105 protein-coding genes (2 of these 105 only partly in view) are annotated in these 114550 nt (G+C 63.2%); 62 read left to right on the forward strand and 43 right to left on the reverse strand.

Annotation, left to right across the window (positions count from 1 at the left end):
* On the forward strand, positions 1-858 hold the 3' portion of the coding sequence (locus tag ACFT1A_RS23870) for an acyl-CoA synthetase (protein ID WP_378449037.1). Its footprint begins 555 nt before the window's first position; only the last 858 of its 1413 coding nucleotides appear in the window; its start codon lies off the left edge, out of view; its stop codon occupies positions 856-858.
* Between the two features lie 213 nt (positions 859-1071).
* The gene (locus ACFT1A_RS23875; RefSeq protein WP_378449038.1) at positions 1072-2673 is read left to right on the forward strand and encodes a substrate-binding domain-containing protein; all 1602 of its coding nucleotides are present in this window, start codon (positions 1072-1074) and stop codon (positions 2671-2673) included.
* Here the strand turns inward: ACFT1A_RS23875 and ACFT1A_RS23880 are convergent.
* The gene (locus tag ACFT1A_RS23880; RefSeq protein WP_378449039.1) at positions 2670-3977 is read right to left on the reverse strand and encodes a DUF222 domain-containing protein; all 1308 of its coding nucleotides are present in this window, start codon (positions 3975-3977) and stop codon (positions 2670-2672) included. The two genes, ACFT1A_RS23875 and ACFT1A_RS23880, sit on opposite strands and share 4 nt — an antisense overlap.
* Before the next feature lie 124 nt (positions 3978-4101).
* Here ACFT1A_RS23880 and ACFT1A_RS23885 point away from each other — a divergent pair, with 124 nt between their 5' ends.
* Together ACFT1A_RS23885 and ACFT1A_RS23890 are read left to right on the forward strand one after the other, a co-directional pair.
* Entirely contained in the window at positions 4102-5091 is a 990-nt protein-coding gene (locus tag ACFT1A_RS23885; protein ID WP_378447030.1) for an ABC transporter ATP-binding protein, read from the forward strand.
* A complete protein-coding gene (locus tag ACFT1A_RS23890; protein WP_378449040.1) occupies positions 5091-5849 on the forward strand; it encodes an ABC transporter permease in 759 nt (252 codons plus the stop codon). Before ACFT1A_RS23885 ends, ACFT1A_RS23890 begins: the two co-directional genes overlap by 1 nt.
* A gap of 9 nt (positions 5850-5858) precedes the next feature.
* On the opposite strand, the gene ACFT1A_RS23895 is transcribed toward ACFT1A_RS23890, so the two are convergent.
* Positions 5859-7241, reverse strand: a complete 1383-nt coding sequence (locus ACFT1A_RS23895) for an amino acid permease (protein WP_378449041.1) — start codon at positions 7239-7241, stop codon at positions 5859-5861.
* The gene (gene dapD, locus ACFT1A_RS23900) at positions 7241-8194 is read right to left on the reverse strand and encodes a 2,3,4,5-tetrahydropyridine-2,6-dicarboxylate N-succinyltransferase (RefSeq protein ID WP_019749368.1); all 954 of its coding nucleotides are present in this window, start codon (positions 8192-8194) and stop codon (positions 7241-7243) included. Before dapD ends, ACFT1A_RS23895 begins: the two co-directional genes overlap by 1 nt.
* A 49-nt stretch (positions 8195-8243) precedes the next feature.
* On the opposite strand from dapD, the gene dapE reads away from it, so the two are divergent.
* From dapE to ACFT1A_RS23950, 10 genes are all read left to right on the forward strand, one after another.
* Positions 8244-9314, forward strand: a complete 1071-nt coding sequence (dapE, locus tag ACFT1A_RS23905) for a succinyl-diaminopimelate desuccinylase (RefSeq protein WP_378449042.1) — start codon at positions 8244-8246, stop codon at positions 9312-9314.
* A 16-nt stretch (positions 9315-9330) separates the two neighbouring features.
* Positions 9331-10134, forward strand: a complete 804-nt coding sequence (locus ACFT1A_RS23910; RefSeq protein ID WP_003945176.1) for a TIGR00730 family Rossman fold protein — start codon at positions 9331-9333, stop codon at positions 10132-10134.
* Entirely contained in the window at positions 10128-10685 is a 558-nt protein-coding gene (locus tag ACFT1A_RS23915) for a TIGR00730 family Rossman fold protein (RefSeq protein WP_003945191.1), read from the forward strand. Before ACFT1A_RS23910 ends, ACFT1A_RS23915 begins: the two co-directional genes overlap by 7 nt.
* A gap of 112 nt (positions 10686-10797) precedes the next feature.
* Complete coding sequence (locus tag ACFT1A_RS23920; RefSeq protein ID WP_378449043.1) at positions 10798-12570, forward strand: long-chain-acyl-CoA synthetase; 1773 nt, start codon at positions 10798-10800, stop codon at positions 12568-12570.
* Between the two features lie 30 nt (positions 12571-12600).
* On the forward strand, positions 12601-13500 hold the full coding sequence (gene folP, locus ACFT1A_RS23925) for a dihydropteroate synthase (protein WP_230817391.1): 900 nt from the start codon (positions 12601-12603) through the stop codon (positions 13498-13500).
* Positions 13497-14438 carry a glucosyl-3-phosphoglycerate synthase gene (locus ACFT1A_RS23930; protein WP_283301488.1) on the forward strand — a complete coding sequence of 314 codons (942 nt, stop codon included), beginning with the start codon at positions 13497-13499 and terminating at the stop codon, positions 14436-14438. The genes folP and ACFT1A_RS23930 overlap by 4 nt, the downstream gene beginning before the upstream one ends.
* A 32-nt stretch (positions 14439-14470) precedes the next feature.
* Positions 14471-14854, forward strand: a complete 384-nt coding sequence (locus tag ACFT1A_RS23935; protein ID WP_378449044.1) for a DivIVA domain-containing protein — start codon at positions 14471-14473, stop codon at positions 14852-14854.
* Entirely contained in the window at positions 14854-15423 is a 570-nt protein-coding gene (locus ACFT1A_RS23940) for a DNA-3-methyladenine glycosylase I (RefSeq protein WP_230817394.1), read from the forward strand. The genes ACFT1A_RS23935 and ACFT1A_RS23940 overlap by 1 nt, the downstream gene beginning before the upstream one ends.
* Before the next feature lie 151 nt (positions 15424-15574).
* Positions 15575-15742 (forward strand): DUF3117 domain-containing protein, encoded by a 168-nt coding sequence (locus ACFT1A_RS23945; RefSeq protein WP_003945169.1) that lies wholly within the window; start codon positions 15575-15577, stop codon positions 15740-15742.
* Between the two features lie 117 nt (positions 15743-15859).
* Complete coding sequence (locus ACFT1A_RS23950) at positions 15860-16699, forward strand: putative RNA methyltransferase (protein ID WP_378449045.1); 840 nt, start codon at positions 15860-15862, stop codon at positions 16697-16699.
* Positions 16700-16705: 6 nt separating this feature from the next.
* Here the strand turns inward: ACFT1A_RS23950 and glgA are convergent, their stop codons facing one another.
* Complete coding sequence (glgA, locus tag ACFT1A_RS23955; RefSeq protein ID WP_378449046.1) at positions 16706-17878, reverse strand: glycogen synthase; 1173 nt, start codon at positions 17876-17878, stop codon at positions 16706-16708.
* 132 nt (positions 17879-18010) lie between these two features.
* Between glgA and glgC the strand changes: the two genes are divergently transcribed.
* Positions 18011-19225: a glucose-1-phosphate adenylyltransferase gene (gene glgC, locus ACFT1A_RS23960; protein WP_003945185.1), complete on the forward strand. Its 1215-nt coding sequence runs from the start codon at positions 18011-18013 to the stop codon at positions 19223-19225.
* On the opposite strand, the gene ACFT1A_RS23965 is transcribed toward glgC, so the two are convergent.
* Positions 19222-19857, reverse strand: a complete 636-nt coding sequence (locus ACFT1A_RS23965) for an O-methyltransferase (RefSeq protein WP_007736091.1) — start codon at positions 19855-19857, stop codon at positions 19222-19224. The genes glgC and ACFT1A_RS23965 overlap by 4 nt on opposite strands.
* A gap of 330 nt (positions 19858-20187) precedes the next feature.
* Here ACFT1A_RS23965 and sigE point away from each other — a divergent pair, with 330 nt between their 5' ends.
* From sigE to tatB, 4 genes are all read left to right on the forward strand, one after another.
* A complete protein-coding gene (gene sigE / locus ACFT1A_RS23970) occupies positions 20188-20784 on the forward strand; it encodes an RNA polymerase sigma factor SigE (RefSeq protein ID WP_029255812.1) in 597 nt (198 codons plus the stop codon).
* 52 nt (positions 20785-20836) lie between these two features.
* A complete protein-coding gene (locus tag ACFT1A_RS23975; RefSeq protein WP_003945180.1) occupies positions 20837-21196 on the forward strand; it encodes a hypothetical protein in 360 nt (119 codons plus the stop codon).
* 75 nt (positions 21197-21271) lie between these two features.
* Entirely contained in the window at positions 21272-22750 is a 1479-nt protein-coding gene (locus ACFT1A_RS23980; protein ID WP_378449047.1) for a S1C family serine protease, read from the forward strand.
* 74 nt (positions 22751-22824) lie between these two features.
* Positions 22825-23217 (forward strand): Sec-independent protein translocase protein TatB, encoded by a 393-nt coding sequence (gene tatB, locus ACFT1A_RS23985; protein ID WP_003945177.1) that lies wholly within the window; start codon positions 22825-22827, stop codon positions 23215-23217.
* Between the two features lie 64 nt (positions 23218-23281).
* Here tatB and ACFT1A_RS23990 read toward each other — a convergent pair whose 3' ends face one another.
* The 5 genes from ACFT1A_RS23990 to ACFT1A_RS24010 all read right to left on the reverse strand — a co-directional run bounded on the left by ACFT1A_RS23990 (position 23282) and on the right by ACFT1A_RS24010 (position 28813).
* Complete coding sequence (locus tag ACFT1A_RS23990; protein WP_095972904.1) at positions 23282-24418, reverse strand: Mrp/NBP35 family ATP-binding protein; 1137 nt, start codon at positions 24416-24418, stop codon at positions 23282-23284.
* A gap of 24 nt (positions 24419-24442) precedes the next feature.
* Complete coding sequence (locus tag ACFT1A_RS23995; protein ID WP_378449048.1) at positions 24443-25303, reverse strand: lytic transglycosylase domain-containing protein; 861 nt, start codon at positions 25301-25303, stop codon at positions 24443-24445.
* Positions 25304-25448: 145 nt separating this feature from the next.
* Complete coding sequence (locus ACFT1A_RS24000; RefSeq protein WP_378449049.1) at positions 25449-26912, reverse strand: lytic transglycosylase domain-containing protein; 1464 nt, start codon at positions 26910-26912, stop codon at positions 25449-25451.
* A 75-nt stretch (positions 26913-26987) separates the two neighbouring features.
* Complete coding sequence (locus ACFT1A_RS24005; RefSeq protein ID WP_003945067.1) at positions 26988-27530, reverse strand: DUF1003 domain-containing protein; 543 nt, start codon at positions 27528-27530, stop codon at positions 26988-26990.
* Positions 27527-28813, reverse strand: coding sequence for a magnesium transporter MgtE N-terminal domain-containing protein (locus ACFT1A_RS24010; RefSeq protein WP_230817403.1), 1287 nt, complete (start codon positions 28811-28813; stop codon positions 27527-27529). The genes ACFT1A_RS24005 and ACFT1A_RS24010 overlap by 4 nt, the downstream gene beginning before the upstream one ends.
* A gap of 73 nt (positions 28814-28886) precedes the next feature.
* Between ACFT1A_RS24010 and ACFT1A_RS24015 the strand changes: the two genes are divergently transcribed.
* The 6 genes from ACFT1A_RS24015 to ACFT1A_RS24040 all read left to right on the forward strand — a co-directional run bounded on the left by ACFT1A_RS24015 (position 28887) and on the right by ACFT1A_RS24040 (position 35008).
* Positions 28887-29849 carry a CoA ester lyase gene (locus ACFT1A_RS24015; protein WP_003945087.1) on the forward strand — a complete coding sequence of 321 codons (963 nt, stop codon included), beginning with the start codon at positions 28887-28889 and terminating at the stop codon, positions 29847-29849.
* Between the two features lie 106 nt (positions 29850-29955).
* A complete protein-coding gene (locus ACFT1A_RS24020) occupies positions 29956-30450 on the forward strand; it encodes a general stress protein (protein WP_003945065.1) in 495 nt (164 codons plus the stop codon).
* Between the two features lie 252 nt (positions 30451-30702).
* Complete coding sequence (locus ACFT1A_RS24025; protein ID WP_378449103.1) at positions 30703-32040, forward strand: ABC transporter substrate-binding protein; 1338 nt, start codon at positions 30703-30705, stop codon at positions 32038-32040.
* Between the two features lie 80 nt (positions 32041-32120).
* Positions 32121-33002, forward strand: coding sequence for a carbohydrate ABC transporter permease (locus tag ACFT1A_RS24030; protein WP_214885765.1), 882 nt, complete (start codon positions 32121-32123; stop codon positions 33000-33002).
* A 1-nt stretch (position 33003) separates the two neighbouring features.
* Positions 33004-33834, forward strand: a complete 831-nt coding sequence (locus ACFT1A_RS24035) for a carbohydrate ABC transporter permease (RefSeq protein WP_378449050.1) — start codon at positions 33004-33006, stop codon at positions 33832-33834.
* Between the two features lie 4 nt (positions 33835-33838).
* A complete protein-coding gene (locus tag ACFT1A_RS24040; RefSeq protein WP_378449051.1) occupies positions 33839-35008 on the forward strand; it encodes an ABC transporter ATP-binding protein in 1170 nt (389 codons plus the stop codon).
* A 4-nt stretch (positions 35009-35012) separates the two neighbouring features.
* Here the strand turns inward: ACFT1A_RS24040 and ACFT1A_RS24045 are convergent, their stop codons facing one another.
* Entirely contained in the window at positions 35013-35249 is a 237-nt protein-coding gene (locus ACFT1A_RS24045) for a hypothetical protein (protein ID WP_378449052.1), read from the reverse strand.
* 122 nt (positions 35250-35371) lie between these two features.
* Between ACFT1A_RS24045 and ACFT1A_RS24050 the strand changes: the two genes are divergently transcribed.
* Positions 35372-36637: a sensor histidine kinase gene (locus tag ACFT1A_RS24050; RefSeq protein ID WP_378449053.1), complete on the forward strand. Its 1266-nt coding sequence runs from the start codon at positions 35372-35374 to the stop codon at positions 36635-36637.
* 10 nt (positions 36638-36647) lie between these two features.
* Positions 36648-37751, forward strand: coding sequence for a winged helix DNA-binding domain-containing protein (locus ACFT1A_RS24055; protein ID WP_378449054.1), 1104 nt, complete (start codon positions 36648-36650; stop codon positions 37749-37751).
* Here the strand turns inward: ACFT1A_RS24055 and ACFT1A_RS24060 are convergent.
* Together ACFT1A_RS24060 and ACFT1A_RS24065 are read right to left on the reverse strand one after the other, a co-directional pair.
* Positions 37744-38607, reverse strand: coding sequence for a chromosome partitioning protein ParB (locus ACFT1A_RS24060; protein WP_378449055.1), 864 nt, complete (start codon positions 38605-38607; stop codon positions 37744-37746). The genes ACFT1A_RS24055 and ACFT1A_RS24060 overlap by 8 nt on opposite strands.
* Positions 38597-39295: a metallophosphoesterase gene (locus ACFT1A_RS24065; protein ID WP_378449056.1), complete on the reverse strand. Its 699-nt coding sequence runs from the start codon at positions 39293-39295 to the stop codon at positions 38597-38599. Before ACFT1A_RS24065 ends, ACFT1A_RS24060 begins: the two co-directional genes overlap by 11 nt.
* Before the next feature lie 71 nt (positions 39296-39366).
* On the opposite strand from ACFT1A_RS24065, the gene ACFT1A_RS24070 reads away from it, so the two are divergent.
* Positions 39367-39951: a suppressor of fused domain protein gene (locus ACFT1A_RS24070; RefSeq protein ID WP_219466400.1), complete on the forward strand. Its 585-nt coding sequence runs from the start codon at positions 39367-39369 to the stop codon at positions 39949-39951.
* 25 nt (positions 39952-39976) lie between these two features.
* On the opposite strand, the gene ACFT1A_RS24075 is transcribed toward ACFT1A_RS24070, so the two are convergent.
* Complete coding sequence (locus ACFT1A_RS24075) at positions 39977-40423, reverse strand: SRPBCC family protein (RefSeq protein WP_037131905.1); 447 nt, start codon at positions 40421-40423, stop codon at positions 39977-39979.
* 134 nt (positions 40424-40557) lie between these two features.
* The gene (locus tag ACFT1A_RS24080) at positions 40558-41628 is read right to left on the reverse strand and encodes a magnesium and cobalt transport protein CorA (protein WP_003945070.1); all 1071 of its coding nucleotides are present in this window, start codon (positions 41626-41628) and stop codon (positions 40558-40560) included.
* A 175-nt stretch (positions 41629-41803) separates the two neighbouring features.
* Here ACFT1A_RS24080 and ACFT1A_RS24085 point away from each other — a divergent pair, with 175 nt between their 5' ends.
* The 4 genes from ACFT1A_RS24085 (at position 41804) to ACFT1A_RS24100 (ending at position 45311) form a co-directional block, all read left to right on the forward strand.
* Positions 41804-42658: a PHP domain-containing protein gene (locus ACFT1A_RS24085; RefSeq protein WP_230817411.1), complete on the forward strand. Its 855-nt coding sequence runs from the start codon at positions 41804-41806 to the stop codon at positions 42656-42658.
* Positions 42658-43269: a MarC family protein gene (locus tag ACFT1A_RS24090; protein ID WP_283301436.1), complete on the forward strand. Its 612-nt coding sequence runs from the start codon at positions 42658-42660 to the stop codon at positions 43267-43269. The genes ACFT1A_RS24085 and ACFT1A_RS24090 overlap by 1 nt, the downstream gene beginning before the upstream one ends.
* 3 nt (positions 43270-43272) lie before the next feature.
* A complete protein-coding gene (locus ACFT1A_RS24095) occupies positions 43273-43668 on the forward strand; it encodes a hypothetical protein (protein WP_378449057.1) in 396 nt (131 codons plus the stop codon).
* Between the two features lie 449 nt (positions 43669-44117).
* Complete coding sequence (locus ACFT1A_RS24100) at positions 44118-45311, forward strand: NADP-dependent malic enzyme (protein ID WP_378449058.1); 1194 nt, start codon at positions 44118-44120, stop codon at positions 45309-45311.
* Between the two features lie 72 nt (positions 45312-45383).
* On the opposite strand, the gene ACFT1A_RS24105 is transcribed toward ACFT1A_RS24100, so the two are convergent.
* Genes ACFT1A_RS24105 through ACFT1A_RS24120 form a run of 4 tightly spaced genes read right to left on the reverse strand, consistent with a single transcriptional unit; the run spans position 45384 to position 48846 of the window.
* Positions 45384-46073: an ABC transporter permease gene (locus ACFT1A_RS24105; protein WP_095972891.1), complete on the reverse strand. Its 690-nt coding sequence runs from the start codon at positions 46071-46073 to the stop codon at positions 45384-45386.
* A complete protein-coding gene (locus tag ACFT1A_RS24110; protein WP_378449059.1) occupies positions 46070-46753 on the reverse strand; it encodes an ABC transporter permease in 684 nt (227 codons plus the stop codon). Before ACFT1A_RS24110 ends, ACFT1A_RS24105 begins: the two co-directional genes overlap by 4 nt.
* Before the next feature lie 4 nt (positions 46754-46757).
* Positions 46758-47903 (reverse strand): ABC transporter ATP-binding protein, encoded by a 1146-nt coding sequence (locus tag ACFT1A_RS24115; protein ID WP_230817417.1) that lies wholly within the window; start codon positions 47901-47903, stop codon positions 46758-46760.
* Positions 47904-47907: 4 nt separating this feature from the next.
* Positions 47908-48846 (reverse strand): ABC transporter substrate-binding protein, encoded by a 939-nt coding sequence (locus tag ACFT1A_RS24120; protein ID WP_378449060.1) that lies wholly within the window; start codon positions 48844-48846, stop codon positions 47908-47910.
* Positions 48847-49050: 204 nt separating this feature from the next.
* On the opposite strand from ACFT1A_RS24120, the gene ACFT1A_RS24125 reads away from it, so the two are divergent.
* The gene (locus tag ACFT1A_RS24125) at positions 49051-49932 is read left to right on the forward strand and encodes an ABC transporter substrate-binding protein (protein WP_378449061.1); all 882 of its coding nucleotides are present in this window, start codon (positions 49051-49053) and stop codon (positions 49930-49932) included.
* On the opposite strand, the gene ACFT1A_RS24130 is transcribed toward ACFT1A_RS24125, so the two are convergent.
* The 3 genes from ACFT1A_RS24130 to ACFT1A_RS24140 are packed head-to-tail and all read right to left on the reverse strand — an operon-like array spanning position 49926 to position 53296.
* Positions 49926-50867, reverse strand: coding sequence for an alpha/beta hydrolase fold domain-containing protein (locus ACFT1A_RS24130; protein WP_378449062.1), 942 nt, complete (start codon positions 50865-50867; stop codon positions 49926-49928). The two genes, ACFT1A_RS24125 and ACFT1A_RS24130, sit on opposite strands and share 7 nt — an antisense overlap.
* Before the next feature lie 27 nt (positions 50868-50894).
* On the reverse strand, positions 50895-51725 hold the full coding sequence (locus tag ACFT1A_RS24135; RefSeq protein WP_230817421.1) for an SDR family oxidoreductase: 831 nt from the start codon (positions 51723-51725) through the stop codon (positions 50895-50897).
* A complete protein-coding gene (locus ACFT1A_RS24140) occupies positions 51722-53296 on the reverse strand; it encodes a flavin-containing monooxygenase (protein ID WP_378449063.1) in 1575 nt (524 codons plus the stop codon). The genes ACFT1A_RS24135 and ACFT1A_RS24140 overlap by 4 nt, the downstream gene beginning before the upstream one ends.
* Positions 53297-53367: 71 nt before the next feature.
* Between ACFT1A_RS24140 and ACFT1A_RS24145 the strand changes: the two genes are divergently transcribed.
* Positions 53368-53997: a TetR/AcrR family transcriptional regulator gene (locus ACFT1A_RS24145; RefSeq protein WP_007736130.1), complete on the forward strand. Its 630-nt coding sequence runs from the start codon at positions 53368-53370 to the stop codon at positions 53995-53997.
* A 99-nt stretch (positions 53998-54096) separates the two neighbouring features.
* Here the strand turns inward: ACFT1A_RS24145 and ACFT1A_RS24150 are convergent, their stop codons facing one another.
* The 5 genes from ACFT1A_RS24150 to ACFT1A_RS24170 form a co-directional block, all read right to left on the reverse strand.
* Complete coding sequence (locus ACFT1A_RS24150) at positions 54097-57858, reverse strand: multifunctional oxoglutarate decarboxylase/oxoglutarate dehydrogenase thiamine pyrophosphate-binding subunit/dihydrolipoyllysine-residue succinyltransferase subunit (RefSeq protein ID WP_378449064.1); 3762 nt, start codon at positions 57856-57858, stop codon at positions 54097-54099.
* Positions 57859-58033: 175 nt separating this feature from the next.
* Positions 58034-61843: an ABC transporter ATP-binding protein gene (locus ACFT1A_RS24155; protein ID WP_378449065.1), complete on the reverse strand. Its 3810-nt coding sequence runs from the start codon at positions 61841-61843 to the stop codon at positions 58034-58036.
* A 36-nt stretch (positions 61844-61879) separates the two neighbouring features.
* Positions 61880-62653: an ABC transporter permease gene (locus tag ACFT1A_RS24160; RefSeq protein WP_378449066.1), complete on the reverse strand. Its 774-nt coding sequence runs from the start codon at positions 62651-62653 to the stop codon at positions 61880-61882.
* Positions 62650-63651: an ABC transporter ATP-binding protein gene (locus tag ACFT1A_RS24165; protein ID WP_378449104.1), complete on the reverse strand. Its 1002-nt coding sequence runs from the start codon at positions 63649-63651 to the stop codon at positions 62650-62652. Before ACFT1A_RS24165 ends, ACFT1A_RS24160 begins: the two co-directional genes overlap by 4 nt.
* A gap of 68 nt (positions 63652-63719) precedes the next feature.
* Positions 63720-64469, reverse strand: a complete 750-nt coding sequence (locus tag ACFT1A_RS24170) for a hypothetical protein (protein WP_378449067.1) — start codon at positions 64467-64469, stop codon at positions 63720-63722.
* Between the two features lie 154 nt (positions 64470-64623).
* Between ACFT1A_RS24170 and ACFT1A_RS24175 the strand changes: the two genes are divergently transcribed.
* Positions 64624-65034, forward strand: a complete 411-nt coding sequence (locus ACFT1A_RS24175) for a VOC family protein (protein ID WP_378449068.1) — start codon at positions 64624-64626, stop codon at positions 65032-65034.
* Between the two features lie 12 nt (positions 65035-65046).
* Here ACFT1A_RS24175 and ACFT1A_RS24180 read toward each other — a convergent pair whose 3' ends face one another.
* Together ACFT1A_RS24180 and ACFT1A_RS24185 are read right to left on the reverse strand one after the other, a co-directional pair.
* The gene (locus ACFT1A_RS24180) at positions 65047-66081 is read right to left on the reverse strand and encodes a glutathione S-transferase family protein (protein WP_378449069.1); all 1035 of its coding nucleotides are present in this window, start codon (positions 66079-66081) and stop codon (positions 65047-65049) included.
* 23 nt (positions 66082-66104) lie between these two features.
* Complete coding sequence (locus ACFT1A_RS24185) at positions 66105-66794, reverse strand: GNAT family N-acetyltransferase (RefSeq protein WP_378449070.1); 690 nt, start codon at positions 66792-66794, stop codon at positions 66105-66107.
* A 125-nt stretch (positions 66795-66919) separates the two neighbouring features.
* On the opposite strand from ACFT1A_RS24185, the gene ACFT1A_RS24190 reads away from it, so the two are divergent.
* On the forward strand, positions 66920-67543 hold the full coding sequence (locus ACFT1A_RS24190) for a PadR family transcriptional regulator (protein ID WP_378449071.1): 624 nt from the start codon (positions 66920-66922) through the stop codon (positions 67541-67543).
* Positions 67544-67545: 2 nt separating this feature from the next.
* Positions 67546-69030, forward strand: coding sequence for a DHA2 family efflux MFS transporter permease subunit (locus ACFT1A_RS24195; RefSeq protein ID WP_378449072.1), 1485 nt, complete (start codon positions 67546-67548; stop codon positions 69028-69030).
* On the opposite strand, the gene ACFT1A_RS24200 is transcribed toward ACFT1A_RS24195, so the two are convergent.
* Positions 68990-70390, reverse strand: coding sequence for an FAD-binding oxidoreductase (locus ACFT1A_RS24200; protein WP_378449073.1), 1401 nt, complete (start codon positions 70388-70390; stop codon positions 68990-68992). The genes ACFT1A_RS24195 and ACFT1A_RS24200 overlap by 41 nt on opposite strands.
* On the opposite strand from ACFT1A_RS24200, the gene ACFT1A_RS24205 reads away from it, so the two are divergent.
* From ACFT1A_RS24205 to ACFT1A_RS24220, 4 genes are all read left to right on the forward strand, one after another.
* On the forward strand, positions 70389-71189 hold the full coding sequence (locus ACFT1A_RS24205) for an enoyl-CoA hydratase/isomerase family protein (protein ID WP_378449074.1): 801 nt from the start codon (positions 70389-70391) through the stop codon (positions 71187-71189). The two genes, ACFT1A_RS24200 and ACFT1A_RS24205, sit on opposite strands and share 2 nt — an antisense overlap.
* Positions 71190-71283: 94 nt before the next feature.
* Positions 71284-72477: a class I adenylate-forming enzyme family protein gene (locus tag ACFT1A_RS24210; protein ID WP_378449075.1), complete on the forward strand. Its 1194-nt coding sequence runs from the start codon at positions 71284-71286 to the stop codon at positions 72475-72477.
* Positions 72478-72512: 35 nt separating this feature from the next.
* Positions 72513-73274 carry a crotonase/enoyl-CoA hydratase family protein gene (locus ACFT1A_RS24215; RefSeq protein ID WP_230817435.1) on the forward strand — a complete coding sequence of 254 codons (762 nt, stop codon included), beginning with the start codon at positions 72513-72515 and terminating at the stop codon, positions 73272-73274.
* Positions 73275-73280: 6 nt separating this feature from the next.
* Positions 73281-74246, forward strand: a complete 966-nt coding sequence (locus ACFT1A_RS24220; RefSeq protein ID WP_003945144.1) for an adenosine deaminase — start codon at positions 73281-73283, stop codon at positions 74244-74246.
* A 33-nt stretch (positions 74247-74279) separates the two neighbouring features.
* On the opposite strand, the gene ACFT1A_RS24225 is transcribed toward ACFT1A_RS24220, so the two are convergent.
* Entirely contained in the window at positions 74280-75593 is a 1314-nt protein-coding gene (locus ACFT1A_RS24225; RefSeq protein WP_029255793.1) for a D-arabinono-1,4-lactone oxidase, read from the reverse strand.
* A gap of 78 nt (positions 75594-75671) precedes the next feature.
* Here ACFT1A_RS24225 and ACFT1A_RS24230 point away from each other — a divergent pair, with 78 nt between their 5' ends.
* On the forward strand, positions 75672-76319 hold the full coding sequence (locus tag ACFT1A_RS24230) for a TetR/AcrR family transcriptional regulator (RefSeq protein ID WP_230817438.1): 648 nt from the start codon (positions 75672-75674) through the stop codon (positions 76317-76319).
* 70 nt (positions 76320-76389) lie between these two features.
* A complete protein-coding gene (locus ACFT1A_RS24235) occupies positions 76390-77565 on the forward strand; it encodes an amino acid deaminase/aldolase (protein WP_230817439.1) in 1176 nt (391 codons plus the stop codon).
* A gap of 28 nt (positions 77566-77593) precedes the next feature.
* On the opposite strand, the gene ACFT1A_RS24240 is transcribed toward ACFT1A_RS24235, so the two are convergent.
* Entirely contained in the window at positions 77594-81037 is a 3444-nt protein-coding gene (locus tag ACFT1A_RS24240; protein WP_378449076.1) for a TM0106 family RecB-like putative nuclease, read from the reverse strand.
* An 83-nt stretch (positions 81038-81120) separates the two neighbouring features.
* On the opposite strand from ACFT1A_RS24240, the gene ACFT1A_RS24245 reads away from it, so the two are divergent.
* Positions 81121-81762, forward strand: a complete 642-nt coding sequence (locus ACFT1A_RS24245) for an alpha/beta hydrolase (RefSeq protein WP_378449077.1) — start codon at positions 81121-81123, stop codon at positions 81760-81762.
* Between the two features lie 5 nt (positions 81763-81767).
* Here ACFT1A_RS24245 and ACFT1A_RS24250 read toward each other — a convergent pair whose 3' ends face one another.
* Positions 81768-82385 carry a cysteine hydrolase family protein gene (locus ACFT1A_RS24250; RefSeq protein WP_378449078.1) on the reverse strand — a complete coding sequence of 206 codons (618 nt, stop codon included), beginning with the start codon at positions 82383-82385 and terminating at the stop codon, positions 81768-81770.
* A 92-nt stretch (positions 82386-82477) separates the two neighbouring features.
* Here ACFT1A_RS24250 and ACFT1A_RS24255 point away from each other — a divergent pair, with 92 nt between their 5' ends.
* The 3 genes from ACFT1A_RS24255 to ACFT1A_RS24265 all read left to right on the forward strand — a co-directional run bounded on the left by ACFT1A_RS24255 (position 82478) and on the right by ACFT1A_RS24265 (position 85636).
* Entirely contained in the window at positions 82478-83179 is a 702-nt protein-coding gene (locus ACFT1A_RS24255) for a FadR/GntR family transcriptional regulator (RefSeq protein WP_378449079.1), read from the forward strand.
* Entirely contained in the window at positions 83176-84546 is a 1371-nt protein-coding gene (locus ACFT1A_RS24260) for an FAD-binding oxidoreductase (RefSeq protein WP_378449080.1), read from the forward strand. The genes ACFT1A_RS24255 and ACFT1A_RS24260 overlap by 4 nt, the downstream gene beginning before the upstream one ends.
* A gap of 76 nt (positions 84547-84622) precedes the next feature.
* Entirely contained in the window at positions 84623-85636 is a 1014-nt protein-coding gene (locus ACFT1A_RS24265; RefSeq protein ID WP_378449105.1) for an NAD-dependent epimerase/dehydratase family protein, read from the forward strand.
* A 55-nt stretch (positions 85637-85691) separates the two neighbouring features.
* Here the strand turns inward: ACFT1A_RS24265 and ACFT1A_RS24270 are convergent, their stop codons facing one another.
* The 4 genes from ACFT1A_RS24270 to ACFT1A_RS24285 form a co-directional block, all read right to left on the reverse strand.
* Positions 85692-87479, reverse strand: a complete 1788-nt coding sequence (locus ACFT1A_RS24270; RefSeq protein ID WP_378449081.1) for an AMP-dependent synthetase/ligase — start codon at positions 87477-87479, stop codon at positions 85692-85694.
* 139 nt (positions 87480-87618) lie between these two features.
* Entirely contained in the window at positions 87619-88317 is a 699-nt protein-coding gene (locus ACFT1A_RS24275) for a hypothetical protein (RefSeq protein ID WP_058228429.1), read from the reverse strand.
* A 126-nt stretch (positions 88318-88443) separates the two neighbouring features.
* Complete coding sequence (locus tag ACFT1A_RS24280) at positions 88444-89070, reverse strand: phosphoribosyltransferase (protein WP_378449082.1); 627 nt, start codon at positions 89068-89070, stop codon at positions 88444-88446.
* A 56-nt stretch (positions 89071-89126) separates the two neighbouring features.
* Complete coding sequence (locus ACFT1A_RS24285) at positions 89127-89954, reverse strand: carbon-nitrogen hydrolase family protein (RefSeq protein ID WP_378449083.1); 828 nt, start codon at positions 89952-89954, stop codon at positions 89127-89129.
* 102 nt (positions 89955-90056) lie between these two features.
* On the opposite strand from ACFT1A_RS24285, the gene ACFT1A_RS24290 reads away from it, so the two are divergent.
* On the forward strand, positions 90057-91832 hold the full coding sequence (locus ACFT1A_RS24290; protein ID WP_230817450.1) for a DEAD/DEAH box helicase: 1776 nt from the start codon (positions 90057-90059) through the stop codon (positions 91830-91832).
* A 104-nt stretch (positions 91833-91936) separates the two neighbouring features.
* Here ACFT1A_RS24290 and ACFT1A_RS24295 read toward each other — a convergent pair whose 3' ends face one another.
* The 4 genes from ACFT1A_RS24295 to ACFT1A_RS24310 all read right to left on the reverse strand — a co-directional run bounded on the left by ACFT1A_RS24295 (position 91937) and on the right by ACFT1A_RS24310 (position 96570).
* Complete coding sequence (locus ACFT1A_RS24295) at positions 91937-93835, reverse strand: ABC transporter ATP-binding protein (protein WP_378449084.1); 1899 nt, start codon at positions 93833-93835, stop codon at positions 91937-91939.
* A 92-nt stretch (positions 93836-93927) separates the two neighbouring features.
* Entirely contained in the window at positions 93928-94518 is a 591-nt protein-coding gene (locus ACFT1A_RS24300) for a hypothetical protein (protein WP_230817452.1), read from the reverse strand.
* A 56-nt stretch (positions 94519-94574) separates the two neighbouring features.
* A complete protein-coding gene (locus tag ACFT1A_RS24305) occupies positions 94575-94985 on the reverse strand; it encodes a YchJ family protein (RefSeq protein WP_378449085.1) in 411 nt (136 codons plus the stop codon).
* A gap of 22 nt (positions 94986-95007) precedes the next feature.
* Complete coding sequence (locus ACFT1A_RS24310; protein WP_378449086.1) at positions 95008-96570, reverse strand: long-chain-fatty-acid--CoA ligase; 1563 nt, start codon at positions 96568-96570, stop codon at positions 95008-95010.
* Positions 96571-96831: 261 nt separating this feature from the next.
* Between ACFT1A_RS24310 and ACFT1A_RS24315 the strand changes: the two genes are divergently transcribed.
* From ACFT1A_RS24315 to ACFT1A_RS24335, 5 genes are all read left to right on the forward strand, one after another.
* A complete protein-coding gene (locus ACFT1A_RS24315; RefSeq protein WP_092763254.1) occupies positions 96832-97605 on the forward strand; it encodes an ABC transporter ATP-binding protein in 774 nt (257 codons plus the stop codon).
* 4 nt (positions 97606-97609) lie between these two features.
* A complete protein-coding gene (locus tag ACFT1A_RS24320; RefSeq protein ID WP_378449087.1) occupies positions 97610-100144 on the forward strand; it encodes an ABC transporter permease in 2535 nt (844 codons plus the stop codon).
* A 67-nt stretch (positions 100145-100211) separates the two neighbouring features.
* Positions 100212-100658 (forward strand): hypothetical protein, encoded by a 447-nt coding sequence (locus ACFT1A_RS24325; RefSeq protein WP_378449088.1) that lies wholly within the window; start codon positions 100212-100214, stop codon positions 100656-100658.
* Positions 100659-100764: 106 nt separating this feature from the next.
* Positions 100765-101940, forward strand: a complete 1176-nt coding sequence (locus tag ACFT1A_RS24330; protein ID WP_007736177.1) for an acyl-CoA dehydrogenase family protein — start codon at positions 100765-100767, stop codon at positions 101938-101940.
* 8 nt (positions 101941-101948) lie between these two features.
* Positions 101949-103079, forward strand: coding sequence for an acyl-CoA dehydrogenase family protein (locus ACFT1A_RS24335; protein ID WP_378449089.1), 1131 nt, complete (start codon positions 101949-101951; stop codon positions 103077-103079).
* A 59-nt stretch (positions 103080-103138) separates the two neighbouring features.
* On the opposite strand, the gene ACFT1A_RS24340 is transcribed toward ACFT1A_RS24335, so the two are convergent.
* Positions 103139-104485, reverse strand: a complete 1347-nt coding sequence (locus ACFT1A_RS24340) for a DUF5691 domain-containing protein (protein ID WP_378449090.1) — start codon at positions 104483-104485, stop codon at positions 103139-103141.
* 54 nt (positions 104486-104539) lie between these two features.
* A complete protein-coding gene (locus tag ACFT1A_RS24345; RefSeq protein ID WP_172403418.1) occupies positions 104540-105301 on the reverse strand; it encodes a GntR family transcriptional regulator in 762 nt (253 codons plus the stop codon).
* A 211-nt stretch (positions 105302-105512) separates the two neighbouring features.
* Between ACFT1A_RS24345 and ACFT1A_RS24350 the strand changes: the two genes are divergently transcribed.
* The 9 genes from ACFT1A_RS24350 to ACFT1A_RS24390 form a co-directional block, all read left to right on the forward strand.
* On the forward strand, positions 105513-106262 hold the full coding sequence (locus ACFT1A_RS24350) for an inositol monophosphatase family protein (protein ID WP_378449106.1): 750 nt from the start codon (positions 105513-105515) through the stop codon (positions 106260-106262).
* 11 nt (positions 106263-106273) lie between these two features.
* Positions 106274-106552 (forward strand): hypothetical protein, encoded by a 279-nt coding sequence (locus tag ACFT1A_RS24355; RefSeq protein ID WP_378449091.1) that lies wholly within the window; start codon positions 106274-106276, stop codon positions 106550-106552.
* A gap of 1 nt (position 106553) precedes the next feature.
* On the forward strand, positions 106554-108095 hold the full coding sequence (locus ACFT1A_RS24360) for a sodium:solute symporter (protein WP_230817463.1): 1542 nt from the start codon (positions 106554-106556) through the stop codon (positions 108093-108095).
* Positions 108088-109332, forward strand: a complete 1245-nt coding sequence (locus tag ACFT1A_RS24365; protein ID WP_378449092.1) for a M20 family metallo-hydrolase — start codon at positions 108088-108090, stop codon at positions 109330-109332. The genes ACFT1A_RS24360 and ACFT1A_RS24365 overlap by 8 nt, the downstream gene beginning before the upstream one ends.
* Positions 109332-110738, forward strand: coding sequence for an amidase (locus tag ACFT1A_RS24370; RefSeq protein WP_378449107.1), 1407 nt, complete (start codon positions 109332-109334; stop codon positions 110736-110738). Before ACFT1A_RS24365 ends, ACFT1A_RS24370 begins: the two co-directional genes overlap by 1 nt.
* Entirely contained in the window at positions 110735-111691 is a 957-nt protein-coding gene (locus ACFT1A_RS24375; RefSeq protein WP_378449093.1) for a phosphotransferase, read from the forward strand. The genes ACFT1A_RS24370 and ACFT1A_RS24375 overlap by 4 nt, the downstream gene beginning before the upstream one ends.
* 13 nt (positions 111692-111704) lie before the next feature.
* Positions 111705-112691 (forward strand): phosphotransferase, encoded by a 987-nt coding sequence (locus ACFT1A_RS24380; RefSeq protein WP_378449094.1) that lies wholly within the window; start codon positions 111705-111707, stop codon positions 112689-112691.
* A 48-nt stretch (positions 112692-112739) separates the two neighbouring features.
* Entirely contained in the window at positions 112740-114089 is a 1350-nt protein-coding gene (locus tag ACFT1A_RS24385; RefSeq protein ID WP_378449095.1) for an aspartate aminotransferase family protein, read from the forward strand.
* Positions 114090-114157: 68 nt separating this feature from the next.
* Positions 114158-114550: the beginning of a hypothetical protein gene (locus ACFT1A_RS24390; protein ID WP_378449096.1), read on the forward strand. It continues 819 nt past the right edge of the window; the window shows 393 of its 1212 coding nt (coding positions 1-393); its start codon is at positions 114158-114160; its stop codon lies off the right edge, out of view.

Raw genomic sequence — 114550 nt, forward strand, 5'->3', positions numbered from 1 at the left:
CTGATTCTCGGAATCCTCGGCCCCCTCCGGATCGGCAGCCGGGTGATCCACACCGTCAAGCCGACGCCGGAAAACTACGCACGGGCCAAAGGCTCCCTCTACTTCGGTGTCCCCACCGTCTGGTCGCGTATCGCCGAAGACGAAGAAGCTGCCAGGGCGTTGTCCGGTGCCCGACTTCTGGTTTCCGGTAGCGCGCCGCTTCCTGTGCCGGTCTTCGAAAAGCTGCGTGAGCGAACAGGATTGACGCCAATCGAGCGTTACGGCATGAGTGAGACGATGCTGACCCTGAGCACGCGTTTCGACGGCGAACGACGCCCGGGGTGGGTCGGCGTGCCGCTGCGCGGTGTCGAGACTCGTCTTCGTGACGAGAAGGGCAACGACGTGCCACACGACGGCGAGAGCATCGGCGGCCTACAGGTACGCGGGCCGATGCTTTTCGACGGCTACTTGAACCGTCCAGACGCAACCGCCGAGTCCTGGACGGAGGACGGCTATTTCAAGACCGGTGATGTCGCCGTCATCGACGAGGGTGGGTTCCACCGAATCGTCGGCCGCGAATCCATCGACTTGATCAAGACCGGCGGATTCAGAGTCGGCGCCGGCGAGATCGAGACCGCCATCCTCGGGCATCCCTCGGTCTCCGAAGTTGCGGTGATCGGTGTCCCCGACGCCGACCTGGGGCAGCGGATCATCGCCGTCGTAGTCCGAAAGCCCGGGAGTGCTGAGGTCACCGAAGCTGAATTGGTCGAGTTGGTCGGGGCAGAGTTGTCGGCGCACAAGCGTCCCCGTGAGGTTCGCTTTGCCGAGACACTGCCGCGTAACGCGATGGGCAAGGTCCAGAAGCGCGAACTGTTCTGAGCCGATCTGTTTGCTGAAAAGTCGCTGCGACGCTTGAATGTTCGTGAATTCAGCCGACCTGTCCCGGAATGTGGGCTCGCCGGTTCTTGGATGATTCAGTGCTAGTTGGAATTTCTGTGTTCTTGGCTACACTACCGCCCGGTAGGGATAGCTCCAGTCGCACGCATGCCGTCGGTATGCCCCAGTGCGAGTGGCCTCGGAAGGGCAGATTTCATGGCGGGCGGACGGCATTCGAGTCCTGACAGCGGGCGGTCGATCGGGTTCTACGCAGTGGGTGGGTTGGTTGCCGTCGCGGTAGTCGCCACCGGGGTGGTGGTCTTCAAGGCAACACAGTCCGATTCCTGCGAGAGCGTCGACGAGTACTCGCTGGCAGCAGATCCTGCGATCGCGCCTGCGGTCACGGAGATCCTCGCAGAATCGTCGCCGGAGCAGACGGGCTGCTCGCGGATCACGGTCACCTCTGCGCTGCCCGGCGACGTTGCGGGAACTTTGGGTAAGGGCGTCGACGCTCCGGACATGTGGATACCGGATTCGACAGCGTGGGTCGGCAAAGCTGCATTGACGGCCAAAGGGCCGGTGGCTGCCGCGGGAGGTTCGATCGCCACCTCGCCTGTTGTTCTTGCCTCCGGCGGTGGCGAACAGTTTGCCAGTTGGCTCACCGCGCTACAGGTCCCCGATCTTGCGCTGGGCAATCCGTTGTTCACCGGAGTTGCATCGGCGCCCATTCTCGGAGCTCTCGCGGAGACCGGCGCCACCTCCGAATCGGTTCGAGCGGCCCTCGTGCCCCATGCCCAAGCGGAGAGTGTTCGTACCGAAGATCAGCCGGTAGGACAGAAGATGCTCACCGAATTGGTCAGCTCCGGGAAGGTCGGTGTTTCGACCGAGCAGCAGGTAGTCGAGTTCACGAAAGCCGAGTCGAAGATTTCCGCGACAGTGCCGGCGACGGGAACCATGATCATGGATTACCCCCTGGTGGTGAGTGCTTCGGCACCGGATCGGCACTACGCCGCAGCCAAGAAGAGTGACGCCATCGCCGACTTGTTGCACAGTGAATCTGCACAGGAAGTTCTGACACGCAACGGTTTCCGTACTTCCGGCGGTGGGGCTGTCGAAGGTGGCGTCGGTGACGTCACGGCACTGACCGTGTCCGAACAATCGGTGGCAGATCAAACACTGGGTGCTTGGGCGTTGATGGCCAAGCCGATCCGAACGCTCGTCGCGATCGACGTGTCGGCCTCGATGGACTATCCGGCGGCCGGCGGCAAGACCCGCATGCAGCTGACAACTGGTGCGGCTCTTGCCGGCAATCAGGTCTTCCCGGACAGCGTCGCTGCCGGTCTGTGGGCGTTCTCCCAAGGTATGAACGGAACCCAGGACTTTCAGGAATTGGTGCCGATCAGGCGCTACGACACCATTGTCGACGGTGTGACTCAACGAAAGTTGATGGCGGATCAGGCGAACCGGCTCACCGAACTCAAGCGTGGCGCCACAGGTTTGTACGACACGACTTTGGCCGCCTTCCGTAAGGTTCAGGAATCGTACGATCCGAGAGCGGTCAACAGCGTCATCATCTTGACCGACGGTGCCAACGAAGACCCTGACAGCATCAGCCGTGAGCAGCTGCTCGATGTACTTGCACGCGAGCAGGATCCGGCTCGACCGGTCATCATCGTCACCATCGGCATCACCGACGACGCTGATGCTGCGGCGCTCGCCGATATCTCCCGCGTGACGGGCGGTTCGACGTACATCGCTCGCGATCCCTCGGAAATTTCCGAGGTGTTCGTGAATGCACTGGCTCACCGAGGAACTTAGGCCGCATCGGGACCGGCCCACGGTATCGGAAGTGGCGGAGCCGCAGACGAATATCGGTGCCCGGTAGGTGTCGTCGTGGTGAAGGTGTGCCGGTTGCCTGGTGCAGGTTCGGCAGACCAGTCCGAGCCCTGCTTGGCGTAATTGCATGCCGCGCACAATCCTGCGCCGTTGGCTGCACTGGTAGGTCCACCCTTGTTGTGATCGCGAATGTGGTCGCGGTGGCGAACCGGCGCGTCGCACCACGGAGTGCGGCAGCTTCGATCACGGAGTTCGATCAATCGCGCCAACCCCTTCGGGAAGGTTCTCGCCGTTGATTCCATCGCGGTCATCGCGCCGGTGTCGGGGCATGCGTAGATCTTTCGGACCATTGCCATCGTTTCGGAGTCTTCGCTGGACTTGGCGATCCACTCGCGTGCAATGTCGGCTGGTACAGGTCCGTACCCGTGGACGTGTGCAGGGTCGGTGCTGTCGCCCAGCAGTGACTGATCCGAGACAACCAGATTCACGGTAACGGGTGCCGGTGTGGCGCGGCCGATTCCGGTGACACGCTCGACCAGGAGGTCAGCCATGATCTGAGCTCGCGTGCGCTCATCCCCGCCGGCACGAACGGAATCTGCATCGCGTCCGAGTGTGGCATGTACGGCGATACCTTCGGCAACGGGAAGAAGCACCTTGAGCCAGCACATCGTGTCGGGTGCGGGCCGCGCCGTCACTCGTCTGTTTCCCACGGCTTTGCGTGCTCGTCTGGCGACACTGTCGGCGTCAATTTCGGCAGTGCGTGCGCGGATTCTTTCTGTCAGTTGATGGTTGCCGCATCCGTCCAAGATTGCAGCGTCGCAGCAGAACTCGCGATCCAATGTAGCGCGATCCTGGGCGGTGAGACATGAAGTCTCGCGCATGAGGATCGTCGCCTGATGCTCACTGATGGAGCCGTCGACGAGTAGTCGAAGTGTGTGCGGCATCTCGTCGTTCAGTGCGCGGGCCAGGTTCAGATGCTGAGTTCCGAACCACGCAGACTCCCTCCGTGCGAGTGCAATCTGCGCGTTGATGCCGCGGCCCTGGTATGAGCGCCGAACTCCCCGTTCGCCGCGGTCCTTGCGGGTCAAGGTATCGAGGTCGGCAGCCAGTAACGCTTGGGCCCCAGCGCAACTGGCCTTCAATTCTTCCAATGCGCGTAGAAGGTCCACGCGCGCTGCGTTGTCGATGGAACGATCCATGCTGACGAGTGAAGCTCGGAATTGTCCGATCGCCTCTTCGGATATCGCCTGTTTGGATATCGCCTGTTCAGATGCTTGCGTCGTCACTTTTACCCCCCGGTAGTGTCGAACATACATTCGACAATAACGTCGACAACGAACTTGCGCAACGGTTTTCTCTGTGAAGTGCGGAAAGTTCCGACAGTTCGGTTTTCGTGGTTGACTGGTCCACATGATCGAGCTGAGGGGATTGACCAAGGTTTACGGACCGACGAAAGCGGTGGACGATTTGTCGTTCACGGTCAAGCCGGGCATCGTGACGGGCTTTCTGGGCCCGAACGGTGCGGGTAAGTCGACGACGATGCGGATGATCCTGGGTTTGGATCAGCCGACGTCGGGTGCGGCGTTGATCGAGGGGAAGCCGTACCGGGAGCTCAAGACACCGTTGCGGACGGTGGGCGCGTTGCTGGATGCGAAGTGGGTGCACCCCAATCGCAGTGCGCGGGCGCATCTGCAGTGGATGGCCGCTTCGAACGGGATCCCGAAGTCCCGCGTCGACGAGGTGCTCGGGTTGGTCGGGTTGTCCGAGGTGGCGGGCAAGAAGGCCGGCGGGTTCTCGTTGGGCATGTCGCAGCGTCTCGGGTTGGCGGGTGCGTTGTTGGGTGATCCGAAGGTGTTGTTGTTCGACGAGCCGGTCAACGGTCTCGATCCGGAGGGCATTGTCTGGATTCGTAAGTTCATGCAGCGGTTGGCGGCGGAGGGCCGCACGGTGCTGGTGTCGAGTCACCTCCTGTCGGAGATGGCGTTGACGGCGGAGCAGTTGGTGGTGATCGGTCGGGGTCGGTTGATTTCGGATTCGACGGTGGCGGAGTTCGTGGATCGTTCGTCGGAGTCGACGGTGCGGGTGCGTAGTCCTCAGCTCGATGCGTTGCGCAGTGTGTTGCTTTCGCAGGGGTTGACGGTGCGTGAAGATGGTTCCGGTGTTGCGCCGGCATTGGTGGTGGTGGATTCGACCACTGATGTGATCGGTGGTTTGGCTGGTTCGCAGGGAATCGTGTTGTACGAGTTGGCGTCCCAGCAGGGATCGCTCGAGGATGCGTTCATGAAGTTGACCGGGGACGATGTCCAGTACCACGCGTCCGGTATCGATCCGGGCGCTGGCGCCCACCAAGCAAATGCACACCAGGCAAACACACAGCAGGCTATGGGAGGTGCACTGTAATGGCTGTTCTCAGTGCTGAACGTATCAAGATCACCACGACCAAGTCGCCGCTGTGGTGCACGATCATCATCATCGTGCTCGGGTTGGGGCTCGCTACCGTTTTCGGACTCAGCGCCAAGTCGTCGCTCCGCAATTCGAACGGCACAATGATGCCGACCGTCTCGGGGGCGCTCAGTGGAGTGACCGGCTTCGGTGTGTTGGTTCTAATGATCATGGCGGCGCTCGCGATCACCAGCGAATACCGGTTCGGGACCATCCGCACCACCTTCCAGGCAGTTCCGAATCGCGCTTCGGTGCTGATCGCCAAGGCCGGCCTCATCGGCGGTTTCGGAGCGGTATTGACGCTCGTATTGTCGTTCGGTGCCTTCGCTCTGACGAAGGCCACAGCAGGTGACGCCGGAACATTCCTTACTCTGTCCGGCGACGAGAACTGGCGGGTCGTCTACGGAACACCGATCTACGCGTTCTTCTGCGTGGTTCTGGCAGTCGGAGTGGGGGCGTTGCTCCGGCAGTCTGCGGGTGCGATCGCGCTACTGCTGTTGTGGCCTCTGCTCATCGAGAATCTGTTCAACCTGTTCGGCAGTATCGGCGAGAAGATCATGCCGTTCCTGCCGTTCATGAACGCCAATAACTTTCTCGGTTCCGGCGGTAGCGTCGACTTCCACTGGGGACCTTGGGGCAGCCTGATCTACTTCGCCCTCTTCGTGCTCGTCGTCTTCGGCCTCAGCATCGTCGTCGTGAACAGACGAGATGCGTAGGCACGCAGATCAGGCGGGCTGATTCTGCTTACGCCAGCGGGCGTTCAGGAAGCCCAATGCCGCGATAACGAGGAACAGCACGGTGGTCGAGATCAACTGTGCACGGGCATCGGCGTCGAAGAGCATGAGGACGACGAACACGCCGAGCATCGCGAGTGTCGCGTAGCTCAAGTACGGGAACAGCCACATTCGAACTGTCAGCTTGCCCGACGCTTCGAGTTGTTTACGCAGTCGCAGATGCGAGACGACGATGAAGATCCAGATGACCAGCAGCGCGGCGCCGACTGCGTTGAGCAGGATGCCGAGCAGGTCGTCGGGGAGCAGCCAGTTGAGCAGGACGCTGACGAAGCCGAAGAACACCGACAGCAGAACGGCATTCGTCGGAACTCCGGTGCTCGACAGTTTCGCCATGAAAGCGGGCCCGTCACCGCGACGCGACAGTGAGAACGCCATACGAGAGGTGCCGTAGATGTTGGCGTTGAACGCGGAAAGCAACGCCACCACTACGACGAGTTCCATGAACCCGGCAACACCCGGAATGTTCGCCTTGTTCAAGACGGCCACAAACGGGCCGCTCTCGAGTTCGGGGTCGTTCCAGGGCAGCAGCAGAACCATGATCGAGATGGCGCCGATGTAGAAGACGCTGATGCGCCACACGACGCTGCGGACAGCGACGGCGATGGAGCGTTCCGGATTCTCGGATTCGGCTGCAGCGATGGTGACGATCTCGATCCCGCCGAAGGCGAAGGCCACGACGAGAAGGCCTGCGGCAATGCCGGACAACCCGTTGGGCATGAAGCCGCCCTGCCCGAACAGATTGCTCGTACCGACCGGGTCGGTATCGGGCAGGAGGCCGAACACCAGCAGGACACCGATGATCAGGAAGCCGATGATGACGGTGACTTTGATTGCCGCGAACCAGAACTCGAACTCGCCGAAGTTGCTGACCTTGGCCAGGTTCACGACGGCGAAGAACACCACGAAGACGAGTGCGACAACCCATTGCGGGATCGACGGCACCCAGTCGTTCACGATCGCAGAAGCCCCGGTGATCTCGGCGCCCAGCACCATGATCAGCATGAACCAGTAGAGCCAGCCCATCACGAAGCCGGCCCACTCGCCGATCCCCAGGCGCGCGTAGTGCGAGAAGGAACCGCTGGCCGGAATCGCCGCGCCCATCTCACCGAGCATGCGCATCACGAACACCACGACGGCGCCCGCAAGGATGTAGGAGATCAGGACGGCCGGGCCGGCCTTGGCGATACCGACGCCGGTTCCGAGGAACAGGCCGGCGCCGATGGCCGAGCCCAGGCCCATCATCGTCAGATGGCGGACCTTGAGACCGTGGCCGAGAGCAGTGGTTGTTCCGTCGGAGACGTCGGTGCTGGTCATCAGTCGTTGGCGTGCAAAGCAGCGTTCAGTTCGACGCCGGTGCCCTTCCACGGCACGACCTCGACGGCACCCGAGACCGAGTTACGACGGAAGAGAAGGTTCGACTTGCCGCTCAGTTCTTTGGCCTTGACGACGGTGCCGTCCGGGCCGGTGACCTTGGTGCCCGCGGTGACGTAGAGGCCCGCTTCGAGGACGCAGTCGTCGCCGAGTGAGATGCCGAGGCCGGCGTTGGCGCCGAGGAGGCAGCGCTTGCCGAGGGAGATGGTTTCCTTGCCGCCGCCGGAGAGGGTGCCCATGATCGAGGCGCCGCCGCCCACATCGGATCCGTCGTCGACGACGACGCCCGCAGAGATGCGGCCTTCGACCATCGAGTTGCCGAGGGTGCCGGCGTTGAAGTTGACGAAGCCCTCGTGCATGACGGTCGTTCCGCTGGCGAGGTGTGCGCCGAGTCGGACACGGTCCGCGTCACCGATGCGAACTCCGGACGGCACGACGTAGTCGACCATGCGGGGGAACTTGTCGACGCTGAACACGGTGACGACTCCGCGGATGCGCAGACGCGAGCGAACCTGCTCGAAGCCCTCGACGGCGCACGGACCGAAGTTGGTCCACACGACGTTGCTGAGCAGGCCGAACTGACCGTCGAGGTTGACGCCGTGGGGCGCGACGAGACGGTGCGAGAGGAGGTGGAGGCGCAGGTAGACGTCATGGGCGTCGACCGGTGCCTTGGAGAGATCGGCGATGGTGGTGCGCACGACGACCTGCGAGACCTCGCGAGCGTCGTCAGTGCCTGCCAGCAGGGCAAGATCGGAAGGAATGTCTGTTCCCTCGACGTTCTCGGTACCGGTCTTGTCGAATGTTCCCAGCTCCGGTGCCGGGAACCAGGTGTCGAGGACGGTTCCGTCCGCGGTCACGTTGGCGATACCTACTGCTGTTGCTCCCTGTGCGCTCACGGGACTAGAGATTACTGGGTGGTGGGTGCACCGGCCTAGGCTGGTGCGTGTGAGCATCCTCGATCTTGCTTCGGACCCCATCGACTTGACGGCCGCCCTGGTCGACATCCCCAGCGTCTCGCACGACGAATCCGTCATTGCGCAGGCCGTCGAGGATGCGCTGCGTGAGCAGACTTCGGGCTTCGAGATCATCCGCAACGGCAACGCCGTGTTGGCGCGTACGTCGCGCGGTTTGCCCAGTCGCGTCATGCTCGCCGGACATCTGGATACGGTGCCGATCGCCGACAATGTTCCTTCGCGACGCGAAGGCGACATTCTGCACGGATGCGGGACCGTCGACATGAAGTCGGGCGACGCGGTGTTTCTTCACCTGGCTGCGACCATCGAGAACTTGGCCCACGATCTGACTCTCGTCTTCTACGACTGCGAAGAGATCGCCGCGACGTACAACGGCCTGGGACGAATCGAACGCGAGATCCCGGAATGGCTCACGGCCGACGTCGCGATTCTCGGTGAGCCGACGGCCGGTTTCATCGAGGCCGGGTGCCAGGGCACGATGCGGGTTCGGTTGACGGCTTCGGGAACTCGCGCACATTCGGCCAGGTCCTGGCTGGGGGACAACGCCATTCACAAGTTCGGCGGTGCGTTGGAGCGGTTGTCGAGTTACCAGCCGCGCTCGGTCGACATCGACGGTTGCGGCTACCGCGAAGGTTTGTCGGCGGTGCGGATCTCCGGCGGTGTCGCCGGAAACGTCGTCCCGGACGAAGCCGAGATGGACGTCAATTTCCGATTCGCGCCCGATCGCAGCGAGGCACAAGCCGAGGCACACGTACGCGAAGTGTTCGACGGTCTGGGCCTCGGATTCGAGGTCACGGACTCCTCACCCGGCGCGCTGCCTGGCTTGGCGAACCCGTCCGCTGCCGCCCTGATCGAGGCGGCCGGTGGTCAGTTCCGCGCGAAGTACGGGTGGACCGACGTGTCCAGGTTCTCGGCGCTCGGCATTCCTGCCGTGAACTACGGACCGGGTGATCCGAATCTCGCGCACAAGCGCGACGAGCACGTTCCGGTGCAGCAGATCACCGACGTCGCGGCCGTGCTGAGGAAGTATCTGTCGGCCTGACCGTTAGCCTTGCCGCATGGCACCAGAGAAGAATTCGGCTTCGAAGAAGCAGAGCTCGTCGATCAAGCACCGCGGGCCGGTTCAGCTTCGACGCAAGCGCAAGGATGAGAAGACCACGACGGATCAGCGCTTGCTCGACAAGCGCGGACCCACGGATTGGGTGCACACCGATCCGTGGCGTGTGTTGCGTATCCAGAGCGAATTCATCGAAGGTTTCGGCGCGCTCGCCGAGGTCCCGCGTGCGGTGACGGTGTTCGGTTCGGCCCGCACCACGGTCGATCATCCCGAGTACCAATCCGGCCGTGAACTGGGTACGGCCTTGGCCGAGGCCGGGTACGCCGTCATCACCGGTGGTGGGCCGGGAGTCATGGAAGCTGCCAACCGTGGTTGCAGCGAAGCAGGCGGATATTCGATCGGTCTCGGCATCGAGTTGCCGTTCGAGCAGGGACTCAACGAGTGGGTGGATCTCGGAATCAACTTCCGGTACTTCTTCGCACGCAAGACGATGTTCGTGAAGTACTCCCAGGCATTCATCTGCCTGCCCGGCGGCTTCGGAACACTCGACGAGCTGTTCGAAGCCCTCACCCTGGTCCAGACCCACAAAGTCACGCGCTTCCCGATCGTCCTGTTCGGCACCGAGTACTGGTCCGGACTCGTCGACTGGATTCGCGGCACCCTCGAGCGAGACGGCAAGATTTCCGAAGGTGACGTGAATCTGCTGCACGTCACCGACAGCGTGGAAGAAGCAGTGCGAATCGTCCTCAACGCAGACAAGGGCGTCGACGAGGCCGCAGATCTGGGGAAAGAAGAAGAATGGTGACCGATTCCGACAAGAAGTACTCGATCTGCGTCTACTGCGCGTCGGGGCCGGTGGACGAGTCTTTCCTGGCGTTGGCGGCAGAGGTGGGAACCGCGATCGGTCGACGCGGATGGCAGTTGGTCTCGGGCGGTGGCAACGTCTCGATGATGGGCGCTGTCGCCGAGTCCGCTCGCGCGGCGGGCGCTTGGACCGTCGGCGTCATTCCGAAGGCCCTGGTGCACAAGGAAGTTGCCGACGTCGATGCCGACGAGCTGATCGTCACGGACACCATGCGCGAACGCAAGAAGCTGATGGAAGATCACGCCGACGCGTTCATCACGCTGCCGGGCGGAATCGGGACGCTGGAAGAGCTGTTCGAAACGTGGACCGCCGGCTACCTCGGAATGCACGAGAAACCAGTGGTGATGCTCGATCCCGTCGGGCACTTCACCGGCCTGCTCGAGTGGTTGAACAAGCTCGACGGGACCGGCTTCGTCGGGCGTCAGGCGCTGGACACCCTGCTGGTGCGGACGGACGTCGAGGCCGCACTCGACGCGTGCGTCAAATCCTGATCAGACGCGTGCGTGAAACCCTGACCTGGGGCATGGCGGGCTTTATTACCGTGAAGTAAGGTGGCCGCAGACTGGGCGGCCGAATGGGCGCCGGATACGTGTTAGGGGAGCCATGAGTTCGGAAGCCCGTTCGACCGTCGGCCTGCTGGATCTGGCGGCAAAACTGCCGTCGATGATCACCGAGGTGCCGATCCTGGCGCGGGGGGCCGCCGGCCTCACCCGCAAGCCTTCGGCCAAGGAATCGATCGGGTTGATCTTCCAGAAGGCTGCACACGCTCACCCGTCGCGCCCGTTCATCCGGTTCGAAGGCCACGCGACCAGTTATGCCGAGGCCAACGAACTGGTGAACCGCTACGCGGACGTTCTCCGCGGCCGAGGAGTCGACCGCGGAGACGTCGTCGGAGTGCTGGCAAAGAACACTCCCGAAGCCCTGTTGATCGCACTCGCTGCCGTCAAACTCGGTGCGGCAGCGGGCATGCTGAACTACAACCAGCGCGACGACGTTCTGGCACACAGCCTTACGCTGCTCGACGCTCGCGTCCTGGTGGTCGCCGACGAGTGCGAAGAAGCCCTCGAATCGTTGCCTGCCGGATTTGCCGGGCCCGCTCAACTTCTTGTCAGTGAACTCTCGGATCTGGCGAAGACGGCTGATCCGGCCAACCCGGCGGTCACCGCGGAGGTGCTGGCGAAGGAGAAAGCGTTCTACATCTTCACCTCGGGCACCACCGGAATGCCCAAGGCCAGCTTGATGACTCACTTCCGCTGGTTGAAGTCGATGTCCGGGCTCGGGTTGATGGGCGTGCGCTTGCGCGGCTCCGACACTCTGTACTGCTGCCTGCCGCTCTATCACAACAACGCGTTGACGGTCTCGTTGTCCTCGGTGCTCGCGTCCGGTGCGACCATCGCAATCGGACGTCAGTTCTCCGCCTCCCGGTTCTGGGACGACATCGCAGTCAACAAGGCGACCGCCTTCACCTACATCGGTGAGCTGTGCCGCTATCTGCTCAACCAGCCGGCCAAGCCGACCGACAGCGACAACGCCGTTCGGCTCATGGTCGGCAACGGTCTGCGCCCTGAGATCTGGGCCGAATTCACCCAGCGCTTCGGCATTCCCCGCGTCGCCGAGTTCTACGGTGCCAGTGAATGCAACATCGCGTTCGTCAACGCACTCAACGTCGACAAGACAGCAGGCATCTGCCCGTTGCCGCACGCCGTCGTGGAATTCGACGAGAACACCGGAAAAGCGTTGCGTGGAGCCGACGGTCGACTCCGCAAGGTTTCCACGGGTCAGGTCGGACTCCTACTGTCCAAGGTCACCGACCGGGCGCCTTTCGACGGTTACACCGACGAAGCGGCGAGCAACAGCAAACTGGTACGGGGCGGATTCAAGGACGACGACACCTGGTTCGACACCGGAGACCTGGTGCGCAAGCAGGGATGGGGTCACGTCGCCTTCGTCGACCGCCTCGGTGACACCTTCCGCTGGAAGGGTGAGAACGTCGCCACCACGGAGGTCGAGGGCGCGCTGAGTTCGCACCCGGCCGTCGAGGAAGCAGTTGTCTACGGCGTCGAGATTCCTGGTACCGACGGGCGCGCGGGCATGGCGGCGGTGAAGTTACGTGACAGTCAGAGTTTCGAGGGCAGCGAAGTCGCGGCTCATCTCTACGGCAAGCTCCCCAACTACGCGGTCCCGCTGTTCATCCGCATCGTCGACTCACTCGAACACACCAGCACTTTCAAGTCGCGCAAGGTGGAATTGCGGAACGAGGGTTACGACGTCGGCGCCGACACTCTGCACGTTCTCGAAGGCCGCGAGGGTGGTTACGTGGACTCGTACGACGAATACGTCGGAAAGGTCGCGGCAGGCTCGGTACCCAAGGGCTAGACCGAGTTCCGTCATGCCAGTATGAGTGGCATGTCTTCACTCTCCGGTTCTACCGCGCAGCCAGGTCCGGCGCCCACCCTGTGTGGGCGTCCGGTCGCGGTCGACCGTGCATTGGTGATGGCGATCGTCAATCGCACTCCCGATTCCTTCTACGACCAGGGTGCGACGTTCTCGGACTCGGCGGCGATGGCTGCCGTCGATCGTGCCGTCGACGAGGGCGCCGATCTGGTGGACATCGGGGGAGTGAAAGCCGGACCGGGTGACCTCGTCGACGCCGACGAGGAAGTCAGGCGGGTGGTTCCGTTCGTCGCCGCGATCAGGGCCAAGTACCCCGAGTTGATCATCAGCGTCGACACCTGGCGCAGTGGCGTCGCACGGCTGGCGCGCGACGAAGGCGCCGACCTGATCAACGACACGTGGGCCGGTGCGGATCCCGAACTCGTGGTGGTCGCTGCCGAGACGGGCGCCGGCATCGTCTGCTCGCACACGGGCGGTGCGGTTCCGCGTACCCGCCCGCACCGTGTTCGCTACGACGACGTCGTCGCAGATGTGGTCTCCGAGGTGGTGTCGGCGGCAGAACGCGCCCTGGCTCTCGGTGTTCCGCGTGACGCGATTCTGATCGATCCCACCCACGACTTCGGCAAGAACACCTTCCACGGGCTCGAGTTGTTGCGAAAAGTGGACGTTCTTGTAAACACCGGGTGGCCAGTGCTGATGGCGCTGAGCAATAAGGACTTCATCGGGGAGACTCTTGGTGTGGAGCTTTCCGAGAGGTTGGAGGGAACATTGGCAGCGACAGCAATGGCCGCGGCGGGCGGCGCCCGGGTGTTCCGTGTTCACGAGGTGGCGTCCACCCGTCGAGTAGTCGACATGGTGGCCGCGATTCAGGGACGCCGCGCCCCGGTACGTACGGTTCGAGGTCTGGCATGAGTATCACCGGTGCGGGCCCGACCCGCGTATGGGCAGAAGCCAACAGTTGGGACCATCCGAGTTGGACGGTGGCCGAACTCGAACGGGCAAAGGGTGGCCGAACCGTCTCGGTGGTGTTGCCCGCGCTCAACGAAGAAGACACCGTTGCTGCGGTGGTCGACACCATTCACCCGTTGCTCGGCGGCTTGGTCGACGAATTGATCGTGCTCGATTCGGGTTCGAGCGACCGTACCGCCGAGCGTGCTCGCGCGGCCGGAGCGACGGTGATCAGTCGTGAGAGCGCCGTCCCGTCTATCCCGCCGACCGCGGGCAAAGGTGAGGTGCTCTGGCGTTCGGTCGCCGCGACGACCGGCGATCTGATCGCATTCGTCGACTCCGACCTCATCAATCCCGATCCGGCGTTCGTGCCCAAATTGCTGGGTCCGCTACTCACCGTTGACGGCATCCATCTGGTGAAGGGTTACTACCGCCGTCCGCTGCGCGTGAGCGGCACGGAGGACGCCAACGGCGGCGGACGAGTCACTGAATTGGTGGCGCGGCCCATGTTGGCTGCGCTGCGGCCCGAACTCACCTCGGTGCTGCAACCATTGGGTGGTGAATACGCGGGCACCCGAGAGTTGCTCTCCGCAGTCCCGTTTGCCCCGGGCTACGGCGTCGAGATCGGCTTGCTGCTCGATACGTACGACACGTTGGGGCTGGCGGCGATCGGTCAGGTCAATCTGGGCGTGCGCAAGCATCGCAACCGGCCACTCGCCGACCTCGGCGTGATGAGTCGGCAGATCATCGGAACGATGCTCAGGCGGTGTGGGATCGAGGATTCGGGTGCCGGGTTGACCCAATTCCTGGTCGACGGTGATTCTTTCGTGCCCGAGACCACGGAGGTATCGCTGGTCGATCGACCCCCGATGAATTCGATAGTGCGCACCGCGGGGGTCTGACCGCTTACCCACGGGTATGGGAGTATCGGTCCATGATGACGATCCTCCTGTACCTGATTGTCATGGCACTGGTCGGCGCGATGATCTTCCTCGCCGCCAGCGCTGTGTTCGGGCGCTCGGAAGAGCTGCCGCCGCTGCCTCCCGGCACGACGGCGACCGTGCTGCCGGCGGAGGACGTCACGGGGGCGGATGTCGACGCTCTGCGCTTTCAGCAGGTGCTGCGGGGTTACAAGGCGAGCGAAGTCGATTGGGCTCTGCATCGCCTCGGGTTGGAAATCGATTCTCTGCGTGCACAACTGGGCCGTGACGAGCGGTCTGAGGTCCTGGTGAAGGCGGATGCTCCCGCCGTGGCCGAAGCGTCGCACGAGGACCCTGAGACCGCGTCCGAGTCCGGATCGAAGGATCCTCAGGGCTGATGGCAGACGGACTGGTTCGATGCGGCTGGGTGGTCGAGACGCCCGGCGACACGCTTTACCGCGACTATCACGACGAGGAGTGGGGGCGTCCGCTGCACGGGCGCGACGAACTGTTCGAGCGGCTCGCTCTCGAGGCATTCCAATCGGGGCTTTCGTGGATCACGATTTTGCGCAAACGCGAGTCCTTCCGAGAAGCCTTCGACGGGTTCGATCCGGACAAGGTCGCAGCGTACGGAGTTGCGGATGTCGAGAGATTGCTCTCCGATGCCGCGATCGTCCGCAATCGCGCGAAGATCGAAGCGACGATTTCCAACGCCCGAGTGCTCGTGAATTCACCCGATCTGGACCTCGATTCGTTACTCTGGTCGTTCTCGCCGCCTCGACGCACCAGACGACTGACATCAATTGCAGAGGTTCCGGCGGTCACTCCCGAGTCGACTGCCATGGCTAAGGAACTCAAGCGGCGTGGGTTCAAGTTTGTGGGTCCTACCACGGCTTATGCGCTCATGCAGGCCACCGGAATGGTCGATGATCACGTGGCCGATTGTTGGGTTCCGACGCAGGTGTGACGGTCGACTGAACACCCCTAAATGTGACTCAGATTCCCGGTTCCCGCATCCATAGGGAACAATGGAGGGTACGAGCCTCGCTGATTGTTGGCGGGGCGCACCGTTAGTCGAGGCGCAGAGCAATGCAGCGCAGATCTGGAGGGAGCAGAGGATGGCGGCCATGAAGCCCCGGACCGGGGACGGTCCCCTCGAAGCAACCAAAGAGGGACGAGGAATCGTCATGCGGGTTCCACTCGAGGGTGGCGGACGCCTCGTCGTCGAGCTGACCCCGGATGAAGCTGCAGCGCTCGGTGTGGAACTCACGAACGTCACCAGCTAGTCGGGTCCAGGTTGTAGCAGTACGAACAACAGCACGTGATTGCACGCAGGCTCCGTATCCGTTTCGGTACGGGGCCTGAAGTGTGTGCGCACCACAGGTAGCCGAAAGGACGGATCAATGCTTGCCGCCGTGATCGATCTTCTGTCCTGCCCGCAGTGCGCTGCCGAGTTGGAGTTGGTGGACGGCGCCGCCGAGTGCGACCGCGGACATCGATTCGACGTGGCTCGTCAGGGTTACGTGAGCCTGATCAGCGGCGGAGCCACGAAGTTCACCGGCGACAGTGCCGAGATGATCGCGGCGCGTGCACGACTGCTCGGCGCGGGCCATTTCGACCCACTGATGGATGCCGTCTCCCGGGCCTGCTCGACTACGGCCGGGTCGGATCCTGCGCGGATCGTCGAAATCGGTGCAGGCACAGGTCAATACCTCGCGCACGTGGTGGATTCTCTGCCTGATTCTCGCGCAATAGCCTTGGACGTGTCCAAGTTCGCGGCAAGGCGAGCTGCGAAGGTTCACGAAAGAATCGGCTCGATCGTCGCAGACGTCTGGCAACCACTACCGATTCGCGACGGAGCTTTGTCTCACGTGCTCTGTGTGTTCGCTCCGCGTAACGGTCCGCAGTCCCATCGCGTTCTCGCAGATGACGGCGCTCTGGTGGTGCTGACGCCCACCGACAGGCATCTGCGCGAGCTGATCGACATCCTTGCGATGGTCAGGGTCGACGATCGCAAAGTGGAACGCCTCGAATCCTCGATGGCCGGCTACTTCGACCGTGTGAGCAGCGACGAGGTCGAGTTCACGATGCCGTTGTCGCACCAGGACATCCTCGACCTGGTGGGTATGGGACCGTCGGCGAGACACCTGACGCCCGCCGATCTTGCTGCCGCCGTGGCGAAGCTGCCGCAGCCGAGCACCGTGACCGCGTCGGCGACGATCTCGACCTACCGCAAAATCTGACCTGGATCAGCGTCTCGTGACGGCATCGGCGTAGACCTCGAGCGTCTGCTTGGCGATTTCGGCCCAGGAGAACTCGTCGATCGCACGGATTCTGCCCGCACGACCCATCGCTTCGGCGCCCTCTCGGTCGGCGACAACGGCATTTACGGTGGCCGCGAGTGACTCCTCGAATGCGTTCGGCTCGTAGGCGTTGTAATGCACGAGTCGCCCGGTGATGCCGTCGGCGACCACCTCGGGGATGCCGCCGACATCGGAAGCGACCACGGCGGTCTCGCACGCCATGGCCTCGAGATTGACGATCCCGAGGGGCTCGTACACCGAAGGGCAGACGAATACCGTTGCTGCCGAAAGTACTTCCCTGATCTGTTCGGTCGGGAGCATTTCGCGCACCCAGAAGACGTTGCCTCGATGCCTGGCGAGTTCGGCCACCGCCTTCTCCGTCTCGGCGGCGATCTCCGGTGTATCGGGAGCGCCGGCGCACAGCACGAGTTGAATCTCCGGGTCGAAGTGGTGTGCCGCCGCGACGAGGTGACCAACTCCCTTCTGCCTGGTGATGCGTCCGACAAAGGCCACGATGGGTTTGGCTGGATCGACACCGATCGACGCGAGCGCGGACGGCGCTCCCGGCGCAGATCCGCCGGGATGCCATACCGCGGTGTCGATTCCGTTGCGCACCACGTGCACGCGACTCGGATCGACGGCGGGATACGCGTCGAGGACGTCGAGTCGCATTCCGGAACTGACGGCGATGATCGCGTCTGCGTGCTCGACGGCGTTGCGTTCGGACCACGACGAGATCCGATAGCCACCACCTAGCTGCTCGGCCTTCCACGGGCGTCTGGGCTCGAGTGAGTGGGCAGTGAGGATGTGCGGTACGTCGTAGAGCGCCGAGGCGAGATGCCCGGCCAGTCCGGTGTACCAGGTGTGGGAGTGGACGATGTCGACGCCGGCCGCTGCGTCCGCCATCCGCAGTTCGGCGGAGAGCGTAGTCAAGGCGGGGTTGGATCCGGCGAGCGCGGGGTCGGGAGAGTGGACGATCGCGCCTTCGCGTGGGGCGCCCATGCAGTGCACGTCGACCTCGCACAACCGCTTCATCTGAGCGACAAGCTCGGTTACGTGTACTCCTGCGCCGCCGTAGATCTCCGGCGGGTATTCCTTGGTCATCATCGCGACTCGCACGCGCTAAACCTAACCGCCCGTGGTCGATCCGGCTACCGATCGCGCTTTCCCCGCCCGTTCGGAGAGGGACACGATCGGACCTCTCGGACTGCTTCGCTAGCGGGAGTTCACCAGTGCGGATAGGTTAGCGGTGTGAGAAGCCAGCCGCATGTGCTTGGAATCGTGCTCGCCGGGGGCGAGGGCAAACGCTTGTATCCGCTGACCGCGGACAGAGCGAAGCCCGCAGTGCCCTTCGGAGGTGCATATCGACTTATCGACTTCGTGTTGAGCAACCTTGTCAACGCGGGATATCTGCGTATTTGTGTGTTGACGCAATACAAGTCACATTCACTCGACCGCCACATTTCGCAGACGTGGCGGTTGTCCGGTTTCGCGGGTGAGTACATCACTCCGGTCCCGGCCCAGCAGCGGCTCGGGCCGCGCTGGTACACCGGCAGCGCCGACGCAATCCTGCAGTCGCTCAATCTCGTTTACGACGAGGACCCCGAGTACATCGTGGTTTTCGGCGCCGACCACGTGTACCGGATGGATCCGGAACAGATGGTTCAGCACCACATCGAATCCGGGGCAGGGGTGACGGTCGCGGGTATTCGTGTACCGCGAAGCGAGGCTTTTGCTTTCGGCTGCATCGACAGTGACGAGTCGGGACGCATCACCCAGTTCCTCGAGAAGCCCGCCCATCCTCCCGGGACACCGGACGACCCCAACTCGACGTTCGCGTCCATGGGTAACTATGTGTTCACCACCAAGGTGCTCGTGGATGCCATCCGCGCGGATTCGGAGAACTCCGACTCCGACCACGACATGGGCGGCGACATCATTCCCGCCTTGGTCGCCGCAGGTGAGGCGTCGGTCTACGACTTCAAGGACAACGTCGTTCCCGGCGCCACCGATCGAGACCGCGGTTACTGGCGCGACGTCGGTACCCTCGACGCCTTCTACGACGCTCACATGGACCTCGTGTCCGTGCATCCGATCTTCAATCTCTACAACCGTCGCTGGCCCATCCGCGGCGCCACCGAGAACCTCGCGCCCGCCAAGTTCGTGAAGGGCGGACTCGCGCAGGAATCGGTGGTCGGTGCGGGGTCGATCCTCTCTGCCGCGACCGTGCGCAATTCGGTGCTCAGCTCCAACGTGATGATCGAGGACGGCGCGACCGTCGAGGGCAGCGTGCTGATGCCGGGTGTGCGCATCGGCAAGGGTGCCGTCGTACGGCGCGCGATCCTCGACAAGAACGTCGTGGTCGGTGACGGCGAAATCATCGGCGTCGACCTCGAACGTGACCGCGAACGATTCGCCGTCAGTCAGGGTGGCGTCGTCGCCATCGGGAAAGGCGTCTGGATCTAGAGCTTGCTCGCGCAGAGGAGGCCGTCGCCGAGGGGGAGGAGCACTCGAATGAGTCGCTCGTCCTCGGTCACGGCCTTCGCTGCTTCGCGGACCGCAACAGTCGTCGCATCGCGAGCGGAGCTGTCGGCAACACGGCCGTCGGCGAGGGCGTTGTGCAGAACGATGACACCGCCGGAGCGCAGCAGGCGGACACCTTCGCGGACGTAGTGCGGGTGGTCGATCGCGGCGCAGTCGACGAACACCAGGTCGTAGCCGCCGTCGGCGAGGCGGGGAAGGACGTCGAGTGCGCGTCCGTTGATCAGGCGAGTGCGTGCCGGAGCGATTCCACTTTCGCGGAAGGTCAGTTTGGCCGCCCGCTGGTGTTCGGGTTCGCTGTCGATCGTGGTCAGGACGCCGTCGTCGCGCATGCCGTGCAGAAGCCACAGGCTGCTCACGCCGGCTCCGGTGCCCACCTCGACGGCTGTCTTCGCGTCGAGCATTCTCGCGAACATGGCGAGAGTCGCGCCGACGGCGGGCGTCACCGGATGGGCTCCGAGATCCAGCGCTCGATCTCGCGCCGCGGTCAAAATCTCGTCCTCGGAAACTACGTCCTCGACGTGGCGGAGTATCTGTTCGGCGTGGGTCACGCTCATGAGGTTATCGGGCGGTTCGGATTGTCGCTGCAAGGCGCGCAGTCACCAGGATTCTCAGGAATCCCTCAGGCTCCTCATATGGCGTGCACACCGCGATGAGAAAAGGTGTATACATCGCCGGATCGAAGATCGCACGGCGGTATCGATTTCTACCAAGTTGATCTTTCGCAGCTCGGTGATCGGGAACAAATCACAGCATCGGCTGGTTCTCCCGAATATCGCGCATCACGTGATTCGGACAACGCGGTGATCGAACTACGCGATCCCGAGCAGGAGGATCAACTTATTTACCAGGTCAACGACGAGCCTCGCCCTCGAGAGTCGGAAGTTTTGACGACGGAATCGGCTGTGGATTCCGAATTGATCGGCACAGCTGTGTTCGATGCAACTGGTGAGAAGTCCTCCATGCCGTCTTGGGACGAACTCGTGCGTCAGCACGGTGACCGGGTGTACCGCCTGGCCTACCGGTTGTCAGGCGATGCCCAGGACGCCGAGGACTTGACGCAGGACACCTTCATTCGGGTGTTCCGCTCGCTCTCCGATTATCAGCCCGGAACGTTCGAGGGCTGGTTGCACCGCATCACCACAAACCTGTTCCTCGACATGGTTCGCCGACGCAACCGCATCCGTATGGAAGCGCTGCCCGAGGATTACGACCGCGTTCCCTCACCCGGTCCCGACCCCGAGCAGATCTACCATGACGCGCGCCTCGATGCAGGTCTGCAGGCCGCATTGGACTCGCTCGCACCTGAATTTCGTGCCGCTGTTGTGCTCTGTGACATCGAAGGTCTGTCGTACGAGGAAATCGGTGCCACACTGGGAGTGAAGCTCGGAACGGTTCGTAGCCGTATCCATCGTGGGCGACAGGCGATTCGTGATCATCTGGCAGCGCAGCGCGCGGCCGAATCCGAACTCGTCGGTTTCTGACGGTCGGGTTCGAGCTACAGAGCGGGACGTGGTCAATCACCTGGAGGGACGAATGACGGAGGCGCGGGCACATCGCCAGTTCGGTTCGACCGAACATCTGGCCAGCGAGGCAATCGCTGCCTACGTCGACGGAGAGCTCCGAATGCAGGCCTACTTGAGGGCCTCCCATCACATCTCGATCTGCGCCGAGTGCGCTGCAGCCGTCGATGCTCAGCAGCAGGCGCGTGGTGCGCTGCGTCGAAGCGGCGAGATGACGATGCCGTTGTCCCTGGTGGGACTTCTCAGCCAGATTCCCTCGTGCAACAGTCCGACTACCGGACCCAATTCGGAAAACGCCGACAGTTCCGTCGGTAATCAGCCCGCGGGCTTCTCCACCATCAGCAAGAGGTTGTCCCGTCGCTGGCGCAAATGACGCCGCGCGCCTGCTTCCCGGCGCGGATCAGTGATACTGGACGATGTGACTGACGGAAAAAGGGGGCACTCCGGAGTGAGTTCGGATTCTTCGGCAAACGGTTCGGTGGACAGACCGGCAGATGCGCCGGTTCTCGACCCCCGTCCGGTCTATCGACCCCAGATCGATCCGGCCTCGCGCCAGGTGTTCGGTCGGCCGAGTGGAGTCGAAGGCTCGTTCACTCCGGTGGCCGCGCGATCAACCCCGTCCTCCGACGTCGTGATCGGCGCTCCGGACCCGGTTCTGGCCGAGGCATTCGGACGACCCGCGGACGCCACCGAGTCGATCGGCCGCGATCGCGAGGCGTCGGCGAACAACGCGCCCGAAGAAGAGCCGCCGAGCGATCCGTGGCGTGATCCGGAATCCGCCGTCTCCCTGGGCAATCCCGCAGAGTCCGAGGCGCCGGTGCAGTTGCAGCCCGCCCGGAAGCTCGATGTGCGTGAGGTGTTGTTCGGTCGCAAGGTCGCTCCCTCGGCGCTGGCCGCACTTGCCGGGATGGCGCTCGTCATCGCTCTCGTCGGTGGCTTACTCGCCACGGTCATCACTGCCGATCGCAGTTCACTCACCAGCTCACGTGTCACCCTCGTCCAATCCGGCGGCGGCGAACAACCGGAGTCTCAGGTGGCGAAGGTCGCCGACGCGGTGCTGCCTTCCGTGGTGTCGATTCAGGTCGCCGTCGGTGACCAGGGGAGTACGGGATCCGGCGTGGTCATCTCTGACAAGGGATACATCGTCACCAACAACCACGTGATCTCCTCTGCCGTTCCGCCCGCTCAGGACGCGAAGATCCAGGTGATCTTCTCCGACGGAACCAAGACCGACGCTCAGATCGTCGGCCGTGACGTCAAGACAGACCTCGCGGTGCTCAAGGTGTCGGCCAACAATCTGACGGTCGCTCAGCTCGGAAAATCCGAGGATGTTCAGGTGGGCGACGACGTCGTCGCCGTCGGCTCACCGCTCGGATTGAGCAAGACCGTCACCCGCGGAATCGTCAGTGCGCTGAACCGGCCTCTGCGGTTGTCGGGTGAAGGCACCGACACCAACGCCGTCATCGACGCCGTCCAGACCGACGCTGCGATCAATCACGGCAACTCCGGTGGTGCGCTCGTCGACGACGAAGCCCGCGTCATCGGTATCAACACGGCAATGCTCAGTGAGTCCGGTGGTTCGGTCGGGCTCGGCTTCGCGATTCCGATCGACACGGTCACCGAGGTGGCGCAGACCATCATCCGCGACGGCAAGGTTCATCACCCCGACATCGGCGTGAATGCCCGCACCGCAGTCAACGACGCGACCAGCGGCGCTGCCGTGGCCAACGTCCGCGACGGCAGCCCCGCTCAACGTGCGGGGATCGTCGAGGGTGACGTCATCGTCAAGGTCGGTGACCGACCGGTGACAAGTGCCGACGAATTGGTGGTTGCGGTCAACGCGACGACCGTCGATCAGCCTGTCAATGTTCAGTTGATCCGCGACGGACGGCAGGTCGACATTTCGGTCACGCCGGTGTCGGACTGATCGGACCCTGCGATCTTCCTGTGAGGTTGATCCGGACATGCGCGTACCGAGCGAGCACACAGTAGGCTGACCCTGTGTTTGGCAACATCGGTTGGGGCGAGTTCATGATCCTCCTCGTAGCGGCTCTGGTCATCTTGGGACCTGAGCGGCTTCCTGGTGCGGTCTCCTGGGTCACGAAATCCCTGAGGCAGGTGCGCGAATATGCCTCGGGCGCTTCCAATCAGCTCAAGGAAGAACTGGGCACCGACTTCGAGGATCTGCGTAAACCACTCGCAGATCTGAACAAGCTGCGCGGAATGACGCCGCGCGCTGTGATCACCCAGCACCTCCTCGACGGTGACGACTCCATCTTCACTGGCAACTTCGACAAGAAGCCGCAGAGCGGAGTGCAGGAGCCGAAGACGCTGTCGAAGGACAAGCCACTCACTGCCGGCGAACGTCCTCCCGTGGACTTCGACGCAACCTAGATTCGACATACGAAAGGGCGCCTGCCACCGATCGGTGACAGGCGCCCTTTCGTATGACGGGGTTCTAGAGGTTGCGAACCGTGTTGATACCGAGCGACATTCCGGCCAGCCCGCGCTGACGGACGGCCAACTTGTCGGCGATGTCCTTGAGTGCGATGGCGGCGGGTGAGTCGGGGGCGCTGAGGACGATCGGTGTCCCGGCGTCGCCTGCCTCACGGACGGACGGATCCAGCGGGATCTGTCCGAGAAGCGGAACCTTGGCGCCGACGGCCTTCGTGAGGCGATCGGAGACGGTCTGCCCGCCGCCTTCGCCGAAGACGTCCATACGGGTGCCGTCGGGAAGTTCGAGCCACGACATGTTCTCGACGACGCCGGCCACACGCTGACGGGTCTGCAGGGCGATGGCGCCCGCGCGCTCGGCGACCTCGGCAGCAGCCTGCTGCGGTGTGGTGACGACCAGGATCTCGGCGCTCGGGATGAGCTGAGCCACCGAGATGGCGATGTCACCGGTGCCGGGCGGCAGATCGAGCAGCAGCACGTCCAGATCGCCCCAGAACACGTCGGCGAGGAACTGCTGGAGCGCGCGGTGAAGCATCGGTCCGCGCCAGACGACAGGTGTGTTGCCCTGGGTGAACTGCGCGATGGAGATCATCTTCACGTCGTGGGCGACGGGCGGCATGATCATGCGCTCGACCTGAGTCGGCTTGGCGTCGGTGCCGAGCATGCGGGGGATCGAGTGACCGTAGATATCTGCGTCGAGTACACCCACGGACAGTCCGCGCGCGGCCATGGCCGCCGCGAGATTGACTGTCACACTGGACTTTCCGACGCCACCCTTGCCGGAAGCCACGGCGTAGACGCGGGTGAGTGAACCCGGCTGGGCGAAGGGGATGACCGGCTCGGCGGAATCGCCGCGAAGCGACTTGCGGAGTTCGGTTCGCTGAGCGTCGTCCATGACGTCGAGTTCGACGCGGATCGCGCCGACTCCGGCGACGTCGGCGACGGCTTTGGTGACGCGTTCGGTGATCTCGGTGCGCATCGGGCAACCGGCGGTCGTGAGATAGATGCCGATGTCGACGCTGTTGTCACTGGAGAGAGTGATCCCCTTGACCATCCCCAGTTCGGTGATGGGTTTGCGGATCTCTGGGTCCAGAACTCGCGCGAGCGCTGAGCGTACGTCGGACTCGGTCAGTACAGACATGACTCCATGGTAAGTCCAGGTAGGTCAGTGGATGCGCGGCAGGTCCGATGCGGCGGGGACGATGCCGGTGGAGTACCCGAGCGACCAGGCCAGAACGTTGGCGACGTAGGCCGCGGAGTTGTTGTATCGGTGGATCGCGGACGCGACCTGGGTGACGTCCTGCATGTTCAGTCCGCCGTCGCACAGGTACTTGCCGGTGGTCAATGCGGAGTCGAAGAGGTTCTGCGGGTCGGCGATTCCGTCACCGTTGCCGTCGCCGGCGTACTGGTTCCAGGTGGACGGGATGAACTGCATCGGGCCGACTGCACGGTCGTAGACGGTGTCGCCGTCGAGGGCGCCGCCGTCGGTGTCCATGATCACGGCCTGACCGGGCAGGCTGCCGTTGAGCGGCAGGCCGATCACGGGCTTGTAGAGGTTGCCGTTCGCGTCGGCGTCCTTACCGTCGTTCGCGTGACCGGATTCGACGCGACCGATACCGGCGAGGAGCGTCCAGTGCATGTTGCAGTTGGGCTTTTCGACGGCGAGGATCCGCTCGGCGTTCTGGTAGGCGGCGACGCTCACGCTCGGGATTCCGAGTGCGCCCTCGGCCATGGAGGCGGGGAGCGGGGGAGTCGCTTGCACGGGAGCCAGCGGTGCGGGCTCCGGCGCTGCGGCGGGAGCGGGCTCGGCGATTGCTTCGACAGCGGGCAGGATCTGCGCCTGCGGTTCCTGCGTGGCAGGCGCAGCGTCGACTGTCTCGGCGGAGCTGGCGTTGAAGAACGGGACCTTGGGAGCGGCGCCGGCCGTGTTGGCTGCGGTGACGAGTCCGATAGGGATGAGTCCGGTGAGCGCGATGACCGAATTTCGACGGATGTGCGAATCTGTCTTCTTGCTGTGCCGACCCACTGTGTATGCCTCCTGAACCTCCGCGAGGAGGTTTTCCGTTCAACTGACGGAGTCGAGGCTACCTGATTTGTTGCGTTTCCGTTATTCAACCGTGATCTAGAAGGGCAGTTTGGGGCATTTGCACTGTTCTTTCGTGATTTTTAGGTTACAGAGCGGGCATGCCGGGCAGGCCCGGGAAGAACGGCACGAATGCCGGTGCGGGGGCTGGGGCGGGCTCCGGCGAGGGAGCCGGTGCCGGTGCCGGCTCAGGCGAGGGGGCGGCGGGCGGCGAAGATTCCGCGGGCGCGGCGTCGGTGGTGGCGGGTGCCGTGGCAGCCACAGCCATGCCTGGGACCGTGCACGGCAGAAGGATGCCGTCCTGCAAGGCGTCGAGGGCTGCGGGGTCCGGAAGGATCACGCACATGTCGTCGGGCCAGCGCCATCCCTCGGCCGTCAGAATCGGCCAGACGAGACCCCGTGAGGTCAGGACGGGGAGCGGGATGACCGGGCCGGGAGCTGCGTTCCGGGCGGTGTTGGGTCCCGGAGTCGGGCCGGCCGGCATTACTCCTGGCGGGATCAGTGCCTGGATCTCGGGTGAGAGCGCAGGCATGTCCGGCAGGCCCGGGAAGAGGGGAGTGGTGGTCGGGGTTGCCGTCGTCGACGCTGATTCCTTGTCGCCGGCCGCCGGATCGGTAGCCGCAGCAGCGGCGAGTACGGCCGAAGCGGCGGAGTCTGCCGAGGCGGCGGCGTTGATCGCCGAGCTGCCGGTGTTGATGCCCGAGGTGTACGGCAGCTGACCGGAAGGAATGACGCCGTTCTTGTAGGCCGTCGACCACATGATCACATTTGCTGCATATGCGGCCGAGTTGTTGTATCGCAGAACAGCTTTGGTCTCCTGGGTGACATCGCGCAGGTTGAGTCCGCCGCTGCAGAGGTACTTCGCTGCCGAGAGTGCCGCATCGAAGACGTTGTTGGGGTCCTTGATTCCGTCTCCGTTGCCGTCGCTGGCATATCCGGCCCAGGTGGCCGGAATGAACTGCATCGGCCCGACGGCGCGGTCGTGAGTGGGGTCGCCGTCGATCGCGCCCTTGTCGGTGTCTCGAATGACTTCGTTGCCGGCCAGCCGTCCGTCGAGGACAGGGCCGAGGATCGGGGTGACCGTTGTACCCACCGACGTGGTCTTGCCGCCGTTTGCGTGACCGGATTCGATGCGGCCGATGCCGGCCAGGAGATGCCAGGGGATTCCGCATCCCGGAGCCTCGGTCATCATCACCAGCTCCGCGGAGCGGTACGCGTTCAGGACGATCTCGGGGATACCCAGGGAGGTGAGGACGACAGCCGCGGCGTTAGGGGCTGCCGGGGCGCCCGCGACCGTATCGCTGGGCGGGGCAGATCTTTGCGTTCGGACCGTGCGGGGCGTCGGGAGGAAGTCGACAGAGTCCGGCTGCGCAATCGAGGCGGCGCCCGCCAGTGCGATGGGAACCTGTGACCCTCCGGTCGGTGCGCTTCCGGCAGTGAGGGCCGCTGGACCTGTGACGACGAGCAGTCCCCCCACCAGTGTGGATGCTGCAATCATTCCGCGTACTCGCACGATTCCCCTTTGCTGGCGCTCCCGCTCCGGAGTACCCACCGTGATATCCGTATTGCTGTGACTTACGTTACATATCGGTCACGGTGCGTGCAGCAAAACTCAGCGAACGCTCAGCTAGTTGTGACTTTGTTTCGCAGTATTCGAGTCACGGTGCTTCTTCTTCGGGGTCGGTTCGCCGTCGGCAGCAAGGATCGACTTGATCTCTTCGAGCTCCCGTCGCAGGTAGTCGCGGGTTGCAACCTCGCCGACGGCGATGCGCAGAGCTGCGAGTTCACGGGCGAGGAATTCGGTATCCGCCTTGGTTTGCTCGGCGCGTGAGCGATCCTCCTCGAGCGAGACCCGGTCGCGATTCTCCTGACGGTTCTGTGCCAGGAGGATCAGCGGCGCCGCGTAGGCGGCCTGGGTGGAGAAGGCCAGGTTGAGCAGGATGAACGGGTACGGGTCCCACTGCAGAGCCACCGCGAACACGTTGATCAGGATCCAGACGATCACGATGATCGTCTGGATTGCGAGATATCGCCCGGTGCCGAGGAAGCGGGCGATGCGTTCGCTGACGCGTCCGACAGCTTCGACGTCGAAATCGAGATTGAACCGGCGGCTTCCGCGCGGCGTTTCCAGTCGTTGCCGTGCGGTCGTGCTCGACGCCCGTTCGCTCATCGGAGTAGTTCCTCGTCGTCGGAGTAATCCTCACGCCAGTCTTCCGGCAGGAGGTGATCGAGCACGTCGTCGACCGTCACGGCCCCGATCAGGTGGTTCTCGTCGTCCACGACCGGCCCGCACACCAAGTTGTAGGTCGCGAAATATCGGGTGACCGACGCCAGCGAGTCGTCCGGAGCCAACCGGGGCATGTCGGTGTCGAGAAGTCCTCCCACCAGGCTGGCGGGAGGCTCGCGCAGAAGTTTCTGCAAGTGGACGCAGCCGAGATAACGCCCGGTCGGAGTCGCGGTCGGCGGACGCACGACGAAGACCATGCTCGACAGGGCCGGGGTCACGTCGTAGTTGCGGGCGCGGGCAAGAGCCTCGGCGACGGTCGTCGAGGCCGTCAGTACCACCGGTTCAGGCGTCATCAGACCGCCGGCGGTGTCCGGGGAGTGTTCGAGCAGGCGTCGAACAGGCTCGGAATCCTGCGGGTCCATCAACTGCAGTAGTGATTCGGCTTCGGTCTCGGGCAGCTCGCCCAGCAGGTCGGCGGCGTCGTCGGGATCCATTGCCTCGAGTAGATCGGCGGCACGTTCGACTTCCAGGTGCATCAGCAGATCGGTCTGATCGTCCGCCGGCAGTTCCTGGACGACGTCGGCGAGGCGTTCGTCGTCGAGTGCCACGGCCAGTTCGTGGCGGCGCTTCTCCGGCAGTTCGCGCATGGCGTTGGCCACGTCGGCGGGTCGCATCCCTTCGTACTGCAGAAGAAGGTGAGCGACGCCCTGGCCGGGGAGCGAGAGGTCGCTCTGGGTGAGGCCGGCGACGTGCTGCCAGTCGACGACGTGAATCGCCGCGCGTCGGCCGAGGCGTCCTCGATGGCCGCGAACCGCGACCTTCGAGACGACCCAGTCGCGGGTTCGCGTCGATTCGATCCCGAGGTCGACGACTATCGTGTCGGCGCCGTGAAGCTCTTCGAGTTCCGGGTCGTCCACGCGCACATGCGAATCGAGTACCTGTGCCAGAGCGAGAACCTCGCCCGGACGCTGGTTGAAGCGCCGCAGACTGACGTTGCCCGTGGTCAGGGTGACTGCACTCGGCTCGATAGCCGTCACTCGCAACATCGGGACGAAAATGCGTTTGCGCGTGAACATTTCGATCACCAGACCGAGAACTCGCGGTTGCTGGCGTCCGATGCGGACCGTGATGACGACGTCGCGCACACGACCGATCGATTCGCCGTCCGGGCCGAGGACAACCAGGCCGGCAAGCCTGGCTGCAAATACCTTGCCTGCTGCTGCCATGATTGCAAGGCTAATTCGTCCAGCGTCAAAATCTGCAACGGCGCCACCGAAAATCGAGAAGGGCAGTCCGCAAATGACTTCACGCAACCGTTCCCGTCGATCGGTATTGGCAGTTCCCGGCAGCAGTCGGAAGATGATCGACAAGGCGAAGGGATTGCCCGCCGACGAGATCTTCCTCGACCTCGAAGACGCAGTGGCGCCGCTGGCGAAGCAGGCGGCTCGCGAGTCGATCGGTGACGCGTTGGCCGAGGACGGGTGGGGCAAACAGGTCAAGGTCGTCCGGGTCAACGACTGGACCACCGAATGGACGTATGCCGACGTCGTGGAGGTGGTGGGCCGCGCCGGAGCCCATCTCGACGCCATTCTGCTGCCCAAGGTTCCCGACGCGAGTCACGTGCAGGCACTCGATTTGCTGTTGACGCAGGTCGAGAAAGCCAATGGTCTCGAGGTCGGCAGAATCGGAATCGAACCGCAGATCGAGAACGCGATCGGATTGACCAACATCGACGCGATCGCCACCGCGAGCCCCCGTGTCGAGGCGCTCGTGTTCGGTCCGGCCGATTTCATGGCGAGCCTGAACATGCGAACTCTGGTCGTCGGCGAGCAACCGGACGGCTACGACCGCGGTGATGCTTATCACCACATTTTGATGACCATCTTGATGGCCGCACGGGCACACGGAGTCCAGGCGATCGACGGGCCGTACCTGCAGATCCGCGACGTCGAGGCCTTCACTCGTTCGGCGGCGCGAACGGCAGCGCTCGGCTTCGACGGTAAATGGGTACTGCATCCCACACAGATCGAGGCGGCCAACGAGGTGTTCAGTCCGCGCCAATCCGATTACGACCGTGCGGAACTCATCTTGGACGCGTACGCATTCCACACCTCGGCCGCCGGGGGAGGGCGGGGTGCCGTCATGCTCGGCGACGAGATGATCGACGAGGCGAGTCGCAAGATGGCACTGGTGATTTCGGCCAAGGGGCGCGCCGCGGGGATGACGCGCACCTCGGAATTCACGCCACCCGAACACGCCTGACGCTCGCATAGCCGAACGAATCAGGTCTGTAAAGGGCACAATAGGGGTAGATGTACTTGCGTCATCCACGTGGATGACGTGCCCGAAAAGAGGAGCGCAGCCAGCCATGTCCAATCCGCTCGGTCAATCGTCGAATGGGTCGCGCCGTGGAGCGTTGCCGACACCGCCTTCGGGATGGCCCATCGGGTCGTACCCCACCTACGCCGAAGCACAGCGCGCAGTCGATTACCTCTCCGATCAAGAATTTCCGGTTCAGGACGTCACGATCGTCGGCGTGAATCTGATGCAGGTCGAGCGAGTCCTCGGTCGGTTGACGTGGGCCAAGGTGATCGGTGGCGGCATCGTCTCCGGTGCCTGGCTCGGTGTGTTCTTCGGCCTGGTGCTCGGAATCGTCACCGGCGGCTTCCTCGCCCCGCTGATCGCGGGCATCGTGGGCGGCATCATCTTCGGTGTCATCTCGACGACCATCCCGTACGCCGCGACGCGAGGGCAGCGGGACTTCGCCTCCACGATGCAGTTGGTCGCGGGACGCTACGACGTACTGTGCGAGCCCAAGACGGCGGAGTCGGCGCGCGACCTTCTTGCCAAGCTCGCCATCTGACATTCTTGCTCGGGCTGCCAACTTGTGTGATCTCGGTTACTTTGTGTACACACGGGCGAGGTAATACTCACTTTCCCGTGACCGTTTGCCGGACAAGGAAATAGGTCCCTTCTCCGGCAAGAGTGCCGATGTGTGGTGCGTCGGCCAGCCGTAACGACTGCGCCGTCTCGCCGCCCGAGGAGGACGGCTGTGCAGAACAAGAGATCGCGGGCGGGGCAGAACGAGAGATCGCGGGCGGGGCAGAAAAAGAAATTGAGGGTGGGCCTGCTCGGCGCGGCAGCGTTGTTGTTGGCGCCCTTGCTCAGTGCGTGTGGATCAGACAACGACGACGGGGTGGTGCTGTCCTTCTACACCGCCGCCGACGGCGCCGAGCAATATGCGGAAGCCGCCGCCAATTGTTCGGCGGCCTCGAACGGCGCGTACCGGGTCGAGCAGAAAACTCTGCCCAAGGGTGCTGACGACCAGCGACTTCAGTTGGCCCGGCGTCTGACCGGCAACGACAAGTCACTCGATCTGATGACGCTCGACGTGGTGTGGACTGCCGAATTCGCCGAAGCCGGTTGGGCATTGCCGCTTCCTGCCGACGTCGCGGCCGAGGTGAGCGACGGGACTCTCGAGGGCCCGCTGGAGTCGGCCAAGTGGCAGGACCAGCTCTACGCGGCGCCGCTGAACACAAACACCCAATTGCTCTGGTATCGAAAGGATTTGATGCCGGACGGCCAACCGCCCCAAACCTGGGATCAGATGATCGACATCTCCGAAGGTCTGGCTGCGGAGGGACGACCCAGCTGGATCGGCGTGCAGGGCAAGCAGTACGAAGGATTGATGGTCTGGTTCAACACGCTTCTCGCCAGTGCGGGCGGATCGGTGGTGGGGCCGGACGGAACCACGGTGACGGTCGCCGACGGTGATGCTGCCGAGCAGGCACTGACCGTCATGAAGCGCGTCGCCACCGCAAAGGGCGCGGATCCCTCGATTTCGCAGGGGGACGAAGCGTCGTCGCGCTTGGGCATGGAGAGCGGTAAGTCCGCCTTCCAGGTCAATTGGCCGTTCGTGCTTCCCGGCATCATGGCGAACGCCGAGAAGGGCGATCTTCCGTATATCGACGACAAGGGCAACGTCACCAGCCAGAACACCGGGAATACGGTGCTGACGGTGAACGGTGAACGGAATTTCCTTGCTGCTCCCTATCCTTCGGTGATCGAGGGCAAACCGGCGGAGGTCACGATCGGCGGCTTCAACGTCGCGGTGGCCAAGACCAGTCAGCACCCGGACCTCGCTTTCGAAGCGCTCACCTGCCTGCGTAACGAGGAGAATCAGCGCAACAACGCCGTCGCCGGCGGTGTCCCGCCGACGCTCGAGAGCCTGTACGACGATCCGGCGTTCCAGGAGGCGTACCCGGCATGGCGTGAGGTTCGCGACAGCCTGGACACCGCGTCGGTCCGGCCGGTTTCTCCTGCCTATCAGAGTATTTCGACACTCATCACTGCCACGCTCAACCCTGTGGGAAATATCGATCCGGAATCGACCGTGAACGATCTGGCCGAGCAGGTACGCAAGGCAGTCAATTCGGAGGGGCTGATTCCGTGACGATCGACAGCGAAAACTCCGGAGCTGCAACGGCAGTCGCCGACTCCTCACCGGAGCCGAAGCACTCCAAGAAGTCGAAGATGTCGGACGGAAAGGCGGCCGAGCGTCGACTCGGCCTGTGGTTGGTGGCGCCGGCCGCGATACTCATGATCGCAGTGACCGCGTATCCGGTGGTCTACGCCGTGTGGCTGAGTTTGCAGAGGTACGACCTGCGCTTCCCGGATCAACGAAAGTTCGTGTGGTTCGACAATTACGTATCGGTGCTTACCGACGGCTACTGGTGGCAGGCGTTTGCCGTGACGACGTCGATCACCGTCATCTCGGTCGTCATCGAGTTCGTCCTGGGCCTGACCATCGCGCTGGTGATGCACCGGACGATCGTGGGTAAAGGTCTCGTCCGCACCGTGGTGCTCATCCCGTACGGCATCGTCACCGTCGCTGCGGCGTACAGCTGGTACTACGCGTGGACGCCGGGAACCGGCTACCTCGCCAACCTCCTGCCAGACGGCAGTGCGCCGCTCACCGACCAGATCCCGTCGCTCGCGATCATCGTCCTCGCCGAAGTGTGGAAGACGACGCCGTTCATGGCGCTACTCCTGCTCGCCGGGTTGGCTTTGGTTCCGGACGACCTCCTCAAGGCGGCTCAGGTCGACGGCGCCGGGGCGTGGACTCGCTTGGTACGCATCATCCTTCCGCTGATGAAGCCCGCCATCCTCGTCGCACTGCTCTTCCGCACGCTCGACGCGTTCCGCATCTTCGACAACATCTACGTGCTGACAAAGGGAGCGAACGACACCGGGTCGGTGTCGATCCTGGGTTACGACAACCTGTTCAAGGCGTTCAACCTGGGCATCGGATCGGCGATCAGTGTGCTGATCTTCGTGTGTGTGGCCCTGATCGCGTTCGTCTTCATCAAACTTTTCGGTGCCTCGGCTCCCGGATCCGATACGGAAGGACGCTGACATGACCGTGACTCCCAGACTCAAGATCAGCTGGTCCGTGGTCAACCTTCTGGTCTTGTTGTACGCGTTGGTTCCTGTTCTGTGGATCGCCAGCCTGTCCTTCAAACCTGCCGGAACCATCAAGGACGGCAAGTTCATTCCGGAGAAGTGGACCCTGGACAACTACCGAGGAATCTTCGACACCAGCGCCTTCACCAGTGCACTGATCAACTCCATCGGCATCGGACTCATCTCGACGGTCATCGCCGTGGTGATCGGAACCATGGCTGCGTATGCGATTGCCCGCCTGGATTTTCCGGGCAAGAAGGTGCTCGTGGCCGTTGCCCTGCTGATCGCGATGTTCCCGCAGATTTCGTTGGTGAGCCCGCTGTTCGACATCGAACGACGGCTCGGACTCTTCGACACCTGGGCTGGACTCATCCTGCCGTACATCACCTTTGCGTTGCCGTTGGCGATCTACACACTCTCGGCGTTCTTCAAGGAGATCCCGTGGGAGCTCGAGAAGGCGGCGCAGATGGACGGCGCGACACCGGGGCAGGCGTTCCGGAAGGTGGTAGCTCCGCTTGCCGCGCCCGGCATCGTCACCGCGGGCATTCTGGTGTTCATCTTCTGCTGGAACGATCTGTTGTTCGCGATTTCGCTGACGTCGACCGAACGCTCCATCACCGCCCCTGCGGCCATCGCGAACTTCACCGGCGCTTCACAATTCGAGGAGCCCACCGGGTCCATCGCCGCGGCCGCAATGGTCATCACCATTCCGATCATCATCTTTGTTCTGTTCTTCCAACGTCGTATCGTGGCCGGGCTTACTTCCGGCGCAGTGAAGGGATAAGCCTGTGGCCGAGATCGTGCTGGACAAGGTGACCAAGCTGTACCCGGACGGAGCCAAGGCGGTCAGTGATGTCGACATCACCATCGCCGACGGAGAATTCATCATTCTCGTGGGCCCGTCCGGTTGTGGAAAATCCACGACCCTCAACATGATTGCCGGGCTGGAAGACATTTCGACCGGTGAGCTGAGGATTGCGGGTGAGCGTGTCAACGAACGCGCCCCCAAGGACCGCGACATCGCGATGGTGTTCCAGTCGTATGCGCTGTATCCGCACATGACGGTGCGCCAGAACATCGCGTTCCCACTGACATTGGCGAAGATGTCCAAGGACGAGATCAATGCCAAGGTCGACGACGCAGCGCGGGTACTGGACCTCACCCAGCATCTCGATCGAAAACCGGCGAACCTGTCCGGTGGTCAGCGTCAGCGTGTCGCGATGGGACGCGCAATCGTGCGCAGCCCGAAGGCGTTTCTCATGGATGAGCCGCTTTCCAACCTGGACGCCAAACTGCGCGTGCAGATGAGGACGGAGATCGCCCGCCTACAGCAGCGACTCGGTACGACAACGATTTACGTGACCCACGACCAGACCGAGGCGATGACGCTCGGCGATCGGGTAGTCGTGCTGCGCGGCGGCATTGTGCAACAGATCGGTGCGCCGCAGGAACTCTACGATCGTCCGAACAATCTGTTCGTCGCGGGGTTCATCGGGTCCCCGTCCATGAACTTCTTCCCCGGGCAGTTGACTGCCGAGGGTGTGAGCACGCCGATCGGTGACGTTCGCCTACCAGCGGCGGCGCAGGCGAAGATTTCGGGCAGTGGATCGGGTAAAGACGTGGTGGTCGGGATCAGGCCGGAACATTTCGAGGATGTCGCACTGGTCGATGCAGCGCAGGCGCCGCACGGCGGTACGTTCACCGTCGACGTGGACGTGTTGGAGTCGATGGGTTCGGACAAGTACGCGTATTTCCTTGCCGGTGGTCCTGCCGTCAATTCTCGTGAACTCGAGGAACTCGCCGCAGATTCGGGAACGGCCGTCGCTGGTGGCGGCCAACTGGTTGCCAGGCTCTCGTCCGAGTCCACGGTGGCCCAGGGCAGGTCGATCCATCTGTGGTTCGACCCCGCCAAGATCGCGGTCTTCGACGGCGGTACGGGAGCCAACCTGCTGCTGTGAACCTCTACCCGGGCAAGGTGACCGAATACGTCGCGGCCCAGGGCAGCGGTACCTGTTCCGGGCCGGGTGCGGCGTCGGTCGGCTCGGGCAGGGGAATCAGCAGGCCGAACTGTTCGTGATGGGTGGTGGCCGGGGCGGCTTGTGCTGTCCCGGCCACCACGGCGATCGGCGTCGCGGCCAGGGCGCCGGCGACGGCAAAACGAGTGGCGATGCGACGCTTACCTGCTCGGGTCCGAATCATGCTCTCTCCTGAAATAGCTGTGTGGGGGTGAACCTGCCATTCACGGTATTGCGGGTTGATTGTGAAATCTCGTGTGCGAAGCTCATTCACAGGGAACTGGGATGGGTGGCACAGGAGGACACATGAACGGATCCTCGGTACGAACCGAACACCTGCCCGGCGGCCCGGACCTCGAACGGATACTGCGCGAACACGCATACCGTGGTGCGTACCTCCAGTTGGCGGTGCGCGGCGCTCTGGTGCTGTTCATCGCCCTGACATTGATATTCGTCCCGCCCATGAACGACGCGGGATGGTGTTTTGCCATTCTGGGCGCGTACGCCCTCTGGTCGGCAGCGGTGGCTTTGTGGATCCGCAGGGGCGGCACCGGCCCGGTGACGATGATCTGGCTCGGGTTGTTCGTCGACCTCGCTGTGCTCGCGACTCTGACACTGCTGACCGGCCTCGCCGCCGAGCAGAGTTGGACCGCCGACATCTTGAGCAACGGGCTCTTCGTCATTCCGGTTCTGGCTTGTACACAACTGCGAACCGACGTGTGTGTCGGCGTCGTCGCCTGCACGATCGGTGTGTTCTTTGCTTCCAGTTGGGCAACGATGACTTCGAACTCCGAGCCGTGGCCATCGATTCTGTTGAGCACCATGGCCTTGGTCGGAGTGGGAGCCGGCGCCGTCGGATTGACTCGGATTCAGAGATCACGCGTGCTGACCATCGGACAACTCGTCGGGCATCGCACGAGCCTTCTTGCCGAGCTCATGGGGCTCGAGCAGCGTGAGCGCACGGAACTGTCGGAGCAATTGCACGACGGGGCGCTGCAGTACGTCCTCGCGGCGCGGATGGATCTCGACGAATTGGCAGACAGCGCGGAGCCTGTCGCCCTGGCGCGAGCCGCGAAAGCGCTCGGTGAAGCGACAACGCTGTTGAGATCCTCCGTCTCGGAGTTGCATCCCACTGTCCTTGTTCACGTGGGTCTTGCCCGCGCAATCGGGGACCTCGCGCGATCGGCGCAGGGACGCGGCGGAGTAGTGGTCGACGTCGACACTTCGGGCTGGAACGACGATCTGCGCACGTCCGCGGACGACGTCCTGTTCGGCGCCGCACGAGAGCTGCTGGCCAACGTCGTCAAACATGCCGGTGCGCACAATGTTCGGATCGAGCTCGCACGACTGGACCACCGTGCGGTGCTGGTGGTCTCGGACGACGGCCGGGGGATCAGCGCCGATCGGATTGCCGAACGACGGGCCGCCGGCCACATAGGGCTGCTCTCGCACGAGTTGCGGGTGGTTGCCGCGGGTGGCTCGTTCTCGGTCGGGCCGGGTGAAGAGTCCGGAACCCACGCGCGAGTTGAGATACCGTTCCAGATCGTCACCGAATCCGACCACGATCGCTGAGGAGTTGTCGATGACACTGATCACCGATCGCGAGCTCAACCTGGCGACACTGGCGAGGCAGTTCCTCCTGAGACGCGCCGAGGTCAGCGCCTTGGATGCGATCGAGCACCTGGCGGGTTTGCAAGCACAGGCGCCGACGCCTCCCTATCTGGCACTGTGGGCGCGGCTGAAGAACTTTGCGGCAGAAGACCTCTCCACCCTTGTGGAGAAGCGCCAGGTGGTGCGGCTGGTTGCCATGCGGGGCACGGTTTTTGCTCTCTCTGCCGCGGATGCGGGCCCCTTCCGCGCGACGGTCCAGACGATCATGGAACGCGATCTTCACACCAACAGCACACAGCGTGCGGCGCTCACCGGGTTGGATCTCGACGCTCTGGCGCAGGCGGGACGCGACCTGGTAGCGGACGGGCCGCTTACCCAAATGCAGATGAGGCCTCTACTGGCGGAGCGTTTTCCCGGCCACGCACCAGAAGGGTTGGCGCACGGAGTTCGCGGACTGTTGCCGATGGTGCAGGTTCCACCGCGAGGGTTGTGGGGACAATCCGGCGCACCGGCGCTGACGACGTTGGAGAATTGGCTGGGCGCAGAAGTGGATTCGATTCCGGTGCCCGACACACTGGTGCTGCGTTACCTGGCCGCGTTCGGCCCCGCGAGCGTGAAGGACGCCCAGGCGTGGTCGGGTCTGACCAGACTCGCCGAAGTATTCGAGCGGCTACGACCCGGCTTGGTCACCTTTGTCAACGAGAATGGGGCCGAGGTGTTCGACCTGCCGGACGCGCCACGACCGACCTCCGGAACACCCCCGGTTCGCATACTCGCACCGTTCGACAACATCTTGCTCTCGCACGCCGACCGCTCGCGAATCATGGACGAGCAGTACCGAACTCGCGTCTTCACCGTGAACGGCATCATCAAGCCCGCCATCCTGGTGCGCGGGAGGGTGGTGGGATTTGCGACGGTGACGCCGGCAAAGGAGATGGTCGAGTTGGGTGCGACTCTGTTTGCGCAGCAGCCGAAGACCGCCCTCGCGTCTATCGAGAAAGAAGCACGTTCGTTGCTGAGGTTCATGCACCCGAAGATCCCGAACCGCGAGGTGCACTTCACTGTATCTACGTAGCGGGCTTGTGCTTTCGGGGTGCTCGATCGCGCAGTTCGGCCACGATCTCGTCGTTCCACATGTGGCGCCGCACCAACCGGTACCGCTCCCGTGCAATCCACAGATATGCCTCGGCATCGGTGTGTTCGGGCAACATGTCGGCGCCCCGCAGCATTCGCACGACGGGGAGAAACTCCTCACCGAACCAGCGGCGGGCGACGGTGTCCCGGCCGAGAAACTCACCCTTCTCCTGCATGAGGCGAAAACCCCAGGCCTCCACGCACTCACTGAGTTCGGCGTACTCCCACGGGTCCGTGACTTGTACGGCTTCGCGTTGAGAGCCCTGCAGCGGAACGCGGGTGAGGAAGAGGCGGCGATGGTCCTTGATGAGCAGATCGGCGCGCTGAGTGATGCCTTCCGGTGAGATACGCGTGATGATCTCGGTGACGTACGCGTCGATGGTTTTCTGGTGCATCGCACACGCAATGGACACTCGGTGGTGTCCGTCGATCACGAAGTGCATGGAGCCGACGCGATACAACTGGACAGGTGGAACCGATTCGCCGCGTCGTTGCGCCACGGCAAGCCGTTCCCAACGCGCACGAGAGTGAGTTGACGTCGGCCGGAAGTACCTGTCGAAATCACCTGTGCGGTCGACACTTCCGACGATCGATTCGATGGTGACGACCTGCAGACCCAGAGGCTTCTCGCCGACCTTGCCGAGAGCGGCGACAACCTCGTCGAACGGCAGGATCGCGTTGACGTCGTCCGGTTCGCGTCGTAGCCAACTGACCAGACGTGCCACGTCGGCGCGTCGACGCTGACGAGCAAAGTCGTTTTCCGCGTCGGCTGTGGGAAAACCGGTGTCACGAGCCATGTCGGCGCCTCACGATCGTCGGCGGAATACCTGGGGAAATCTCCATCAGCGTGAAGCCGACGGTATTGAGCACGATAGTCCGGCCCACCTCCAGATCGAGAGGTGTTCGCCCGTGCGGATGGATGTGTCCGTGGATCATGACCGTCGGATCGAGGTTGTGAATCAAAGGCGTGAGGCATTCGAACCCTCGATGTGGTCGATCCTCGGCGTCGCCGACGCCACGGGCGGGGCTGTGGGTGAGCAGCACATCCACGCCCGTCCGACTGCCGGGAAGTCTCGATTGCCAAGCGTTTCGCCAGGTGAGCGAGCGAGCGCGTCGACTCTGCTGGCGCTCGGACCACTGATTGGGGCCGGTGTTGTATCGGATGGAACCGCCGAGGCCCGCGATCCGCAGACCGGCGACGGTCACGATGCGTCCGTCGGCGTTGACCGCGCCGGTGGGCCCTGGCCAGTGCGCGGGCATGCCCGCCCGCATCCAACCCGATCTCTTGTTCGAGTATCCGGACAGATCGACGTCGTGGTTTCCGGGAACGAACACGCAAGGTGCGTTCAGTTGGTCCGACAGGTACTCCAGATAGGCGAACGGCAGATCGCCCGCACCGAGGATCACGTCGACTCCGAGCGAACGAACCTGACTGCTCCACAGGTATTCGACGGTCTCGTCGCTGACAGCAAGAACGGAGACCATTTCGACGACGCTACCGCCAGCGCGAGGTATCTGCGCTGCGAACCTCGAGGGCGCGGTGTTTAGATGGACGAGTGTCAGACAGCGTCGTATCTTCCGTCCGGGCCCATCTCGTCAGCAGCATCGAGGGGCCGGAGCCCGCGGCTGCCTCGGTGACGTTCCTGGGTGTCGAACCGCTGGACGTGCTGCGTTTCGAATCACCCGACGGCCTGGTTCGCTACATCACCCTCGGTTGCTCGCGTCATCCGATGGGCGACCCCAACGAACTGGTCGCAGACCCCACGCGCGGACCCCGCGCCGAGTTGGTGCTCACGCTGCGCGGAGGAACGGGTATCGCGTCGGGTGTGGCCAGGACTCTCGCTGTGCTGGCTGCCGCACCCTCCGTCGAAGGCGTCGTGCTGCTCGAGGACGCGCTGCTGGACCTGGGCGAGCCGCTCTGGAAGGACACCGCGTTCACGGCGGTGCTTCTCGGTGACAGCGGGATCGAAGACCTGACGCTGCCGGAGCCGTTCGATCCGGTGCGCTTCCTCGGCGTGGTCCCCCTCACCGGTACCGAAGCCGCCTGGGTGCGTCTGCGCGGCGCAGAGGCACTGCGGGAAGCGTGGACCGAGGCGGGGATCGACATCCGCGATCCGCACCGTTCCGCCGCCTCGCTCTAGCTGCGCTGGCGCTGTGTCCGTCAGATCATTCGGCGTGCACGAGGATGTCTGCCAAGTTCTCGAGACTTACCCGAACCGTCCGTGAAAATGCTTTCGTGACGATCGGGTCGGCCATCTTGCCGAATACGCCGCCGAGTCCGCTTTCGCTGTCGAGTCGGTAGGTGACCCGAGTGCCGTCACCGACTTCCTCGCAGGTTGTGGTTTGCGAGAAGCTGACCGGACTTTCGACGGACGTCGATTTCGACGATCTCGGTGGGTCGTACTCGGTGAATTCGGATGTCCACTCGAGACGCTTGCCCAGAATTCGCGAGACGCCGTGCCAGCGGCTTCCCACGCCCATCGGGCCGTCGGTGATCTGTTTGCATTCGACCATCGAGTTTTCCCAATTGGGCCAATTCTCGGCGACGGACATGTACTCCCAGACGTCTTTGGGTGGCAACGCGATCTCTACGGATTGCTCGACTGTAGGCATGGTTGTTCCTCCACTTCTCCTTGGGGCTGAATTTGCTTGTCGCAAAATGGATTTCGGGAACGGAATGAAAATGCGTACCCATATCCATTGTCCGCCTGCGACGGTGGCAAGTACAGGGAGTCAGAAGGAGTTGTTCACAACCAGTTGTTGCGACGGAAGAGAAAGAACAAGCCGACGCACACCGAAGCGATGAGAAACAGGATGGACTGATAGCCGTATTTGTAGCCGAGTTCCGGCATGTTCTCGAAGTTCATTCCGTAAATTCCGGCAACGCCGGTCGGCACGGCGGCGATGGCGACCCACGCGGAGATCTTGCGCATGTCGGTGTTCTGCTGCACCGCGATCTTCGCGAGGGCGGCATCGACCAGAGAACTCAACACCTCGTCGTATTCCGAGATCCGTTCGGACACGATCGTGTGGTGATCGCGGACGTCACGAAAGTACCGGCGGATCTCCTTCGGGACGAGACCGCCCGCGGGCTGGGTGAGTTGGAGCAGTGGCAATCCGAGTGGAGTGACCGAGCGTCGTAGTTCCACGATTTCACGTTTGAGCAGGTAGATGTGCTCGACGGCAACGGTGTTTCGCGGGTTGAATACCAACTCTTCCATGCTGTCGACGTCCTGTTCGACCAGCTGAATGACGGAGAGATAGCTGTCGACGACGTGGTCGGTGATCGCGTGCAACACCGCGAACGGGCCCATGGTGAGGCGCTCGGGGTTCTGCTCGAGTGACTTGCGCACGCTCGCCAGTTCGGAGTGATCCCCGTGGCGGACGGTCACCACGAAGTCGGGACCGACAAACACCATGATCTCACCGGTTTCGACGATCTCGCTCGCCGTCGCCACGGACTCGTGCGGAACGTAGACGACCGTGCGCAGCACCAGGAACATGACGTCGTCGTAGCGTTCGAGTTTCGGACGCTCGTGTGCATGAACGGCGTCCTCGACCATCAGCTCGTGCAGTCCGAAAGTTGCTGCGACATCTTGCATCTGACCTTCGTCGGGTGCATGCATTCCCACCCAGACGAACGCGTTGTCGCGACTACGAACCTCGGCCAACGCGGCGCGGTGCGTGTACTTGCCCGGCAACCGCACGCCGTCCACGTAGACCGCGCAGTCGACGATCGCGCGTGCAGCAGGAACGGGGATCTTGGGCGCATCAGCTTGCGTCGATTTGCCGTTCGACCAATTCGGCAGTGACGGCATGGTTGGCACGCTCGCTCCTTCTCGGTCTGTAATGCAGTGGAACCAGTGGTGCAGTGGAACGGCACTGCAGCGACACGTGATCGAATTGCGCTGCCGCTGCGGCGTAATCGTACGTCAGCTTCCGGCTCGCCCACCGGAGCGCGATGAAGTTGCCGATTGCTGACACACTGGAACAGTGCGAATAGACCTTCACACCCACTCCAACGCATCGGACGGCACCGATACCCCGGCTGCCCTCATGCGTGCCGCAGCCGACGCCGGACTCGACGTCGTCGCCATCACCGATCACGACACGACTTCAGGCTGGGCCGAGGCCGCGCACGCCTTACCGGCCGGCGTCGCCCTGGTTCGTGGGATGGAGATGTCGTGCGAAGGTCGAGGTGAGCGTGGTTGGCCCGTGGCTGTTCATCTTCTGGCGTACCTGTTCGATCCGACGCACCCCGAATTCGCCAAAGAACGTGAGCGACTGCGCGCCGAACGCGTCGAACGCATCCGGGTGATGACGACGATGATGGCGCGTGACGGTCTGCCTGTCGATCCCGATCAGATCCTCGCCGACGCCGGTCCGTCTGTCGGACGCCCGCACGTCGCAGCGGCCCTGATGCGAGCCGGCGTGGTGTCGAGCATCAGCGAAGCCTTCTCCGACCTGTTGTCCAGTCGCGGGCGGTACGACGTGCCCAAGTACGACACTCCGCTCGAGTACGCCGTCGAACTGGTGGCAGCGGCCGGGGGAGTGACCGTCCTCGCGCACGGACGGGCGCGGTCGCGCGGCGGACTGCTTGCACTCGACCACATCCGTGATCTGGCGGCGCTGGGTCTCGGGGGTCTCGAAGTCGATCACCCGGACCATCGCAGCGACGATCGCGACGTCTTGAGGCGCCTGGCCGGCGACCTCGGACTGGCAGTCACCGGATCCTCGGACTATCACGGCGAGAACAAGACGATCGGACTCGGCGACGAGCTCACGGACGAGGCCGAGTTCGACAAACTCGTCTCTGCGGCCACCGGCGTGGAGGTACTGGGGCGCTGATGCTCGACACCACGCTCTACCTCACCGTGTTCATCACGCTGTTCGTGATCATGGATCCACCCGGCGTTATACCGGTGTTCTTGTCACTGGTCGGCCGCAAGAGCCGTGAAGATCGCAATCGGGCGGCATGGCAGGCCCCGGCCGTCTCGCTTGCCGTCATCTCGGTCTTTGCCATCGGCGGTCAGGCGATTCTCAACTACCTCCACATCGGCATACCGGCGTTGCAGGGCGCAGGCGGTCTGCTGCTGCTTCTCATCGCACTCGAACTGCTGACTGGCAAAGCGTCCAACCGTCCGCAGGGAGCCGACGACGTCAACGTCGCGCTCGTTCCCCTGGGGACGCCGATGATGGCCGGTCCCGGTGCGATTGCGGCCGTCATCGTCTTTGTCGCCCAAGCCGACGGTGAAGCGGGGTCGTACCTGGCGATCGCGCTGGCGATTTTGTCCATTCACCTCGTGCTGTTCGTGGTCCTGCGGTTCTCGACGGCACTGATCCGGATACTGGGCGAGGGCGGCATCAGCCTGCTGGCACGCATCGCGGGTCTTCTGCTCGCCGCTATCGCGGTTCAACTCATTGCGGAATCAGTCCGCGGATTCGTCGCGGGAGCGTAAGAGATGACATACGACGACCGGTACGACCGGAACGACAGGTACGAGGACGAATATCAGTACCAGGATTATCAGGACTATCAGTACGAAGACGACTACGGCCATTATCCCGCCGACAATCGTCAATGGCTGCTGGTCCGCGCTCTACGTGCCCTGAGTGGCACCGTGGCGGCCGGGATCGTGGTCTTGACGCTCGTGATCATCGGCTCGGCATATCTGGGCGGAAACCGCGGATTCCCGGGGCCGGGAACGACATCGATCACCGCGCACATTGTGGCCTCGGTGGTTGCTCTTGCCGCGCAGATCTGGTGTGACCGTAGGCGGGGTATCGCGGCGGTTGCCGGATCGGTGGTCGTGCTCGTGGTGGCGGGGCTGTTGTTGGTGACGCAGTGGTGGGGATGACACGGCGGGGATGACTGGGTGGGGATGACACCGTGGGGATGGCACGGCGGGGATGACTGGGTGGGGATGACTGGGTGGGGATGACGGCTCGGTTTCGAGTGTGGTGAGGAATCCGACCGCTTGGAGGATTTGATTGTGATCCGACTCTGGTGGCAAACTGGAGTTACTTCGAGGCGGCGCCACAGCCCGGCCCCGAAGTGCAGGTTTCGTCAGAATCTCTCCCGGAACCTAGATTGCATGGATACGCCAGGGCTCACCCGCCCCACACCATGACGCTTCGGATGTATTGCGGCCCACTTTTTCGCGCACGCCGAATGCTCTTCTTCTCAGTAGTCGTTCGCGGAAGAAATGATCTCTGACCGTTGTGAACGTGATTTTTGCACCGGTCCGAAGGATTACTTCCCAGTAACCCAGCCCCGAATGAGGCTGGACTAATCAGGAGTGTCATCGTGTCCCTCGTGACTGAAGCCATCAACGTACCCAAGGTCGAGCTGACCGACGAAGAAATCTTTGCCGCTCACGTCGGTGGCAAGCTCTCGGTCGAGACCACCGCGCCGCTCGATACGCAGCGCGCCCTCTCGATCGCCTACACGCCGGGTGTTGCTCAGGTGAGCCGCGCCATCGCTGCAGATGAAACGCTCGCCGATCGATACACCTGGACCAACCGACTTGTCGTCGTGGTCAGTGACGGCACCGCGGTTCTCGGACTCGGCGACATCGGCCCCCGCGCGTCGCTGCCCGTCATGGAGGGCAAGTCGGCACTGTTCAAGAACTTCGCCGGACTGAACTCCATTCCGCTGGTTCTCGACACCAAGGATCCCGACGAGATCGTCGAGACGCTCATCCGTCTGCGTCCGAGCTTCGGCGCGGTCAACCTCGAGGACATCTCGGCGCCACGTTGCTTCGAGATCGAGAAGCGCGTCATCGAAGCTCTCGACTGCCCTGTCATGCACGACGATCAGCACGGAACCGCCATCGTGGTCCTCGCGGCACTCAAGGGCGCAGTGAAGGTCCAGAGCCGCGACATCACCGCACTCAAGGTCGTCATCTCCGGCGCCGGTGCTGCAGGTGTTGCCTGCGCGAACATCCTGCTTGCCGCGGGAATCGACGACGTCATCGTGCTGGACTCGAAGGGCATCATCTCGGGTGAGCGCAGCGACCTCAACGAGGTGAAGGCAGAACTCGCGGCCCGCACCAATCCGCGCGACCTGCACGGTGGCGCAATCGAGGCACTCGAAGGTGCCGACGTTTTCCTCGGTGTCTCGGCGGGCAAGATCCCCGAGGAGCTCATCGCTTCGATGGCTCCCGAGTCGATCGTGTTCGCACTCTCCAACCCGGACCCGGAGATTCACCCCGAGACCGCGTCGAAGTACGCGGCGATCGTGGCGACGGGCCGTAGCGATTTCCCGAACCAGATCAACAACGTTCTCGCCTTCCCCGGTGTCTTCAAGGGCGCGCTCGACGCCGGCGCCCGTCGCATCACCGAAGGTATGAAGCTCGCTGCCGCCGAGGCAATCCTGTCGGTGGTCGGTGACGAGTTGGCAGCGGACAAAATCGTCCCCAGCCCACTCGACCCTCGCGTGGCACCCGCAGTAGCGGAAGCCGTCGCGGCCGCAGCGCATGCTGAGGGCGTGACCAGCTAAGAGGGACTACGAAAGCCCCGATCGGAACCCGCACACAAGGTTCCGATCGGGGCTTTTTCGTGGGTATCCGAGCTACAGACGGGCGAGGTCGGGTGTTCGACGCAGCCTGCCGGTACCTGGAACGGAAGCCCAGACCACCAGCGCCAGTAAACCGTCGACGACAAGAGCGACCACCGCGACCAGGATTGCGCCGACGACCACGCGGTCGTACTTGTAGAGCGCGAGACCGTCGAAGATGTACCGGCCGAGGCCGCCGAGGTTGACGTAGGCGGCGACGGTCGCTGTGGCTATCACCTGCAGCGTCGCGTTACGCAGTCCGCCGAGAATAAGCGGGAGCGCGTTGGGAATCTCGACGCGGAAGAGAACCTGGAGTTCGGTCATGCCCATCGCTCGAGCGGCCTCGACGACGCCACGGTCGACGCTGGCGATTCCGGCGTACGTGCCGGCGAGGAGCGGAGGAATGCCGAGGATCACGAGCGCGAGAATCGGCGGCATGACTCCGAGTCCCATGAGCAGAACGAGGAAGGTCAGCAGGCCGAGTGTGGGCAGTGACCGCAGTGCGTTGACCAGACTGACGACCACGATCTCACCGCGACGCAGATGCCCGATGAGCAATCCGATCGGCACCGCGATCACGGCCGAAAGTGCCACGGCCAGAACGCTGTACCACAGGTGCTGGAGAATGCGGGTGCCGATTCCGGTGTCGCCGCTCCAGTTTCCGGGATCGACGATGAAGTCCCAGGCTCCGGTGAAGATGCTCATACGGGTTCCCCCTCGGCTGACAGGACGGCCGGAACCTTCGACGAGCGCGACGTCCTGGTCCACGGGGTCAGGAATCGGCCGATCAGATACAGGATCAGATCGAGCGCCAGTGCCAGTACGACGATCGCGATGATGCCGGCAACGATCTGATCCGGGTAGTCACGGTCGTAGCCCTGTTTGAACAGAACTCCCAGACCGCCGATTCCGATCAGTGATCCGACCGAAACCAACGAAATGTTGGTAACGGCAATAACTCTGATGTTCGCGATCATCACCGGCAGCGCCAATGGCAACTCGACAGTCAGGGCGCGTCGTAGTGGCGTGAACCCGACGGCGGTGGAGGCGTCGATGACGTTGTCCGGCACCGAGTCGAGTGCTTCGGGCACAGCCCGGATGAGCAGTGCCGTCGCGTACACGCTGAGTGCGATCACCACGTTGAGCGGATCAAGGGTCTTGAGACCGAACAACTGGGGGATTGTCACGAACAGCGCGAGCGACGGAATCGTGAACGCGATGCTCGCCAGGGTCAACGTGATTCGGCGCAGCCACCGGACGTTGCGGATCGCTGTTCCTACCGGCACGGCAATCAGGAGACCGATCAGCAAGGGCAGCAGCGCCAGATACAGATGGGTCTTCGAGTAGTCCACGACCGTCGAGAAATTGTCGATGAGCCAGCGCATGCCGCTACGCCCCGAATCCCTCGGTGAAGGCGACTCGGTTGCGTTCCTCGTCCTCGCGTCGACGCTGATCTGCCAATTTCGCAACGACTTCGGAACCGAGGATCCCGCCGATGACCGAACCCTCGCCGTCGACGGCAACGCCGATACCGGAAGGCGACGAGATTGCCGCGTCGAGTGCTTGACGGAGATCGCCGCCGGGGGAGAACAGCGAACCACCGGCCGACGTCGACTGAGCAAGGGTGCGTCCCGAGCGCAGACCTTCGACGCCGGTCACGTCGATCCATCCCTGGGGGCTTCCGCTGTCCGTGACCACGAGAACCCATTCGCCCAATTCGAGACGCAGAGCCTTCAATTCGTTCTCGACGGCCGTACGGACCGGGTGAAGAGGAACCTCGTCGGCAGCGCGGAACGACAATCCCCGATAGCCGCGGTCGCGTCCGACGAATCCGGCGACAAAATCTGTTGCCGGAGCGGCCAACACGTCGCGAGGCGCCGCCACCTGCTGAAGACGCCCACCGGGACCGAAGACGGCAATATGATCGCCGAGTTTGACTGCTTCGTCGATGTCGTGGGTGACAAAGACGATCGTCTTCTTCAGTTCGCTTTGCAGACGCAGCATTTCGGTCTGCAAATCCTCACGCACCACGGGATCGACGGCACTGAAGGGCTCGTCCATCAACAGGATCGGCGGATCGGCTGCCAAAGCACGGGCAACTCCCACACGTTGCTGCTGCCCACCCGAGAGTTGCCCGGGGTAGCGAGTGGCAAGTGAGATGTCCAGACCGACTCGTTCGAGCACACCCAACGCGGCTTTACGGGCGGCGCGGCGGGACTCACCGCGCAGCACCGGAACCGTTGCGACGTTGTCGATCACGGTGCGGTGGGGGAGCAAGCCGGCATTCTGAATGACGTACCCGATGCCGAGGCGCAGTTTCACCGCGTCGGTCTGGGCGATGTCACGACCGTCGACGAAGATCTTGCCCGACGTCGGTGTGATCATCCGGTTGATCATGCGCATCGACGTCGTCTTGCCGCACCCGGACGGCCCCACGAACACCGTGAACGACTCGGCCTCGATGGTGAGATCGAGACGGTCGACGGCGGTGGTGCCGTCCGGATACTGCTTGGTGACGCCCTCGAAGGTGATCACGTGACTACGAGACCGGCTTGTCGAGGCCCTGCGCCGTCACCCACGCCTTGGCCGCCGCTGCCGGCTCCGTCTTGGTGTCGCCGGACACCTGGACGTTGAGTGCCAACAATTCTTCGGTGGTGAGCTTGGCGGACACCGCATCGAGGACCGTCTTCAACTTGTCGGAAGACTTCGACGCACGCAGCACCGGCACCACGTTCTGAGCCGGGAAATTGTTCTTCGGGTCTTCGAGAACCACGAAGTTGTTTTCCGGGATGGAGGCCGACGTCGTGAAGATGTTTGCCGCGGTGATGTCACCGGACGAGAGAGCCTTCACGGTTGCCGGTCCACCGCCGTCGGCGATCGGAACGAAGTTGGCAGCCGAGATGTCGAGGCCGTAGTTGGACTTCAAACCGGGCAATCCGGCTGGGCGTTCCTGGAACTCGGCCGGAGCACCGAACTTGACCTCGGCGGAATGCGGAGCCAGATCGGCGATCGTCTTCAGGTTCCACTTGTCCGCGGTTTCCTTGGTGACGACGACGGCGTCCTTGTCCTCGGCGGACGCGGGCGTCGCAATCGCCAATTCCGACCCGAGAGCTGCGGGAAGGGCCGCGAGGACGTCAGCGGAGCTGGTGGCTGTGCTGTCGGGATCCAAGTACTGCAGGAGGTTTCCCGTGTAATCCGGAATGACGCTGATGGACCCGTCCTTGAGCGCCGGAATGTACGCCTCACGGCTGCCGACGTTGAACGACGTGGATACATCGAACCCGTTGACACGCAGTGCTTCGGCGTAGATGTTGGCGATCGTCTCGGATTCGGTGAAGTTGGCGGAGCCGACGACGACCGCGTTGGGATCGCTGTTGGAGTCACCGTCGCTGCTACCGCACGCTGTGAGCGCAGTGAGAGAGACGACAGTTGCCGCGGCTACGAGCCAACGGTTGGAACGAAATCGTGAGGTGCGCATGAGCGTCCTTCCGGTTTTCGGGCGTCCCGTGTTTCGGGCGTCGGTAACCATCCCTTGTGGCGAAGCCACCCGAGTGGCTTCGACGGCGCCGCCACCGAGTGGCTGCGTCAGGACTGGTTACCGCGCATCGCCCGACAAGTGTAACGATAGGTACCGACATGGCACGGTTTTCGATCCATGGGATTGGATGTGAGGATTTCGGTGATGAGCACGCGCACGAAGTATTCGACTGTTGTTGCAGCACTGATGGTCCTGCCGATTCTCAGCGGATGCGCAAACGGTGATTCGGTGGTAGAGGGTGCCGAAGCGGAGTCTCGTGACCAGATCGTGGTGGCCGCTGACGCATCGGTGGAGAGTTCGGTGTTGGCCGAGGTGTATTCGACGGTGCTCTCCTCCTCCGGCCTGTCGGCTCGCGTCGAATCGCTGGGTGGGGGCCGGAACCAATCCCTCGAGGCTCTGGACGCGGCGCGGGTCACGTTGGTGCCCGAGTTCACCGGCGCGCTGCTCGATCACTACGACCCGTCCGCCCCGGCGCGCAAGGCGGACGACGTCTTCGAAGCCTTGAGTCGCTCTCTGCCTGAGGGTCTTTCGGTCTCCGACTACGCGATGGCCGAAGACCGCGCGGTCGTTGCGCTCGACACCGCATACGCACAGTCGTTGGGAGCGAAGACAATAGAAGCCTTTGCCCCTTCGTGCGCCGCGGCGACGCCCCTCGTCTCTGCGAGATTCGTCGAGGACGGGGCGGTGGAGCAGTTGGCCGAGGGTGCCGAGTGTGTCTTCGCCGGCGTCGATCAGGCAACGCCGGCGGACGTACCCGGTGCGCAAGTATTCGGAACCACGACGCTGTCAGCGCTGGCGCAGTCCGATGCCGTCACGGTGCTCGCTGATTCGAATCACGTTCTGGCCGCACAGAATGTCGTTCCGCTCTTTCGAACGGGCGCACTCGGGGATTCGGCGATCAAGGCACTCAGCGTCGTTGCCGGTGAGCTGTCCACCACCGACCTCGCTGCGATGATCGATCAGGTGCGGACCGGCAAGGCGTCAGCCTCGGAAGTTGCCCGCACCTGGTGGGACACCCGTCAGTGACTGTTCGATCCCACCGCTGAACTCGAATCATCCTTGGCACGAATCAGTTTCGATGCGATGAAGCGGCCCAGGTCGGCGACGGCGTCTGCTGCTTCCTTGACCAGTGACGCCTGTGCGTGGGCCACGTGCCACAGTCTTGCGTACTCGACCAGGGACACATCGACGCCGGCAGCGGAGAGCTTGTCGGTGAACGTCATGATCTGCGGATAGAGAACTTCTTCGGAACCGACGTGAATCCTGGTGGGCGGCAACCCGTCGAGCTTGCCGTGCATCGGTGCGTAGCCCGGATCTTTGCGATCGCCGCCGGCAAGGTAAGCGTCGGCGGCATCGAAGGACCAGGCCGTGTTGACCACCAGGTCGGCCTTCTTGGTGGCACCCCGATCGCCGGGATCGACCCACGGTGAGATCAGTGCAAGCGCACCCGGGGTTACACCGTGACGTTCGATCAGACGCAGAGCGGTCGCGGCGGCCAAACCGCCACCGGCCGAATCGCCCGCGATGGCAACGCGGTCTTCGGAATAGTCGAACTCGGTCACCAACTGCATGAAGGCGGAGACCGCGTCGTCGAGAGCAGCGGGATACGGGTTCTCCGGTGCGAGACGGTAGTCCAAGGTGAAGACGGCACTGGACGATTCACGCGCGAGATGCGCTGCGAGAGAACGGTGGGTGGCCAGCGAGCCAAGCGTGTACGCACCGCCGTGCAGGTACAGAACTGCGGTGGGGCGCTCGGTTGCGCCGACGGTGATCTTCTCCGCCGGTCGGCAGCCGAGCTCCAGCGGGCGCACGACGGCGCCCGCTGGAACCTGCTGTAGTGGTGCCCCGGCCTCGAGCAACAGACGTTGAATCCGGTACGGCAGTCGCGAGTTGAAAGCCAGACGGAAGTACGGCTTCAACAAGAATGCGACCACGGGCAGCGGAAGGGTGAACGTGCTCACCGGCAGGGCTCCTGACTCTGAAAAATCTCAGCTGGACTTGGGCATCATTCGACCGGCGACGATCGAGACGATGCGCTGGTAGCCCGATCCTACGAGGCGAACCCAGGCGTCGAGTGCGATTGCGTCCATGCCGATGAGAACGCGCGGCTTGCTCTTGCGAACACCGTTGACGATCGTCTTGGCGGCATCTTCCGGAGTGGTGCGCGCGAGCTTGCGGTCGAAGAACTCGGAGAAGACCGCAAGATCTTCGCCCGGGCCTGCGGTGGCGTTGCGCGCGATGGCGGTCTTGATTCCGCCCGGGTGCACGCAGGTCACCTTCACCGGGTGCTTGGCGATCAGCATTTCCTGTCGGAGCGACTCGGTGAAACCGCGAACGGCGAACTTGGCCGAGTTGTATGCGCTCTGACCCGGCATCGACAGCAGACCGAAGAGGCTCGACACGTTCACGATGTGCCCGTCGCCGGAGGCGATGACGTGGGGGAGGAATGCCTTGGTGCCGTTGACAACTCCCCAGAAGTCGACGTCCATGACGCGCTCGAAGTCCTTGAACTCGGACTTCTCGAAGGTGCCGTGGTACGCGATTCCGGCGTTGTTGTAGATCTGGTTGACCTTGCCGAAATGGGCGACAACCGCGTCGGCGTACTCGAGAACCGCTTCGCGCTGGGTGACGTCGAGATGGTCCGACTTCACCTCGGCGCCGATGGCCTCCACCAGACGCTTCGTCTCGGCCAGACCCACGGTGTCCACGTCGGAGATCGCCAACTTGGCGCCCTGGCCGGCCAGGTTCAGGGCGAGTGCGCGACCGATGCCCGATCCCGCTCCGGTGATGACTACGACCTTGCCTGCAAAATCACTCATTGTGCTACTGCCTTCTCGTCGTCGAGGTCGATCTGTGAAGTGGTCGCGGTGCCGACGGCGCCGAGATCCGACGTGGCGACGCTGCGGTATGCCGCGAGGTCGAAATGCTTGGTGGCATTGCGGAACTGGAAGGTGAAGCCCGGCCACAGGGTGGTGTTGTTTCCGTGCTTGTCCATGTACCAGCTGGCGCAACCGCCGTTGTTCCACACGCTCTTGGACATAGCTGCCTGCAGGTCCTTGTTGTACTTGTCCTGCTTGTCCTTGCGCACCTCGATGGTGCCGATGTCGTACTTGTCGATGGTGGCGATCGCGTCGACCAAGTAGTTGATCTGCGACTCGATCATGAAGACCATCGACGAATGTCCGAGGCCGGTGTTGGGTCCGACGAGGAAGAACATGTTGGGGAAGTTGGCAACTGCCGCGCCCTTGTATCCCTGCATGCCGGTCTTTTCGAAGACCTCGGCGAGCGAACGCCCGTCCTTGCCGAAGATTCCCGCGAAGGTGGGGGAGTCGGTGACGTGGAAACCGGTCGCCACGACGATTGCATCGATCTCACGCGTGGTGCCGGTCTTCGAGACGATCCCGTTGGCGGTGACCTCCTCGATGCCTTCGGTCACCAGATCGACATTGTCCTGGGCGAGGGTGGGGAAGTAGTTGTTCGAGATCAGCATGCGCTTGCAGCCGATCTGGAAGTTGGGCATGACCTTCTTACGGAGGTCCTTGTCCTTGATCTGAGCTTTCAGGTGACGCTCGGCGGCGAACTGCAGCGGCTTCATGAACACCGGCGCCTTGGCCAGGCCGACGACCTGCGTCTCGCGCATCCAGTAGATGCCGGTACGGCACAGCTTCTGGAAGCCGGGAAGGTACTTGAACGCGAGGTGCTCGATCTTGGTGTACTCGCGGTCTGCACGGGGCAGGATCCACGGCGCGGTGCGCTGGTACACGTCGAGATGTGCGACCTTTTTGCCGATGGCGGGCACGATCTGGATGGCGGAGGCGCCGGTTCCGATGACGGCCACGCGCTTGCCGGTCAGATCGGCGTCATGGTTCCAACGCGAGGAGTGGAAGATCTCGCCCTTGAAGCCGTCGATGCCCTTGATGTCCGGAAGTGAAGGCTCACACAGTGCGCCGACGGCCGAGACGACGATCTTTGCGACAAATTCGCCCTTGTTGGTGCTGATGTGCCACCGAGCGGATGCCTCGTCCCAACGGGCGGAGAGTACGTCGCAGCCGAAGATGTGCTTGTCGAGCACCTTGTGGCGGTTGGCCACCGACTGGATGTACTTGTAGATCTCGGGCTGAGTGGAGAAGGAGCGTGTCCACTCCGGGTTGAGTGCAAAAGAGTACGAGTACAAATGCGACGGCACGTCACACGCGGCGCCCGGGTAGCTGTTGTCACGCCAGGTTCCGCCGACGTCGTTGCCGCGCTCGAGAACGACGTAGTCGGTGATGCCGGCCTGTGCCAGTTTGATCGCCGCACCGAGACCGGCGAAACCACTGCCGATGATCAGTGTGCCGACGTGGCGAGTATCCGCGGCAGGTGCTGAGGTATCTGTAACTGGAAGACTCATGTAGGGAACGATATGCCTTTATTGAGTCACGGTCAATAGCTTATTGACGAATATTCAGTAGTCTATTGGGCATGGACGCAGTAAAGCGAACGCGACTCGACCCTGCGCAACGCCGAGCTCAACTGATCGACCTCGGCGCACGCATGCTGGCCGAACGGCCGCTCGAACAGATTTCCGTCGAGGACATCGCCGATCAGGCGGGAGTATCTCGTGGGCTTCTGTTCCACTACTTCGCGTCGAAAAGCGAGTTCCATCTGGCCATCGTCCGACACAGCAGTGAGCAGATGCTTCAGCGCACCGAGCCGAGCGAATCGGACGATCCGATGCTCACCCTCCGCTCGGTGCTGGCGTCGTATGTCGACTACGTGACCGAGAACCGCAATACCTACGTCTCACTGCTCCGCGGGACCGCCAGCGGGGATCCGCAGATGCGTGAGGTGTTCGAGCAGACCCGCGACATCATGGCGAAGAGGACCCTCGATCAGCTCCCGAAGATCGGCCTGACGCGAACGCCTCAGGTGGAGTTGGCCGTTCGCGGTTGGATCGCGTTTGTCGAGGAAGCCACCATCAGTTGGCTCCGCGCGCCCGCCATCACCCGCGAGGAACTGATCGACCTGACGGTTCAGTCGTTGCCCGCGTTGGCACTGGCTGCCGTCGGCTTCGATGCCGGACCGGATCTGGGTCTGCTGCAATCGAATTGACATGTCTGCAAAAAGGCCGGGCCCCACACTCCTTGCGGAATGTGGGGCCCGGCCTCTAGGGCTTGCCACTGTTCAGTTGGTCGGCAGGAACGCCACTGGTCAGTTGGTCGGCAGGAACGCCTCGTCCAAGATCTCCTGCTGCTCCACCGCGTGGACCTTGCTCGATCCCGAGGAGGGAGCGGACATCGGACGACGCGAGATGCGCTTGATACCGGTCAAGGTCTCCGGCAGAAGATCCGGCAGTGCCAGTCCGAGGAACGGCCACGCACCCTGGTTCGCGGGCTCTTCCTGGACCCAACGGAACTGATCCGCATTCGGGTAACGGTCCAGGGTCTCCTTGAGGCGACGCTTCGGCACGGGGTACAGCTGCTCCATGCGCACGATGGCGATGTCGTCGCGCTCGTCCTTGTGCTTCTTCGCCAGGAGTTCCCAGTACAGCTTGCCGCTGACCAGCAGAACCCGCTTGACCGATTCGCGGGCGCTTTCGCCGCTCTCGAATGCAGGCTCCTCGAAGACCGAACGGAACTTGCCCGTCGTGAAGTCCTCGACGTTGCTGACTGCAGCCTTGTTGCGCAGCATCGACTTGGGCGTGAAGACCACCAACGGACGGCGGATGCCGTCGAGGTGATGGCGACGCAGCAGGTGGAAGTAGCTGGCCGGAGTCGACGGAACCGCGACGGTCATCGAGCCTTCGGCGCACAGCTGAAGGAAACGCTCGATACGGCCGGAGGTGTGGTCCGGACCCTGACCCTCGTGACCGTGCGGCAGGAGCAGCACGACGTCCGAGAGCTGACCCCACTTGGCCTCGCCCGAAGAGATGAACTCGTCGATGATGGTCTGCGCGCCGTTGACGAAGTCACCGAACTGCGCTTCCCACAGGACGAGGGCGTCGGGGTTGCCGACCGAGTAGCCGTACTCGAAGCCCAGGCCTGCGTACTCGGTGAGTGCGGAGTCGTAGACCATGAACTTGCCGCCGTTTTCGGCGTCTGCCGCGATCTTGGCGATCGGGCTGTACTCGTTGCCGGTCTTGCGGTCGATGAGAACCGAGTGGCGCTGCGTGAACGTTCCTCGCTTGGAGTCCTGACCCGCGAGGCGGATCAAAGCACCCTGCTCGGCCAACGAGCCGAACGCGAGCAACTCGGCGAACGCCCAGTCGACATGCCCGTCACGAGCCATCTCGCGACGCTTCTCGGCAACCGGCTTGACGCGCGGGTGCACGGTGAAGCCCTCGGGGACGTTGACGAACGCGTCGCCGATGCGCTCGAGAACCTCGGGAGCGACAGCCGTCGTGAGGCGGGCCGGCGGAGTCTGGTCGAGTTCGACCGACTCGGACGGTTCGGGCTGGAACTTCTCGAGTTCACGGACCTCGTTGAAGACCCGTTCGAGCTGGCCCTGGTAGTCGCGAAGTGCGTCTTCGGCTTCCTTGAGCGAGATGTCACCACGACCGATGAGGGACTCGGTGTAGCTCTTACGAACGCTGCGCTTGGTGTCGATGACGTCGTACATGGCCGGCTGAGTCATCGACGGGTCGTCGCCCTCGTTGTGACCGCGGCGGCGGTAGCAGATGAGGTCGATGACAACGTCCTTGCCGAACTTCTCACGGAAGTCGACGGCCAGCTGAGCAACCCAGACGCAAGCCTCGGGGTCGTCGCCGTTGACGTGGAAGACCGGTGCGGCGATCATCTTCGCGACGTCGGTGCAGTACTCGGACGAACGTGAATGTTCCGGTGCGGTGGTGAAGCCGACCTGGTTGTTCACGACGATGTGCACGGTGCCGCCGGTGCGGTAACCGCGCAGCAGCGAGAGGTTCAGCGTCTCGGCGACAACACCCTGACCGGCGAATGCAGCGTCGCCGTGCAGCATGAGCGGCAGGACGGTGAAGCCTTCTTCGCCCTTGTCGAGGATGTCCTGCTTGGCGCGAACCAGGCCTTCGAGAACCGGGTCGACGGCCTCGAGGTGCGACGGGTTTGCGGTCAGTGAGACAGCGATGTCGTTGTCACCGAACATCTGGATGTACGTTCCGCTGGCACCCAAGTGGTACTTCACGTCACCGGAGCCGTGAGCGGCTGCCGGGTTCATGTTGCCCTCGAACTCCGTGAAGATCTTGGAGTACGGCTTGCCGACGATGTTGGCCAGCACGTTGAGTCGGCCGCGGTGCGGCATACCGATGACGACCTCGTCGAGCTGGTGCTCGGCGGCCTGGTCGATCACGGCGTCCATCATCGGGATGACGGCTTCGGCGCCCTCGAGCGAGAAGCGCTTCTGGCCGACGTACTTGGTCTGCAAGAACGTCTCGAAGGCCTCGGCCGCGTTGAGCTTGCTCAGGATGTACTTCTGCTGAGCGACCGAAGGCTTGGCGTGATGACCCTCGACACGGTCCTGGATCCACTGACGCTGATCCGTCTCGAGGATGTGCGTGTACTCGACACCGACGTGGCGGCAGTACGCGTCGCGCAGCACGCTCAACACGTCGCGCAGCTTCATCTTCTCTTGGCCGTGGAAGCCGCCGACCTTGAACTCGCGGTCCAGATCCCACAGCGTCAGGCCGTGGCTGATGACGTCGAGGTCGGGGTGGCTGTGGAACTTGTCCTTGACGAACTGCAACGGGTCCGTGTCGGCCATGAGGTGGCCGCGGTCACGGTATGCGGCGATCAGTTCGAGAACACGGGTGTTCTTGTCGACTGCGCCTTGCGGCACGTCCTTGCGCCAGCGCACCGGCTCGTACGGGTTGCCGAGCGCGTGGAAGATCTCGTCGTAGAACTCGTCGCTGATCAGCAGGTTGTGGATCGTGCGCAGGAAATCGCCCGACTCGGCACCCTGGATGATGCGGTGATCGTAGGTCGAGGTGAGGGTCATCAGCTTGCCGACGCCCATCTCGGCCAGCTTCTCGTCGCTGGCGCCCTGGAACTCGGCGGGGTATTCCATCGCGCCGGCGCCGATGATGGCGCCCTGGCCCTTCATAAGGCGGGGAACGGAGTGAACCGTGCCGATGCCGCCCGGGTTGGTCAGCGAGATGGTGACGCCGGTGAAGTCTTCGCCGGTGAGCTTGCCTTCGCGGGCACGGCGGACGATGTCCTCGTATGCCGCGTGGAACTGGACGAAGTTCATCGACTCGGTGTTCCGGATGGCGGCAACTACCAGTGAGCGGTTGCCGTCCTTGCCGGGAAGGTCGATCGCGAGTCCGAGATTGGTGTGCTCGGGGGTGACCGCGTTCGGCTTGCCGTCGATTTCGGCGAAGTGCCGGTTCATGTTGGGGAACGCGTTGACTGCCTGGATGATCGCGTAACCCAGGAGGTGGGTGAACGAGATCTTGCCGCCACGAGTACGCGCGAGGTGGTTGTTGATGACGATGCGATTGTCGAACATCAGCTTCGCGGGGATGGCACGCACGCTGGTTGCTGTCGGGATCTCGAGCGAGAGCGACATGTTCTTGACGACTGCGGCTGCGGCGCCGCGGAGAACCTTGGTTTCCTCGGCTCCGCCGGCCGGGGCGGGCTTCGCAGGAGCGGCCGCGGGCTTGGCTGCTGCGGGCTTGGAAGGGGCGGCCTTGGCGGCGGGCGCTGCCGTCTTCGCGGGGGCCGGTGCGGCGGCCTTGGCAGGCGGCGCAGCAGGTGCGGTCTTGGGGGCGGGAGGCGTGGCCTTGGGGGCAGCAGGTGGAGCTACAACAGCGGCGGGTGCAGCCGCGTTGCCGTTCGAGGCAGTCCCGTTTCCACCTCCCGTGTTCGCCGAGTCCGGCGAGTAATCGGTCAAGAATTCGTGCCAACTGGGATCCACGGACGACGGGTCGTCCTGGAAGCGTTGGTACATCTCGTCAACCAGCCACTGGTTCTGTCCGAATTGGGATGTAGAACTGCTGCTCACGGCAGGTGTTCGCCTCGTTTCTATTTCGGTACCCGATCAGAGCGCCTATATACATGAGATTAGCCCGAGCGTGTGACGAGCAATTGTGCGGCACACAATTTGTGAGCTGTCTCACGGAAGTCCGTGATCTCGCGATCGCGCACTCCCTCTCGGCGGTACAAATCCGAGCCGACTGTCACGCGACGGGGTTGCCTTCGATGACAGTTCTCGACGTCAGATTATTCCCCTCACGCGCCTGCGATGCATCCCAGAGTCCCGAGTAGTGACCACCGGCATACCGCAGAACATCGTGCGGGCCGTATTCAACGATACGTCCCCGGTCAACTACGACAACGAGGTCCGCTCGGGCAGCGGTGGCGAGGCGGTGAGCTACGACGACCGACGTCCGTTTCCGGGTGACCGACCGACTTGCTTCGAGCACCATTCGTTCGGTCGCGGGATCGAGCGTCGCGGTCGCCTCGTCGAGGAGCAGAAGGTCCGGGTCGACCAGTTCGGCACGGGCCAATGCGATCAGTTGACGCTGGCCCGCCGAGAGCCCCTGGCCACGCTCTCCGACGGGATGATTCATGCCTCCACGCATGTCGGCTATCGAATTCAGGGCGCCGACAGAGCGCGCCGCTTCCTCGATCTCCGCATGCGAAGCCGAAGGCCTGCCGTACGCGATGTTGTCGGCGACCGTTCCGGTGAACAGATGCGCTTCTTGCGGTACTACGCCGAGGCGACGTCGGTACTGCGAGAGATGGAATTTCCGGATGTCGGTTCCGTCCACGTCGACGGATCCGGACGTCGGGTCGTAGAAGCGGGCGAGCAACTTCACCACCGTCGACTTACCGGCGCCGGTTCGGCCGACGAGAGCGACCGTCGTGCCCGGCGGAATCTGCAGATCGAAGTCGGAGAGCGCGTCGACGTCCGCGCCCGAGTACCGGAACCCGACTCCGTCGAGATGGACGGCGCCGTCGAGCCTTCCGGAAATCGCGATCAGATCCTCGCTGTCGGCAGTCTCGATCGAACTTCGAGTGCGCAGCAGGTCGCCGATCCGCTGCAATCCGACGTTTGCCTGTTGGTAACCGTCGAACACTTGTGAGAGTTGCTGAATTGGTCCGAACAGCAGACCGAGGTAGAGCACGAACGCGATCAGTACGCCGGGAGACGTCGACCCGTTGGCGATCTGGTGCGCGCCGACGAACACGACCGCGGCCAACGCGAGGTCGGACAGGAACGAGATGAACGGGAAGTAGATCGAGATGGCTCGCTGCGACCGCATCCGCGATCGGCGGTAGCTCTCGGAGCGTTCTGCGAACCGGCGCGCCGCACCTTCCTCGCGGCGGTATGCCTGCGCCGCTCGCAGGCCGGCGATGTTCTCCTGAAAGTCGGCGTTGACGAGCGAGATCCGCTCGCGGGACTGGCTGTAGGCCACCGAGGAGATCTTGCGGAAGATCATGGTTGCGACCACGAGCGGTGGGATGACGGCCAGCGCCACCAGGCCGAGCGTCACGTCGGTCGCCAGGAGCGCGATCGAAATTCCGCCGACTGTCAGGACGCTCACGATCGCCGTCGACATGCCGGTCTGGATGAACGACGAGAGCGCGTCGACGTCGGTGGTCATGCGCGTCATGATGCGCCCGGACAGTTCTCGTTCGTAGTAGTCGAGGCCCAGCCGCTGCAGGTGTGCGTAGCTGCGGACGCGGAGTCCGAACAACACGCGTTCGCCTGCCCTGGCGGTGAGCACCGTCATGACCGCGACGACAACCCAGTCTGCGGCGACCAGGAGCGCGCCGAAAGCCGTCGCGATCCAGAGCGTGTTGCTGTCCGCGGTCACGACCCCGTGGTCGATCGCATATCTGACGAGGGAGGGGAAGGCGATCGCTGCGGCGGAGTCCAGGGCAAGACATGCGACTACTGCCAGCAGAACCCAGCGAACCGGCCTCAGGATCTGTCGGAGTGAGAAGTGCGGATTCGATTCGCGCAGACTTTCGGGTGCGACTCCGGGATCTTCGCGAGCGGGTGGAAGAGCATCGACTGCCGCCCGTAAGGACGGCGTCACAGCGATTCCGCTGAGTGCTCCGGCCATCGGACCGCCTGCACCCTGCGAGGCATTCGTTGTGTTGTCGGCTTCGGATTCAGGTGCCTGCGGCCACAACTGCGCGGTTGTCGGCTCGCGGTGGTCCTGACCGAAGGCATCGGGGTCGGCCTCGTCGAGTTCGGCTGGTAGTTCCGGTGCGGAGGAGAACAGGGCCCGAAAGAGCGGACATCGTGCTTCCAGTTCGTCCACGGTTCCGGAGTCGATGATCCGTCCGCCGTCGAGTACCGCGACTCGGTCCGCCAGCGTCAGGGTGGATCGCCGGTGGGCGAGGATCAGGGTGGTCTGCCGCCGTCTGGCTCGGAACGCGTCGAAGATCGCTGCTTCGGTTGCCGCGTCCACCGCGGAGGTCGCGTCGTCGAGGACCAGGATCCTCGGGTCGACCAGCAGGGCTCTGGCAAGCGCGATGCGCTGACGCTGTCCGCCCGAGAGCGTCAGGCCGCGCTCGCCGACGACGGTGTCGTATCCGTCCGGGAGTGCGTCGATGAAGGCGTCTGCCTGTGCCAAAGCCGCGGCGGCACGGATGTCCTCGCCGGAGGCGTCCTCGCGGCCCAGTGCGATGTTGGCGGCAATGGTGTCGGAGAACAGGAAAGGCTCGTCGAAGACCAGGCTGACGGCGGCACGAAGCTGCTCGTTACGTAGTTCGGCGATGGGGAACGTCTCGCCGGCGGTATCGACGCTGACCTGACCCGATGTTGGCGCGTAGAACCGGGGGAGAAGCAAAGACAACGCGGTCTTCCCCGACGCAGCCGGCCCTACGACGGCGACGGTCTCGCCTGGTTCTATGCGAAGGTTCAGCCCGGTCAGGACGTCGCGTTCGGTGTCGAACCCGAAAGCGACGTCTTCGAAGGTGACTCCGAGCGGACCGTCGGGCAGGTCCACCGGATGGTCAGGATCGGCGATGTCTGGCTGCGCGTTGATGACGTCGTAGACACGCTCGACAGCGGCGCGCGCCAGCTGCGCCATGACGATCACCGACGACAGGGTTCGGGTGACTCCGGTCATCGTCACGATGTAGGTGGCGAAGGCGAGAAACGTTCCCACAGTGATCTTGTCGTGTAGCGCGAGATACCCACCGAGGGCGATCACACCCACCTGCCCGAGCTGGGGCAATGCGGCCATGGTCGGGGCGAATCTTGCGTTCAACCACGCGGCGCGAAGCCGCTCCGAGTAGAGCGTGCGACTGTGCTTTTCGAGCTGGTCGACGGCTCGTTGTTCCTGCCCGAATCCCTTGACGACGCGAACGCCCGTGACAGTTTCCTCGACGTGTTGGGCGAGGTCGGCTGCCCGCTGCTGTGCGGACCACGTTGCGGCGAACAGCATCGGGCGCATCAGGAACACTACGAGTCCTACGGCGGGGATGACGGCGACAGCGACGAGAGTCAGCAGCGGCGAGAGCCATGCCATGATGCCGATCGCGAGCACGAATTGCAGGAGCGCACCCGCCGACATCGGCACCATGGCGAGCAAACCCTGGACGAGTTGTAGATCGGTGATGGACCGCGAGACCACCTGGCCAGTGCGGATCTGATCCTGTCCCCGTCCGTCGAGGCGTTGCAACGAGCCGAGGAGGGCAAGTCGCAAGTCGTGTTGAACGTCGAGCGAGAGTCGGCCGGCCAGCATCCGCCGGCCGTACTGGCACGCGAAGCGGACAATCGCGAGCAACGCGATCGCCAAGGCGACGAAGCCGATCACCTTGCCGGGGTTCTCCTGGCCGGCAGCGTCGAGTGCATAGCGGGTCAGGAGCGGAAACGAGATGTCGATCGCAGAAGCGATGACGGTGACGAGAAGCGCGCCGATGGCAACTCTTCGGTGCAACCAGCATGCATGGGTCAAGCGGCGGATCCAGCCCGGAGCTCGATCCACGTCTCCAGCTACCGGACTGTCCGTGTTGATCGTGTTCATCGAGATCCACGGTAGACCCGGCCCCAGACAGCTTTTTCAGGTGATGTCGCGGGTCCGGGTTCGCAGCCAACCGAGTCCGCAGAACAGAACGACCCACGCGGCCAGCATCATCGGGCCACTCGGCCAGGACGCAAAGGCGTCGACGTCGATCGACGGTGCCGCGTTGACGATCGTGCCGATCGTGGCCGAAACGGGAAGCGCGGCGCCGATCCCGCCGAGATCCATCGCCAGCAGCACTGCACGGACGATCCATTCACCGAAGACGAACCACAAAATGACCGAAAGGGCGCCCGCCATCGACGATCCGGTGAGCAGTGCCACCCCGGCACCCAGCAGTGCCCACAGCGCACACGCCAGAATGCCTGCGGCGCAGATGGCAAAAAGATCGGTGGTGAAGCTGAAATCCCGGCCGAAGAGCAACATCGCACCGATGCTGACAACTTCGACCGCCAGCGCGTAGCCGACGGCGAATACCGCGACGACGGCAAGCTTCGCGCCGAGAACGCCGTCGCGCCCACGAGCGGTGAGAAACGTCGTGGTGAGAGTCTTGTAGCCGAATTCGGAACCGGCCGTGAGCGCTCCGAAGACGGCCGCGAACACCAGGACAAGAGTGTTCGAGACACCCAGGCTGACGCCGGTGGACACAACGTTGACGTCGAAAGTCGTGTCGGCGGAATCGGCAACAACTTCGACGAACGTCCGAGTGGATGCAGCAATCAGCACAGCCACGACGACCGGTGCGATTGCCAGTGCCCACCAGTAGCGCAGGGTGAGAACTTTGAGTGTCTCCGCGCGCACGAGCGTGGTCATCGGTGTCCTCCGGAAGGTCCGTATGCGGCAGGGCCGTAGTAGCCCGGTCCCGAACCCGGGCCGGGTGGGCGGTGGTATCCGACCTGGGGGACGGCATATTGCGGCGTTGTCATCGCCAGGAACAGCTGCTCGAGATCTGCACCTTCGGTCGCGACGCCGAAGATCGTGACTCCGGCCGCCGACGCCACCGGTGGGAGCGCGGACGTGTCCGTGCCGCCCACCGCGAGCCGTCCGTCCTGAGTGATCTGGGCGTCGATGATTCCGCGAGCGGCCAATGCCGTGGCGAGGAGCGCGGGGTTGGAGCAGGAGACGAGCAGTCGACTGCGCTGGGAGCGGCGAAGTTCGTCCATGGTCCCTTGGTAGACGAGTGAGCCGGCGCTGACGATGACCACGCTGTCGACGGTTGCTTCCACCTCACGGAGCGCGTGGCTGGAGATCAGAACTGTTCGGCCGGAACCGGCGAAGGTCTGCAGGAACTGACGTAGCCACGCCATGCCTTCCGGATCGAGTCCGTTCGCGGGTTCGTCGAGTACGAGGATCTCGGGATCACCGAGCATCGCGGTGGCAAGGATCAGGCGTTGGCGCATCCCGAGCGAGAATGTGCCGGTCTTGTGGGCTCCGACCGAACCCAGACCGACCATTCCGAGTACCTGCGCGGCGCGTTGAGTCGGCATACCGATCGCGGCCGCGTAGATCTCGAGGTGTGCCAGCGCAGTGCGTTTCGGATGGAGGCTGCCCACGTCGAGGACGGCGCCGACGGTCCGCGCCGGGTTGGGGAGCGAACGCATCGGTGCTCCGTTGACGGTGGCCGATCCCGAGGTCGGCGACACCAGGCCCAGGAGCATGCGCAACGTGGTCGTCTTGCCCGAACCGTTCGGGCCGAGAAAGCCGGTGATCGAGCCCGCCTGTACGTCGAAGCTCAGGTCGTTGACCGCGTGCGCCGCCTTGAACGTCTTCGTCAACCCACGAATCTCGATGGGCGCAGAGAAGGATCCCAGTGCGGTGTTCGTCAATGCTGCTCCCGGGTCGGCGGCGAATACGTGATGCGAGCCTACGGCCCGGACAGCTATCTGCGGATGGCCCGGCGTGTCTTCGTTTCAGGGAGGAGGGCGGCATCGTCGGCAGGCATCACGATGAGGTGATCGGTCCACCTGGCGGGCGCGGGTCCGAAGGCTTCGCGCGCGTTCTTGACGACGCCCTTGCCGATGGCCCGGTTACCCGCACCGCCGATGACGGCTCCGATCCCGGCGGGAACGAGTTTGCCGAGGATCAGTGCGCTGCGCCTGGCGGCGTACTTGGTCACGAACTTCCGCACGAGGGTGCTGTTCATTCCCTTCATCGTGGGTCCGGGAATCTTGCTCGTGATCGCGGTTCCCCAGTTCTTGGCCGTGATACCGGTGGCCTTCTGGACGATCTCCATGCCGGATTCGCCGAGGGCGACTGCCAGGACCAGGGCGCGTCGTTGCTGGTGATCCTGCACGGAGATTCCGTGCACCGACGCAATCGCCAACGTCAGCAGCGCGGACGCTTCGAGGAAGAAAGCGGATTCCGCACCGACGGCAGCGATGGACGCGACCGTGCCGACGCCCGGCACCGCGGCCGTGGCACCGACGGCACTGCCGCTTCCGGTCACGGCGAGAATGAACATCTTCTCCATCCGCTCGACGATCTGAGCGGGCGACTCGTCGGGGTGCGCCTTACGGACATGGTTGACGTATTTGGCCACGGCGGGCGCTTGCAGGCGGCTTCCGTTGTCGAGAACGGAAACGAGGACCTTCTCGATACGCCCGCTGTCGTTGTTCGTCGACTTGCTCATTGCTGCCCCTCCACAGTTGTCCTCCTCTGAAACGAGGTGGACCGTATCTCGAGAATAGGTGAAGTTTTCGGTAGCGGCGGTGATCGCAGGGGCCATAGGCTCGTACGAGACTCGGTTTTCTTCGTGAGCTTTCCCAGGCAGGAGTTCGAGTGTTATGACCGCCACTTCGGAACCTCGTTCGACGACCATCTGGCCGACACTGCGCTACCTCGACGCCCGTTCGGCAATCCACTTTCTGGTGAGCACCTTCGGTTTCGTGGAGAAGGCTGTCTACGGGGAGGGTGACGTGGTCGACCACGCCCAACTCGACTGGCCCGGCGGTGGTGGCATCATGCTGGGTTCCCCGCGCACCGATTCGGCGATCGCCGGCCTACCACCCGGAATCGGTTCGGTGTACATCGTGGTGGACGACGCAGACGCCGCCGATGCACTCTACGAACGCGCTGTCGCGGCCGGAGCCACGATCACGCAGGGATTGCGCGACGAAGCCTACGGTTCGCGAGGCTTCACGTGCCGTGATCCAGAAGGTGTGTACTGGAGTTTCGGGACATACGCAGGGGAGTAGCCTCGCCGCGATCTATCTGGTGGCCCAGTGCTGCGCTGGAACCACTTCGGACGGGATGGGCGGATGAGGCGGTGTGCCGTCCCCGAACGGTCGGCCGCCCAACTGTTCGCGGCCGTGTGGTTCGAGCCAGTGCGTCAATTCCGGTCCCTTGGGCACGATTCCGGAGGGATTGATCTCGGAATGCACGATGTAGTAGTGAGCTTTGATCTGCGTGAAGTCGATGGTGTCACCGAATCCTGGGGTCTGGAACAGATCGCGTGCGTAGTCCCACAGCACCGGCATCTCGCTGAGTTTGCTTCTGTTGCACTTGAAATGGCCGTGATAGACGGGATCGAATCGCGCCAGTGTCGTGAACAGGCGTACATCAGCTTCGGTGATGCTCTCGCCTACCAGGAAGCGTTGCCGCGCAAGACGTTCGGTGAGCCAGTCGAGCCGGGCGAACAGCGTGTCGTATGCCTCGTCGTACGCCTGCTGTGAACCGGCGAACCCGCATCGGTAGACGCCGTTGTTCACGTCGCGGAACACGTACTCGGCCACTTCGTCGATCTCGTTTCGCAGAGGCTCCGGGTACAGATCCGGTGCACCTTCGCGGTGGTACTTCTTCCACTGCGTCGAGAAATCGAGGGTGATCTGTGGGTAGTCGTTGGTGACCACCTTGCCCGTGGAGATCTCCACCATGGCGGGCACCGTGATTCCCCTGGGGTAGTCGGGATCTCGGGCGAAGTACGCGTCCTGTAGGCGCGGGATCTTCAGTACCGGATCGACGCCGCCGGGATCGAGATCGAAAGTCCAGCTTCGCTTGTCGTGGACCGGGCCGCAGATGCCCATCGACAGTACGTCTTCGAGGCCGAGCAGGCGGCGGACGATGATGGCGCGGTTTGCCCAGGGGCAGGCACGCGCCACGATCAACCGGTATCGCCCCGGTTCGACGGGGTAACCGTCGCGGCCGTCCTCGGTGATCCGGGTCTGGATGTAGTTGGTGTCGCGTTTGAATTCACGACCCTCTTCGACGAATGTCGGTTCGCTCGCGCCATCTTCCGTACTCATCTGCGGTTCCTCTCGTTCGAGTGTCAACTGGGCAGGTGCACGTGTACTCGAGCGTATGCCCCCAGAACGTCGAATTCGGCTTTACGTGGAAGCGTTGCGCTGATGGCGCTGCCCCGACTCGTTCGTAGTTGTGGGATCAACCCCGAATCCAGTGCGTCCTCCGCAGCCAGAAGTGTTACGCCGCAGCCGATTCCGCGCCGGCGGTGCGCTGGGGCTGTCAGGGTCGTGAGATCTGCCACGAAACCTTGGAATTCGGAGTACGCCGCGCATCCGAGTACCTCGTTGTCGTCGGTGAGTGCGGTGAACCACCGCGTGCGGTTCTCGAGATCAGCGGTGGTGCTGTCGTCGGGTGGGCACAGGGCGGCAACCGCGAGGGCGTCGTCGATCTCGTGGGAGATCAACAGGTGTTCCTCTGGTGGTGTCTCGGTGTAGTCGCCGAGGAAAGCGAGGTCGACGGGTCCGGTGATTCGGCCGCCGTGATCGCCGGTGACGTCGAGTAGGCGTGCAGGTTGTAGAAGCGCTTCGACGGAGATGTCCGCCGTGCGCTCGATGAACCACTGCGGTCCGACAATCGCGCCACCGCCGGCCAGGTCCAGTACGTGGATGTCGTCGCCGACCACCCTGGCTGTGTGTGCCGGTCGCAACGCGGAGTCGCCGAGGCCCAGTTCGCGCGCCCATGCGAGTCGGATGATGTCGAGGTGATGATCGTCCACTCGCTACAGGCTAGTCCGGTTCGAACGGGTTGATCGAGATGGCCGAAGGTCGTATATTCCATGTGGACTATTTCGCGTGGAATAGTCAAGAAATAGTCAATTGCGGCTTGTCAGGGAGGGGACTCATGGGTGACGTGTCACTGACGCCTTTGGGAATCACCGTTCTGGGCCTGCTGTCCGAGCGTTCGATGCACCCGTACGAGATGTATCAACTCGCCTCGGTTCGACGGGGCGATCAGCTGGTGAAGATCAAGCCGGGATCGCTCTATCACACGGTTTCGCGGCTGGAGAAGCAGGAATTGCTGGCTTCGATCGGGACCGATCGTGAGGGCAATCGGCCGGAGCGCACGACGTACGAGATCACCGCCCGAGGCCGTGATGCTCTCGAGCACCAACTACGTGAGATGTTGGCGGTTCCGGTGCGGGAGTATCCGCGGTTGCCGCTCGCGCTCGCCGAAATGCACAACCTTTCCGCATCAACTGCGTGTCAGATGCTTCGGATCCGTCTCGCGCACCTCGACAAGACGATTGCGAAATTCGAGGTCGACTACGAAGCGGTGAAGGCCGCGGAAAAACCACGAATCTTCACGGTGGGCGCGGACTACGCCCACGCACTCACGATCGCCGAAAGAGAGTGGATCGGCGCGTTGGTGACAGATATCGAGAGTGGCGAAATGCCTTGGCTCTCACAAGAACTTCTCGACCGGCTGGCCGGCACCGCGGGCTCGTCCGCACTACCTAAGGACTGAAGATGGAAAAGCAGGTCAATCCCTGGCACGCGCTGTGGGCGCTGTGTATCGGGTTCTTCATGATTCTGGTGGACAGCACCATCGTCGCTGTCGCCAACCCCGCGATCATGGAGGACCTCGGCACCGACATCAACAAGGTCGTCTGGGTCACCAGCGCGTACCTGCTGGCGTACGCGGTGCCGCTGCTCGTCACCGGCCGACTCGGTGACAGGTTCGGACCGAAGAACCTCTACATGATCGGCCTCGTACTGTTCACCGGCGCATCACTGTGGTGTGGTCTGTCCGGCAGCGTCGAAATGCTCATCGTGGCAAGGGCTTTCCAGGGCTTCGGCGCCGCGATGATGACTCCGCAGACCATGGCGGTCATCACGCGCACCTTCGCGCCGAACAAGCGTGGCGCCGCAATGGGCCTGTGGGGCGCCGTTGCCGGCGTCGCGACGCTGGTCGGTCCGCTTGCCGGTGGTGTGTTGGTCGACAATCTCGGCTGGGAATGGATCTTCATCGTCAACGTCCCGATTGGTGTCATCGCTTTCCTGCTCGCCTGGAAGCTCGTTCCGTCGCTGCCGACGAGCGAGCACAAGTTCGACATCCCCGGCGTGATCCTCAGCGCCGCAGGCATGTTCCTGCTCGTGTTCGGAATCCAGGAAGGCAGTTCGTACGACTGGAACGGATTCGTCTGGAGTCTGATCGGCGCCGGCGTGCTGTTACTCGCGGTGTTCGTGTTCTATCAGTCGCGCAACAAGAACGAGCCGTTGCTTCCCCTCGAACTCTTCAAGGACCGCAACTTCTCGCTTGCCAACGTCGCCATCACCGCGATGGGCTTCGCGATCACGTCGATGGTCCTTCCGCTGATGTTCTACACCCAGGCAGTTCGCGGACTCTCCCCGACGCAGTCGGCGCTCCTCCTCGTTCCGATGGCCGTGCTGACCGGCATTTTTGCGCCGATCATCGGCAAGCTCGTCGACAAGACGCACCCGCGCTACATCGCGGGTACCGGCTTCCTGCTGTTCGCGATCGCCCTGGGTTGGCTGGCTCTGGTGATGTCTCCCGACGTCGCGATCTGGGAACTGCTCCTGCCGATCGGTCTGATCGGCTTCGCCAACGCATGCATCTGGTCGCCGCTCGCGGCAACCGCGACACACAACCTGCCTCCGATGCAGGCCGGCGCCGGCGCCGGCGTCTACAACACCACCCGGCAGGTCGGCGCGGTTCTCGGTAGTGCCGCGATCGGCGCACTGATCACCGCACGATTGGCGGCTCAGGGTCTGACCGGCGGCAGTTCCGAAGCTGGAGTGGGTCACCTGCCCGAGTTCGTTCGTGAACCGTTCAGCACGGCGATGTCGGAGTCGATCTGGCTACCTGCAGGCGTGCTGCTCATCGGCTTCGTCGCTTCGGTGTGCTTCGCTCGGCCTCTGCGCGGAGATGCACACGACGACGCGATGGCCGTCAGTGCCGAAGCGCGTCGGGAAACATCACTGCACGATTGAGATAGTCGCTCGGGTCCAGGGCTCGCTTGATCGCCCACATCGTGGCTATGTCCTCCGCGGAGAGGGCCAGGTCCAGATAGTTGCGTTTGAGCGAGCCCACCCCGTGCTCGGAACTGACGTTTCCGCCGTGATCGCGAACCAGTTCGAGGACGCTGCGGTACACGGTGTCGGCGTTCGGGCAGTTCAGGACGTTGAGGTGGATATTTCCCTCGGCGACGTGCCCGAAGAGGATCGGAATTGCCTCGGGGGCGCGACTCGCGATCACCGCCGCGGCATCCTCGGCGAACGTGGCAAGCGAGTCCAGGGGCAGTGCCGCGTCGAATTTCAGTGGGGGACCGAACAGTCCGACCACTTCGGCGAAGCACTCCCGCGCTGCCCACAAGCGCGTCGAGCCGGGATCGTCGACCGCTACCGCCGGGGTTTCCGGCGGGTCGATGCGTTCGAGTACTTCGCCCAGGCGTTCCAGCGGATCGTGGGCACCGGACACCTCGGCGAGCAGGTACCACGCCCGCCCCGTCGGCACCGCGGCGTTCACGTGTCGGGCGGCCAGTTCGAGTCCGCGGCCGTCCAACAATTCCAGTGCGTCGACGCCGTCGAGAGTGCGCAATGTTCGCCCCGCATCGACGACGTCCTCCAGCCTGTCGAAACCGGTCAGTGTCGTGACCCGGTGAGCCGGCACCTGGCGCAGTTCCAGATCGACTGCCGTGACCACACCGAGAGTTCCTTCGCTGCCCACCCACAGTGCGGGCAGGTTGTATCCGGAATTGTCGGACAGCACTTTCGGTGACCGGCGCACCGTGGTTCCGTCGGGGATCACCACCTCGAGGCCGAGCACCTGTCCGGCCATGTTCCCGTATCGAACCGTGTGCAGGCCACCGGCATTGGTGGAGACCATGCCGCCGATGGTCGCCGTGTCCCGTGAAGCTATGTCGACGCCGAATTTCAGGCCGGCGTCGGCCGCAGCGGAATGTACCTGCGCGAGTGTCACTCCCGCTCCGACGGTGATCCGCCTGCCGGCCGCGTCGACTTCACCGGTCGTCGTGAGACGTTCGGTGGAGAGCAGGACGTCGTCGTACTCGGGCACCGTGCCCGCGACCAAGCCGGTTCGTCCGCCCTGAACGGTGACCGGTACACCGTGGGAGCGGCACACGTTCAGCACTGCCGAGACTTCGGCGGTATTTCCGGGTCGGACCAGGGCGCTGGCGTGCCCGCTGTAGCGCCCCGTCTGGTCGGTGGAACGGGTAGCCAACACGTCGGCGTCGTCGACGACGAACCGGTGTCCCACAACGTCCGCGAGTGCATTTCTCAGACCGTCCACCCGACGATCGTAGGCCGGTTCCATGTGGCAGTGTGGCGGCATGACTGCTCCCGAATCGCACCCCACCCGTCTCGAGCGCTTCACCACCGATGGTGGTGCCGAGGTGGCTGTCCTGACGTTCGCGCACGGACCACTCAATCTGTTCGACCAGGCCATGTTCGACGCGGTCATCGCCGACGTTGCGACATTGACCGAGAATCCGCCGCGGGCTGTCCTCCTTCGCGCGGAGGGCAAGGTCAACTCGGCCGGCGTCGACGTCCATGTTTTCGACGGACTGAACCCGGAGCAAGGCGCGGAATTGTGGCGCGAGCTGTTCGCCCAGATCTGCCATCCGCTCGAGGCATTGCCGTGCCCGGTGATCTACGCGTCGCACGGGTTGACGCTGACTGCGGCATTCGAGATCTCCTTGGCCTGCGACATCATCCTCGCGGCGCCCAAGGCAAAGTTCGGGCTGGTCGAGACTGTGGTCGGTCTGACGCCGTCCATGGGTGGACCGCAACGCCTGGCCGAGCGCGCCGGTTCCGGACGTGCTCGGGAGTTGGTCATGACCGGCGATCTGTACGACGCCGCAACCCTGCACGCCTGGGGCGTCGTCAATGCAGTTCACGACGACGTCGACAGTGCGGCGCGGTCCCTCGCGACCAGGTTGGCGGACGGACCCACGCGAGCACACGACGCCACCAAACAGATCGTGGCGGCGTGGCGTTCCGGCGGCATCGCTCATGCGGATTCGGTGACGCCCGGGGTGTCCGGCGCGCTGTTCGACACCGACGACCTGCGCGGCGCCGTCCGCAGTTTCCTCGACGTCGGCCCGGGTAAGGCCGTCTACTCCGGAAAGTAGATATACGACCTTTATCGTCAGAGACCTCCACGAACTGTGATCCACGTCATATAGTCGAAGGGCCGGTGGGTTCGTCAGTGACGTGGAGGTATCGATGCGGTCGACGCTTGTGGAATACCCGTGTTCGAATCTGCTCCTCGCCGACGCCCGCGTCACTCGCGCGGGGGACGGAGTGCTTCGGTACAGCCAACTGGACCCGTCGCTGTCCGAACTCCTCGATATTGCCGTTCATCGGTTCTCCTCGCGCATCGCGGTCGAGGAGGTCGACGGCGAGCAGGTCACCTTCGCGGAACTGTGGGCCGAGGCGTCGCGGGTGGCAGGCGGACTGAAGTCGCGAGGCGTCGAGATCGGCGATCGTGTGGCGATTCGTGTCGCCGCGGGGGTGCGGTGGATGGAGGCGTGCCTCGGCGTCATCCTCGCGGGAGGGGTCCCGGTCTCTGTCGGTGTGCACCTGAGTGACGACGCAGCGGACTTCGTCATCGCGGACAGTGGCTCGGTGCTGGTACTCGATGGGGAACTCCCACACGGTGTTCCGTTCATCGACGACGGCGCGGCCCCGGACGAGATGGCGATCCTCGCGTACACCGCCGATTCTTCGGGCGAGATGCTGGGCGTCGAGTTGAGTAACGAGAACGTGCTCTCCGCTATCGTCGGTATTCTGCACTCGCGCGACTACGGCGTCGAAGGTGTGCGGAATCTGCTGGTGGACAATGATTTCAAGTCCGTGCGTCAGTTCGTGCACGTGCTCGCGACGCTGGTGGTCGGTGGAACGGTGGTCCTCGCCGGCGACTTCTGGCGCGAGAGTGTGCACACCGTCGACATCGTGACCGGGCGGCCCGAGGACTTGCTCGAGCCACGGTTGCTCACCCTCGGACCGGCGGCGCGTGCCGGTTCGAGGTCGGTGCAGTGGATCGACTGCAGTGGATCGCCGATCACGGCCGAGCAAGAAGCGAAGCTGCTGACGATGTTCCCGGCCGCTCGACATGTGATCGGTTGGGGTAAAACCGAAACCTGTGGGGCCGGTCTCATTCTGCCGACCGAGTCGGCACCCACACACCTCGGCAGCGTCGGAATCGCCTTCGGCGGAATGGAAGTGGCGTTGTACGGCCCGGACGCGCCAGGTGGTTTCGGTGAGTTGCTGTGCCGCGGGCCGAGTGTCACGCGGCGGTATTGGAATTCGCCGGAAGCGACCTCGACGAGATTCACCCAGGGGTGGTTCTGCACTCACGACACCGCGCAGATCGACCCCGATGGCTTCGTCCGTATTGTCGAACGCAACGTCGCGTAGTCACGCGAGTGTGGTCGACAAACGAGAGGGACATCATGGCGGACGAGGTTCTCACCGAGCGGCGCGGGCGGACACTGATCATCACCATCAACCGACCCGAGGCGCGCAACGCCATCAACTCGGCGGTCAGTCACGCGTTGGCCGCTGCGGTCGAAGAGCTTGATGCGGACGACGATCTGTCCTTGGCGGTGCTGACAGGTGCAGGCGGAAACTTTTGTGCCGGTATGGATTTGAAGGCATTCGTGGCCGGCGAGAACGTACTCGTGCCGGGACGCGGCCTCGGATTCACGGAAGGGCCCCCGCGTAAGCCGATCATTTCGGCGGTCGAGGGCTTCGCGTTGGCAGGCGGCACGGAACTCGTGCTCGCCACCGACCTGGTGGTGGCGTCGTCCGAAGCGAAGTTCGGTATCCCGGAGGTCAAGCGAGGACTGGTTGCAGGTGGCGGCGGATTGCTGCGCCTGCCCAAGCGGATTCCGTACCAGAAGGCACTGGAACTGGCCCTGACCGGTGACAGTTTCACCGCCGAGGAGGCATACCGCTACGGTTTCGTGAACACGTTGACCGAGCCGGGCAAGGCGCTCGAAGGCGCACTCGACCTGGCAGATCGAATCACCCGCAACGGACCGCTCGCGGTTGCCGTCACCAAGGAGATCATCGTCAAGGCCGGCGGGTGGTCCGACGACGAAGCTTTCGCGAAGCAGTTGCAGGTTATGGCGCCGGTGTTCGCCTCCGAAGATGCACGCGAGGGTGCAACGGCGTTCGCCGAGAAGCGTGCCCCGGTCTGGAAGGGACGCTGAACCGAAATGGCTACTCCTGTCGCAGAACTGCACATGCACATCGAGGGTTCGTTGGAACCCGAACAGATCTACCGGCTCGCCGAGCGCAATCGAATGGATTTGCCGTACAAGGACATCGACGATCTGAAGTCGAGGTACGAGTTCACCGACCTGCAGTCGTTCCTCGATCTCTACTTCGCCAACATGGCCGTCCTGCGTACCGCGGAGGATTTTGCCGACCTGACGCGGGCGTATTTCCGTCGGGCCGCAGCCGCTGGAGTGGCGCATGCCGAGTTCTTCTTCAATCCGCAGGCGCACGTAGTCCGCGGTGTTCCGCTGACCGAGGTCCTGGACGGGATCATGGATGCGGTGGCATCTAGTGAGCGCGAGTTCGGGCTCAGCAGTGCGGCAATCGCCGCCATTCTCCGTGATCAGCCGGTCAAGGACGCCGAAGAGATCTTCTCCGAGATCATTCGCTTGCAGGCGCCGATCGTCGGACTCGGACTCGACTCCGCCGAGGTCGGCAACCCGCCCTCACTGTTCGAGGACGTGTTCGCCCGTGCGCGTGCCGAGGGCTTGCACGTCGTTGCTCACGCCGGTGAGGAGGGGCCGCCCGAGTACATCTGGCAGGCGCTCGACATTCTCGGCGCCGAGCGCATCGACCACGGCGTCCGGGCGCTCGAGGACCCTGCCCTCATCGAGCGTCTGGTCGACGAGGAGATTCCACTGACGGTCTGCCCGTTGTCGAACGTCCGTCTGCGAGTGTTCGATTCGCTGTCGGACCATCCGCTTCGATCGATGCTCGAGATGGGTTTGATCGTCACGGTCAACTCCGACGACCCGGCCTATTTCGGGGGATACGTCGACGACAACTTCACCGAACTGGGCCGAGCCTTGGGGCTGACCGAGGCCGAGCGCGACACCCTCGCCCGGAACTCGATCAAAGCCTCGTTCGCCAGTGACGCGCGAAAAGCGGAACTGCTGAGGCACTAACTGCTGCGGCACTAACTGCTGCGGCACTGACCGTCAGTCGCCGAGTACCTGACGTAGGTATTCGTTGTCGAACACTCGATTCGCGTCGTACTTGTCTCGAACGGCGACAAAATCGTCGAGTCGATCGTACGTAGGACGCAGGTCGTCGACGGTCCGGTTGTGCATTTTTCCCCAATGCGGCCGGCCGTCGACGGCGCGCGCGATGGCTTCCACTGCGGCGAAGTATTCGGTTTCAGGTCGGCGGTGGTACTGATGGACCGCGATGTAGGCGGTGTCGCGTCCGTGAGCGGTCGAAAGCCAGAGATCGTCGGCGGCAGCAAAACGTACTTCGACGGGGAAAGCGACGTTCGTTCCGGACTTCTTCATCCAGCGATCGATTTCGTGGAGCGTCTCGGTGACGTGTTCGCGGGGAATCGCGTATTCCATCTCCTTGAACTTCACCCGGCGCGAGGACGCGAATACTCGGTAGCTGCGATCGGTGAACTCGCGGGCGCCGAGCAGTCGAGACGACACGTTGTTGATTCTCGGGATCGCGGCCGGTGCCAGGGTCGCGACGCGATTGACGCCTTCGAAGAGTGTGTTCGAGAGGAGCTCGTCGTCGACGAACGCGCGGACCTTGCCCACCGGATCGGGTTCGGTATCTCCGGGGAGTCGGGTGTTGCTCTTCGTGAGCACACGGTCGGTGTGCGGAAACCAGTAGAACTCGAAGTGATCCAGGCCCAGACGATCGCTCTCGAGGGTGTCCAGTATGTGAGACAGCGTGTCGGGTTCCTCGATTGCGCGGAGTGTGAATCGCGGTACGCAGGCGAGAGTGATCTTCGAAATGATGCCGATTGCACCCAATCCGAGGCGCCCCGCTTCGAACAATTCGACATTTTCGTCGGCACTTGCGGTAACCACGGATCCGTCGGCGAGAACGATCTCGATTCCGCGAATCTGTGTGGCGATACCGCCGAATCGGGCGCCGGTTCCGTGCGTGCCGGTGGATGTCGCGCCGGCCAGTGACTGGACGTCGATGTCGCCGAGATTGGCCATCGCATATCCGCGTTGCCACAGGGCGTCGTTGAGGGCGTGAAGGCGAGTGCCTGCAAAAACAGTGACCAGCGCGCCGTCGTCGGTCGGCGTGATCGAATCGATTCCGCTCAGGTTGTCCAGGCTGACGAGGATACCGTCGGTGACCGCGACACCGGTGAACGAATGGCCTGCGCCGACGGCCTTCACACGTTGGCCACGCGCCGCAGCCTCGGCGACCAACGACGAAAGTTCACGGGTATTTGTCGGCGTCGCAAAGCGACGCGGCGCGGCGCTTTGAGTGCCCGCCCAGTTCTGCCAAGTGTCCGAAGCCATTACGCAATAATGTACTTGGACGGTCGTCCAGGCAAGTATTGCGCGAAGATTTTGTCATTTGCGTTCTACGATCATTGGATGCTGAACAGGCTCCCGGCGGACGAACGCCGCACACAATTGGTCGAGTCCGCTTTGTCCATTGCGGAACAGCGCGGTGTCAGTTCTGTGACGGTAAGGGCGGTGGCAGAAGAGGCCGGCGTGTCGCTCGGCGTCGTTCATTACTGCTTCGAGAGCAAGGAAGCGCTGATCGCGGCAATGGGTGAGACGCTCATTCTGCAGCTCAGTGCGTCGATGCAGTACGCATTTGCGCAGGTCCGACACGCACCGGATCTCAGTGGCGTGCAGGGGCTCAAGGAATTGCTGCATATCGGGTTGACGGGAATGTGGCCCACTATCGAGGCAACGCCGGACAGGCAGTTGTTGACCTACGAAATCACCGCGCAGGCTCTCCGCAGTCGTAATCTCGGCGCCGAACGCGCTGGGGCTGTTGCTTTCGAGCAGTACCGAATCATGGACGAGCTTGCGGTTTCGTTTCTCGAGGAGTGCGCCAAGATTTCCGGCACCGTGTGGACCGAGCCATTGAGTTCGATTGCGCGCCTGAGCCTTGCACTTATCGACGGCCTCGTCCTGCGTTGGCTGGTCGATCGTGACTCCGACGCGACTATTGCGGAGTTCGGAGAAATGGTTCAGGTAATTGCCAACAAAGCAGTGATAGCGCCCCAGTAGAAGTGCCATCCTGGACATACGTCCAGCATTGGTGATTGACTGGTCGCACGCCGCGACGATTGGATCATCTGTGACCCGGACCCTCGATCGACTCACTGCTGCCACGCGAGAACTCGACCCGCCTCTGGCCGCTCTGGATCTGACCACACTGCGCAGTAATGCAGCCGACCTGGTGCGCCGCGCCGGTGGAACGCCGGTGCGAGTGGCGAGCAAATCGGTTCGTTGTCGGACGGTTCTGGCTGAAACTCTCGGCGACACACTGACCGCGTCCGGCGGATTCCGCGGAATCATGGCGTACTCATTGCGCGAGGCTTTGTGGCTGGTCGGGTTGGGCGCACGGGACATCCTGATGGGATACCCGACCGCCGATCGCGGCGCCATCGCGGATCTCGCTGCCGACGACACCGCTCTCGAATCGATCACCTTGATGATCGACGACGATGCACAGTTGGATCTCATTCGTTCGGCGTCGACGGGGGATGCGCCTGTCCGGGTGTGTCTCGACGTCGACGCGTCACTGCGGATCGGCCCGATCCATCTGGGCGTACGCCGCTCACCGCTGCGCGAACCTGCCGCGGTCGCCGCACTCGCGGCGCGTGCGCGCCAACGCGGATTCTCCGTCGTAGGAGTGATGTTCTACGAAGCTCAGATTGCCGGCCTTCCTGACACCAGTGCTCCGATCGGTTGGGTCAAGAAAGCCTCTGCGCGCGAATTGGCGTCCAGAAGGGGCGCTGTGGTCGCGGCTGTCACCGATGCCGTGGGTGCACTCGAGATCGTCAACAGCGGCGGCACGGGGTCGCTGGAGGTCAGCTCGGCCGATCCTGTGGTGACCGAGGTAACAGCAGGCTCCGGGTTGTATGTACCGACCCTGTTCGACCGCTACCGCGCCTTCCGGCCCGATCCTGCGCTGTTCTTCGCTCTGTCGGCAGTGCGCAAGCCGACTCCGTCCGTCACGACCCTGTTCGGCGGCGGATACATCGCGTCGGGACCTGCGGGAGCCACCCGCGTTCCGTCGCCGATCTGGCCTGCCGGTCTCAAACTGCTCCGCAACGAAGGGGCAGGCGAAGTTCAGACCCCGGTCACGGGAAAAGAAGCCGGAAACATCGCGATCGGCGACCGCGTGTGGTTCCGGCACGCCAAGGCCGGCGAGTTGTGCGAGCGTTTCGACCGCGTGTACGTGGTCGAAGCCGACGGCACCCGAACCTCGGTTCCCACCTACCGCGGTGAAGGACAGTGTTTCGGGTAAGGCAGGCTTCGGGTAGGGCAGGCTTCGGCTAGCTTGTCAGCCTCATGAACGCGCCCAGTTCCACCAATCCCGCGGGCGTGCTCGGCATGTACTGCGTCAATGCGTGCGATCGGACGATGATCGCGCACCACTTGCCGCGTGAGACAGCAACGTTGAGGCGGTTCCGCGACAGCAGGAACGACATTCCTCGCGGGACGTCCTCGACGGCGGAGGCAGCCATCGACACGATTGCCACCGCGGCCTCGCGTCCTTGGAACTTGTCGACGGTGCCGACCTCGACCTCTGTGAGACCGGCCTCGGTGAGATCGCGCTCGACGGTGCCCACCTGGGCGTTGTACGCCGCGACCACGAGAATGTCCGACTGCTCCAGCGGCCTGGTTCCCTCGAACTCGCTGGGGTCGGTCCACGGTGTACCGAGAAGTTCCTGGATCTGGCGAACGATCTCCTGCGACTCTTCCGGAGAGTACGTGGAATTGCCGCGGTGATCGACGTACACCGTGTGCACTCCGGCGGCGAGTCCGTCGAGTTTCCTTGCTGCACTGACAGTTTCCTGGGAGTGGAGTTTGCCCTCGTACGACAGTGCAGACACGGGGGCGCACAGATCGGGGTGCATCCGCCACGTTTTCTCGAGGAAGTAGCCGAGTTCGGGTGGCAGTGCACCGTGTCCCTCGGCGAGCCAACCGAGTGCCGATTCGTCGACAGGTTCGGGGTGCGTGCCTTGGCTGACCTGCGGCAGTTGCTGTGGATCGCCCAGTAGCAACAGGTTTCGTGCGGAGATCGCGACGGCAATCGTGTTGGCCAGCGCGAATTGACCTGCCTCGTCGACCACGAGCAAGTCCAAACTGCCGGCGGGAACACGATCGGTGTTCGCGAAGTCCCATGCAGTGCCGCCGATGACGCAGCCGACGCCTTCCGCTTCGGCGATGAAACCGGCGTATTCCTCGGACGCGATGTCCTGCCATTCCGCGGTCTTGCTGCGGCTACCCTTCTTTGCGACCAGTGCGGGGTCCACGCCGGCCTTCAGAATGCCGCCGAGCATGTTCTCGACCACCGAATGTGATTGTGCCACCACGCCGATTCGCCAATGGTGTTGTTCGATCAGTGTCTTGACGACGCGAGCGCCCGTGTAGGTTTTGCCCGTACCGGGAGGACCTTGCACCGCCACGTAGGAATCGTCGAGGTCGAGAAGTGCGGCGGTGATGGCGTCGGCGTAGTTGTTGTCGGTGCCGACAGGTGGCAGCGGTGAACCCGAGAGGGTTCTCGGGGTGCTGCGCCTGAGAATGTCGACTGCCGCGATGTGTGGCAGTTCGGGCAGGCTCTCACTGGCGCCGGACGCGGCAGCGGCGATGGACTTCTCCATACGTCCGGTGGGAATCGGACGACCAGGTGCCAACGCGACCGGGGAATCGATGTATTCGTCACCGCTGAGCAGTTCTTCCACGGTGACCACGTCGAGCCCTTCGGACTTGACGACGGCGGTGACCTTGACGCTGCTGGTGCCGCGCTGGGTGGGGTTCTCGCTTGCAACGGCATCCGGGGAGGGGGTTGCGTAGAGCGCGAAAAGATCACTGCCCGGGCTCAAAGACGTTCCGGTGCCGAAACTTCCGGTCAACTGGATGTGGCGACGAAACTTCTTCTGCCGCGGGGTGCTCTTGTGCCAGTCCGCTTCGATTTCGGACTGCTCGACCACCATGACGTCGCGGATGTCCACGAGGTCTTCGATCGGTGTGACCAATCGGTCGAAGTGGGCCCACCAGTACGGCTTCCGTTCGCGATTGTGGTAACCGACTGCTGCGGCCAATAGAGCAGCAGCCTGCTGATCGGGGGTGCGTGTCGAACCGGCCTTGTGGCCGGCGAAGTCGCGGAGTGCGATTTCCGATTCGGTGAGTTCTTCGAGTGGAATCTTGATCTGTCCGGTCGGCTCACGAAGTTCGACACCATGTTCTGCGGCGCGCTCGGCGAGCCAATCACGCAGGCGGAGAGTGGATTCGCAGTCGTACTCGTTGTAGTCGGAGATGCCCTGAAGAAGCTCCCTGGCCTGGTCGGCTTGTCCGCCGTCGCGCAATTCGCAGTAGTCGGCATAAGCGACGACCGAGGCGGCGGCGTTGGTCACGTCACCGTCGCGGCCGTGCTCACCCATGTAGAGCGGCTCGAGTTTCTTGATGCTGTACGAGCGTTGTCCGATCCGCAGGCACGCGCGGACGATCGGATACAGGTCGACGAGCACGTTCTCGCTGAGCAGCGTGTCCACTGTCTGCTCGCCGACACCGTGACGTGCGGCCAAGCGCAACAGCGCCGATTTCTCGTACGCGGCGTAGTGGTAGATGTGCATGCCGGGGTGGGCTTCACGGCGCGCGGTGACGTACTCGAGGAAGTCGAGGAGCGCTTGGCGCTCGCCCTCGCGGTCGTGTGCCCAGAACGGCTTGAACACGTAGTCGTCCGCCGGCCCTTCGACCACGCCGAACAGGTACTCCAACCCCCAGTCGGTGGATCCGTCCTCGGCCCAGAGTGGATCGCCCTCGAAGTCGAAGAAGATGTCGCCGTCGTCGGGGACGGGTAGACCGCCGAGCGCCGAGGGCTCGTAGACCTCGAATTCGGCGTCGCCGGATTGTTCCTGGCGTAGTTGAACGGCTGCCTGCGCACGGAGTTTGTCGAGGGTTTCCCGGCGGATTCCCTCAACTGCGCCAGTGCTCGACGCGAGTTCGTCGATTGTCGTGATCCCCGAGACGATCAGTTGTTCGCGCTGATTGCCGCGGACACCCGCAACCAGCAGGAGGTCCCGATGGCTTTCGACCTCGACGCTGCAGGTGTCGCAGCGGCCGCAACGCAGGTACCGATCGTCGAGCCACTGGGTTGGTTTTCCCTCGGCGCGGTGCTCGTCGAGTACTCGTTCGAGTTCTGCTCTGCGCGCCGCGAACACCGGTGCGATGTCTCCGATGTCGTGTGACGACGTGCTGCCGTCTCCGAGCAGTAGATGAACCTGATCGGAGGCGGCGATTGCATTGCGCTCCAACGCGTCTGCGTACGCGGCGAGTTGGAGGAGCGCCGACACCTTGGCATGCCGGGAGAGTTTGCTGTCGTAGACGGCGTACGTGTCGCCCTCACGGACGAGGAAATCGCAGAAACCGAGGAATCGGCCGTCGAAGAAGGTTCCCTGATAGATGACGGGCGCACCGGATCGGGCGGCCTCGACGGTGGCCAGGGTGGCGGCGGTCAACCCCGCGCGTGAGTGTTCCGGCCGCGGCATGACGACAACGCCGTCACCGTGTTGATCGATGAACTTCTGAAGCTGTTCGCGCTCGTGCGAGTCGCCGAGGCTCGACGTTCGCTCGAGCATCGGATCCGCCTCGGCGGCCTCGGCCGCGATCAGACCGGTACGGGCGTCGAGTTGCCGCAGCAGTGCGAACTCGCACGAGGCCGCAGCCGAGAGGTCGCTGGCGCTGTAGACGATCTGATCATCGAGTAGGAACACAGGGCGATTGTGCCATCGCTCACCGACAAGGCAACCCACCAGTAATCGCCCACGCGCCGCGGATACCGGTCGCGGAGTGCAGAATGACGATCATGCCTTTCTTCGACGGACGAACCGGTCAGGTGCACTTTCGGCATTGGCCGGCGGCAGGGGGTGTGGCGCCCACGGTGTCATTGGTCTTTCTGCACGGTCTCGGTCAGCACAGCGGTCAGTACCACCGCTTCGCGGGCGCTATGACGGCGTCGGGGATAGACGTGTGGGCGATCGATCACACGGGGCACGGCTTGTCGGAGGGGGATCCGGGGGTAGGCGCTCCGCTGTCCGATCTTGCTGCCGATGCAGCAGCGCTGGCCGACATCGCTCTGGCGGAACTGCCCGAAGTCCCGCAGGCGGTGATGGGCCATTCCTTGGGCGCGGTGACGGCGCTGACGATGTTGGCTCATCGCGATCACGATTTTGCCTCCGCGGTGCTGTGCGGCATTCCGCGCAGCGCGGTCGAGCAACACGGTTGGGGGGAACTCTCCGAAGCCGGGATTCCGGTGTTGGTCGTCCACGGCACCGACGACCGCATCGCGCCGGTCGATCCGGTCCGAGACTGGGCCCGGACGCTGCGCAACGTCGAGATGCGCGAGTTCGAGGACGCCGGTCACGACCTGTTGCACGAGAAGGTTCACGCCAGCGTCACCAACGTCAGCCGTGAATTCCTTCTCGCGCATTCCAGATAGGCCTCTCAGGAGAGCGCGTCAAGCACCTCTTTCGACGTGACGGGATGCGAGAACATCGGGTAGTCGTAGGTGATCGCGTTCTCGTGTTCGGCGACCGAAGTTCCGGCTACACAATCGGTGAGAGTGATGACCCGGTAGCCGTTCTCGTATCCGGTGCGCATGGTCGATTCGACGCAGCAGTTGGTCAGGAAACCGCCGAGAATGATCGTGCGAATTCCTTTGCTGCGCAAAATGAAATCGAGGTTGGTGCTGGCAAATGTGTCGAGTCCACGCTTGCCCTCGATGACGATGTCGCCGTCCTTCGGGGTGAGGTCGTCGACGATCGCGGCGCCCCACGAGCCCTTCACGAAAGCCTTGCCGTCGACGACGCCCTTGAGGATTCCGTACGGATGCGAGGTGATTTCGTTGTACCCCTCGGCGAAGGTGATCGGTGCGTGCATCACGGTGACACCCGCCGCGCGGGCCGCATCGACCAGTGCGGCGGTGTTCGCGAGGAGTCCGTTCGATTCCATGACCGGTGTGACGGCCTCGTGGAGGACGCCGCCTTCGGTGGTGAAGTCGTTCTGGTACTCGATGAGCACGACGGCGGTGGTTGCTGGATCCAATTCGAGCTTGTCGGTCATGGTCTGCACCTTCTCTGTTGTGGTCCGGGTCACGAATCCTCCCAATTAAACAGTTTGTCAGACAAGCAGGCAAGGGGTGGTAGCGTCGCGGCATGGATACGACTCCGTTGTCGCGCATGCCGCTCAGCCTTGCCGTGTCGGGAAGAATCCGCGCTGCCATTCTGGACGGCTCGCTTCCCGTCGGTGAGGCATTGCCGACCGAACAGGAACTTGCACAGACGTTCTCGGTGGGTCGATCGACGGTCCGTGAGGCACTTCGCGTCCTGCAAGCGCAGGGATTGCTGACCGGCGCGGACACTACGTCGACTGCCAGACCTCGGGTGACGCACGAGCATACGGCCGATTCCGCAGCCACCGCCCTCAGTACGGCGTTGCAGGTGGGTGCAGTTCCCCTGGGCGATCTTGTCGAACTACGAGTGCTGCTCGAAGCCGCCGCACTGCGCACAGTCGGTGGGGTTCCAGGCGAGGCCAGGGACGCGATCGAGCGGATGCGCGTCGCGACGCTTGCCGACGACTCGGTCGCCTTCCACGACGCGGACGTCGACTTTCACGTCGCGCTCGCCGGAGCGGGCGGGAACAAGGCGTTCGGGTTGGTCATGACGGTTCTGCGGGACAGCATCGCCGGCTACTTGCTGAGCGAACTCGACGCGCGCGAGAACTCGGAAGCCACACTCGGCGCACTGCTGAAAGAACACGAGGGTATCGCCGACGCCATCGAGCGCGGCGCCTCCGACGAGGCTGCCGATTTGGTCGAGCGCCACGTGCGCGGATTCTACGAAGGACGAACGGAATGACCACGAGTATCGATCTGTTGGGCGAACGCTTGCAGAAAGCGTTGGGGGACAGGGCCACAACCGACCCTGACCGAATGGGCGCGTACGTCCGGGATCAATCACTGCTCACTGCGGCCGGAAAGCCTGCTGCGCTGGTCAAGGCGCAGACGGTCGACGACGTCGTCGCCGTCATGACGGTGGCCCACGAACTCTCCGTTCCGGTGGTGACGCGAGGGGCGGGTACCGGGTTGGCCGGCGCCGCCAACGCGCTCGACGGATGCATCGTTCTGAGCGTCGCGGGCATGGATCGCATTCTGGAGATCGATCCCGCCGCGCGCACCGCCACGGTGGAGCCCGGAGTGATCAACGGCGACCTCGCCGAAGCTGCTGCACAGCAGGGCCTTTGGTACGTTCCTGATCCGGGAAGCCGGGCGATCTCGAGTATCGGCGGCAACCTGGCGACAAATGCGGGCGGCATCTGTTGCGCAAAGTACGGTGTGACCGGCGATCACGTCGCGGCCTTGACGGCGGTATTGGCGGATGGGCGTCTGATCCGTACCGGTGCGCGGACGCGCAAAAATGTCGCGGGGTTGGACCTGACACATCTGCTCGTGGGGTCTGAGGGCACATTGGCCGTCATCGTCGAAGCCACGATGCGATTGCGAACGGCGCCCACTGCAGCGACGACCGTCGTTGCGTTTTTCGATTCCGCGGAGTCCGCGATCGATGCGGTCCTCGCGGTGTCGGCAGTGGCCGAACCGTGTCAGATGGAGTTGATGGACGACGTCACCATCGGCGCGGTCAACCGCCTGACGAAGATGGGGCTGGACGAGTCGGCCGGGGCGATGCTGCTCATCCAGTGCGACGGTAGGTCAGCTGCCGCCGAAGCTGCGGACTGTGCCGCAGCGTGCGAAAGCGTCGGGGCGCGAGAGGTTTTCCACACCGACGATCCGGTGGAAGGTGACGAGTTCACCGCGGCTCGCCGGATGGCATTACCCGCTCTCGAGGCGATGGGCACGGTGCTCCTCGACGATGTCGCGGTGCCCGTACCCGCGTTGCCGTCGATGCTGGGGTGCATTCGTGAGGCGGCCGAGCGTCACGGTGTCACGATCGGAACCTTCGGTCATGCCGCCGACGGAAATCTCCACCCGACCATCGTGTTCGACGCCGCGGAAGCCGGAGCGCAGAATCGTGCGCGTGGAGCGTTCGACGACATCGTCGCCGGGGCGCTGGCGTTGGGCGGAACGATCAGCGGTGAACACGGTATCGGCGTGCTCAAAGCGCCGTACATGGCAGACATGGTCGGTCAGACCGAACGCGAGATGATGCTTGCAGTGAAGGCCGCATTCGATCCGAAGAACATTCTCAATCCCGGGCGAGGTATCTGAGCGTTTCGTCTGTCGTACTCATCGGAAATTGCGCTACCAGACGAACGTGTTGCCGCACGACACTTTTCGAGTGACGATGGCCGTCATGAAGCTGTTGATGCTCGGAGGAACACGGTTCCTCGGCCGCGCCCTCGTCGACGACGCTCTGGCACGGGGCTGGGAAGTGACAGTGCTCCATCGGGGGCTCACCGGAGCACCGCCGTTTACGGCGGAGGTCCTGTTCGCTGATCGCACCGATCAGCGAGCGATGGTCGAGGCGCTCGGTGACCGTCGATGGGACTTCGTCGTCGACACGTGGTCGGGTAGCCCGCGGGTGGTCGGTGAGAATGCACGCGTCTTGCGCGGTCACGTCGAACGGTACGCATACATTTCCAGCGGATCCGTCTACCAGTGGGGCTTGCACGTCGACGAGAGCTCACCTGTGGTTGCCGCTTCCGCGACGTCCGACGACGGCAGCGATTACGCGTCCGCCAAACGCGGCGCCGAACTCGCTGTCCTGGAATTGTTCCCGAATGCACTGCTCGCGAGGGCAGGGCTGATCCTCGGACCACACGAGGACATCGGGCGATTGCCGTGGTGGCTGCAGCGCATCGGCGCAGGAGGCCGCGTCGTTGCTCCCGGGGTGCCGACCAGGCCACTTCAATACGTCGATGTCCGTGACATCGCATCCTTTGTCCTGTCCGGACTGTCCGCAGGGATCGGCGGGGCATATGACGTCATCAGCCCGTCCGGGCACACCACAACCTCCGGGCTCCTTCAGGCGTGCGTGGACGCCACCGGTTCGGGCGCGGAATTGGTGTGGATCGACGAGGACAGGTTGGCGGCGGCTGGAGCGCAGCCGTGGACACAACTTCCGTGTTGGGTGCCGCAGGAGGGTGAGTTCGCGGGCTTCCTCGAAGCCGACACCGCCAAGGCGGCCCAAGCAGGGCACGCAGGGCAGGCGGGGCTGCGATGCCGCCCGGTCGAAGACACCGTGCGAGATACCTGGGCGTGGATGCAAGAGGAAACACTGCCGGCCCAGCGGGAGGATCGTGCGGTGCACGGATTGCCTCCGGAGATCGAAAGAGAACTTCTTTCCGCCGGAGACTGAGACGCGTCTGGCCCGGTTCGCATTCGAACCGGGCCAGACGCGTGAAAGACGAGAATCAGGCGTACAAGTCGCTGATCTTGGTCTTGTGAGCTTCGTGAATGATGTTGCGCTTGAGCTTGAGCGTCGGCGTCAATTCGCCGGTCTCCTGGGTGAAGTCGACCTCGAGGATCGTGTACTTCTTGATCTGCTCGGGGTTGGAGACCTTCTTGTTGGCGTCGGCAACGGCCGAGTCGATCTCGGCGATCAGATCGGCGTTCTTCACCAGATCGGCAATCGCGGTGTTCGCGGGCAGGCCGTTGCGCTCGACCCAACCGGGCAGTGTTTCCGGATCGAGGGTGATCAGTGCACCGATGAACGGCTGACCGTCACCGACGACGAGGCACTGGCTGATCAGAGCGTGCGCACGCAGGGAATCCTCGAGGCCTGCCGGTGCGACGTTCTTACCGCCGGCGGTGACGATGATTTCCTTCTTGCGGCCGGTGATCGAGACGTAACCCTCGTTGTCGATCGATCCGAGGTCGCCGGTGTGGAACCAGCCGTCGACGATGGATTCGGCAGTGGCCTTCTCGTTGTGCCAGTAGCCGGCGAACACGACCGGGCCCTGCAGGAGGAGTTCGCCGTCTTCGGCGATCCGGGCGGCGTGGCCGTTGATCGGCTTGCCGACGGTGCCGACGCGCTGCGCGCTCGAGGTGTTGACGGTGATTGCGGCGCTGGTCTCGGTGAGTCCGTAGCCCTCGTAGATCGGGATGCCGACGCCGCGGAAGTAGTGGCCGAGGCGCGCACCGAGGGCTGCGCCGCCGGAGACCGCACGCTCGCACTCGCCGCCCAGTGCTGCGCGTAGCTTCGAGTAGACGAGCTTGTCGAATACCGCGTGCTTGAGCTTGAGTGCCAGTCCGGGGCCACCCTTTTCGAGGGATTCGCTGTACTCGATGGCCGTGGCCGCAGCCTTGTCGAAGATGCTGCCCTTGCCGCCGTCGACGGCTTTCTGGCGAGCCGAGTTGTAGACCTTCTCGAACACGCGGGGCACCGACAGGATGAAGTTGGGCTTGAAGCCGGCGAACTGCTCGAGGAGCGTCGTCAGATCCGACGTGTGGGCGACGGTGACCTTGGCGTCGAAAGCGCCGAACGAGATCGCTCGCGCGAACACGTGGGCGAGCGGCAGGAACATCAGTGTCTTCTTGCCGGGGACCATCGACTCCGGCATCGCCAGGCGGCAGGCGTTGGACTCGGCGTAGAAGTTGGAGTGCGTCAGCTGGACACCCTTGGGGCGTCCGGTGGTTCCGGAGGTGTAGATCAGGGTCGCGGGCGAGGCTGCGGTGACCTGGTGACGACGAGTGTGCAGTTCTTCGTCGGTGATTGCGGAACCGCGGCTGGACAGCTCGTCGATCGCACCCGATTCGATGACCAGGACTTCACGGAGGGCTTCTGCGCCGTCGGTGACTTCCTTGTGGGTCTCCGCGTGCTTGGCCGTTTCGACGACCAGAAGCGTCGTCGCGGAATCCTCGAGGATCCACTGTGCCTGATCAGGGGAGGAGGTCTCGTAGATCGCGACGGTGCATCCGCCGGCTGTCCAGATGGCGTAGTCGAGAACGACCCACTCGTAGCGAGTCGCGGACAGGATAGCGACGCGGTCGCCGAGCTCGACACCCGAAGCGATCAGGCCCTTGGCAACTGCGGAGACCTGCTTCGCGAATTCAGCTGCGGTGACGTCGACCCATCCACCGTTCGACGGCCGCTTGAACGGCACGAATGTGGGGTCTTCTTCGGCATGACGGAACACGGAGTCGGCCATTGAAACGTTCTCCGGAATTGAGAACGACTGTGGAACTGAGAACTCGCGCACTATTGACCCCTCCAGTGACTACTGACATTTCTGATGTGCATTGCATCACATTAGTCGTCATTTTGCACTGTCGTTACTATTCGGTAGAACTGGTCGGGCGCTGACCTGCAGTTTAGTGTGACCGGCTGTTTACAGGTACTCAGGCGACGTGTTGGAGCGTGCGGCCGTGCACGGACAACCAGCGGCGAATTGCGTAGTCCAATCGGTCCGGATCCACTCCGAGTTGCTCTGCAGTAGCTGCAAGGATCTCCGAGGTGTCTCCCGGCAGTTCGGTGGTGCCGAGTGTTGCGCTGATGAAGGTGTCGGCGGCGGTGCCCAGATCGGTGTGGGGGATTCCGGCCAGCATCAACAGGTGCGCCCAGGTCACTTCGGAACCGTCGCCACAGGCGTCGACCCAGGCGTGGTGAACCGCATCGAGAGCGTTGTCGGAATCAGCAGCGGACAGCAGGTCCTCGACGCTGTTGATCCGCAAGTGATGGAGTTTCTCGGCGACCTGTTGGATGTGACGTGCTTCGATCGGGACGCCCGTCGCCGTGTAGCGGCGCTTGTACGAGCCGATCTTGCCCGCCCACTGGTCCGAGCTCCCGGCTTCCTCGAACGTGCGGAGGAGTTCGCGTGCGCCGTCCGTGACGGGTTTGTCTTCGCGGGCTTTCCGGTAGGCGAGGTAGCGATCGACGACGGTCACTTCACTGTGGCCCGACGTGGACTGAACGGATTCGATGATGCACAGGGCGAGGCTCTGTCGATAAGCGTCTGACGCAACCCATGCGGACGGGTCGCCCAGGCGGTCACGGCACGCGGCTGCGACGGCGTCGACGGTATCGGTCGAGATGGTCACGGTTCCTCCAGAAAGCTGATTCTTTTTGTTCCATTTGGGCTATCGGCACCGAGGAGCGAAATGTTGCACACATCACAAATTCACATAGTTTTCTTGGACTGCGCTCAGGTGAGAAAGAGTCAGGGCTCAGGCGAGGAAGGTCAGAACTTCGTCGTCGCTGAGTTGATGAAAGTCCTCGAATGCAGCACCGACGCCGCCCAACAGGGCAGGAACGAAGGGGCAGATGACGCGATCGGCCGAGCACGCGATCACTCTCATGGCTTCGGGGGAGGCGACGGGTACAGCGACGATCACGCAGGCAGCACCCGCGGTGCGCGCACACCGGCAGGCAACTGCGGCACTCGCTCCCGTCGCCATTCCGTCGTCGACGATCACCGCGGTGCGTCCGTGGAGGGAAACCGGGGTCCGTCCTTCACGCAGGAGGCGCGCTCGCCGCTCCAACTCGAGTCGTTCGTCGTGTTCGACGGCGGCGAGTTCTCTTTTCGAGACGCGAACCGCTGCGATGACGTCGTGGTTGAGGACTCGCACCCCGCCCTCGCCGATAGCGCCCATCGCGAGTTCCGGGTTGTACGGACTGCCGAGCTTGCGCACCACCACGATGTCCAGGGGTGCGTTCAGCGCTGCAGCAACCTCGGCTGCGACGGGTACTCCGCCGCGCGGGAGTCCGAGAACGACCGGCTTGTCCATACGCAGAGCCTCGAGCCGCCCGGCCAGAAATTTGCCGGCGGAAGATCGATCCCGATATTGGGCCACTGCTTTGTCCTCGAGAAGCTCGAACCCCCGACCAATTCGACGCTACTCGCTGCACGTCACCGCGACGAGACTGTGAACCTCCGCAGTGCGAGAGCGGGATTCTTCTCGCGTACTTCGGCGATTCGAGCGGCCGTGACAGTCGCGGTGGCGACCCCGACCTGCTCGCCCAGTGAGCACATCACGACGCCCATCGGGTCGACGATCATGCTGGCACCCGCGCCGCCGCGCGCGCTCTGATCCGCCGCTGCGATGTACATCGTGTTCTCGATGGCCCGGGCACGCACGAGAGTGGTCCAGTGATCTTCCTTGAGCGGCCCGGGCACCCACTGGGCGGGCAGGAGCAAGACGTCCGCGCCGACGTCGACGATGCGTCGGGTGACTTCCGGGAAGCGCAGGTCGTAGCAGGTCTGGAGGCCGAAGGTCAGGCCGTCGCACCCGAAAGTCTGCGGTTCGGTGATGTCACCCGCGCGGATCACGGCCGATTCCTGGTAGCCGAAGGCGTCGTAGAGGTGCAGTTTGCGGTAGGTCGCCACCAGTTCGCCGTTGGGGTCCACCGCGACGAGGGTGTTGGAGATTCTGCTCACGTCGTCGATTCGCTCGTTCATTCCTGCCACGAGGAAGATTCCGAACTCCGCGGCGACCGCCGCCAGTGCCGAACCGAATTCGCCGTCCAGGTCCTCCGCGGACTCGATCAGTCGCTCGTCCGTCTTCGGTGCGGTGAACATCGAGTACTCCGGCGCCACGACAACTTTCGCGCCCCGTGCTGCTGCGTCGGAAGCCAGTGATCGCAGTGATTCGAGGTTGGCTTTCTTGTCCGTCCCCGGAGCGAATTGGGCAATCGCGACAACGGTCTGGGAGGGGGTGGCTGTGGTGGCTGCGGTCATGCTTCCTACGCTAGGCGAAACCCGCTGGGAGGGTGGATCTGTCGTAAATGCACCCCCGGTATGTCGTCGTGTCTATACTCTATCCGCTAAACTGCTGGTCAAATGAGTGATATTGAGCGTGACCCCGAACCCCCAACATTTGCCGACCTCGACATCGATGATCGGGTACTGAAGGCACTGTCAGACGTGGGCTACGAGTCGCCCTCGCCCATTCAGGCTGCCACCATTCCGCCACTGCTCGAAGGCAAGGACGTCGTCGGTCTCGCACAGACCGGTACCGGCAAGACCGCAGCCTTCGCAGTTCCCGTTCTGTCGCGGATCGACACGTCGATCAAGCAGACCCAGGCGCTGGTGCTTGCTCCCACGCGTGAGCTGGCACTTCAGGTTGCCGAGGCATTCGGCAAGTACTCCGCCCACATCCCCGGACTCAACGTCCTGCCGATCTACGGTGGCCAGAGCTACGGCGTCCAGCTGTCCGGCCTGCGCCGCGGTGCGCACGTCGTCGTCGGCACCCCGGGTCGTGTCATCGACCATCTCGAAAAGGGCACCCTGGACCTGACCAATCTCAAGTACCTCGTTCTCGACGAGGCCGACGAGATGCTCAAGATGGGTTTCCAGGAGGACGTCGAGCGCATCCTCCGCGACACCCCCGGCGACAAGCAGGTTGCCCTGTTCTCGGCAACGATGCCCGGCTCGATTCGCCGGATCTCGAAGCAATACCTGAACAATCCGGTCGAGATCACCGTCAAGTCCAAGACGTCGACCGCCTCGAACATCACGCAGCGCTACATTCAGGTTGCTCATCAGCGCAAGCTCGATGCACTGACCCGAGTCCTCGAGGTCGAGGCTTTCGAGGCGATGATCATCTTCGTCCGTACCAAGCAGGCCACCGAAGACCTGGCGGAGAAGCTGCGGGCCCGCGGGCACTCGGCTGCCGCGATCAACGGCGACATCGTGCAGGCACAGCGTGAGCGGACCATCGGTCAGCTCAAGAACGGCGCCCTCGACATCCTCGTCGCGACCGACGTTGCTGCTCGAGGCCTCGACGTGGATCGAATCTCCCACGTCGTCAACTACGACATCCCCCACGACACGGAGTCGTACGTTCACCGCATCGGTCGTACCGGCCGCGCCGGTCGTCAGGGTGACGCGTTGCTGTTCGTCGCTCCGCGTGAGCGTCATCTGCTCAAGTCCATCGAGAAGGCGACGCGTCAGCCGCTTGCGGAGATGCAGCTTCCCAGTGTTGACGACGTCAACGCCCAGCGTGTGACCAAGTTCGGTGACTCCATCACCGAGAGCTTGGCATCGGAGAATCTCGCGATGTTCCGCAAGATGATCGAGGACTACGACCAGGAACATGACGTTCCGCTCATCGACATCGCTGCCGCCTTGGCGCTGCAGTCGCGCGACGGTGAGGCATTCCTGCTCGCTCCCGAGCCGCCGGCACCGCCGCGTCGTGAGCGTGAGCCCCGTGAACCTCGTCCCCCTCGCCGTTTCGACGACGGCCCGGCTCCTCGCTCGCGTGGACCCGAGGGTCAGGAATTGGCCGCGTACCGCATCGCAGTCGGCAAGCGTCATCGCGTCGTGCCCGGTGCCATCGTCGGTGCAATCGCCAATGAGGGCGGGCTTCGTCGAAGCGACTTCGGGCACATCAGCATTCGCCCGGATCACAGCATTGTCGAGCTGCCGGCCGACCTCTCCAACGAGACTCTCGAAGCTCTGCGTCGCACACGCATCTCCGGCGTTCTGATCCAGCTGCAGCCTGATTTCGGCCCGCCGCAGGGACGTCCGAGTGGGCGTGGCGACCGTGGTGGCCGCGATGATCGCGGTGGACGTGACGACCGCCGTGGTGGCGGACGCGAACGCTACAACGACTGACGCGCAGCCTTCAACGTCTTGACGTGAAGACTGAAACAGGCGCTGCCCTCCGTGAGGAGGTCAGCGCCTTTTTTTGTGTGGGGAGGCGGCCGGGGCGGGCAGTATCAGATCGGCGTCGGTTCGAGGGCGCCGTTCTTCCTCGCGTTGGTGTCGAACTGCGTGCGGTACAACTCGGCGTAGCGACCACCGCGTGCAAGCAGTTCTTCATGGTTGCCGCGCTCGATGATTTGGCCTGCCTCGACGACAAGGATCAGGTCGGCTGCCCGGATCGTGGACAAACGGTGTGCGATCACCACAGCAGTCCGCCCGGCGAGTGCTTCGCCGAGTGCTTCCTGAACCGCGGCTTCCGACGTCGAGTCGAGATGCGCGGTGGCCTCGTCCAGGATGACGACGCGAGGCTGGGCCAGGAGCAGTCGTGCGATGGTCAGGCGTTGACGCTCACCGCCCGAGAGGCGGTATCCGCGTTCACCCACCACTGTCTCCAATCCGTCGGGTAGCGACGCAACCAGGTCGGTGAGCCGTGCTCGCTCCAGAACCTCACGCAGATCTTTTTCGGTGGCATCCGGTCGCGCGAGGAGCAGGTTGGATCGAAGGCTCTCGTGGAACAGGTGCCCGTCCTGCGTGACCATGCCGACGGTCTCACGGATGGAATCGGAACTGAGGTCTCGGACGTCGACGCCGCCCAGCTCGACCGAACCGGAGTCGATGTCGTAGAGGCGCGGAATCATCTGCGCCACGGTCGACTTTCCGGCACCGGACGTGCCGACCAGGGCGACCATCTGTCCCGCTTCGGTGCGGAACGAGAGGTCGTGCAACACGTCCTCGCCGCCGCGGGTGTCGAGGATCGCGACCTCCTCCAACGAAGCGAGTGACACCTTGTCGGCAGAGGGGTAAGCAAAAGTGACGTTCTTGAACTCGACGGATACCGGGCCCTCCGGCACCGTGCGTGCATCGGGCTTCTCGGTGATGAGTGGTGCCAGATCGAGAATCTCGAATACCCGCTCGAAGCTGACCAGAGCGCTCATGATGTCCACCCGGGCGCTGGCCAGTGCGGTCAACGGCGAGTACAGCCTCGTGAGCAGCAGCGCCATCGCGACGACAGCGCCTGCGTCCAACTGACCGCGCAGCGCGTAGAAGCCGCCGAGTCCGTAGACGAGGGCAAGGGCAAGCGCGGAGACCAGCGTCAGCGCTGTGACGAAGACGGACTGCAGCATCGCGGTCCGGACTCCGATGTTGCGCACACGCCTGGCACGAACCGCGAACTCCGCAGACTCTTGCGAAGGGCGACCGAACAGCTTGACCAGAGTCGCGCCGGGAGCGGAGAACCGTTCCGTCATCTGGGTGCTCATCATCGAATTATGGTTGGCAGCTTCACGATTGAGTGCCGCGAGTTTTGCGCCCATCCGCCGTGCGGGGATCACGAAGATGGGGAGAAGTACCAACGCGAGCACGGTGATCTGCCACGAGATCCCGAGCATGACGATCAGCGTGATCACCAGCGTGACCAGATTGCTGACCACTCCGGACAATGTGTCGCTGAAGGCGCGCTGAGCGCCGATGACGTCGTTGTTGAGACGGCTGACGAGTGCTCCGGTTCGAGTTCTGGTGAAGAACGCGATCGGCATCTTCTGGACGTGATCGAAGACGGTGGTGCGCAGATGCAGGATCAGATCTTCACCGATGCTGGCCGAGAGCCACCGGGTCAACAGGCCCAGCGCGGCCTCGAGAATTGCGACCAGTGCGATCAGGGCGGCAAGTTTGACGACCACGTCGACGGCGTCGCCGCCGACTATCGCGTTGACCACGCGCCCGGCGAGGACGGGTGTTGCCACGGCAAGCGCAGCCGTGACGACGCTCAGCACGAGGTACCAGCTGAGATTGCGTTTCTGCGGGACTGCGAACGTCGCGATCCGCTTCAGTGTCGCCTTCGAGAACGGGCGCCGATCTTCTTGCGCGTGCATCGCGTTGTACATCGCGTTCCACGCGGTGACTTCCATACTCATGACTTCGCCCCTCCGGTCGCCGGCCACGAAGATTACGCGGCCGGTACGACACGAAGGTAGAACCTAAACCAAACTTCAGGTCAAGTGCGGCCTCAGCGGGCGACGTCGACCACCACTCGCGGAGGATCGCTGAGCGTCGTCACCGTGAACGGCTGCTTCTCGGTCACCCCGATGAACGACTGCGTGACTCCTTCGAACACGTTCGACCCGTTGACCTCGGTCACGACTCCGCCGACGCCGGGAACCGGGTTGGGGCCGGAGTACTGTTCGACTCCGCTGTCGAAGGGATAGGCGGAACCGTCGATCAAGACCTGGATCACTGCGGCGCCCTGGATGTCCACGGGCTTTCCGCTGCCTTCCTGCGTGGCCGCGTCGACGTACTTGACGCGCCATCCGGGTGTGCCGGTGCCGCCCATCTCGTAGACGACGCGATCGAATCCGTCGTGCTCGCCCACGCGGACGTCGACGACGGTGAGCTTGGATTCGGTGCCCGCTGCCGATGTCTTGTCGGAGCTGTCCGTCGGGACTGGTTCCGTGGTCGACGCTGCGGCACTCGAAGTCGAGGTGACGGCCGAGGTGGCTGCCGTGGGAGTGGTCTCCGCGTCCTGCGAACAGGCGGTCAGGCTCACGCCCACTGCGATGGCAGCGACAGCGGCAAATGATCTCGTCCGGTTCGTTGTCATGACTCGATCGTAGGGCTCGCGTGATCGGGTTCCGCGGCGGCGGTGCCCGGAGTTACCTAACCGATATCGCCGTCGACGTAGAGCCACTTGCCGTCCGTTCGCGCAAATCGACTGCGTTCGTGGAGCATTCCCCGCTCGCGCCCGAATGCGTAGTGAGCGCGAAATTCAACGACGCCGTCGGAATCGAACAGGCCACCTCGTTCGGTGTCCAGGATCTCCAACCGGAGCCATTTCTGGTTGGGATCGAGATCGAGATCGGTGGGGCGATTGTCGGGATGCCAAGTCCGCATGAGGTATTCGTCGTCCATCACAGTGAAAGCCGTGTAGCGCGAACGCATCAGGGTTTCGGCGGTCGGGGCATGCGCCGCCCCGCTGAGGTACTTGCCGCAGCACTCGACCAACGCGTTGCCGCTGCCGCACGGGCACGGATCGTTCGGTCGGGGTGTGGTGGGGCGGCTCGAGGTCACCGCCCCATTACAGCACGGGTTCTCAGACCAGCTTGTGTTCGCGGTTCTCCCAGTAGGGTTTGCGGAGGTCGCGTTTGAGGATCTTTCCGGTGGGATTGCGAGGAAGGATCTCGACGACGTCGATACTGGTCGGGCACTTGAACTTTGCGAGGCGTTCTTGTGTGTAGGTGATCAGTTCGGTTTCGTCGATCTGCGCATCGGCGGTGAGAACCACGACGGCCTTGACGGTTTCACCCCAGCGGTCGTCGGGAACGCCGATGACCGCGACCTCCGCGATTGCCGGATGCTCCACCAGTACGCGTTCGATCTCGGGGGAGTAGACGTTCTCGCCGCCGGTGATGATCATGTCCTTGAGACGGTCCTCGATGAACACGAAGCCGCCGGAGTCGGCGCGGCCCATGTCGCCGCTGCGCAACCATCCGTCGGCGGTGATGGTTTCGGCCGTCGCCTCGGGCTTGTCCAGATATCCGGGTGTGCACTGTTCGGATCGCCACCACAGTTCGCCGGTCGTACCGGTGGGCACGTCCTCGAGCGTGACGGGGTCCACCACGCGCATCTCGACGCCGGGGATCGCTGTACCTGCTGATGCCATGCGCTCGACCTGCGACTCGTCGCGGTGAACGTCCGGCATCAGCGCGGTAACGACACCTGCCATTTCGGTCATGCCGTAGACCTGGACGAATTCGGTGTCCGGCCAGGCTGCGAGTGCTGCTCGCAACAATGGGAGGGGCATGGGGGCAGCACCGTAGGTGATGCGTTTGAGTGCCTTGAAGGCGGCGACTGCCTGCTCGCCGGCGGCCAGGACCCCGGCAATGACCGGTGGGACGAGGAAGGCGATGTTCGCTCCGGCGGCGAGACCGGCGAAGATCGACGGCCCGTCGGCTTCTCTGGTGAAGAGACAGCGTCCACCGGCGTGAATTGCCATGATGGCGTAGCACGTTCCACCGACGTGGAACATCGGCATCGCGATCAGGAATCGATGATCCTCGTGAGCCGGCAGGATTTCGAGAACACTGTTGCTGTGCGCGAACAGGTTTCGATGCGTGAGTTGGACACCTTTGGGTCGACCGGTCGTTCCGGAACTGTAGAGAACCAGAGCGGTGGCATCGGGGCTGACCTCGGGTCGGGAACTCGGCGGAGTGACCTCGTCGATCCACGGTTCGAATTCGTCGTGTTCACCGCCGACGGCGAAGATCGACTCGACGGCCGTCAATCGATCGCGCATGGCGACGACCTGGGGCAGGAGGTCGCTGCCGACGAACAGGATGCGTGCGCCACAGTCCGCGAGGACGTAATCCAGCTCTTCGCCCGAAAGTCGCCAGTTGGGAATGACATTCGCGGCCCCGAGCAGTGAGGCGGCGTACGTGACTTCGAGACAGGACAGATGATTCTTGTCGACGAAAGCGACAGTGTCGCCGGCACCGATGCCTGATTCGGCGAGTGCGGCGGCGATACGCAGGATGCGGTCCCGCCACTGGGCCCACGTGTACTCGGTCCCTTGGAAGGTCATCGCTGCTTGATCAGGCTTTACCGTCGCCCAGTGCTCTAGCCGATCGAAAATGATTCCAGCGGTGGCGTCGGACATTCGGCCGCCTCTCTCGTGTGATTGGTGTCACAAGGTTAGTGCGCGCCCGCCATTCATATCGCTGTTTCTCGCCAATGCACGCCCTTGGACGGCCGTGAATTCTCAGACCCTGATCGGCTCGGCCGTGGATATCAGGGTGGTCCCCGATGGCGGGCGGGCCCCACACCCGACAGGATGGAACCAACCATTGCGGGCGTCCGTGTTTTCACGGGCGCCCGTCACGCCCGCAAAGTAGCACCGAAGTGAACAGGAAAGGCGATCATGAGTTCGCACGCCCAGGATGTCGCGGCCCGCGCAGTCGGCCTGTCCAAGACCTACGGCACCGGAGATACCCAGGTGCACGCCCTCAGTTCGGTGTCCGCAGATTTTGCCCGCGGTGAGTTCACGGCGATCATGGGGCCGTCCGGTTCCGGCAAGTCGACGCTGATGCATTGCCTCGCCGGTCTGGATTCCGCCAGTTCGGGTTCTGTCCTCATCGGCGACACCGAACTCACGACGCTCTCCGACAAACAGATGACGCAACTACGACGCGATCGCATCGGATTCGTCTTCCAGGCGTTCAACCTGGTGCCGACGCTGACGGCGCTCGAGAACATCACGTTGCCCCTCGACATCGCAGGACGCAAAGCGGATCAGACCTGGCTGAACAGCGTCCTGACCAAGCTGGGGCTCGGGGATCGCCTCGATCACCGGCCGGGAGAGTTGTCGGGTGGTCAGCAGCAGCGTGTGGCGTGCGCGCGTGCGCTGGCGGGTCAGCCGGAGATCATCTTCGGCGACGAGCCGACCGGAAACCTCGATTCGAAGTCCTCCGGGGAGGTGCTCTCGATCCTGCGCGCAGCGGTCGACGAGTTCAACCAAACCGTGGTGATCGTGACGCACGATCCGCGGGCAGCGGCGTACGCCGATCGGGTCGTGTTCCTCGCGGACGGCAAGATCGTCGACGAATTGCGCGAGCCGACGGCGGATTCGGTCCTCGATCGTATGAAGCGTCTCGACGCTCCGCAGGCGGTCGTGAACGTGGAAGCCGGGGCTTGAGCACATGGCTTCGGTAAGCAACTCGCCGATGCGCAAGGTCTCCCTGCGCAATTTGGCGGCACACAAGGTGCGACTTGCGCTGACGGTTCTGTCCGTCGTGCTCGGCACGGCTTTTGTCGCGGGGTCCTTCGTTTTCACCGACACCCTCCAGAAGACTTTCGATTCGATCTTCGAGAACACTGCCCAGGGCGTCGACGTTCGGGTATCGATGGAAGACCGCAACACCAGCGGCGTTCCGGTGGAGGACGTCGACAAACTTGCCGCGGTTGACGGCGTCCGGGCGATCGCGCCGGCCGTCAGCGGACAGATCGTCCTGATCAACGCAGACGGTGGTGCCGTTCAGACCGGCGGCGCGCCCAGTATCGGGCAGTCCTACCTACCTCCGGGCCAGGCGATTGCCGAACCCGACACCTTCGTCGAGGGCGCGCCTCCGACGCAGACCGGTCAGGTCGCGCTGAACACGAGCGCCGCCGAGCGAGCCGGTCTGAAGGTGGGGGACACTGCCAAGGTTCTGGCTCCGGCCCGCGGAATCGTCGACGTGACGTTGTCCGGCATCTACGAAGGGGCCGGTAGTGACACCGGTGGATTCATCGGCGCGCTCTTCACCGACGAACAGGCTCGTGGACTTTTCACCGACGGCCGGCATGTCGAGTACATCGACGTCGCGGGCAACGGGGTCTCGCAGACGGAACTGCAGCAACGCGTCGAGCAGGTTTTCCCCGATCTCAAGGTGCAGACCGGTGACCAGGTTCGCGAGGAGACCAAGGCCGAGGTCGACTCGGCGCTGAGCTTCATCAACTACTTCCTGCTGGCGTTCGGTGCGATTGCTCTGCTCGTCGGCACGTTCATCATCTACAACACCTTCTCGATGATCGTGGCGCAGCGTCTTCGGGAGCTGGCGCTGCTGCGTGCGATCGGTGCGAGTCGAGCGCAGGTCGGTCGCTCGGTGGTCACCGAGGCGTTGGTGGTCGGGCTCATCGGCAGCATCATCGGTCTGCTCGGTGGTATCGGTCTCGCCTACGGATTGCGCAGTCTGCTCAACACATTCGACGTCGGTCTGCCGGAAGGCCCGCTTCAGGTGGGCGCGCGCACGATCATCGTCGCGTTGGTGGTGGGCGTCGTCGTCACGACGCTCAGCGCCTACGCTCCCGCTCGGCGTGCGTCGAAGATCCCGCCCGTAGCGGCCATGCGTGAGGAGTTCGCCTCCACTGGCGACTCGCTGCGGGTGCGGACGCTGATCGGCGCGATCCTCGGCGTGATCGGTGTGGCACTGCTCGTGTTCGGCTCTCGCGGTACCGGCGGCGGCGCCGCTCTGATCGTCGGACTCGGCGCGTTCTCGTTGATCATCGCGGTACTTCTCGGTGCTCCGGCGCTGTCGCGGCCGATCGTCGGTGCGCTCGGTGCCGTGTTCGCCAAGCCGTTCGGTGCCATCGGGCGATTGGCTCGTACCAACGCGGTGCGCAATGCCCGTCGCACGGCCGCAACGGCATTCGCACTGACTCTCGGCCTGATGTTGGTGACCGTCATCGGAGTGTTCGGATCTTCGGCCAAGGCGAGCATCAATGCTCTTGTGGACGTGGGTGTCTCGGCCGACTACATCCTGACCGGTCCCAACGCGATCGGTGTGCCGCGCGGTGCGGCCGACGCCGTCCGGCAGGTGCCCGACGTGCAGAGCGCGACGTCTTTGCACGGAGTGCGCGCGAAGGTCGACGGTGAGGACGAGCAAGGCGCTTCGTTCGACGGCCCGATCGAAGGCGTGCTCGAGTACAAGATCCTCGAGGGCACGGTCGATCTGACCGGCAACAACATGCTCGTCTCGAAGTCGACTGCGGACGACAAGGGGTGGGCTGTCGGCTCGACTCAGACGCTCACCGGCCCCGGCGGCGTCGAATACCAGACCGTTGTCGCGGGAGTGTTCGAGGACAACCAGCTGATCGGTTCGTGGATCGTCTCGGACGAGGCGTACCGGAAGCTGATGCCGGCGGAGAGCCTGCCGGACTTCGTGGTTCTGGTGAAGGCGAAGCCGGGGGCGGATCTGACGACGCTGCGATCCGAACTCGAAACGGCGACGGAGAAGTACGTTGTCGTCCAGGTGCAGGATCGTGAGGAGTTCAAGGGAACTCAGGGTCAGCAGATCAACACGTTGTTGGCGATCCTCTACGGTCTCCTTGCACTCGCGGTCGTGATCGCGATCCTCGGCATCATCAACACGTTGGCACTCTCGGTGGTCGAGCGGCGACGAGAAATCGGAATGCTGCGAGCCGTCGGCATGCAGCGCGGACAGATGCGACGCACGATCTACCTCGAATCGGTGCTCATCGCGGTGTACGGCGCGGCAGTCGGAGTTGTTCTCGGCATCGCGTTCGGTTGGGCGTTCGTGAGCACTCTCGCGGATCAGGGCCTCGACAAGATCACGATCCCGTGGGGTCAGGTAGTCGGAATGCTGATCGGCTCCGGTGTGGTCGGCGTCTTGGCGGCGCTGTGGCCGGCTAACAGAGCGGCCAAGACGAAGCCGCTGGAGGCGATAGCGGACATGTAGGGCCTTCGGCCCCGTGCGCACTTTTGGTAGCGGTAACAGCCGAAAGTGCGCACGGTACCGTTGCCGCATGAGCACCCTTCAAGAAGTCGGCGAACGTGAATCCTGGCGCTGCTGGCTGTGCGACGAACCGGTCGACCCCGACATGTCCGTCAACGATCCGCGTGGCCCGAGCATCGACAGCATCAACACCGCAAAAAAGGGTGGCAAGACCAAAGGCGGCGTCGAACGTTTGGCACATCGCGCATGCAACACCAAGAAAGGTGCGGTCAAACCTGTTGTGGAATGGCCGGATCGGCTGTTCGTCGTCGATCCCGCTCCGATCATCGGGGTCGTGGAGCAACTCGAGCGCAAGGGTGGCCGCGTCGCCGTCGCACGCTGCCCCGGCAAGGACGACGCCCAGGAAGCATCCGACTGGCTGATCGATCGGTTGTCGCGTCTGGCTCCCGCGTTGAACGTCGAAACGAGCATCGACGCCGCGGGTGGGGGTTACCTGTTGATCCTCAAAACCGTGTAGGAGCGCAGTTCGGGGGCCGTCTTTCGCGGTACCTGTTCCGCCTCCAGTGTCGTCGGGGTACGGTCGAACCGAACATGAATCCGGTTTCGAGTGCGAAGGAATTCCGATGAACCTGGCATTGACCGACGAGGAACTAGCGTTCCGCGACGAGATGCGGACGTTCTTCCGTACGCAAATCCCCGCGGACATCAGGGAGGCGTACGCCCACGGCGAGGAGTTGGGGCGCGACCGTATGGTCGAGGCGCAGCAGATCCTCAACGCTCACGGTCTGGCGGTGCCGCACTGGCCGGTCGAGTGGGGCGGCAAGGACTGGACCCCGGTCCAGCACAACATCTGGCTCGACGAACTCCAGCTCGCGTCTGTCCCCGAACCGTTGGCGTTCAACGCCAACATGGTCGGTCCGGTCATCGCGGCCTTCGGCTCGCAGGAGCAGAAGGAGAAGTTCCTTCCGGCGACCGCGAACCTCGACATCTGGTGGTGCCAAGGATTCTCCGAACCCGAGGCCGGCTCCGATCTCGCTTCGCTCAAGACTCGCGCGGTCCGCGACGGAGACGACTGGGTCATCAACGGCCAGAAGACGTGGACGACGCTGGGACAGTACGCCGACTGGATCTTCTGCCTCGTGCGTACCAACCCCGATGCGCCCAAGCGCCAGGCGGGCATCTCGTTCATCCTCGTCGACCTGAAGACGCCTGGCGTCACGGTCCGCCCCATCAAGCTGATCGACGGCGGCTACGAGGTCAACGAAGTGTTCTTCGAGGACGTCCGCGTCCCGGGGGAGAACCTGGTCGGTGAAGAGAACCAGGGCTGGGGTTACGCCAAGTTCCTGCTCGGCAACGAGCGCACTGGTGTCACGCGCGTCGGTTTCTCGAAGGTTCGTCTCGCGCAGGCCAAGGCTCGCGCTGCCGAGGTCAAGGTCGGTAACGGAACACTGCTCGAAGATCCGCTCTTCGCTGCCCGCCTCGCCGAACTCGAAAACGAATTGCTTGCACTCGAGCTCACTCAGCTCCGGGTGGTCGCCAGTTCCGCTGACGGCCAGCCGAATCCGGCCTCGTCGCTGCTGAAGCTTCGCGGTTCCGAATTGCAGCAGGCGAGTGTCGAACTGCTGATGGACGTGGCCGGCCCCGATTCACTGCCGTACGACGCGGGCAGCGACATCGCCTCCGCGAGCTGGGCGCAGCACACTGCCCCGACGTACTTGAACTACCGCAAGGTATCCATCTACAGCGGATCGAGCGAAGTGCAGCGCAGCATCATCGCTTCCTCGATCCTCGGATTGTGAGGCGTGGCATGGACTTCGAACTCAACGACGAGCAAAAACTTCTCCGCGACACCACCAAGGATCTCCTCGCGCGCAGCTACGACGCCGAGAAGCGCAATGCGATCATCGACTCCGATCCCGGGTGGAGCCCGCAGGTCTGGAAGCAGTTGGCCGAGGTCGGTTTGCTCGGCTTGACGTTCTCCGAGGACGACGGCGGCATGGACGCCGGCCCGGTGGAAATCGGCGCGGTCATGACCGAGATCGGTCGACGCTTGGCTCCCGAGCCGGTACTCGACGCGGTCGTGACGCCGGGCGGACTGATCTCCGAAGGCGGCAGCGCAGAGCAGCGGTCGTCGATCCTTCCCGGTGTTGCCGAGGGCGTCACGTTCCTGGCATTCGCCGATCAAGAACCCGGAATCCGTTGGCCGGCAACCGAACGTGCGACAGCTGCGGCGCAGGTCGACGGCGGTTGGACCGTGACAGGGATCAAGAATCCCGTCGGGCACGGCGCGACGGCGGACATCCTCGTCGTGAGCGCTGCGCTCCCCGGCGGTGGCGTCGGACTGTTCCTCGTCAAGAGCGATGCCTCCGGTTTGGTGCGCAAGTCCTACGCCACTCACGACGGTTTGCGCGGTGCGCAGATCGAGTTCACGGACACTCCGGCCGAAGCGCTCGGTGAGGGCGGCGACGCTTCCGCTCTGATTCAATCAGCGCAGATCCGTGAGCAGGCTGCTCTGTGTGCCGAGGCTGTCGGAGCGATGGAAGAGGCGCTGCGACTGACAACCGAATACCTCAAGACGCGTAAGCAATTCGGTGTTCCGCTCGCGAAGTTCCAGACGCTGACGCACCGCGCTGCCGACCTGTACGTCTCGCTCGAGTTGGCGCGCAGTATGAGTCTCTACGCGACGATGTCCCTTGCCGACGGCGTCGTCGATCCCGTGATCGCTTCGCGGGTGAAGTTGCAGATCGGGCGTTCGGCTCGGCTCATCGGTCAAGAAGCAATCCAGATGCACGGTGGTATCGGTATGACCGCCGAATACCCGGTGGGTCATTACGTGAGCCGACTCGTCGCCATCGAGCACACGCTCGGTAGCACCGAAGACCACCTTCGGGTGTTGGCTGCCGGTGTGGCTGATCACGAGATGGTCAGCGTGGTCTGACCTTTCACGACTCAGGTAGGGGGTCGCACTCCGTTCGCGGGGCGCGGCCCCTTCGCCGTTCAGTGGTGATTGCGCAATACATCCAAGCGGAGACGGCGCTGCTCGATATTGACGGCGCTGTCGGTGAACGCTTGTTTCCAGCCGGGGTCGCCAGTTCGGGACGCCGCGTCGTGCAGAAGCGGAATCGCGTCGAAAGGGAAGCGCGCCTGCACACTTCGCAGGGTGGAGAAGTGACTGTGGCGCGAGTGGATGCCCAAGTCCTCGCCCGTCGCAGCATGCTCCAACGCTTCGTTTTCCAAGGCATTCAACAGTTTTTCGGCGACGGCCAGTGGCCAGGGGCGGTCGATGCCGTCGAGTAGCGCGCTGCCGTCGACTCCCAGAAGGTACTCGTCCGCGTGTCCGGCGACGATGTACTCGACGCGTTCGCGCGGGTCGGCGATGGCGACGATTCTCCGGTCCGTCGTGCGCCCGTCCCGCTCCAGAAATGCCGACGCCCACGCTGTATTCTTCTGGAGAACGGTTGCCGCAGTCCATGATTCGATCATCACGTCGCGCCACTGCTTCTCGATGGGGATGGTGAGGGCGCCGCGTGCCGACCCGGCCATCGATTCCCACAACGCCAGTGGAGTAGCGGTCACAACTTGCCGTAACCACCAGCGCCGGATGCCTTTGTTCTTGTAGTGGACGTCTTCGATGCCGTCTCGGAATGCGAGGTCGTCGAGTGAACCCGGCAATCGGACGGCCAGGCGGGGTCGCAACGGCTTCGTCTCGAGCCGCACCCACGACTGAGCGCGAGTGACCATGCGAGAGGCAAACGGAGATCGGGGGAGTTGCCGCAGGAGTTGAATTGCGCGCTCACGGACCCGCACGGCTGAATCGTCGAGTGCGCGCTCGAGGAGTGCGTAGTCGTGTTCACCCAGTCCGACGTCGAGATGGTCGAGGAAATGCAGGCGACTTGCCGTGGGCGCCTCGCTCCAGGCGATCTCGAGCTCTTCACTCGCCAGTTCCGGGTCGACCGTACGTATGTAATCGAACCAGGCGGTACGGTCGTCCGGATCGGACGAAAGCCACAGCTCGTCCCGGCGTGATCCGATTCGTCGTAGCTGGGCCCAATCCGGGTTCTGCTCCGCCAGATATTGCCCACGTCGACCGGCGAGGCGTAGTAGCGCCTCGCGGTGCTCGGGATACTTCAGCGCGGCTTCCATGAAGAGCGGAACGCTGACAGCGGGCGCGAGGAATCCGCGTTGGTCGGCCATCGCGAACCATTCCGCGAGAGTCCAGGAACGAACCTGCAACAGAGACTGAAGTTGTTCGATCGCGAGGTCGGGAAGTAGCGGTTGAACCGCTGGATCAGTCTTCGATGCGCGCGAGTGACCTGCGTGCGCGTCTGATCGCAGGGAGGTCACCCGCCTACGGTATGGCAGAGGTACGTCGACTTTGGGGGCAGGGTCTGCCTGGGCTCACACACGGTGTCCCGGCCGCGTGCTCACGCTCAGTCGTGTTCGGTCCGCGCGGAACAGGTCTACCGAGTACTCGACGGGACGCTCATGCTGGTCGTAGCCGATTCGTTCCAGCTTGAGCACCGGGGCCGGCATCGGTTGTCCGAGAAGCGTCGACACCGAAGAGCTGACTTCTGCCAGTTCGATGGATTCGTCGGTGGCCGAGATGTCGATTCCGAATTTGCAACGCAGGGCTTCGTAGACGGAATCCATGTGCGTTCGGAGCAGATCGCGGCATCCGGGGTCGCCGAGATACATCCGTTCCAGCGACAACGTGTCACCGTCGGCAAATCGTAAGCGCAACAAGGAAATCACATCGCGATCCGGGGAAACTCCGAGTATCTGGGCGGCTCGCGGGCTGGGCCGCTCCAGACGTGCTGACAGCACTCTCGTGCCATCCTGGAACCCTTGTTCCTGGAGCATTTGCGGTACGCCCATGACTGTATTCAGATTTCGGGACAGTCGTCGGCTGGCGCACAGGGATCGCGCGTTCTCCGGCGTGGGGGCGTCCGCATGAACGCTGGTGAGAAAGGCGCCGCCTGCTCGGCCCTTGACCCGATGTACCAATCCTTCACGTTCCAGCGCGTCGAGTGCGCTGCGTACTGTCGTACGAGATGTGCCCAGTCGTGCTGCCAATTCGCGCTCGGGCGGGAACTTACCCACGGAGCGACCTTCGAGTTCCTGAGCGAGCCGTAACAGCGCAGATCGAGTCTGCTCCATCATCGACATATGGCGTGACCTCGCAATACGGAAGTTCGTTGAACCCCAAAACTAGTGAGGCACCCGATCCACCACAACACGAAGTGTGATCTGTAACACGCCGTTAACAATTGGTGAGAGAACCAGAAATGGTCTAGCCCGAATCTCTGGGGAGTCCGAAATCGTCGGTTTCGGACTCCTATTCAGGGAATGGAGGGCACCAGCAGTGAATCGAATGCTTTCGACCCGTGCCGAGATCGCGTTGGCGATTACTCGAGAAGCAGGAGATCTTGCCAGGCACTGGTTCGACAAGTCGACGCTTCGGGTCGACACGAAGTCGGATGGATCGCCCGTCACCCAGGCGGATCAAGAGATCGAACAGATGATTCGCGACGCTTTGTCCGAGAACTTTCCCGACGACGGCATCATGGGCGAGGAGTTCGACGACGTTGTGGGTTCGAGCGGAAATCGGTGGATCATCGACCCGATCGACGGAACGAAGTCGTTTGTCCACTCGGTGCCGCTCTATGCGAACCTCCTCGCATACGAAGAGGCCGGTGAAATCACATTCGGGGCGATCAATCTGCCCAGTGCCGGCGTGCTCGTGTCAGCAGAAAAGGGCGGTGGATGCTGGAGAAACGACGAGCCCGCCGCTGTCTCCGACCGGACAGATCTCGACGGCGCGTATCTGATGGCCACGTGGCTCGAGGACTGGAAGCCGGATACGATCCGCGATCTCAACTCGCGAGGAGTCATTCTCCGCACCTGGGGTGACGCGTACGGCTATGCGATGGTCGCCTGCGGGCACGCCGATGCGATCGTCGACTATACGACCAAGGCCTACGACCTCGCGCCGATGCCGGTGATCATCGAAGAGGCGGGTGGTCGCTTCTCGAGTCTCGACGGTCGTCGGAACTTCGACTGTGGCAACGGAATTGCATCGAACGGTCATCTGCACGACTCCATTCGCCAGCTCGTCAACTGAGGGAAGGTCCGATGAAGGAATTCATCCGCGGGCTCAGTCACCGAATGATCATGGTGTTCTTCGGGTCCGTTTACGGTATTGCGCTGCTGTTTGCACTTTTTCCGCCCCTTTACCTCTGGGGCAGTGGAGTTTCGACGCTGGTGTTCGGAATCCCGTTCAGCATCATGTACTGGATTTTCGACGCGCTGGTTCTCGGGTTGGGCCTGTGGGGCCTGTACCTGGTCGAAGACCTTCGCGGTGAACTCGACGAAGAGCTGGCGCTGACGCCGGCCGGTCCGAATGGAGAATGACATGGCAATCATGCTCGGAATGCTGGCGTTGTTCTACGCCGGAGTGCTCTTCATTCTCTATGCGACTCAGCAGAAGACGAAGCCGACGTTCGAGGAATACTCGGTCGGTGGCCGTAGCTACGGCCCGTGGTACGTGGCCATGTGTTACGTGAACTCCTGGTGGCCAGGCGCGGTATTCATCGCCTTCTTCGGGATGGCTGCGGGTGCAGGAGTTTTCGGATTCTACGGCCTCGCCTACTCCAGTCTCGGTGTCGCGATGATGTACTTCATGGCTACACGAGCGTGGCGATGGGGTGCCCGATACAACCTTCGATCACAGCCGGATCTTCTTGGCTTGCGGTTTAATTCACGATCGGTGAAAGTGATCGCCAGTCTCATCGGAATCGTCTCGGTTTTCCCGTGGGTGGTTCTCGGAATGCAGGCGCTGGGGGAGGTGTTTCAATACGCGAGTGAGGGTCGATGGTCGGTGACCACCTGCCTGCTTGTCGGGTTGGCGCTGATCCTGATCCGTCAGTACTGGACAGTGAAGATGGGTATGCGTGGGTTGATCATGACCGATGCGTTCCAGGGGATCGTCGCGTACGTGATTGCAGCACTTGTATGTCTGGTCTTGTTGTCCGGCGTCGCCGGCGGCCCGATCAGCATGAGTGCGCTGGCACAGGTCCCGATCGAATTCCTGCGGGTACCCGGCGACGGCGACGCTTACGGCCCGTTCTACCTCTTCAGCCTGATCTTCACCGGCGTAGTCGGATCGTTGTGCTGGCCGATGAGTTTCCAACGGATCTACACCGCGTCCGGAGTCCGTGCAGTAAAGGCGGGGACCTTACGTACCGTGTTGATCTCGAGTGTGTTCTACACGCTGTTGATGTTGTTGGGTATCGCCGCATCCCAGATGCCGGAGGTTATCGCAAACCCACAGGCTGCATGGTTCACGATCATGGAGTCGTACGGGGGAACCTGGCTACTCGGTTTGGGTGTGACAATGGTGTTCGCGGCGTCGATGGGTCACATCGACGGCAGTGTTCAGGTGTGCGGTCTGCAAATTGCGAACGATCTCGTCAACTCCGACAAGCGCAAACTTTCGGATTCGGCACTTACCGTGGTCGCAAAAGTCAGCATGGTTGGGTTCATGGCATTGGCCGGAGTGGTGGCCTACCTAACGTACGACATGACTCGGTTGCAGCTCCTTGCGCAAATCTCCTACCAGGGCGTAGTCCAGTTGGCCGTTCCGCTCTTCTTCGGAATCTTCTGGCGGGGTGGAAACAAGTACGGGGCAGTTTCGGGCATGCTGTCGGGTTTCGGCATCGCACTGGTGTTGACCTTCATCTACCCGGACGACATCGCCGGACTTGGCTCACTGACCGGCGGTGTAATCGGAATGGCCGTCAATCTCATCGTGTTCCTGGTCGTCTCCGCTCTGACCGGTACCTCGGCGGCCGAGCGAACTCGGGTGGAAGAGATGTTCGAGATCGCCGCTCGTTCGGTTGTTCCGAATCATGTCTCCAAGGTGGAGGATTCCTCGGTGAGGGTGACGAATGTCTGATTTCCTCGCAGACTTCGACGCGATGTCGAGATTCGGCGCCACCGAGGGAGGTGGAGTGGAACGTCAAGCCGGAAGCGCGGCGGACGGGCAGACCAGAGACTGGTTTCGTATCTGGTTGACGGAGAATGGTTTCCATTGCCGCGTCGACGCAGTGGGCAACCTTTTCGGCTCCCTCGAATGGATCGAAGGCGCTCCGCACGTCTTCGTCGGCTCACACCTCGACAGTCAGCCGAAGGCAGGTCGCTTCGACGGAGCTTACGGCGTTCTTGCCGGGGCGCATGCTGGCGCCGTTGTCGCCGAACGAGTCGCTGCCGGAAGTATCACGCCGTCCTTCAACCTCACGGTCGTCGACTGGTTCAACGAGGAGGGATGCAGATTCAGCCCCAGCTTGATGGGCAGTGGGGTTTTCACCGGGAAATTCGCGGCGGATGAGGTCCTCGACACCGTCGATTCGGACGGTCGGACGGTCCGCGGCGCACTCAGGGATATCGGCTACCTGGGTTCGGACGAGCCGCCGGAGTGCAGTGCGTACGCAGAAATCCACATCGAGCAAGGGCGAGTCCTGGAAGAGGAGGGGATCTCGATCGGCGTGGTCACCGCCAACTGGGCAGTGCGCAAGTATCTCGTCCGAGTTCGCGGCGAACAGGCACACACCGGCGCGACGTTGATCGAAGACCGTAGGGATGCGCTCCTCGGCGCAGCACAGATGATCGTCGCGGTTCGTGAGGTGGCGTCGGCGTTCCCTGCGGGGGCTGTTCTCACGTCGATCGGTAGATTGACCGTCCAACCGAACTCACCTGTTGTGGTGGCGTCCGACGTAGTCATGTCAGTGGACATCCGGTCAAGTGAGGAAGCGGCTCTCGACAAGGCTCATGAGCTGTTCCTGCAGGCGAAAGCCGATATCGAAGCGCTGGGCGAAGTCTCCGTCGACATCGAATCGGGTTCGCTGCGCCCCAGCACCTCCTACCATCTCGCCGGTATCGAGTTGTCCGAATCGGTTGCCGGCGGATTGGGTCTGAGCGCTCGGAGAATGCTCACCAGAGCAGGACACGATTCGATCAATCTCAAAGACCTGGTGCCGACGGTGATGTTGTTCGTGCCGAGCGTCGGCGGCATCTCGCACGCGGAGAACGAATACACCGAACCCGAAGATCTGTTGGCTGGACTGAACATGTTGACGGGTGTGCTCGAACGGCTTGTAGTAGAAGGATTGTCGTCGGAACAGGAGCAATCGTGATGGACAAGGTACTTCCGCAGAACATGTCGTCGCTCGTTGAGGGGTACCGAACCGGTGAGTTCACGCCCGTGGATTCATTGAGTGCAACTCTCGCGTTGATCGACGCTGTCAATCCGTCGATCAATGCGATGGCGATGGTCGACGTGGACGGCGCCCGATCAGCGGCCGCAGAATCGGCGGCACGATGGGCGACCGGCACCCCGTTGAGCAGTCTCGACGGCGTCCCCGTCACCATCAAGGACAGCGTCAACGCAGTCGGTATGCCGTGGCGCCACGGGAGCGCAGCGCACTCGGATGTTCCTGATGCCGAGAGTGATTCACCGCCCGCGGCGCGATTGAAGGAGGCAGGCGCCGTCATCGTGGGCAAAACGACGATGCCGGACTTCGGCATGATGGCCGCCGGAGTCAGTTCGCTGTACGGCATCGTGCGCAATCCCTGGGATCTCTCACGTAACACCGGTGGCTCCAGTGCCGGAGCAGGTGCGAGCCTTGCGGCGGGCATCGGATATGCCGCGGTGGGCACGGACATCGCCGGCTCGGTGCGATTGCCGGCTGGACACTGTGGGTTGGTCGCACTTAAACCAACGCAGGGGAGGATTCCGCACTTACCGTCTTCGATGATGCGCTCACCGGGTCCGATGGCCAGGACGGTGGACGAGGTGGTCGACATGTACCGGGCCATCGCGCGCCCTGACAGCCGTGACGCCTGGTCACTCCCCGCGCAGTCCATCGACGAATCCCGCTGGGAGACAGAGGTGAGAGGTCTGAAAATCGGCGTGATGACAGGAATGGGCTACGGATACGAAGCAGAACCCGCGGTCGTTGCCGTGGTGGATGCTGCGGCGCAGGTACTCGCTGCGGCGGGGGCAAAGGTGACGAGGGTGACCCCGCCGTTCGATTCCGATCCCTATGCACCACTGGATCGATTGTTCCAGGTTCGCGCCCGGGCGGAGTGGGAGTCGATACCTGAGGAACGGAGAGCGGAAGTGATTGCTGCAGTGTCCGAGTGGGCTGAACCGGCGTCGCTCGCGAGCGCCACCGACTATTCACGCGATCTGGACGCGGTGAACACGGCACAGGCACGGCTCCAACGGCATCTCGAGCCGTACGACTTCGTGATAAGCCCGGTCATTCCGGTGGTGGGATTTGACGCAGATATGGTCGGTCTCGACCCCGAGCGGCCCTTGGCGCATTGCAGTTTCACCGCGTGGTTCAACCAGACCGGGCAGCCGGCGTCGACGGTGTGTTTCGGAATGGTCGACGGTTGCCCAGTCGGGGTGCAGATCGTCGGATCACGTTTTGCGGACATTGATGTTCTCGCGATCACCAAGTGGCTCGAGGACAGGCGGCCTTTCGACATGACGTGGCCTGACGTCACGCTACGTGTATCCGGAGGTGTCCGATGACTGACACCAAACAGCTTGTTCAGCAGGAATTGTCGGCAGGTGGGCTGTTTCTCGACACCGAAGTAAGACTGGACGCTGGATCGCCGGTCATGGCCAGCCCGAGTTGGTGGGGCGCGGACTCCGATCATTGGATCGTCGATGACGCAACGCCGAATTCGGTTGGCAGTGAACGGGTCTTCGTTAAAGTGATGCAGCAGCATTCGCTCGAGTACGTCGATGTCGGAGCGTCATTCCGCGCTGCGGTCGCAGCGGGACTAGCGGGTATCGGTCCTCGAGTCCGCCACTCGAATGCCGCAACAGGAGTGCTGGTGATGGACGATCTAGGGCAGATGGCATCGACGGCGACTCTTGATCTTTTCGATGACGTCGAGGCGATCGAACGTCTGGTGCATCTGCGACGGGCAGTCCACGCGCTGCCTCCGTTCACGCGAACATCAACGGTCTTCGACGATCTCGATGCTGCCTTGCTCATCGCGCAGCACGCCGGTTCGTCACTGCCAGTTGACCTCGACTGGATGCTTCGGGCCTTGGATCCTGCCCGATCACGAATAGCGAGCAGTGGATTCGACGCTGTTCCGTGCCACGGCGACGGCAATGTGTCGAATGTGATGGTCGTGGAAGAAGACGCATCGTTGAAATTGGTCGATTGGGATTGCGCGGCGATGATGGATCCGCTGCAGGATCTCGGCGTATTGCTCGCGGAGTTGACTCCTTCCGATCTCGATGCGCGCCCCGTCTTCGAAATGTACTGGGGAGCATGGGATTCAAGCCTGTTCGATCGTAGCCGCATTTACGGGATTGCGGACTCGCTGAAGTGGGGTCTCATCGGCTCCTTTGTCGATGTGATTCGACCGGGAACATTGGAGTACTCGAAGTTCGCAGACTGGCAATTCCTACGTGCGCGAATCGGTTTGCGCGATCCGCATTTCGACGACCGAGTCCGAAATCTGTGAGGCAAGGATGACCATGACCGAGAATACTCAGCAACCTGACCTTACGCACTGCATGGCCGACGAGCGTGTGTGTGGCACTGCTCGAACGGATTTCGAGAGGGGCGTCGAAGAGGCCTTGGCTTCGATCGCCGACTGGCGCGGACGCGAGATCCGATACGCGTCGGTGCACGGTGGCCTGCAGAACAGTAATTGGCGAATCACTGTCGAGGGCATCGACCGCCGGTACTTCTTGAAGATTCCCGGTGCCGGAAGCGAGTCGTTTGTCGATCGCGTTGCGGCGAACGAGGCCGCGATGCTGGCGGGTTCGCTGGGAATAGCTCCGGAGATGATCCTGTTCGATCATCGGACGGGAATTGAGGTGATCGAGTACATGGAAGGGTATCGCGGCTGCACCAACGGAGATCTCAAGCGTCCGGAGATCGCGTTGCAGATCGTCGACCTGTATCGGACACTGCACTCGGCCCCGCTGATGTCCCTGACGAAGACGATTTTCGACATGATCGACGAGCATCTCGATCAAGCGCGCGAACACGACGTGATGCTTCCTCGGGACTTCGCCCTGATCGAGCGTGAGTATCACACCGCAAAGTCTGCCTTGTTGGCTTCCGGTCTGGATCTGGTTCCGTGCCATAACGATCCGATGCCGGGAAACTTCCTGTATTCGGAAGGGCATCCGCTCAAACTTGTCGACTACGAATTCGCAGCCAACAACGACAGAGCGTATGAGCTGGCGATTTTCGTCACCGAAATGTTCTTCGACGAGCGCCGGACGTTGGAACTGATAGACGCCTTTTACGGAAGCAGCGAGTGGTCCGTCGTGTCGCGTGTTCACTTGTTCGGGGCGTTGGCAGATGTCAAATGGGGCCTGTGGGGATGCATCAACAATCGACTCAATTCGGGTTGGGATTTCGACTATCACAAGTACGGAGTGTGGAAACTGATGCGTGCTCGCGCGAAGATGTCCGATCCGAGATGGGCCTTGTGGCTCGACTCGGTGTGAACGGTGCGGTTGGCCAGCCTATTTCGTACACCCACTTCGGAGGAATTGATGACGGCTCACTTTCACGATGCGAGAACATCACGTGTCTCGCCACTCGACGCAAACGGTTACGTGCCCGAAAACGCTGCAGGACTCGACGCGCGGACACGAGATCTCATCAGGCGTAGAGCGGATATTCTCGGCCCGGCATCGCCGTTGATGTATCGAAATCCGGTGGAAATCGTTCGAGCACAGGGACTTCGGCTCTACGATCGTGACGGCACATCCTACCTCGACATGTACAACAATGTCGCGAGCGTGGGACACTCGCACCCCAAGGTCGTCGACGCCGTGCGTAGACAGATCGCCGAACTCAACACTCACACAAGATATCTGAACGAGGAAATTGTTCAGTACGCCGAAGATCTGGTGTCCACGTTTCCGGGTCAGCTCTCCACTGTGATGTTCACCTGTACGGGATCGGAGGCAAACGATCTTGCACTGCGCATCGCGAGGGAAGCCACGGGGAATACCGGTGTCATTGTCACCGAAAATGCTTATCACGGCGGCACGATCAACATTGCCGCGTGCTCACCGTCGATGGGTTCCGCTGATTCGGGCGATGAACCATGGGTCCGTGTCGTGCCTTTGCCTGATCCTCGTGTCGTAGCGGACATCGACCGAGAATCCTGGTTCGCTGACCGTGTCAGAGAGTGCATCGACGGACTGAACCGCGACGGCATCGGTGTAGCCGCACTACTAGTCGACACGATATTTGCTTCCGACGGAGTATTGACCGACTCGTTCCTCTCAACGGCTGTCGATCAGGTGCACCAAGCGGGTGGTCTGTTCATCGCGGACGAGGTGCAGCCGGGCTTCGGTCGGCTGGGGTCCGGTATGTGGGGGTTTGCGAGGCATGGGGTCGTCGCAGATATCGTCACTCTCGGAAAACCGATGGCCGGTGGCGTACCTCTCGCCGGGGTGGTGCTCGGTGACAATTTGGTCGAGCTGACGGCGGGCGAGCTTCGGTACTTCAACACGTTCGGTGGGAATGCCGTGTCGATTGCTGCGGCGCAGGCGGTGCTCGACGTGATTCGGGGAGAAGAGCTGATCGAGAATGCAGCAGTGATGGGGGCTCGTCTGACCGATGGGTTGCGGACGTCTGCACATCGCGACCCGCGCGTGGGTGCGATCCGTGGAGCCGGGTTGTTCGTCGGGGTAGACGTGGTCGATGCGGATTCGGGCGAACCAGATCCGTCCGGTGCGCTCGACATTGTCAACGGACTGCGTGCACACGGTGTGTTGATCTCGGCGACAGGCAGACACGGCAACGTTCTGAAGATTCGGCCACCGCTCCCCATATCGGCCTCGGATGTCGACGAGTTCCTGACACGGTTCGAGATGGTGTTGGTCGCGTAACGGAGGGTCGACGCGCGTTCGGGCAGATTCTGGAACAGTGGTAACCGGCGACCACCAGGAGGCGTGAGATGACAGACGGAACTGACGACGTCTTTGTCGTGGCGTCGGTGACCGAACGGCGAACGCTGATCTCCACGCGGGTGAGGGAGTGGTGTGCGGCGGGGACGGTCGAGTCGAACCGACCGGAGTTGTCCGACGACGTCGCACTGCTGATTGCCGGTGGCTTTGCGGACGAGTCGACGCGATCGATCCTGGCGAACCGGCGCAGTGTCGGGCGCTCGTTCCCGGAGATCGGCGGCTTCTCGGAGTTGCGCAACCTCACCGACGAACTGGCCCGCACCAGACGCAGACTGCTCGCGACCCGCATCGGTCCTGTTCAGGTAGTCCTCGAACGGCGGGTGCAGACGCTCGACAAGCGCGTGCAGTCGATGCGTTCGGCGATAGTGCATTCCAATCGCCAC

The organism is Rhodococcus sp. NPDC057135 (assembly GCF_042670865.1).
Lineage (GTDB): Bacteria > Actinomycetota > Actinomycetes > Mycobacteriales > Mycobacteriaceae > Rhodococcus_F.

What these genes read in the sequence shown, in the direction of transcription:
- ACFT1A_RS23875 (WP_378449038.1), top strand. Translation starts at nt 1,072, where the DNA reads ATGGCGGGCGGACGGCATTCGAGTCCTGACAGCGGGCGGTCGATCGGG.
- ACFT1A_RS23885 (WP_378447030.1), top strand. Translation starts at nt 4,102, where the DNA reads ATGATCGAGCTGAGGGGATTGACCAAGGTTTACGGACCGACGAAAGCG.
- ACFT1A_RS23890 (WP_378449040.1), top strand. Translation starts at nt 5,091, where the DNA reads ATGGCTGTTCTCAGTGCTGAACGTATCAAGATCACCACGACCAAGTCG.
- ACFT1A_RS23895 (WP_378449041.1), bottom strand. Translation starts at nt 7,241, where the DNA reads ATGACCAGCACCGACGTCTCCGACGGAACAACCACTGCTCTCGGCCAC.
- ACFT1A_RS23910 (WP_003945176.1), top strand. Translation starts at nt 9,331, where the DNA reads ATGGCACCAGAGAAGAATTCGGCTTCGAAGAAGCAGAGCTCGTCGATC.
- ACFT1A_RS23915 (WP_003945191.1), top strand. Translation starts at nt 10,128, where the DNA reads ATGGTGACCGATTCCGACAAGAAGTACTCGATCTGCGTCTACTGCGCG.
- ACFT1A_RS23920 (WP_378449043.1), top strand. Translation starts at nt 10,798, where the DNA reads ATGAGTTCGGAAGCCCGTTCGACCGTCGGCCTGCTGGATCTGGCGGCA.
- folP (WP_230817391.1), top strand. Translation starts at nt 12,601, where the DNA reads ATGTCTTCACTCTCCGGTTCTACCGCGCAGCCAGGTCCGGCGCCCACC.
- ACFT1A_RS23930 (WP_283301488.1), top strand. Translation starts at nt 13,497, where the DNA reads ATGAGTATCACCGGTGCGGGCCCGACCCGCGTATGGGCAGAAGCCAAC.
- ACFT1A_RS23935 (WP_378449044.1), top strand. Translation starts at nt 14,471, where the DNA reads ATGATGACGATCCTCCTGTACCTGATTGTCATGGCACTGGTCGGCGCG.
- ACFT1A_RS23940 (WP_230817394.1), top strand. Translation starts at nt 14,854, where the DNA reads ATGGCAGACGGACTGGTTCGATGCGGCTGGGTGGTCGAGACGCCCGGC.
- ACFT1A_RS23945 (WP_003945169.1), top strand. Translation starts at nt 15,575, where the DNA reads ATGGCGGCCATGAAGCCCCGGACCGGGGACGGTCCCCTCGAAGCAACC.
- ACFT1A_RS23950 (WP_378449045.1), top strand. Translation starts at nt 15,860, where the DNA reads ATGCTTGCCGCCGTGATCGATCTTCTGTCCTGCCCGCAGTGCGCTGCC.
- ACFT1A_RS23965 (WP_007736091.1), bottom strand. Translation starts at nt 19,857, where the DNA reads ATGAGCGTGACCCACGCCGAACAGATACTCCGCCACGTCGAGGACGTA.
- ACFT1A_RS23975 (WP_003945180.1), top strand. Translation starts at nt 20,837, where the DNA reads ATGACGGAGGCGCGGGCACATCGCCAGTTCGGTTCGACCGAACATCTG.
- ACFT1A_RS23990 (WP_095972904.1), bottom strand. Translation starts at nt 24,418, where the DNA reads ATGTCTGTACTGACCGAGTCCGACGTACGCTCAGCGCTCGCGCGAGTT.
- ACFT1A_RS24005 (WP_003945067.1), bottom strand. Translation starts at nt 27,530, where the DNA reads ATGAGCGAACGGGCGTCGAGCACGACCGCACGGCAACGACTGGAAACG.
- ACFT1A_RS24010 (WP_230817403.1), bottom strand. Translation starts at nt 28,813, where the DNA reads ATGGCAGCAGCAGGCAAGGTATTTGCAGCCAGGCTTGCCGGCCTGGTT.
- ACFT1A_RS24015 (WP_003945087.1), top strand. Translation starts at nt 28,887, where the DNA reads ATGACTTCACGCAACCGTTCCCGTCGATCGGTATTGGCAGTTCCCGGC.
- ACFT1A_RS24020 (WP_003945065.1), top strand. Translation starts at nt 29,956, where the DNA reads ATGTCCAATCCGCTCGGTCAATCGTCGAATGGGTCGCGCCGTGGAGCG.
- ACFT1A_RS24030 (WP_214885765.1), top strand. Translation starts at nt 32,121, where the DNA reads ATGTCGGACGGAAAGGCGGCCGAGCGTCGACTCGGCCTGTGGTTGGTG.
- ACFT1A_RS24035 (WP_378449050.1), top strand. Translation starts at nt 33,004, where the DNA reads ATGACCGTGACTCCCAGACTCAAGATCAGCTGGTCCGTGGTCAACCTT.
- ACFT1A_RS24045 (WP_378449052.1), bottom strand. Translation starts at nt 35,249, where the DNA reads ATGATTCGGACCCGAGCAGGTAAGCGTCGCATCGCCACTCGTTTTGCC.
- ACFT1A_RS24050 (WP_378449053.1), top strand. Translation starts at nt 35,372, where the DNA reads ATGAACGGATCCTCGGTACGAACCGAACACCTGCCCGGCGGCCCGGAC.
- ACFT1A_RS24055 (WP_378449054.1), top strand. Translation starts at nt 36,648, where the DNA reads ATGACACTGATCACCGATCGCGAGCTCAACCTGGCGACACTGGCGAGG.
- ACFT1A_RS24060 (WP_378449055.1), bottom strand. Translation starts at nt 38,607, where the DNA reads ATGGCTCGTGACACCGGTTTTCCCACAGCCGACGCGGAAAACGACTTT.
- ACFT1A_RS24065 (WP_378449056.1), bottom strand. Translation starts at nt 39,295, where the DNA reads ATGGTCTCCGTTCTTGCTGTCAGCGACGAGACCGTCGAATACCTGTGG.
- ACFT1A_RS24075 (WP_037131905.1), bottom strand. Translation starts at nt 40,423, where the DNA reads ATGCCTACAGTCGAGCAATCCGTAGAGATCGCGTTGCCACCCAAAGAC.
- ACFT1A_RS24080 (WP_003945070.1), bottom strand. Translation starts at nt 41,628, where the DNA reads ATGCCGTCACTGCCGAATTGGTCGAACGGCAAATCGACGCAAGCTGAT.
- ACFT1A_RS24090 (WP_283301436.1), top strand. Translation starts at nt 42,658, where the DNA reads ATGCTCGACACCACGCTCTACCTCACCGTGTTCATCACGCTGTTCGTG.
- ACFT1A_RS24095 (WP_378449057.1), top strand. Translation starts at nt 43,273, where the DNA reads ATGACATACGACGACCGGTACGACCGGAACGACAGGTACGAGGACGAA.
- ACFT1A_RS24105 (WP_095972891.1), bottom strand. Translation starts at nt 46,073, where the DNA reads ATGAGCATCTTCACCGGAGCCTGGGACTTCATCGTCGATCCCGGAAAC.
- ACFT1A_RS24110 (WP_378449059.1), bottom strand. Translation starts at nt 46,753, where the DNA reads ATGCGCTGGCTCATCGACAATTTCTCGACGGTCGTGGACTACTCGAAG.
- ACFT1A_RS24120 (WP_378449060.1), bottom strand. Translation starts at nt 48,846, where the DNA reads ATGCGCACCTCACGATTTCGTTCCAACCGTTGGCTCGTAGCCGCGGCA.
- ACFT1A_RS24125 (WP_378449061.1), top strand. Translation starts at nt 49,051, where the DNA reads ATGAGCACGCGCACGAAGTATTCGACTGTTGTTGCAGCACTGATGGTC.
- ACFT1A_RS24135 (WP_230817421.1), bottom strand. Translation starts at nt 51,725, where the DNA reads ATGAGTGATTTTGCAGGCAAGGTCGTAGTCATCACCGGAGCGGGATCG.
- ACFT1A_RS24140 (WP_378449063.1), bottom strand. Translation starts at nt 53,296, where the DNA reads ATGAGTCTTCCAGTTACAGATACCTCAGCACCTGCCGCGGATACTCGC.
- ACFT1A_RS24145 (WP_007736130.1), top strand. Translation starts at nt 53,368, where the DNA reads ATGGACGCAGTAAAGCGAACGCGACTCGACCCTGCGCAACGCCGAGCT.
- ACFT1A_RS24155 (WP_378449065.1), bottom strand. Translation starts at nt 61,843, where the DNA reads ATGAACACGATCAACACGGACAGTCCGGTAGCTGGAGACGTGGATCGA.
- ACFT1A_RS24160 (WP_378449066.1), bottom strand. Translation starts at nt 62,653, where the DNA reads ATGACCACGCTCGTGCGCGCGGAGACACTCAAAGTTCTCACCCTGCGC.
- ACFT1A_RS24170 (WP_378449067.1), bottom strand. Translation starts at nt 64,469, where the DNA reads ATGAGCAAGTCGACGAACAACGACAGCGGGCGTATCGAGAAGGTCCTC.
- ACFT1A_RS24175 (WP_378449068.1), top strand. Translation starts at nt 64,624, where the DNA reads ATGACCGCCACTTCGGAACCTCGTTCGACGACCATCTGGCCGACACTG.
- ACFT1A_RS24180 (WP_378449069.1), bottom strand. Translation starts at nt 66,081, where the DNA reads ATGAGTACGGAAGATGGCGCGAGCGAACCGACATTCGTCGAAGAGGGT.
- ACFT1A_RS24190 (WP_378449071.1), top strand. Translation starts at nt 66,920, where the DNA reads ATGGGTGACGTGTCACTGACGCCTTTGGGAATCACCGTTCTGGGCCTG.
- ACFT1A_RS24195 (WP_378449072.1), top strand. Translation starts at nt 67,546, where the DNA reads ATGGAAAAGCAGGTCAATCCCTGGCACGCGCTGTGGGCGCTGTGTATC.
- ACFT1A_RS24205 (WP_378449074.1), top strand. Translation starts at nt 70,389, where the DNA reads ATGACTGCTCCCGAATCGCACCCCACCCGTCTCGAGCGCTTCACCACC.
- ACFT1A_RS24200 (WP_378449073.1), bottom strand. Translation starts at nt 70,390, where the DNA reads ATGCCGCCACACTGCCACATGGAACCGGCCTACGATCGTCGGGTGGAC.
- ACFT1A_RS24210 (WP_378449075.1), top strand. Translation starts at nt 71,284, where the DNA reads ATGCGGTCGACGCTTGTGGAATACCCGTGTTCGAATCTGCTCCTCGCC.
- ACFT1A_RS24215 (WP_230817435.1), top strand. Translation starts at nt 72,513, where the DNA reads ATGGCGGACGAGGTTCTCACCGAGCGGCGCGGGCGGACACTGATCATC.
- ACFT1A_RS24220 (WP_003945144.1), top strand. Translation starts at nt 73,281, where the DNA reads ATGGCTACTCCTGTCGCAGAACTGCACATGCACATCGAGGGTTCGTTG.
- ACFT1A_RS24225 (WP_029255793.1), bottom strand. Translation starts at nt 75,593, where the DNA reads ATGGCTTCGGACACTTGGCAGAACTGGGCGGGCACTCAAAGCGCCGCG.
- ACFT1A_RS24230 (WP_230817438.1), top strand. Translation starts at nt 75,672, where the DNA reads ATGCTGAACAGGCTCCCGGCGGACGAACGCCGCACACAATTGGTCGAG.
- ACFT1A_RS24245 (WP_378449077.1), top strand. Translation starts at nt 81,121, where the DNA reads ATGACGATCATGCCTTTCTTCGACGGACGAACCGGTCAGGTGCACTTT.
- ACFT1A_RS24250 (WP_378449078.1), bottom strand. Translation starts at nt 82,385, where the DNA reads ATGACCGACAAGCTCGAATTGGATCCAGCAACCACCGCCGTCGTGCTC.
- ACFT1A_RS24255 (WP_378449079.1), top strand. Translation starts at nt 82,478, where the DNA reads ATGGATACGACTCCGTTGTCGCGCATGCCGCTCAGCCTTGCCGTGTCG.
- ACFT1A_RS24260 (WP_378449080.1), top strand. Translation starts at nt 83,176, where the DNA reads ATGACCACGAGTATCGATCTGTTGGGCGAACGCTTGCAGAAAGCGTTG.
- ACFT1A_RS24265 (WP_378449105.1), top strand. Translation starts at nt 84,623, where the DNA reads ATGGCCGTCATGAAGCTGTTGATGCTCGGAGGAACACGGTTCCTCGGC.
- ACFT1A_RS24285 (WP_378449083.1), bottom strand. Translation starts at nt 89,954, where the DNA reads ATGACCGCAGCCACCACAGCCACCCCCTCCCAGACCGTTGTCGCGATT.
- ACFT1A_RS24290 (WP_230817450.1), top strand. Translation starts at nt 90,057, where the DNA reads ATGAGTGATATTGAGCGTGACCCCGAACCCCCAACATTTGCCGACCTC.
- ACFT1A_RS24295 (WP_378449084.1), bottom strand. Translation starts at nt 93,835, where the DNA reads ATGAGTATGGAAGTCACCGCGTGGAACGCGATGTACAACGCGATGCAC.
- ACFT1A_RS24300 (WP_230817452.1), bottom strand. Translation starts at nt 94,518, where the DNA reads ATGACAACGAACCGGACGAGATCATTTGCCGCTGTCGCTGCCATCGCA.
- ACFT1A_RS24310 (WP_378449086.1), bottom strand. Translation starts at nt 96,570, where the DNA reads ATGTCCGACGCCACCGCTGGAATCATTTTCGATCGGCTAGAGCACTGG.
- ACFT1A_RS24315 (WP_092763254.1), top strand. Translation starts at nt 96,832, where the DNA reads ATGAGTTCGCACGCCCAGGATGTCGCGGCCCGCGCAGTCGGCCTGTCC.
- ACFT1A_RS24320 (WP_378449087.1), top strand. Translation starts at nt 97,610, where the DNA reads ATGGCTTCGGTAAGCAACTCGCCGATGCGCAAGGTCTCCCTGCGCAAT.
- ACFT1A_RS24325 (WP_378449088.1), top strand. Translation starts at nt 100,212, where the DNA reads ATGAGCACCCTTCAAGAAGTCGGCGAACGTGAATCCTGGCGCTGCTGG.
- ACFT1A_RS24330 (WP_007736177.1), top strand. Translation starts at nt 100,765, where the DNA reads ATGAACCTGGCATTGACCGACGAGGAACTAGCGTTCCGCGACGAGATG.
- ACFT1A_RS24335 (WP_378449089.1), top strand. Translation starts at nt 101,949, where the DNA reads ATGGACTTCGAACTCAACGACGAGCAAAAACTTCTCCGCGACACCACC.
- ACFT1A_RS24345 (WP_172403418.1), bottom strand. Translation starts at nt 105,301, where the DNA reads ATGATGGAGCAGACTCGATCTGCGCTGTTACGGCTCGCTCAGGAACTC.
- ACFT1A_RS24350 (WP_378449106.1), top strand. Translation starts at nt 105,513, where the DNA reads ATGCTTTCGACCCGTGCCGAGATCGCGTTGGCGATTACTCGAGAAGCA.
- ACFT1A_RS24355 (WP_378449091.1), top strand. Translation starts at nt 106,274, where the DNA reads ATGAAGGAATTCATCCGCGGGCTCAGTCACCGAATGATCATGGTGTTC.
- ACFT1A_RS24360 (WP_230817463.1), top strand. Translation starts at nt 106,554, where the DNA reads ATGGCAATCATGCTCGGAATGCTGGCGTTGTTCTACGCCGGAGTGCTC.
- ACFT1A_RS24365 (WP_378449092.1), top strand. Translation starts at nt 108,088, where the DNA reads ATGTCTGATTTCCTCGCAGACTTCGACGCGATGTCGAGATTCGGCGCC.
- ACFT1A_RS24370 (WP_378449107.1), top strand. Translation starts at nt 109,332, where the DNA reads ATGGACAAGGTACTTCCGCAGAACATGTCGTCGCTCGTTGAGGGGTAC.
- ACFT1A_RS24375 (WP_378449093.1), top strand. Translation starts at nt 110,735, where the DNA reads ATGACTGACACCAAACAGCTTGTTCAGCAGGAATTGTCGGCAGGTGGG.
- ACFT1A_RS24380 (WP_378449094.1), top strand. Translation starts at nt 111,705, where the DNA reads ATGACCGAGAATACTCAGCAACCTGACCTTACGCACTGCATGGCCGAC.
- ACFT1A_RS24385 (WP_378449095.1), top strand. Translation starts at nt 112,740, where the DNA reads ATGACGGCTCACTTTCACGATGCGAGAACATCACGTGTCTCGCCACTC.